81 protein-coding genes, 3 rRNA genes and 1 riboswitch (1 of these 85 running past the window's edge) are annotated in these 91,345 nt (G+C 71.1%); of the genes, 8 read left to right on the forward strand and 76 right to left on the reverse strand.

The window, feature by feature from the left end; translation table 11 throughout:
- The 9 genes from trpB to OO014_RS01400 all read right to left on the reverse strand — a co-directional run.
- A protein-coding gene (trpB, locus tag OO014_RS01360) for a tryptophan synthase subunit beta (RefSeq protein WP_272460433.1) crosses the window boundary here: on the reverse strand, positions 1-1,202 show its 5' portion. Its footprint begins 73 nt before the window's first position; only the first 1,202 of its 1,275 coding nucleotides appear in the window; the start codon lies at positions 1,200-1,202; its stop codon lies beyond the left edge, outside the window.
- A gap of 2 nt (positions 1,203-1,204) precedes the next feature.
- Positions 1,205-2,047, reverse strand: a complete 843-nt coding sequence (gene trpC, locus OO014_RS01365; protein ID WP_272460434.1) for an indole-3-glycerol phosphate synthase TrpC — start codon at positions 2,045-2,047, stop codon at positions 1,205-1,207.
- A 5-nt stretch (positions 2,048-2,052) separates the two neighbouring features.
- A complete protein-coding gene (locus OO014_RS01370; protein WP_272460435.1) occupies positions 2,053-2,325 on the reverse strand; it encodes an HGxxPAAW family protein in 273 nt (90 codons plus the stop codon).
- Between the two features lie 169 nt (positions 2,326-2,494).
- Positions 2,495-3,118 carry a Trp biosynthesis-associated membrane protein gene (locus tag OO014_RS01375; RefSeq protein WP_272460436.1) on the reverse strand — a complete coding sequence of 208 codons (624 nt, stop codon included), beginning with the start codon at positions 3,116-3,118 and terminating at the stop codon, positions 2,495-2,497.
- Positions 3,115-4,719 carry an anthranilate synthase component I gene (locus tag OO014_RS01380; RefSeq protein ID WP_272460532.1) on the reverse strand — a complete coding sequence of 535 codons (1,605 nt, stop codon included), beginning with the start codon at positions 4,717-4,719 and terminating at the stop codon, positions 3,115-3,117. The genes OO014_RS01375 and OO014_RS01380 overlap by 4 nt, the downstream gene beginning before the upstream one ends.
- A gap of 86 nt (positions 4,720-4,805) precedes the next feature.
- On the reverse strand, positions 4,806-5,207 hold the full coding sequence (hisI, locus tag OO014_RS01385) for a phosphoribosyl-AMP cyclohydrolase (protein ID WP_272460535.1): 402 nt from the start codon (positions 5,205-5,207) through the stop codon (positions 4,806-4,808).
- A 77-nt stretch (positions 5,208-5,284) separates the two neighbouring features.
- The gene (locus tag OO014_RS01390; RefSeq protein WP_272460437.1) at positions 5,285-7,096 is read right to left on the reverse strand and encodes an ABC transporter ATP-binding protein; all 1,812 of its coding nucleotides are present in this window, start codon (positions 7,094-7,096) and stop codon (positions 5,285-5,287) included.
- Positions 7,093-8,943, reverse strand: a complete 1,851-nt coding sequence (locus OO014_RS01395; protein ID WP_272460438.1) for an ABC transporter ATP-binding protein — start codon at positions 8,941-8,943, stop codon at positions 7,093-7,095. The genes OO014_RS01390 and OO014_RS01395 overlap by 4 nt, the downstream gene beginning before the upstream one ends.
- Positions 8,940-9,479, reverse strand: a complete 540-nt coding sequence (locus tag OO014_RS01400; RefSeq protein ID WP_272460439.1) for a GNAT family N-acetyltransferase — start codon at positions 9,477-9,479, stop codon at positions 8,940-8,942. Before OO014_RS01400 ends, OO014_RS01395 begins: the two co-directional genes overlap by 4 nt.
- 90 nt (positions 9,480-9,569) lie before the next feature.
- Between OO014_RS01400 and OO014_RS01405 the strand changes: the two genes are divergently transcribed.
- Entirely contained in the window at positions 9,570-10,211 is a 642-nt protein-coding gene (locus OO014_RS01405; RefSeq protein WP_272460440.1) for a TIGR03085 family metal-binding protein, read from the forward strand.
- 23 nt (positions 10,212-10,234) lie between these two features.
- Here OO014_RS01405 and hisF read toward each other — a convergent pair whose 3' ends face one another.
- Complete coding sequence (gene hisF / locus OO014_RS01410; RefSeq protein ID WP_272460441.1) at positions 10,235-11,020, reverse strand: imidazole glycerol phosphate synthase subunit HisF; 786 nt, start codon at positions 11,018-11,020, stop codon at positions 10,235-10,237.
- A 34-nt stretch (positions 11,021-11,054) separates the two neighbouring features.
- Here hisF and OO014_RS01415 point away from each other — a divergent pair, with 34 nt between their 5' ends.
- Together OO014_RS01415 and OO014_RS01420 are read left to right on the forward strand one after the other, a co-directional pair.
- Positions 11,055-11,666 carry an AAA family ATPase gene (locus tag OO014_RS01415; protein ID WP_272460442.1) on the forward strand — a complete coding sequence of 204 codons (612 nt, stop codon included), beginning with the start codon at positions 11,055-11,057 and terminating at the stop codon, positions 11,664-11,666.
- Positions 11,663-12,868: a CynX/NimT family MFS transporter gene (locus OO014_RS01420; RefSeq protein WP_272460443.1), complete on the forward strand. Its 1,206-nt coding sequence runs from the start codon at positions 11,663-11,665 to the stop codon at positions 12,866-12,868. Before OO014_RS01415 ends, OO014_RS01420 begins: the two co-directional genes overlap by 4 nt.
- A gap of 5 nt (positions 12,869-12,873) precedes the next feature.
- On the opposite strand, the gene OO014_RS01425 is transcribed toward OO014_RS01420, so the two are convergent.
- From OO014_RS01425 to rpe, 10 genes are all read right to left on the reverse strand, one after another.
- Positions 12,874-13,410 (reverse strand): flavin reductase family protein, encoded by a 537-nt coding sequence (locus OO014_RS01425; protein ID WP_272460444.1) that lies wholly within the window; start codon positions 13,408-13,410, stop codon positions 12,874-12,876.
- Positions 13,407-13,892: a PH domain-containing protein gene (locus tag OO014_RS01430; protein WP_272460445.1), complete on the reverse strand. Its 486-nt coding sequence runs from the start codon at positions 13,890-13,892 to the stop codon at positions 13,407-13,409. The genes OO014_RS01425 and OO014_RS01430 overlap by 4 nt, the downstream gene beginning before the upstream one ends.
- Positions 13,889-14,734: an ATP phosphoribosyltransferase gene (gene hisG, locus OO014_RS01435; protein WP_272460446.1), complete on the reverse strand. Its 846-nt coding sequence runs from the start codon at positions 14,732-14,734 to the stop codon at positions 13,889-13,891. Before hisG ends, OO014_RS01430 begins: the two co-directional genes overlap by 4 nt.
- Positions 14,735-14,790: 56 nt before the next feature.
- On the reverse strand, positions 14,791-15,054 hold the full coding sequence (locus OO014_RS01440; RefSeq protein WP_272460447.1) for a phosphoribosyl-ATP diphosphatase: 264 nt from the start codon (positions 15,052-15,054) through the stop codon (positions 14,791-14,793).
- 45 nt (positions 15,055-15,099) lie between these two features.
- Positions 15,100-15,594 (reverse strand): 6,7-dimethyl-8-ribityllumazine synthase, encoded by a 495-nt coding sequence (ribH, locus tag OO014_RS01445; RefSeq protein ID WP_272460448.1) that lies wholly within the window; start codon positions 15,592-15,594, stop codon positions 15,100-15,102.
- 11 nt (positions 15,595-15,605) lie between these two features.
- Positions 15,606-16,844, reverse strand: a complete 1,239-nt coding sequence (gene ribB / locus OO014_RS01450; protein ID WP_272460449.1) for a 3,4-dihydroxy-2-butanone-4-phosphate synthase — start codon at positions 16,842-16,844, stop codon at positions 15,606-15,608.
- Positions 16,841-17,452, reverse strand: coding sequence for a riboflavin synthase (locus OO014_RS01455; RefSeq protein WP_272460450.1), 612 nt, complete (start codon positions 17,450-17,452; stop codon positions 16,841-16,843). The genes ribB and OO014_RS01455 overlap by 4 nt, the downstream gene beginning before the upstream one ends.
- Positions 17,453-17,459: 7 nt before the next feature.
- Entirely contained in the window at positions 17,460-18,524 is a 1,065-nt protein-coding gene (gene ribD, locus OO014_RS01460; RefSeq protein ID WP_272460451.1) for a bifunctional diaminohydroxyphosphoribosylaminopyrimidine deaminase/5-amino-6-(5-phosphoribosylamino)uracil reductase RibD, read from the reverse strand.
- Between the two features lie 2 nt (positions 18,525-18,526).
- Positions 18,527-19,288, reverse strand: a complete 762-nt coding sequence (gene pnuC / locus OO014_RS01465) for a nicotinamide riboside transporter PnuC (RefSeq protein WP_272460452.1) — start codon at positions 19,286-19,288, stop codon at positions 18,527-18,529.
- Positions 19,289-19,410: 122 nt separating this feature from the next.
- A riboswitch (FMN riboswitch) is annotated at positions 19,411-19,551 on the reverse strand.
- 102 nt (positions 19,552-19,653) lie between these two features.
- Complete coding sequence (rpe, locus tag OO014_RS01470; RefSeq protein ID WP_272460453.1) at positions 19,654-20,310, reverse strand: ribulose-phosphate 3-epimerase; 657 nt, start codon at positions 20,308-20,310, stop codon at positions 19,654-19,656.
- A gap of 59 nt (positions 20,311-20,369) precedes the next feature.
- Here rpe and OO014_RS01475 point away from each other — a divergent pair, with 59 nt between their 5' ends.
- Positions 20,370-21,101, forward strand: a complete 732-nt coding sequence (locus tag OO014_RS01475; protein ID WP_272460454.1) for an enoyl-CoA hydratase — start codon at positions 20,370-20,372, stop codon at positions 21,099-21,101.
- Positions 21,102-21,103: 2 nt separating this feature from the next.
- On the opposite strand, the gene OO014_RS01480 is transcribed toward OO014_RS01475, so the two are convergent.
- From OO014_RS01480 to efp, 21 genes are all read right to left on the reverse strand, one after another.
- Positions 21,104-22,609 carry an RsmB/NOP family class I SAM-dependent RNA methyltransferase gene (locus tag OO014_RS01480; protein WP_272460455.1) on the reverse strand — a complete coding sequence of 502 codons (1,506 nt, stop codon included), beginning with the start codon at positions 22,607-22,609 and terminating at the stop codon, positions 21,104-21,106.
- Positions 22,602-23,549, reverse strand: a complete 948-nt coding sequence (gene fmt, locus OO014_RS01485) for a methionyl-tRNA formyltransferase (RefSeq protein ID WP_272460456.1) — start codon at positions 23,547-23,549, stop codon at positions 22,602-22,604. The genes OO014_RS01480 and fmt overlap by 8 nt, the downstream gene beginning before the upstream one ends.
- A gap of 1 nt (position 23,550) precedes the next feature.
- A complete protein-coding gene (gene def, locus OO014_RS01490; protein WP_272460457.1) occupies positions 23,551-24,096 on the reverse strand; it encodes a peptide deformylase in 546 nt (181 codons plus the stop codon).
- Positions 24,097-24,177: 81 nt separating this feature from the next.
- Positions 24,178-25,434, reverse strand: a complete 1,257-nt coding sequence (locus OO014_RS01495) for a saccharopine dehydrogenase family protein (RefSeq protein ID WP_272460458.1) — start codon at positions 25,432-25,434, stop codon at positions 24,178-24,180.
- A gap of 70 nt (positions 25,435-25,504) precedes the next feature.
- Complete coding sequence (locus OO014_RS01500; protein WP_272460459.1) at positions 25,505-27,613, reverse strand: primosomal protein N'; 2,109 nt, start codon at positions 27,611-27,613, stop codon at positions 25,505-25,507.
- A gap of 16 nt (positions 27,614-27,629) precedes the next feature.
- Complete coding sequence (metK, locus tag OO014_RS01505) at positions 27,630-28,850, reverse strand: methionine adenosyltransferase (protein WP_272460460.1); 1,221 nt, start codon at positions 28,848-28,850, stop codon at positions 27,630-27,632.
- A gap of 49 nt (positions 28,851-28,899) precedes the next feature.
- A complete protein-coding gene (locus OO014_RS01510) occupies positions 28,900-30,192 on the reverse strand; it encodes a bifunctional phosphopantothenoylcysteine decarboxylase/phosphopantothenate synthase (protein ID WP_272460461.1) in 1,293 nt (430 codons plus the stop codon).
- 13 nt (positions 30,193-30,205) lie between these two features.
- Positions 30,206-30,469 carry a DNA-directed RNA polymerase subunit omega gene (gene rpoZ / locus OO014_RS01515; protein WP_272460462.1) on the reverse strand — a complete coding sequence of 88 codons (264 nt, stop codon included), beginning with the start codon at positions 30,467-30,469 and terminating at the stop codon, positions 30,206-30,208.
- A 94-nt stretch (positions 30,470-30,563) separates the two neighbouring features.
- On the reverse strand, positions 30,564-31,160 hold the full coding sequence (gene gmk, locus OO014_RS01520) for a guanylate kinase (protein ID WP_272460463.1): 597 nt from the start codon (positions 31,158-31,160) through the stop codon (positions 30,564-30,566).
- On the reverse strand, positions 31,157-31,474 hold the full coding sequence (gene mihF / locus OO014_RS01525; RefSeq protein WP_272460464.1) for an integration host factor, actinobacterial type: 318 nt from the start codon (positions 31,472-31,474) through the stop codon (positions 31,157-31,159). Before mihF ends, gmk begins: the two co-directional genes overlap by 4 nt.
- Before the next feature lie 178 nt (positions 31,475-31,652).
- Positions 31,653-32,504 (reverse strand): orotidine-5'-phosphate decarboxylase, encoded by an 852-nt coding sequence (gene pyrF, locus OO014_RS01530; protein WP_272460465.1) that lies wholly within the window; start codon positions 32,502-32,504, stop codon positions 31,653-31,655.
- A 52-nt stretch (positions 32,505-32,556) separates the two neighbouring features.
- Complete coding sequence (locus OO014_RS01535) at positions 32,557-33,462, reverse strand: dihydroorotate dehydrogenase (RefSeq protein WP_272460466.1); 906 nt, start codon at positions 33,460-33,462, stop codon at positions 32,557-32,559.
- A complete protein-coding gene (locus tag OO014_RS01540; RefSeq protein ID WP_272460467.1) occupies positions 33,462-34,400 on the reverse strand; it encodes a dihydroorotate dehydrogenase electron transfer subunit in 939 nt (312 codons plus the stop codon). Before OO014_RS01540 ends, OO014_RS01535 begins: the two co-directional genes overlap by 1 nt.
- Positions 34,397-37,762 carry a carbamoyl-phosphate synthase large subunit gene (carB, locus tag OO014_RS01545; RefSeq protein ID WP_272460468.1) on the reverse strand — a complete coding sequence of 1,122 codons (3,366 nt, stop codon included), beginning with the start codon at positions 37,760-37,762 and terminating at the stop codon, positions 34,397-34,399. The genes OO014_RS01540 and carB overlap by 4 nt, the downstream gene beginning before the upstream one ends.
- Entirely contained in the window at positions 37,762-38,904 is a 1,143-nt protein-coding gene (gene carA / locus OO014_RS01550; protein ID WP_272460537.1) for a glutamine-hydrolyzing carbamoyl-phosphate synthase small subunit, read from the reverse strand. Before carA ends, carB begins: the two co-directional genes overlap by 1 nt.
- A gap of 44 nt (positions 38,905-38,948) precedes the next feature.
- Entirely contained in the window at positions 38,949-40,256 is a 1,308-nt protein-coding gene (locus OO014_RS01555; protein ID WP_272460469.1) for a dihydroorotase, read from the reverse strand.
- Complete coding sequence (locus OO014_RS01560; protein ID WP_272460470.1) at positions 40,253-41,302, reverse strand: aspartate carbamoyltransferase catalytic subunit; 1,050 nt, start codon at positions 41,300-41,302, stop codon at positions 40,253-40,255. The genes OO014_RS01555 and OO014_RS01560 overlap by 4 nt, the downstream gene beginning before the upstream one ends.
- A complete protein-coding gene (gene pyrR / locus OO014_RS01565; RefSeq protein WP_272460471.1) occupies positions 41,299-41,889 on the reverse strand; it encodes a bifunctional pyr operon transcriptional regulator/uracil phosphoribosyltransferase PyrR in 591 nt (196 codons plus the stop codon). Before pyrR ends, OO014_RS01560 begins: the two co-directional genes overlap by 4 nt.
- A 172-nt stretch (positions 41,890-42,061) precedes the next feature.
- The gene (locus OO014_RS01570; RefSeq protein ID WP_272460472.1) at positions 42,062-42,517 is read right to left on the reverse strand and encodes a flavodoxin family protein; all 456 of its coding nucleotides are present in this window, start codon (positions 42,515-42,517) and stop codon (positions 42,062-42,064) included.
- An 86-nt stretch (positions 42,518-42,603) separates the two neighbouring features.
- The gene (gene nusB / locus OO014_RS01575; RefSeq protein ID WP_272460473.1) at positions 42,604-43,017 is read right to left on the reverse strand and encodes a transcription antitermination factor NusB; all 414 of its coding nucleotides are present in this window, start codon (positions 43,015-43,017) and stop codon (positions 42,604-42,606) included.
- A gap of 16 nt (positions 43,018-43,033) precedes the next feature.
- Positions 43,034-43,597 (reverse strand): elongation factor P, encoded by a 564-nt coding sequence (gene efp, locus OO014_RS01580; RefSeq protein ID WP_272460474.1) that lies wholly within the window; start codon positions 43,595-43,597, stop codon positions 43,034-43,036.
- 219 nt (positions 43,598-43,816) lie between these two features.
- On the opposite strand from efp, the gene OO014_RS01585 reads away from it, so the two are divergent.
- Positions 43,817-45,847, forward strand: a complete 2,031-nt coding sequence (locus tag OO014_RS01585) for a HelD family protein (RefSeq protein WP_272460475.1) — start codon at positions 43,817-43,819, stop codon at positions 45,845-45,847.
- A 16-nt stretch (positions 45,848-45,863) separates the two neighbouring features.
- On the opposite strand, the gene aroQ is transcribed toward OO014_RS01585, so the two are convergent.
- The 16 genes from aroQ to OO014_RS01665 all read right to left on the reverse strand — a co-directional run bounded on the left by aroQ (position 45,864) and on the right by OO014_RS01665 (position 64,157).
- Positions 45,864-46,301, reverse strand: a complete 438-nt coding sequence (aroQ, locus tag OO014_RS01590) for a type II 3-dehydroquinate dehydratase (protein ID WP_272460476.1) — start codon at positions 46,299-46,301, stop codon at positions 45,864-45,866.
- 262 nt (positions 46,302-46,563) lie between these two features.
- Positions 46,564-47,664: a 3-dehydroquinate synthase gene (gene aroB, locus OO014_RS01595; RefSeq protein ID WP_272460477.1), complete on the reverse strand. Its 1,101-nt coding sequence runs from the start codon at positions 47,662-47,664 to the stop codon at positions 46,564-46,566.
- A complete protein-coding gene (locus OO014_RS01600) occupies positions 47,661-48,185 on the reverse strand; it encodes a shikimate kinase (protein ID WP_272460478.1) in 525 nt (174 codons plus the stop codon). Before OO014_RS01600 ends, aroB begins: the two co-directional genes overlap by 4 nt.
- The gene (gene aroC, locus OO014_RS01605; RefSeq protein ID WP_272460479.1) at positions 48,179-49,399 is read right to left on the reverse strand and encodes a chorismate synthase; all 1,221 of its coding nucleotides are present in this window, start codon (positions 49,397-49,399) and stop codon (positions 48,179-48,181) included. The genes OO014_RS01600 and aroC overlap by 7 nt, the downstream gene beginning before the upstream one ends.
- A 70-nt stretch (positions 49,400-49,469) precedes the next feature.
- Positions 49,470-50,045 (reverse strand): NADPH-dependent FMN reductase, encoded by a 576-nt coding sequence (locus tag OO014_RS01610; RefSeq protein ID WP_272460480.1) that lies wholly within the window; start codon positions 50,043-50,045, stop codon positions 49,470-49,472.
- A gap of 94 nt (positions 50,046-50,139) precedes the next feature.
- Positions 50,140-50,841, reverse strand: coding sequence for a prepilin peptidase (locus OO014_RS01615; protein ID WP_272460481.1), 702 nt, complete (start codon positions 50,839-50,841; stop codon positions 50,140-50,142).
- Positions 50,838-51,662 (reverse strand): shikimate dehydrogenase, encoded by an 825-nt coding sequence (locus OO014_RS01620; RefSeq protein ID WP_272460482.1) that lies wholly within the window; start codon positions 51,660-51,662, stop codon positions 50,838-50,840. Before OO014_RS01620 ends, OO014_RS01615 begins: the two co-directional genes overlap by 4 nt.
- Before the next feature lie 55 nt (positions 51,663-51,717).
- Positions 51,718-52,926 carry an endolytic transglycosylase MltG gene (gene mltG, locus OO014_RS01625; RefSeq protein ID WP_272460483.1) on the reverse strand — a complete coding sequence of 403 codons (1,209 nt, stop codon included), beginning with the start codon at positions 52,924-52,926 and terminating at the stop codon, positions 51,718-51,720.
- Entirely contained in the window at positions 52,923-53,420 is a 498-nt protein-coding gene (gene ruvX, locus OO014_RS01630) for a Holliday junction resolvase RuvX (RefSeq protein ID WP_272460484.1), read from the reverse strand. Before ruvX ends, mltG begins: the two co-directional genes overlap by 4 nt.
- A gap of 2 nt (positions 53,421-53,422) precedes the next feature.
- Positions 53,423-56,095, reverse strand: a complete 2,673-nt coding sequence (alaS, locus tag OO014_RS01635) for an alanine--tRNA ligase (RefSeq protein ID WP_272460485.1) — start codon at positions 56,093-56,095, stop codon at positions 53,423-53,425.
- A 300-nt stretch (positions 56,096-56,395) separates the two neighbouring features.
- Positions 56,396-57,451: an ABC transporter ATP-binding protein gene (locus tag OO014_RS01640; RefSeq protein ID WP_272460486.1), complete on the reverse strand. Its 1,056-nt coding sequence runs from the start codon at positions 57,449-57,451 to the stop codon at positions 56,396-56,398.
- Positions 57,448-58,488, reverse strand: a complete 1,041-nt coding sequence (locus OO014_RS01645; protein WP_272460487.1) for an ABC transporter ATP-binding protein — start codon at positions 58,486-58,488, stop codon at positions 57,448-57,450. The genes OO014_RS01640 and OO014_RS01645 overlap by 4 nt, the downstream gene beginning before the upstream one ends.
- Positions 58,485-59,471 carry an ABC transporter permease gene (locus tag OO014_RS01650; protein WP_272460488.1) on the reverse strand — a complete coding sequence of 329 codons (987 nt, stop codon included), beginning with the start codon at positions 59,469-59,471 and terminating at the stop codon, positions 58,485-58,487. Before OO014_RS01650 ends, OO014_RS01645 begins: the two co-directional genes overlap by 4 nt.
- Positions 59,472-59,578: 107 nt before the next feature.
- Positions 59,579-61,339 carry an ABC transporter substrate-binding protein gene (locus OO014_RS01655; RefSeq protein ID WP_272460489.1) on the reverse strand — a complete coding sequence of 587 codons (1,761 nt, stop codon included), beginning with the start codon at positions 61,337-61,339 and terminating at the stop codon, positions 59,579-59,581.
- Between the two features lie 121 nt (positions 61,340-61,460).
- Positions 61,461-62,507 (reverse strand): ABC transporter permease, encoded by a 1,047-nt coding sequence (locus OO014_RS01660; RefSeq protein WP_272460490.1) that lies wholly within the window; start codon positions 62,505-62,507, stop codon positions 61,461-61,463.
- Between the two features lie 249 nt (positions 62,508-62,756).
- The gene (locus tag OO014_RS01665) at positions 62,757-64,157 is read right to left on the reverse strand and encodes a replication-associated recombination protein A (RefSeq protein ID WP_272460491.1); all 1,401 of its coding nucleotides are present in this window, start codon (positions 64,155-64,157) and stop codon (positions 62,757-62,759) included.
- An 18-nt stretch (positions 64,158-64,175) separates the two neighbouring features.
- On the opposite strand from OO014_RS01665, the gene OO014_RS01670 reads away from it, so the two are divergent.
- Together OO014_RS01670 and OO014_RS01675 are read left to right on the forward strand one after the other, a co-directional pair.
- The gene (locus OO014_RS01670) at positions 64,176-66,386 is read left to right on the forward strand and encodes an MMPL family transporter (protein WP_272460492.1); all 2,211 of its coding nucleotides are present in this window, start codon (positions 64,176-64,178) and stop codon (positions 66,384-66,386) included.
- Between the two features lie 94 nt (positions 66,387-66,480).
- On the forward strand, positions 66,481-67,299 hold the full coding sequence (locus tag OO014_RS01675) for a GNAT family N-acetyltransferase (RefSeq protein WP_272460494.1): 819 nt from the start codon (positions 66,481-66,483) through the stop codon (positions 67,297-67,299).
- Positions 67,300-67,452: 153 nt separating this feature from the next.
- Here the strand turns inward: OO014_RS01675 and aspS are convergent, their stop codons facing one another.
- On the reverse strand, positions 67,453-69,240 hold the full coding sequence (aspS, locus tag OO014_RS01680) for an aspartate--tRNA ligase (RefSeq protein WP_272460495.1): 1,788 nt from the start codon (positions 69,238-69,240) through the stop codon (positions 67,453-67,455).
- A gap of 234 nt (positions 69,241-69,474) precedes the next feature.
- Between aspS and OO014_RS01685 the strand changes: the two genes are divergently transcribed.
- Entirely contained in the window at positions 69,475-70,536 is a 1,062-nt protein-coding gene (locus OO014_RS01685) for an acyltransferase family protein (protein WP_272460496.1), read from the forward strand.
- A 3-nt stretch (positions 70,537-70,539) separates the two neighbouring features.
- Here the strand turns inward: OO014_RS01685 and OO014_RS01690 are convergent, their stop codons facing one another.
- The 18 genes from OO014_RS01690 to OO014_RS01775 form a co-directional block, all read right to left on the reverse strand.
- Positions 70,540-70,929, reverse strand: a complete 390-nt coding sequence (locus tag OO014_RS01690) for a YchJ family protein (protein WP_272460497.1) — start codon at positions 70,927-70,929, stop codon at positions 70,540-70,542.
- The gene (locus OO014_RS01695) at positions 70,926-71,618 is read right to left on the reverse strand and encodes an NUDIX domain-containing protein (RefSeq protein ID WP_272460498.1); all 693 of its coding nucleotides are present in this window, start codon (positions 71,616-71,618) and stop codon (positions 70,926-70,928) included. The genes OO014_RS01690 and OO014_RS01695 overlap by 4 nt, the downstream gene beginning before the upstream one ends.
- The gene (locus tag OO014_RS01700) at positions 71,615-73,387 is read right to left on the reverse strand and encodes a CTP synthase (RefSeq protein ID WP_272460499.1); all 1,773 of its coding nucleotides are present in this window, start codon (positions 73,385-73,387) and stop codon (positions 71,615-71,617) included. The genes OO014_RS01695 and OO014_RS01700 overlap by 4 nt, the downstream gene beginning before the upstream one ends.
- A 16-nt stretch (positions 73,388-73,403) precedes the next feature.
- On the reverse strand, positions 73,404-74,612 hold the full coding sequence (locus tag OO014_RS01705) for a glycosyltransferase family 4 protein (protein WP_272460500.1): 1,209 nt from the start codon (positions 74,610-74,612) through the stop codon (positions 73,404-73,406).
- The gene (gene murJ, locus OO014_RS01710) at positions 74,609-76,306 is read right to left on the reverse strand and encodes a murein biosynthesis integral membrane protein MurJ (protein ID WP_272460501.1); all 1,698 of its coding nucleotides are present in this window, start codon (positions 76,304-76,306) and stop codon (positions 74,609-74,611) included. The genes OO014_RS01705 and murJ overlap by 4 nt, the downstream gene beginning before the upstream one ends.
- Complete coding sequence (locus OO014_RS01715) at positions 76,303-77,211, reverse strand: hypothetical protein (RefSeq protein WP_272460512.1); 909 nt, start codon at positions 77,209-77,211, stop codon at positions 76,303-76,305. The genes murJ and OO014_RS01715 overlap by 4 nt, the downstream gene beginning before the upstream one ends.
- On the reverse strand, positions 77,208-78,152 hold the full coding sequence (locus tag OO014_RS01720; protein WP_272460514.1) for a copper transporter: 945 nt from the start codon (positions 78,150-78,152) through the stop codon (positions 77,208-77,210). Before OO014_RS01720 ends, OO014_RS01715 begins: the two co-directional genes overlap by 4 nt.
- The gene (steA, locus tag OO014_RS01725; protein ID WP_272460516.1) at positions 78,149-79,330 is read right to left on the reverse strand and encodes a putative cytokinetic ring protein SteA; all 1,182 of its coding nucleotides are present in this window, start codon (positions 79,328-79,330) and stop codon (positions 78,149-78,151) included. The genes OO014_RS01720 and steA overlap by 4 nt, the downstream gene beginning before the upstream one ends.
- A 95-nt stretch (positions 79,331-79,425) precedes the next feature.
- Positions 79,426-81,225, reverse strand: coding sequence for a DNA repair protein RecN (recN, locus tag OO014_RS01730; protein WP_272460518.1), 1,800 nt, complete (start codon positions 81,223-81,225; stop codon positions 79,426-79,428).
- A 9-nt stretch (positions 81,226-81,234) separates the two neighbouring features.
- The gene (locus OO014_RS01735; protein WP_272460521.1) at positions 81,235-82,278 is read right to left on the reverse strand and encodes an NAD kinase; all 1,044 of its coding nucleotides are present in this window, start codon (positions 82,276-82,278) and stop codon (positions 81,235-81,237) included.
- On the reverse strand, positions 82,275-83,078 hold the full coding sequence (locus OO014_RS01740) for a TlyA family RNA methyltransferase (RefSeq protein WP_272460522.1): 804 nt from the start codon (positions 83,076-83,078) through the stop codon (positions 82,275-82,277). Before OO014_RS01740 ends, OO014_RS01735 begins: the two co-directional genes overlap by 4 nt.
- On the reverse strand, positions 83,075-83,296 hold the full coding sequence (locus OO014_RS01745) for a hypothetical protein (RefSeq protein ID WP_272460523.1): 222 nt from the start codon (positions 83,294-83,296) through the stop codon (positions 83,075-83,077). The genes OO014_RS01740 and OO014_RS01745 overlap by 4 nt, the downstream gene beginning before the upstream one ends.
- A gap of 70 nt (positions 83,297-83,366) precedes the next feature.
- Positions 83,367-84,476: an HAD-IIA family hydrolase gene (locus tag OO014_RS01750; RefSeq protein ID WP_272460526.1), complete on the reverse strand. Its 1,110-nt coding sequence runs from the start codon at positions 84,474-84,476 to the stop codon at positions 83,367-83,369.
- 16 nt (positions 84,477-84,492) lie between these two features.
- Positions 84,493-85,245, reverse strand: a complete 753-nt coding sequence (locus OO014_RS01755; RefSeq protein ID WP_272460527.1) for a tetratricopeptide repeat protein — start codon at positions 85,243-85,245, stop codon at positions 84,493-84,495.
- Positions 85,242-85,661 (reverse strand): hypothetical protein, encoded by a 420-nt coding sequence (locus OO014_RS01760; RefSeq protein ID WP_272460528.1) that lies wholly within the window; start codon positions 85,659-85,661, stop codon positions 85,242-85,244. Before OO014_RS01760 ends, OO014_RS01755 begins: the two co-directional genes overlap by 4 nt.
- 238 nt (positions 85,662-85,899) lie before the next feature.
- A 5S ribosomal RNA gene (rrf, locus tag OO014_RS01765) occupies positions 85,900-86,016 on the reverse strand.
- A gap of 79 nt (positions 86,017-86,095) precedes the next feature.
- Positions 86,096-89,226 (reverse strand): 23S ribosomal RNA (locus tag OO014_RS01770).
- Positions 89,227-89,575: 349 nt separating this feature from the next.
- Positions 89,576-91,097, reverse strand: a 16S ribosomal RNA gene (locus tag OO014_RS01775).
- Together the 16S, 23S and 5S rRNA genes form the textbook arrangement of a ribosomal RNA operon.
- Between the last annotated feature and the right edge of the window lie 248 nt (positions 91,098-91,345).

Raw genomic sequence — 91,345 nt, forward strand, 5'->3', positions numbered from 1 at the left:
GCATCGATCAGCCCGAACCACTCGGCTGCGGTGTGCACGTCCTTGTCGCCGCGCCCGGAGAGGTTGACCAGGATCAGGGCCTCCGGGCCGAGCTCGCGCCCGAGCTGCATGGCCCCTGCCAGCGCGTGGGCACTCTCGATGGCCGGCAGGATCCCCTCGGTGCGGGCCAGCAGCCGGAAGGCCTCCATGGCCTCGTCATCCGTGATCGGACGATACTCGGCGCGCCCGGACTCGCGCAGCAGCGCGTGCTCGGGGCCGACGCTCGGGTAGTCCAGGCCGGCCGAGACGCTGTGGGACTCGATCGTCTGGCCGTCCTCGTCCTGCAGGACGTAGGTGTAGGCGCCGTGGAGCACGCCCGGGATGCCCGAGGAGAACCGCGCGGCATGCTTGCCGGACTCGATTCCGGAGCCGCCGGCCTCCAGGCCGACGAGGCGCACCGCGGTGTCGTCGAGGAAGCGGTGGAAGATGCCGATGGCGTTGGAGCCGCCGCCCACGCACGCGCAGACGACGTCCGGCAGGCGACCGACGAGGTCGAGCACCTGCTGCCTCGCCTCGATGCCGATGACGCGGTGGAACTCGCGGACCATCTCGGGGAAGGGGTGCGGCCCGGTGACCGTGCCGAGGACGTAGTGCGTCGTGGCGACGTTGGCCACCCAGTCGCGGAAGGCCTCGTTGACCGCGTCCTTGAGCGTCTGGCTGCCGTGCTCGACGGCCACGACCTCGGCACCGAGCAGCCGCATCCGCGCGACGTTGAGAGCCTGCCGCTCGGTGTCCTTCTTGCCCATGTAGACGACGCACTCGAGGCCGAGCAGCGCCGCCGCGGTCGCCGTGGCCACGCCGTGCTGACCGGCGCCGGTCTCGGCGATGACGCGGGTCTTGCCCATGCGCTTGGTCAGCAGCGCCTGGCCGAGGACGTTGTTGATCTTGTGCGAGCCCGTGTGGTTGAGGTCCTCCCGCTTGAGCAGGACGCGGGCCCCTCCGCAGTGCTCGGCGAAGCGCGGCACCTCGGTGATGATGCTGGGCCGCCCGGTGTAGGTGCGGTGCAGCCGCTCCAGCTCGCCCGTGAACGCCGGATCGACGACGGCCTTGCGCCAGACCTCCTCGAGCTGCTCCAGGGCGGGGATGAGGGCCTCGGGGACGTAACGTCCGCCGAACCTGCCGAAGCGCCCGACCGGCTCCGCATGCGGCATCGAGGGGGACATGGTCACTCCTTGTCCTGGGTCACGCCGGGCGCGGCGCCGGCAGGGTGGGGACGCACGTCACGGGCCGCCGCGATGAACGCCGCCACCGCGTCGCTCGGCGCCCCGCCCGTGACGAGAGCCTCGCCGACGAGCACTGCCCCGGCGCCGGCACGAACGTACTCCGCGACGTCGGCCGGGCCGGTGACGCCGGACTCGGCGACGGCCACGACGTCCGGAGGCAGGAGGGGCAGGAGGTCCGCGACGACCTGCCGGTCGACGTCGAGCGTCTTGAGGTTGCGGGCGTTGACCCCGACGACGGCGGGCGTGACGGCGAGAGCCCGCTCGACCTCGGCCGCGTCGTGCACCTCGACGAGGGGGGTCATGCCGAGGCCGGTGGCGAGGTCATGCAGCTCGCGGAGGTCGTCGTCCGCGAGGGCGGACGCCATGAGCAGGATCAGGTCGGCGCCGTGAGCCCGCGCCTCGAGGACCTGATAGGGGTCGACGATGAAGTCCTTGCGCAGCACCGGGATGGTGACCGCCGCTCGGACGGCGTCGAGGTCGGCGAGGCTCCCACCGAAGCGGCGCTGCTCGGTGAGCACGCTCACCGCGCTCGCCCCACCGGCAGCGTAGGCGGCCGCCAGGCGTCCCGGCTCGGCGATCGGGGCGAGGGCGCCCTTGCTCGGGCTGCGTCGCTTCACCTCGGCGATGACGGCGACCCCCGGTGCGGCGCGGAAGCCGGGAACCGGGTCGAGAGCGGCCGGGGCGGCCGCAGCCAGCTCCTCGACCTGCGCCAACGGAACGGCTGCGCGACGGGTCGCGAGATCCTCGCGAACGCCGCTGATGATCTCGTCGAGAACCGTCGACACTGCTCTCAGCTCTTGCCGACGGTCGAGGTGCCGCGCTCGTCGGGAGCGTCAGCGATGAGGTCCTCGCGCTCACTGTCGTGCGGCTTGCTGCCGTAGCCGGCCATGGCCAGGACCTTGCCGGCGATGGCGCCGGCAACGATCACGACGGCGGCGATGATGCCCAGCAGCATGCTGGGGATGACGACGGCGATGCTGCCGAGCGCGGCTCCGACGAGCATGATGCCCACCGCGGTCCACGCCGCAACGCTGTGTCCGTGGTCCTCGTGGTGTTCTTCCATGGCGTTGTCTCCCATCCGGTCGGCGTCCCTGGTCGATCGCCGATGCGTCGTCCGGCGGCTGCTCGGTTGTCGTGAGTGGGCGAGTCACGGGGCGACTCGGCGAGCCACGCTCCGTGAGTCGGTCCGGGCCGCTCTCGGGTCATTCTGTCAGGTCAGGTCCGTCATTCTGTCAGGGCCGCTCCGGCCCGTCGCCCAGGGTCGGGTCGGCACCCTCGCTCAGCTCGTCCCACGCAGTGCGGACCTCTCCTCGCGGACCCGCCGCGGCCCGTCGTTCGTAGCGGGCCGACAGGCCGGCCCAGCGTCGGCTGGACGCGGCCACCGCGAGACAACCGGCGAGCAGGACGCCTGCGACGGCGACCGCCGCCCAGCCCCACACCGTGGTGGCGCCGTTGGCGTCCGGCGCCGTCGTCCGGGCCAGCTCCTCCGACAGGGCACCCGCGACGGCGTCCTCGGGGCGGAGCGCGACGAGGAGGGCCAGCACGAGCGCACCGAGCGCCGAGAGCGTGAGGACGACCGAGGAGATCCCACGGATGACCGGCCCACCGGTCATCAGGGCGAGCAGCGAGACGATGCAGATGACGGCCAGCCCGACGGCACCGGGAGCGCCGCCGCCACCCGTGACGTCAACGGTGCCCGCGCTGAGCACGTCTCCTGTCGTGCCACTCGCCCACACCTGCGTGGACAGGCCGATGAAGCCGAGTGCCGGCAGGCCCACGGCCAGTGCGGACCGGCGCTTGTCGAGGGCGGCCGGACGCCCGACCTCGCTGCTCATGTCCGTGCTCGCGTCGCTCACCGCGTCACCGGCCGCATCCCGGCGGCCGCTGCGACGGCGCGCAGCGCGGCCGCAGCCTTGTTGACGGTCTCGGCGTACTCGAGGTGCGGCACCGAGTCGGCGACGATGCCCGCACCCGCCTGCACGTGCGCCTGCCCGTCCTTGATCAGTGCGGTGCGGATGGCGATGGCCATGTCGAGGTCACCGGCGAAGTCGAGGTAGCCGACGACTCCCCCGTAGAGCCCGCGACGCAGCCCCTCGTAGCGGTCGATGAGCGCCATGGCCCGCGGTTTGGGCGCCCCTGAGAGCGTGCCGGCCGGAAAGGTCGCGACCAAGGCGTCGTAGGCGCTGCACTCGGGCCGCAGCTCGCCCACGACCGTCGACTCGATGTGCATGATGTGGCTGTAACGCCGGACGGACATGAAGTCGACGGTGTCGACGGTCCCTGCCCGGCAGATTCGCTGGAGGTCGTTGCGGGCGAGGTCGACGAGCATCAGGTGCTCGGCCCGCTCCTTGGCGTCGCCGAGCAGGTCCTCTGCGAGGTGTGCGTCGTGGTCGGGGCTCTTGCCGCGGGGCCGGGACCCGGCGATCGGATGGGTGATCGCCTGGCGCCCGGTCACCTTGATCAGGGCCTCGGGACTCGACCCCACGACGTCGTAGGACGACCCGTCAGGGTGCGGGAGCCGGAGGAGGTACATGTAGGGGCTGGGGTTGCTGACGCGCAGCGCCCGGTAGACGTCGAGGGCATCGGCCGTGCACGGCACGGTGAAGCGCTGGGAGACGACGATCTGGAAGGCCTCCCCCGCCCGGATCGCCTCCTTCGCCTCCTCGACCATCGACTCGAACTGCTCGGGCGTGTGGCTGCTGACCGGCTCGGAGGCCTGTGGCTCGATGGTGGCCACCGTGCTGGGTGCGGCTGCGGCGAGCTCCTCGGTCATGCGGTCGAGCCGGCCGACCGCATCGGCCCAGGCCTCCTCGATCCGCTCGTCCGTGGCGTCACGGTTGACGGCGTTGGCGACGAGGAGCAGGGACCCGTCGCTGTGGTCGAAGACGGCCAGGTCGGTCGCGAGCATCATGGCCAGCTCGGGCAGGTGCAGCTCGTCGCGTCCCTCGTCCGGCACGCGCTCCCACCGGCGCACCGCGTCGTAGGTGATCGCCCCGACGAGCCCTCCGGTCAGGGGCGGCAGTCCGGGGATCCGGGGGGTCGCGAGCGCCGCGACGGTGTCGCGCACGGCGGCTGTCGGGTCGCCTGACTGCGGCAGCCCCACCGGGACGTCGCCGATCCAGTGCGCCTCCCCGTCGCGTTCGGTCAGGGTGGCGGCGCAGCGAGCGCCGACGATGGAGTAACGAGACCAGACGCCGCCGTGCTCGGCGGACTCGAGCAGGAAGGTGCCGGGGGCGTTCTTGGCGAGCTTGCGATAGACGCCGACCGGCGTCTCCGCGTCGGCGAGCACGCGGCGCACGACCGGGATGACGCGAGTGTGGCCCAGGGCGAGCTCCGTGAAGACCTCGAGGGACGGCCAGGTGGTGCCCCAGCTGAGGTCGGCGTGGGGCACGGCTGGCGGAGCGGTCCCCGTCTCCACGCTGGTCGGCCGGCGCGTGGCCGTCGTCTCGGGGGTCATGTCGGGCACGTCGTCATTCTCGCGCACCAGCGGACGCGTCCCGGCCGTGCCCGCCATCCGGGACGTCCGCAGCGCCACTTGGCCACTCAGGATCCGGTGGTGCCGCCGGACTCGCCGACGACAGCGGGCAGCACCCGAGCGTCGAAGCAGGTCCGGTCGCCGGTGTGGCAGGCCGCGCCGACCTGGTCGACCTGGACGAGGAGGGCATCGCCGTCACAGTCCAGCCGCAGGCCCCTGACCCACTGGACGTGGCCGCTGGTGTCGCCCTTGCGCCAGTACTCGCCGCGGCTGCGGGACCAGAAGGTCACGCGTCCCTCGCTGAGCGTGCGCCGCAGGGCCTCGTCGTCCATCCACCCGAGCATGAGCACCTCGCCCGTGTCGTGCTGCTGCACGACCGCGGCGACGAGCCCGTGCTCGTCGCGCTTGAGCATCGCGGAGATGGCGGGGTCGAGCTCGGTCGGCGCGGGGGTGCTCTCGGTCACCGGCACATTGTGCCCCGAAGTCACCCCGGCCGTATGCCGCTGGGCTCGCTCGCGCGGTCGCCCACCTCGCTCTGGGGCCGGCTTCAGAGGGACTGCTGCTGGGCGACCCAGGAGTCATGGAGGCCCGTGTAGACGCCGCCCCGCCCGACCAGCTCGGCGTGGGGGCCCCGCTCGACGATCCGACCGGCGTCGACGACGACGACGACCTCGTCCGCTGCCTCGGCGGTGGAGAGCCGGTGGGCGATGGCGATCGAGGTGCGGCCGCGCGTCAGGGAGTCGAGGGCCCGCTGGAGGCGTACCTCGGTGCCGGGGTCGACCGCGGAGGTCGCCTCGTCGAGGACGAGCAGGTCCGGGTCGGCGAGGTAGGCGCGGGCGAGGGCGACGAGCTGGCGCTCCCCCGCCGACAGGGACTCGCCCCGCTGGCCCACGTGCGTCGCGAGGCCGAGCGGCAGTCCGGAGACCCAGCCGTCGAGGCCCAGCTCGGTGATCGTCAGCCGCACGTCGTCGTCCGATGCGGCCGGCCTGCCGAAGCGGATGTTCTCGAGCAGGGTGGCGTCGAAGAGGAAGCCCTCCTGGGGGACGAGGACCACGCGCTGGCGCAGTGACGAGAAGGCGACGTCCCGCAGGTCGGTCCCGTCGACGAGGACGCGACCGGTGGTCGGGTCCATGAGGCGGGTCAGCAGCTTCGCGAGGGTCGACTTGCCGGTGCCGGTCTCACCGACGACGGCGACTCGACGCCGCGGGGCAATGGCCAGGTCGATGTCGTGGAGGACGGGCTCGCCGCCGGGGTAGGCGAAGCCCACGGCCTCGAAGCGGACGGTGATCGGTCCGCGCGGGAGGACGACGCCGTCCGCCGGGTCGGCGACGTCGGCGGGGGTGTCGATGATCCCGATGACTCGACGCCAGCCCGCCACGGCGTTCTGCATCTCGTTGAGGATCTCGGTGGCCTGCTGGACGGGCATGGTGAAGAGGTTGACCAGGAACAGGAAGGCAAGCAGCTCCCCGAGCGTGAGACTGCCGCGGGCAGCGAGCACGGTGCCGACGACGAGGACGACGGCGGTGGTCAGGCCGGAGACGAGCTGCCCGGAGGTGAACGCCAGCACGGCGCGCGCCTGGGCCCCGATCGCGGCGACGCGGTGGTTCTCGATCGCCGCGTCGATCCGTTGGGCGGTGCGGTCCTCGACCGCGTAGGCGCGGATCGCCTGGGCGCCGACGACAGCCTCCGAGATGGCCGCCAGCAGGTCGCCCACCCGCTCACGGACCGTGGTGTAGGCCCGGCCGACGACACCCTGCAGCAGCCGGATGATGAAGAAGAGCGGCACGAAGCACGCCCACACGACGAGGGCGAGCACCGGGCTGTAGACGAGCATGAGCACCGTCGCGAGCGTGATCTGGGCGACGTTGACCATGAGCATCAGCCCGCCGAACTGCACGAACATCGAGATGGTGTCGACGTCGGAGGTCACCCGGGACACGAGGGACCCGCGGCGCTCGGTGCTCTGGGTCAGCATGGCCAGGTCGTGGATGTGCCGGAAGGCCTTGAGCCGGAGGGTGGCCAGGCCCGTCTCCGAGGACCGGAAGAGTCGGACGTTGACGAGATAGGCGGACAGCGCGGTGACCACGACCCCGGCCAGGGCGAGCGCGACGTAGCGCGCCACGACGTCCTCGTGGGGGCCCCCGGCCGCCAGGATCCCCTCGTCGGTGACCCGCTGCACGACGAAGGGCACGAGCACCCGGCCCAGGGTGGACAGGCCGGCGAGGAGCACGGTCACACCGAAGCCCCGGCGCAGCTCCGGGGAGAGCTCGATGCCACGCCGGAGCGTGCCCCACGTCGACAGGTCGCGTCCGGAGGCGATGCCGTGGTGCTCGACGGGAGGGGCGGACCGCAGGCTCATCGGGCCGCCTCCTCGGTGGCCGTGATCGCCGCCCGCTCCGCTGCCTCGCGCGCGTAGGCGGTCATCAGCTGCTCGTAGCCCGGGCAGCGGCCCAGCAGCGCCGCGTGGGTGCCTCGGTCGACCACGCGTCCTCCTTCGACGTAGAAGACCTCGTCCGCGAGGAGCACCGTCGCCATCCGATAGGCCACCACCACGACCGTGGTCCCGGCGCTGGCGCGGCGCAGGCGGTCGAGAATCCCCTGCTCCACGGAGGGGTCGACGGCCGACGTCGCATCGTCGAGGATCAGCAGCTGGGGGTCGCGGATGATCGCCCTGGCGAGCGCGACCCGCTGGCGCTGTCCACCCGACAGGCTGGCCCCCCGCTCGCCCACGCGCGTGTCGAGCCCGGCGCCGAGCCGTCGCACGAAGTCCGCGGCGTGGGCCACCTCGAGGGCTCGCCACAGGGCTGCGTCGTCGTGCGCGCTCCCCAGGGTGACGTTGCCGCGGACCGTGTCGTCGAAGAGGAAGGTCTGCTGCGGAACGAGGGCGGCGACCTCGCTCACGCCGCCGCGACGCACCTCGCGCAGGTCGATGCCGTCGACCAGGACGACGCCCGTGTCGGGGTCGACGAGCCGCATGAGGAGGTTGGTCAGGGTCGACTTGCCGCTGCCGGTCGGCCCGACCACGGCCACCGTGGCACCGGCCGGGACCTCGAGGGTGACGTCGACGACGGCGGGGTGGAGGGTGGCTGACCCCTCGGGCTCTCCCGGGTCGGTCTCGATCTCGTAGGCGTAGGAGACCGACTCCGTTGCCACGGTGCTCGCCCCGCTCCGGGGCAGGTCACGGTCCCCGTGATCCATGGCTCCCCGCGCCTCGAGCACGGCCGAGACGCGGTCCCAGCCGACGACGGAGCGGGGCAGCTTGGCGAGCACCCAGCCGAGCGCCCGGACGGGAAAGGCGGTGATCGAGAAGAGGTAGGCGATCTGGGCCACCTCGGCCGCGGAGAGGCTGCCGGAGCCCACCCGGTGAGTCCCGACGAGGAGCACCGCGAGGGTGCCGAGCGTCGGGATCGCCTCGATGGCCGGGTCGAACCGACCGCGGGTCCGGCCGACCTCGATGTTCGCGTCGCGCAGCTCGTCGGTCACCGCGCGGAACCGCTCCGTCTCGTGGTCCTCGCGTCCGAGGGACTTCACGATGAGGGCCGCCTCGAAGCTCTCGTGGGCCACCTGCGACACGTCGGCGCGCAGCTGCTGCGCCTGGGTCATCCGGGGCGACATGGCTCGCTGGAAGGCCACGTTGGCGGCGAAGAGGAGCGGGAAGACCGTGAGGCCGACGACGGCGAGGAAGGGGTCGACGACGAGCATCTGGACGATCCCGAAGGCCAGCATGACGAGCACCCCGATCGCCATGGGCAGCGGGGCGAAGATGTTCCACGTCGCCTCGACGTCCGCGTTGGCGTTGGAGAGCAGCTGCCCGGACGGGTGACGGTGGTGCCAGCTGAGGGGCAGCCGCAGGTACTGACGCGTCACCTCCCGGCGGTAGTGCGCGCCGAGGTTGTACATCGCGATGCCGCCCGCGAGGCGCCTGCCGACGACGCCGACGACGTTGACCAGGACCACCGCGGACAGCACCCCACCCACGAGCCACAGCTGCCCGCTCGTGGCGTGACCGGCCTCGATGGCGGGGGTCACGGCCTCCTGCACGACCCATCCGATCGCCCAGGCCGTGAGGCCCGTCATCACGCCGTAGACGGTGGCCCCGAGGACGGCGACCGCGAACCACCGCGGCTGGGCCGCGATGCCCCGACGGATCACCGCGAGCCCTTGGCGAAGGGTGGACCCGGCTGCCGCAGGCCGGTCGCCCGTCACGTGCGGACGTCCGCGCGCGCCGTGGTGGGGACCCAGTACCGGCGAGTCGTGCCGAGGACGTCCTCGAGGACTCCGCCGCTGCCCTCGATCGTCCGCGCCGAGGCGAGGTTGTCCTCGTCGCAGGTGACGAGGGCGGGGTCGATGCCGCGCGCCGCCGCCATGCGGAGCGCGATCCGAAGGGCTCCGGTCGCCACCCCGCGTCGGCGCGCGCTCGGGCGCACGGCATAGCCGATGTGCCCGCCGATGACGAGCAGCGCCTCGGTGAGGTGGTGGCGCAGGGCGATCGTGCCGACGAGCCGCCCGTCGTCGAGGATCCAGCGGTACGACGCCGTCACGTAGCCCTCGGGGACTGCGGACTGGTCGACCTCGCGGGCGGCGAGCAGGTCGACCCAGGCCTCGAGGCCACCCGGTCGCTCCAGAGCGGTCCTCTCCTCCGGCCGGTAGGCGGACCCGTGCATGAGCTCGTCCCCGAACTCGTCGACCATCTCCCACCACTCCTGCGCCAGGAGGCTGGTCGGGCGGGCGAGTTCGATCACTCCCCGACCCTAGGTCGGCGCAGCCGCCGGTGCCAGCGGATTGGACGCCGCCCGCAGACCGCCGCATCGCCTCCTGAGAGGATGGCGCCCATGACGCGACACGCATGGTCCGAACGACAGCTGCTCTGCGACGAGCTCGAGCGACTCGGCCCGGACGCCCCGACCCTCTGCGAGGGCTGGGCGACGCGTGACCTCGCCGCCCACCTGCAGATTCGGGAGGCCCGACCGGACCTCGGCATCGGTGCCTACGTCCCGCTCTTCGCCAAGCGGCTCGAGCGGGAGCAGCGTCAGCTCGCGGAGACGGACTACCCGGCGCTCGTGGACCAGGTCCGCGCCGGGGCCCCGGCCTGGAACCCCTTGTCCCGCCCGGTGGTCGACGAGCTGGCCAACCTCGTCGAGTACTTCGTCCACCACGAGGACGTCCGCCGGGCCCAGCCGGAGTGGGAGCCGCGTGACCTCCCCGCCGACGTCCAGGCAGCCCTCTGGAGCGCCCTGCGGCGAGTCGGCCGGCTGATGTTCCGCAGGTCCCCCACCGGGGTCGTCCTGGTCGCGCCCGGCGTCGGCCGGCACTGCGCCAAGCTGCCCGACGAGCACGGCACCGTGATCGTCCGCGGCGCACCCGCCGAGCTCGTCCTCTTCGCCTACGGACGCGCCGACCACGCGGACGTCCAGCTCGAGGGCCGCGCCGACGACGTCCTCGCTCTCAAGCAGGCTCGGCTCGGCCTGGGCTGAGCGCCGGCCACGCGGCGGACGGTTCAGCGCACGACGAGGCCGGCCGCCCGCATGGCGGCCTTGACCTCCGCAACGGTGAGCTCACCGAAGTGGAAGACGCTCGCGGCGAGGACGGCATCCGCGCCGGCCTCGACGGCCGGGGCGAAGTGCTCGGGCCGTCCGGCCCCACCGCTCGCGATCACCGGGACCGTGACGGCTGCCCGCACCCGCCGGACCAGCTCGAGGTCGAAGCCCTCCTTGGTCCCGTCGAGGTCCATCGAGTTGAGCAGGATCTCGCCGGCTCCCAGCTCGGCGGCCCGCGCGCACCACTCGATGGCGTCGAGGTCGACCGGCGTGCGGCCGCCGTGGGTCGTCATGACGAAGTCGTCGGTGCGGCGCCCCTCCCGGTCCACCCGTCGGCGCACGTCCGCAGACAGGACGAGGACCTGCGCGCCGAAGCGATCCGCGATCTCGGCGATGAGCTCCGGGCGCGCGATGGCGGCGGTGTTGACGCCCACCTTGTCGGCTCCCGCGCGCAGCAGCCGGTCGACGTCGTCGACACTGCGCACGCCGCCGCCCACCGTCAGGGGGATGAACACCTGCTCCGCCGTGCGCCGGACGACGTCGTAGGTCGTCTCGCGGTTGCCGGAGCTCGCCGTGACGTCGAGGAAGGTCAGCTCGTCGATGCCCTGGGCGTCGTAGAGCTGGGCCAGCTCGACCGGGTCACCGGCGTCGCGCAGGTTGGCGAAGTTCACCCCCTTCACCACCCGACCGGCGTCGACGTCGAGGCAGGCGATGACGCGTGTGGCGACGGAGGTTCGGGCAAGCACGGGTCAAGCCTAGTTCGCGGGTAGGGTCGCGCTCATGTGGGACCAGATCACGGGACCGGCCGACCCCCTCCACGTCGAGGCCGTCGTCGAGCTGGCCCTTGACGTCCTGCCGCGCTGTGGCGACACGGCCGTCGTCGCGATCGACGGCCGCAGCGGCGCCGGGAAGACGACGCTCGCCCACGGCGTGGCCGCGGCCCTCTCCGCCTACGGCACCGTCGAGGTGGTGCACATGGACCAGCTCTATCCCGGCTGGGACGGCTTGGCCGAGTCGTCTGAGCTCCTGGCCACGCGCGTCCTCGAGCCGATCTCCCGAGCGAGCTCAGCGGCATACGACCGCTGGGACTGGCAGGAGGGTGGCTGGGACGGCACCGTGCGCGTCGAGGCGGCCGACTTCCTCGTCGTCGAGGGGTGCGGTGCCAGCGTCGGGCCCGCCAGGCCGTTCGCCGCCGTCACGGTGTTCATGGAGGCTGACCGGGACGTCCGCCGCGACCGGGGACTCGCGCGGGACGGAGAGACCTACCGGCCACACTGGCAGCGCTGGGCCGCCCAGGAGGAGGCCGTGTTCGCCTCGGACGACACGAAGTCGCGGTCGGACCTCGTCATCGACACCAGCACCGGGCGCACCGGACGGAACCCCGCGACATGACCGTGCCAGCCACCCCTTCGGTGGCCCTCAAGCCCTTGCCGCCCGTCTGGATCATGGCGGCGGCCCTGGTGGCGGTCGCGGGCAACCTCCGCGCCGCGATCACCAGCGTCCCGCCGCTGCTCGACGCCATCTCGGGCGACCTCGGCCTGAGCCACGCAGCAGCCGGCGCACTGACGACCCTGCCGGTCCTGTGCATGGGCCTGTTCGCACCGCTCGCCTCCGGGATCGCGCACCGGCTCGGCGCGGTCGCGGCCGTGCTCGCCGCTCTGGCGTGCGCGCTCGTCGGCACGGCGAGCCGGTGGTTCGGTGACGACGTCGTCACCCTCTACTCCGGCACGTTCGTCGCCGGTGTGGGCATCGCGGTCGCGGGCACCCTGCTCCCGCGCCTCGTCAAGACGTTCTTCCCGCCCCACCGGGTCGGCCTCGTCACCGGCCTCTACATGTTCGCCATGATGGGCGGCGCCGCGCTGGCGTCCGCGCTGTCGGCACCACTCGCCGACCGGCTCGGCTCGTGGCAGGGATCGCTGGCCTCCTGGTCCGTCCTCGTCCTCGTCGGCCTGCTGGCGTGGGCGCCGTTCACGGTCCGGGCCAACCCGCACCACACCCCCGGCGAGGAGGGGCCCGGACGCCTGCCCTGGCGCCACCCCACCGCGTGGGTCGTCGCGGGCTACCTGTCCCTCCAGTCCTGGTGCTTCTACTCAGCCGTCACCTGGCTGCCACCGACGTATGTCGAGCTCGGCTGGGACCGGGCCGCGGCCGGCTACCTCGGTGCGGTGTTCAGCGGGGCTCAGGTCGTCTCCGGGTTGCTCGGGCCCCTGCTCAGCGACCGCGCGGCGGACCTGCGCCGGCTCCTGTTCGCGGCCGGGGCGCTCGCGGTGGCCGGCTGCCTCGCCATCTGGGCCGCGCCCGAGGCGGCCCCCTGGCTGTGGGCCGTCATCCTCGGGCTCGGGCAGGGCGCCGCCTTCTCCCTGGCCCTGGTGCTGCTCGTCCGCTATGCCCACACGCCCGAGGCGAGCGGCCGGCTCACCGGGATGACGTTCCTCGTCTCCTACAGCATCGCGTCGGTCGGGCCCCTGGCGATGGGGCTCGTCCGCGACGTCACCGGTGGTCTCGCCCCGGTCTGGGTCATCCTCGGCGGCCTCACCCTCGCCCAGGCGCTCATCGTGGCGCGGATGCGTCCGGACCTCAGTCGCATCGGCTGACCGGCTCAGCCCCAGTAGTCGTCGCGCGTCTCACCTGCGCGATCCTCGTCCTCCGCGGTCCTCTCGGTGACGGTGAACTGCCCCCGGTAGAAGAGCATCGGGCGCCCGCGGCCCGTGTCGTCGAGCCCGAGGACCCGACCGATCACGACGTCGTGGTCGCCGGCGACGTGGACCTGCTCCACCGAGCAGTGGATGCGCATCAGCGCGTCGGTGAGACTCGGTCCCGCGTCCTCCGACGGGTACCAGTCGAGGTCGTCGAAACGTCGACCGTGCGGCGAGCCGAACCGCTCCACGACGTCGAGCTGCTCGTGGTGCAGGACGTTGACGGTGAAGAGGCCGGTGTCGCGCATGTGTGGCCAGGACCGGCCGCGGTGGTCGGCGCAGAAGAGGACGAGCGGCGGGTCGAGCGACACCGACGCGAAGGACTGGCAGGCAAACCCGACCGGGTCGCCGTCGAGTGTCGTGCCGGTGATGACGGTGACACCGGTCGCGAAGTGGCCGAGCGCGTGGCGCATCTCGTCGGGAGTCGGCTGCCGGCTCACGCCCTCCCGCCCTCCCGGCCTTCCCGGGCCGCTCCGAAGGCCTCGACGAGCGCCGCCAGCCGGGAGGCCTCCCGGTCGGCGATCTCGCCGTCCGCCTTCTGGATGGCCATGACGGCCATCGTGTCGCCGTCGAGCAGGTCGAGGCTGACCCACGGCTCGCCACCACCGAACTGGACGCCGACGATCTCGGACCACTCGAGCGTCCGGGTCAGGAGCAGGTTGCGGATGGTCAGCCCGCTGCGGGTCGGCAGGGCGCGGATCGACGCGTAGCGCCAGGCCAGCGCGGCGATGAGGGCGCCGAGGCCGAAGAGCATGAGCCGGTCGGCCGGGCCCCAGCGGCCGTCCTGCTCGGGCATGATCACGGCGATCGTGCCGAAGATGAGCAGCGACGTCCAGACGACGCCGATCGCGACCACGCGGCCGCGACGTGGCCGGAACGGCGCCAGCGCGTCGGGGGGACGGGCCTCGGGTGCTCCGCTCACAGCCGGCAGGCGGCGATGTCGGTGACGAGGATCGCCCGGGCGCCGAGGTCGTAGAGCTCGTCCATCAGCCGGTTGCGTCCCACCCGCGGGACCATCGCGCGCACCGCCACCCAGGCGTCGTCCTGGAGGGGCGACACGGTGGGCGACTCGAGGCCCGGCGTGAGCTCGGTGGCCTGGGCGACGAGCTCCTTGGGGCAGTCGTAGTCGAGCATGACGTAGGTGCGGGCCGTGATGACCCCGGTGAGGCGACGCTGCAGCACGGCGGTGGCCTGCTGCTCCCCCGGCCGGTCGCCGCGGATGAGGACCGCCTCCGAGCGCAGGATCGGCTCGCCGAAGACCTCCAGCCCCTGCTGGCGCAGCGTCGTGCCCGTCTCGACGACGTCGGCGATGACATCGGCCACTCCGAGCGTGATCGCGGTCTCGACGGCGCCGTCGAGGCGGACCACCTCGGCCTCGATCCCCCGCTTGGCGAGGTCGGCCCGGACGAGGCCCGGGTAGGAGGTGGCCACCCGCTGCTGCGCGATCTGGTCGACCGTCGTGACCTTGCCGGGCCGGGCGGCATAGCGGAAGGTCGACGCCCCGAAGCCGAGCGCCATCACCTCGATGGCGTCGGAGCCCGAGTCGAGCAGCAGGTCGCGGCCGGTGACGCCCGCGTCGACCGTGCCGGAGCCGACGTAGACGGCGATGTCACGGGGGCGCAGGTAGAAGAACTCGACGTCGTTGTCGGGGTCGGCGACGACGAGCTCCTTGGCGTCCCGACGGGTGCGGTAGCCCGCCTCCCGGAGCATCTCGACGGTGGCGTCGGAGAGGGAGCCCTTGTTGGGCACGGCGATACGGAGCATGGCGGGTCCTCGGCTGGTCTGGTGCGGTGCGAGATCCGGTGGGGTTCTCGGTCGGGTCAGAGGTGGGCGTAGACGTCGTCGAGCGAGATGCCCTTGGCGAGCATGAGGACCTGGAGATGGTAGAGCAGCTGGCTGATCTCCTCGGCGGCCTCCGCCGTGGACTGGTACTCGGCGGCCATCCAGACCTCGGCCGCCTCCTCGACGATCTTCTTGCCGATGGCGTGGACCCCCGCGTCGAGGGCAGCGACCGTGCCGGATCCCTCCGGCCGGGTCGCCGCCTTCTCGGCGAGCTCGGCATACAGCTGTTCAAAGCTCTTCACGGTCCACCACCCTAGAGGGCCGTATGCCGCTGGGCTGACCCGCGCTCAATCCCTGACCACCGCGACCGGCCCCTCGGACCCGACCTGGCGCAGCGCGACGACGGTCGCCACGGCAGCCGTGGCCGCCTCGTGGCCCTTGTCCTCGCTCGAGCCCGGCAGGCCGGCGCGGTCGAGGGCCTGCTCGTCGGTGTCACAGGTCAGGACGCCGAACCCGATCGGGGTGCCCGTCCGGACCGACACGTCGGTGATCCCGGAGGTCGCTGCCTGGCACACGTACTCGAAGTGGGGGGTGCCACCGCGGATCACGACGCCGAGCGCGACAAGTGCGTCGTAGCGCTCGGCCAGCCTGGCGCAGGCCACGGACAGCTCGAACGTCCCGGGGACCCGGACCTCGACGACGTCGGTGACCCCGGCATCGGCCAGGCCGCGGCGGGCGCCGTCGAGCAGTCCGTCCATGACCTGGTCGTGCCAGCTCGCGGCGATGACGGCCACGGACAGGCCGCGACCGTCGACGGCCAGCGTGGGTGCTCCATCCTTCATGGGGGTCTCCTTCAGGCAGATTCGGGCTTGGCGTGGATGACGGCGGGCAGGTCGTGGCCGAGACGTTCCCGCTTCGTGACGAGGTAGCGCTCGTTCTCGGCGGCCACCTCGGTGTGGAGTCGCTCCACGGCGACGACGTCGATCTCGAAGTGGCGCAGGGCCGCGACCTTCGACGGGTTGTTGGTCAGCAGGACGACGCGCTCCGCACCGAGGTCGTGGAGCACTGCGGCCCCTGCTGCGTACTCCCGGGCGTCGACCGGCAGGCCGAGCGCCGTCTGGGCATCCACCGTGTCGGCGCCACGGTCCTGCTCCCCGTAGGCCCGGAGCTTGTCCACGAGGCCGACGCCGCGACCCTCGTGCCCACCGAGGTAGACGATGACGCCGCCTTCCCGCCCGACGCGAGCCATCGAGGCCTGCAGCTGCGGTCCGCAGTCGCAGCGGAGGGAGCCGAAGGCATCCCCGGTCAGGCACTCGGAGTGGAGGCGCACGAGAACGGGCGCAGCCGGTCGGGATCCGTGCAGGCCTCGGGGGCTGACCAGGGCGACGTGCTCGTCGCCGGTCAGGGTGTCCCGGTAGCCGTGCGCCGTGAACGAGCCGTGCCGAGTGGGGATCACCGTCGTGGCGAGCCGCTCGACCCGGTCGTGCTGCTGGCGCCAGGCGATGAGCCGCTCGATGGTGATGACGGGCAGCCCGGCCTCGCGGCCGAGTGCGACCACCGCTTCGTAGCGCATCATGCGGCCGTCGTCGTGGACGAGTTCCCCGATGACACCCACGGGCGGCAGGCCCGCGAGCCGGGTGAGGTCGACCGCCGCCTCCGTGTGACCGGGTCGGGTGAGGACTCCCCCGGCGCGAGCCCGGAGCGGGAGGACGTGACCCGGTCGGATGAGGTCGGCGGGCACGGACTGGGGGTCGGCCAGGACCCGCACCGTGCGCGTGCGGTCCGCCGCGCTGATCCCGGTCGTCACTCCCGACGCGGCGTCCACGGAGACCGTGTAGGCGGTCCGGAGCGGGTCGCGGTTGTCGGCGACCATGAGCGGAAGCTGCAGGCGGTCGGCGACGGGGTCGGGCATCGGCGCGCACAGGTAGCCGGACGAGTGACGGATGGTCCAGGCCATCCACTCCTCCGTCGCGGTGTGGGCCGACAGGACGAGGTCGCCCTCGTTCTCCCGGTCCTCCGAGTCGAGGACGAGGACGGGGCGCCCTTGGCGCAGCGTCTCCAGGGCCTCCTCGATGGTCGCCAGCTCGCTCATGACTCCTCCTTGCCGATGGCTCCGTGCCGGATCAGGTTCTCGACGTACTTGGCGAGGACGTCGACCTCGAGATTGACGCTGTCCCCCACCTGTTTGCGCCCGAGGGTCGTCGCCTCGAGCGTGGTCGGGATCAGCGAGACGCTGAAGGTGGTGGTCGCGACGGCCGACACGGTCAGGGACACACCGTCGACCGTGATGGACCCCTTCTCCACGACATACCGGGCCAGCGACTCGGGGAGGCTGAACGTGACGACCTCCCAGCGGTCCCCGGGAACGCGCTCGACGACGGTGGCCGTGCCGTCGACATGTCCCTGGACGATGTGACCGCCGAAGCGGCTCGACGCCGCCATGGCGCGCTCGAGGTTGACGGGGTCGCCCGGCCGCAGGGCGCCGAGGCTGGAGCGGCGCAGGGTCTCGGCCATGACGTCGACGGTGAAGCCGGCCGCGTCGTGGGTCACGACGGTGAGGCAGACGCCGTTGACGGCGATCGAGTCCCCATGCCGTGCGTCGGACGCGACGAGCGGTCCCTCGATGCGCAGGACGGCTGACTCGGTGGAGCTCTCGATCGAGCCGACCCGGCCGAGCTCCTCGACGATTCCGGTGAACATCTGGGTGCTACTCCTTCCCCGCCACTGACGCGGGCACTGCCTGAACTCGGATGTCCCCGCCCACACGGGTGACGTCGGTGACCTCCAGCCGTCGGATGGCGTCCATGGAGGTGATGCCGAGGTCCCCCACGGCTGCTGGGCCGGCGCCGAGCAGCGCTGGGGCGAGGTAGGCGACCACCTCGTCGACCAGGCCGGCCGAGAGGAACGCCGCCGCAAGCGTGGGACCGCCCTCGAGCCAGACGTCTCGGACGCCTCGCTCCCAGAGGGTGTCCAGCACGACCTGGGGATCCCGGGTGCGCAGGTGGACGACGCCGCCTGGCCCCGTGTGGACCCGCGCCGTCGCGGGGACGTCGCGCAGGCCGACCACGACGCGCAGCGGGGCGGTCTCGGGGAGCCGGCCCAGCGGCATACGGTCTGGCTCGCGTCGGACGGTGAGCCGGGGGTCGTCCGTCAGGACGGTGCCCGTGCCCGCGACGATGGCGTCGCGCGTGGCCCGCAGGTCGTGCACGTCTCGGCGCGCCTCCTCCCCGGTGATCCACTGGCTCGACCCGTCCGCCGCGGCGCTGCGACCGTCGAGAGTGGCCGCGAACTTCCACGTCACGAGCGGCCGTCCCAGGGCGACGGTGCGGGCCCACCTCGCGTTGATCGCCGCGGCCTCGCCAGCCAGGAGCCCGGCCTCGACCTCCACCCCCGAGGCACGCAGCACGTCGGCTCCCCCGGCAGCGACGCCGTTCGGATCGGTCTGCGCAAAGACGACACGGCTGACTCCCGCGGCGACGAGCGCGTCGGCGCAGGGGCCGGTCCGCCCGGTGTGCGCGCACGGCTCGAGCGACACGTAGGCGGTCCCGCCCCGAGCGAGGTTGCCGGCCAGCGCCAGCGCCGCCGCCTCCGCGTGCGGGGTCCCGGCGCCCTCGTGCCAGCCCTCCCCGACCACGGTGCCCGCCGCATCGACGATGACACACCCGACCCGAGGGTTGGGGTCCGGCCAGGGCGATCGCTCGGCGAGGGCGATGGCACGCTGCATGAACGCCGCGTCCGCGCCCGCGCTGCCCTCCGGCTGCCGCGCGACCATGCTCAGCCCACCCGGGAGCCGGCCAGGACCGGCTCGACGTCCCGGTGCCCCGTCCGCGACGCCTTGACCCACTGGATGAAGCCGTAGACGACGAAGAGGCCGTAGAAGATGTAGAGGACGGCCGTCGGGACGTAGCCGGTCGCGAAACCGAAGGGCACCCCGACGAGGTCGACGGCGATCCAGGCCAGCCAGAACTCGTTCCAGCCGCGGGCCATCGCGAAGGTCGCGACGATGGACCCGACGAAGATCCAGGCGTCGCACCAGAAGAACCACCACTCGGGGGTCCAGTACGGGTTCGGGGCCAGGGACCACAGCCAGGTGAAGGCCTGGTGGACCGCCACGGTGCCGACGACCCAGAAGCCGGCGACTGCCAGGCGCTCGTGACGCGTCGCCCAGCGCGGCGTGATGGCGGCCCCGCTGGCGTCCTCGGCGTGGCTCAGTCGCTGCACCTGCGTCCAGCGCCACCAGCCGTAGGCACTCATCAGGATGAAGAAGACCTGACGGCCGGCCTGGCCGAAGAGGGGGACGCGCTCATCCGCGCCGAAGAGGGCCCCGAGGTAGACGAAGAAGAGCATGACGTTGGCGATGATGCCGACCGGCCAGGCCCAGACCCGCCGCTTCATTCCGAACCAGGCGGAGACGACGCCGATGAGCACGGCGATGAGCTCGGTCCAGTGCAGCTGGTAGATCCCGATCGGGATCGCGGCATCGAGGACCTGTTGGAAGAGGTTCTTGGTCTCGTCTGCGAAAGCGAGTGACTGCATGTGGTGTTCGTCCTTGGAGTTCGTGGTGCTGAACGGACGAACTCCGGGGGAACTCCACAGCTGGCGCTGTCGCGCTCCGCGCTCCCGTTCGGGGGTGCGCGGACCACACAGACGCCAGTCTGTTTCGTGCTGCCTCCCATCCGGACTTTCACCGTCGGTCCTGGAGTTCCACCAGGTCAACCGGCCGCTCGTGAAGCTGTTGAGCGGTCGGGTCGCGGACTGTCACCGCCGGCTCGGAATTACACCGACCCCGGAGCACGTACGGCCAGTATGCACCGTGTCGCGGGACGAGCCCACATCGCTCTCACGTGACGGTCACCACCGGTGGGGCTCCGGCGCCCGGGTCACCCGGTCGCGTGCGCGGGTCAGTGATGGTGCGCCGCGACGAGCGAACGCAGCTCGTCGACGGCGGCAGCGGCGTCCTCCGCGCCGTAGACCGCGGACCCGGCGACGAAGACGTCGGCCCCGGCCTCGGCGCACTGCTCGATCGTCGCGGCGCTGACGCCCCCGTCGACCTGGACCCAGATCTCGCCCCCGTGCCGCTGGACGGCCTCGCGGACCTGGCGCACCTTGGGCATCTGGTCGGCCATGAAGGACTGGCCGCCGAAGCCCGGCTCCACCGTCATGACGAGCACCATGTCCAGGTCGGGCAGCAGCTCCTCGTAGGGGCCGAAGTCCGTGCCGGGCTTGATCGCCATGGCGGCCCGCGCCCCCGCCGCGCGAAGGGTGCGCGCCAGGGCGCGCGGGTCCCGGGCCGCCTCGATGTGGAAGGTGACCGACTGGCACCCTGCCTCGGCGTAGAGCGGCGCCCACCGGTCCGGGTCCTCGATCATCAGGTGAGCGTCGATGGGGATGGGGCTGACCTTGAGCAGGGCCTCCACGATGGGAAGTCCCAGGGTGAGGTTCGGCACGAAGTGGGCGTCCATCACGTCGACGTGGGCCCAGTCGGCGTTCGCGATCCGCCCCAGCTCGCGCTCGAGGTTGGCGAAGTCGGCCGACAGGATGCTCGGGGAGATCTGCACGGTGGACAGCGTAGTTGGGCCGGCCGGACGCCACGGACACTGCCTGCGAGGATGCCTCCATGCTGCAGCGCCTCGTCGACGACGACGTCCTCGTGCTCACCCTCGACCGCCCGGAGAAGCGCAACGCCCTCGACCTCGAGCTGTGTCGAGCGCTGCAGGGTGCCCTTGACGGAGCGGTCACGGGCCCCCAACCGGTCCGTGCCGTCGTGATCACCGGCGCCGGCTCGACCTTCTGCGCCGGCGCAGACCTCGACGGGGTCTATGGCGACGACTTCCGGGAGGCCCACTACGGCATGCTCGGCGCGATCACCTCCGTGCCGGTCCCCGTGATCGCCGCCGTCAACGGTCCGGCGATCGGTGGTGGCACCCAGCTCGCCGCGGCCTGCGACCTGCGAGTCGCGACGCAGGCCGCCCGCTTCGCCGTGCCGACCGCCCGCAACGGGCTCGCCGTCGATCCGTGGACGATCCGCCGGCTGGCTCATCTGGTCGGCGGCGGCCATGCCCGCGGCCTGCTGCTGGCCGCCGAGACCATGGACCTCGGGGCGGCGCTGGCCAGCGGTCTCGTGCAGCGCGAGGGCGACCTGACGGACGCCATCGCACTGGCCCACGACCTCGCCGCGCTGGCTCCGCTGTCGCTGTCCTACGCCAAGCGGGTGCTCGGCTCACCTCATCTGCCCGACGACGATCCCGGTCTGCACGCCGAGTTCCTGGCCTGCTTCGCCAGCGAGGACGCCGCCGAGGCGGACGCGGCCCGACGGGAGGGACGGCGCCCGGTGTTCCGCGGGCGCTGAGGTCAGCGCTTGCGCAGCAGTGCGAGGAACATCGCGTCGGTGCCGTGGACGTGCGGCCAGAGCTGGACGTAGGGACCGTCGCCGAGGTCCGGCAGGGGCGCTCCCGCAGCGTCGCGGAAGAGCGGTCGCGCATCTTCCAGCTCGACGTCGTCGCGCTTCTTGATCACGTCCTGGACGACGAACTTCGTCTCGTTGAGATGCGGACTGCACGTCGCGTAGCCGATCACGCCGCCCGACCGGGTCGCCTCGATCCCCGATGCGAGCAGCTCGCGCTGGAGGGTCGCCAGGGTGGCCACGTCGCCGGGGCTGCGTCGCCACCGCGCCTCCGGCCGGCGGCGCAGCGCCCCGAGGCCGGTGCAGGGGGCATCGATGAGAACACGGGTGTATGCCGCTGGGCTCAGTTCCCCGATCTCCCGCCCGTCTCCGTGGCGGACCTCGATCGTCGTGCCGGCCTCGCGGGCCGCCGCGGACGCGGCCGCGAGAGTCTGTTGGACGAGTTGTGCCCGGTGCTCGTTCACCTCATTGGCCACGAACGGGATCCTGCGCTGCACGGCTATCGAGGCGAGGAGTCCCGCCTTCCCACCGGGCCCGGCGCAGAGATCGAGCCAGCGTTCGCCCGTCAGGGCTGACTCGCCCATCTCGGCCGTGGCGATGGCCAGCGCGAGCAGCTGGGAGCCCTCGTCCTGCACCGCGGCCCGGCCCTCGCGCACCGCTGGGATCGCTCCGGGGTCCCCCTCGGGCAGGACGGCGCCCACCGGACTCGTGGTCGACGCCTCGGCGCCGGCCTCGACGAGCTCCGCGACGGAGGCCAGACCGGGTCGGGCGGCCAGCGCCACCTTGGCGGCGGCGTTGTCCGAGGCCAGCAGGGCAGCCAGCTCCGCCTCCGCGGTGTCGACCACCGCGCGACCGTGTCCGATGAGGGCGGCCCGAAGTGCCTTGACCACCCAGAGCGGGTGCGACGTCCGGATGGCGAGGGCCTCGGTGGGATCGGCGACGTCGGCCGTGACGACCTCCAACCACTCGTCCAGGGATCGTTCGCTGATCCGGCGCATCACGGCGTTGACGAAGCCGGCGGCTCCTGCCCCGTTGACCTGCCGCGCCAGCGCCACGGTCTCGTCCACGGCGGCGTGCGTCGGGACACGCATGCTGAGGACCTGGTGGGCCCCGAGCCGGATCGTGTCGAGGACCCGCGGGTCGATCCGGTCGACCGGCCGGTCGGCCGCCCGGGCGGCGAGCGTGTCGTAGAGGCCGGAGAGGCGGGTCGCGCCATAGACGAGCTCGGTCGCGAAACCGGCGTCGCGGCCGTGGATCCGCTTCTCCCGCAGCAGCTTGGGCAGGGCGAGGTTGGCGTAGGCGCCTTGGGCGACCTCGCGCATCACCGTGTAGGCGGTCAGGCGGGCCGGGTCGGTGCGCCGGGCTCGCTCAGAGGGTCGCTGGGCCGACCGGTGCTGGGCCGACCGGTCCCGGGCGGGCGGCCGCTGCCGTCCGCGACGTCGCTCGTCACTCATCGCCGACCCGCTCTCCTGATTCGACGCGGACGCCCCGTGCCCAGTCGGCCGCGGGCATGGGCTTCTTGCCGCGACCCTGGACCACTCCGAGACGCACTGGGGACGTCGCGGTCCCGACCAGGACGGCCTGCTTCGTCACGAGGAGCTCGCCCGGCGCCAGGCCCGCCGCACCCGCAGGGTCACCCTGCTCCGACACGACCAGGGGCGAGACCTTGAGCCGATCCCCGCGGAACGTCGTCCACGCACCCGGCGCCGGGGTGCAGCCGCGCACGAGCCGGTCGATCGCCAGGGCCGGTCGCGCCCAGTGGATGCGGGCGTCCTCGGTCTCGATCTTGGGTGCGAGCGACACACCATCGGCCGGCTGGGGCTGGGCGACGAGGTCACCCGACTCGATCCCGTCCAGCGTGGCGACGAGCAGGCCGGCGCCGGCCGTGGCCAGCCGCTCGAGCAGCTCTCCCGCCGTGTCGGTCGGGCGGATCCGCTCCGTCATCACGCCGTAGACGGGGCCGGTGTCCAGTCCGCGCTCGAGTCGGAAGGTCGACGCTCCCGTCATCTCGTCCCCGGCCATGATGGCGTGCTGGACCGGTGCCGCTCCGCGCCAGGCCGGCAGCAGCGAGAAGTGGAGGTTGACCCAGCCCTGAGCAGGGATGTCGAGCGCCGCCTGGGGGATGAGGTTGCCGTAGGCGACCACGGGGCAGGCGTCCGGGGCGAGCTGCCGCAGCGCATCGAGGAAGTTGGGGTCCTTCGCCGAGGTCGGGGTCAGGACCGGCAGGCCCAGCTCCTCGGCCCGGGCGCGGACCGGCGACGCCTCGAGCCGGCGGCCTCGCCCGGCGGGCGCGTCGGGCCGCGTGATGACGGCGACCAGCTCGTGGCGCGAGGCGGCGACGGCATCGAGGCTCGGCAGGGCCACGTGCGGGGTTCCCGCGAAGACGACCCGCACGTCACATCCCCAGACCGAAGGTCGAGTGGGGGCTGACCTTCACCGTGGGCGGCGGCTCACCGAACCACTCCGCCTCGCGGATCGCGCGCATGGCCGCCTTCCTGGCCGCCGGGTCGAGGCGGTCGACGAAGAGGATGCCGTCGAGGTGGTCCGTCTCGTGCTGCACGGCGCGGGCCAGCAGCTCCGACCCCTCGAGGACGACCGGCTCGCCGTGCTGGTCCTGGCCCTTCGCCACGACGGACAGGGCCCGGCGGGTGTCCACCGTGACCCCCGGGATGCTGAGGCACCCCTCCGGCCCTTCCTGCTCCTCGTCCGAGAGGTCCAGGACGGGGTTGATCAGATGGCCGACGATGCCGTCGACCCAGTACGTGAAGACCCGCAGGCCGACCCCGATCTGCGGGGCCGCGAGGCCGGCTCCCGGAGCGTCGAGCATGGTGTCCTCGAGGTCCTTGACGAGCGTCCGCAGCTCCTTGTCGAAGTCGACGACCTCCGCGGCGGGGGTGCGCAGCACGGGGTCTCCGAAGAGGCGGATGTCCTTGATCGCCACAGGCTTGGGTCCTCGGGGTCGATGACGGGTCGGCGGCACCCCGGGTGCCCGGGCGCGGTCCAAGTGTAGGTGCGTCCGCCCTCAGGTCAGACGCTCGACCTCGAGCGTGAAGCCCTGATCCCGCAGCCGCTTCACGAGCACGTCACCCAGCGCGGTCGCCGGAGTGAGGACCCCGGCCCGGTCGGGAAGGCGGTCGCCGTCCTGCAGGAGGGACAGGACGCTCTCACCGAGCATCACCGCCGTCCCGCTGTAGCCCGGGTCGAAGGGAGCGGCCACGGTGGCGACGTACTTCGCCCCCGTCGTGGTCGTGGACCGGATCTCCATCCGGAACCGGCCCGCCGCCATCTGGGCCTCACTCGGCCCCTCCCCCGGCTTGGGCAGCACCCGGTCGAGGACGGCGCGCGTCGGACCCCACGAGAGTCCCGCGAGACCACCCGCGAGGCCGATGGCCATGCCCCCGGCCAGCAGAGGCGACAACGGTCCGGAGCCGAAGTCGACGACCTCCCGGTAGCGGAGGTCCCGACCGTAGGACCACTGGGTCAGCGTGTTGGACAGGCGCACGATCCTCGTGTTGAAACCGGCCATGACGAACGGGCCGTTCCAGCGTCCCGTCTGGGGGTCCCGGTCCACCGGCACCAGCTTGCGGAGCAGACCGGGCAGGCCCGTCGATCGCCGTGGACCGCCCTTCGGCTCGTCCTGACGTCGCGGGCTCAGCGCATGCGGGTCGCTGAGGACACGGCGGGCAGCGGGGTCCTGCGCGGCGACGATCGCCTGGTTGCGCGCCGAGTGGACCGTGCCACCGCTGAACCCGCCCTTGGCGGACTTGACCGCGAGCACGGTGTCGCCGAGAGTCCCTGCACCGTCCGCTGCGGCTCGGCGCGCGAGGAGGAGCACCCCCAGGTCGGAGGGCACGGAGTCGTAGCCGCAGGCGTGGACGATGCGGGCACCGGACGCCTCGGCCACGGGGCCCACCTCGTGCACGGACCAGCGGACGAAGAGGACCTCGCCGGTCAGGTCGGCATAGTGCGTGCCCGTCTCGGCGCACGCCCGGACTACGTCCTTGCCATGCACCGCGTACGGTCCGACCGTCGTCGCCAGCACCTTGGTGCGTCCAGCGAGGACCCGAAGCCCGCCTGAGTCGTGCGCATGGACCTCGATGACCTCCCACTCCTCGGCCGAGGTGCCGAGCTCGGCCCGCAGCCGCTCGAGGCGCTCCCGCGACCGCCCGGCCAGCGCCACGCGCAACCCGTCGGTGCGTCCGGCCAGGTAGCGGGCGGTCAGGGTGCCGACGAATCCCGTCGCGCCGTAGAGGACGATGTCGAGGTCGCGTTTCGCCATGGCGGCCACTCTGTCATGGCGCAGGGCCCGGGCGGACGCGTGGCCGCGCCTCCACGCGTCCTGCCGGGGACTACCACTGGTCGAGCGGGTCGACGCGCACCGTCACGGCAGCCGTCTCCTTGCGGGCGGAGCGGAAGGCTCTGAGCGCGATGAGGGCACGCGTCAGCTCGTCGGTCGCGTCGAGCGGTGCCCGGACCAGCGCATGCCAGCTCGGGGGCGACTCGCCAGCATCCCCGGCGCCCGCGCCGGATCTCGAGGGCCGCCACGAGTCGAGCGGCATCGGACCGAGCACCTGCGCACGCGGCGGCACGTCGAGCTGCGAGAGCGCGCCCTCGACCGCCTCGCGGCTGCCGACCACCTGCGCCATGCGCACGGCCGGGGGCAGCCCGAGCTCCCGACGCTCCGCCAGCTCGCGGGCCGCGAGCCAGCCCGGGTCCCACCGCACCAGTGCCTCGATGGCCGGCAGGGTCACCCCGTGGGGCACGCCCGCCAGGACGACGGTCCGCCCGGGACGCACCAGCGCTGCGGCGGCTGCCCAGCGACGCAGCGACTCGAGCGGCGCGTCGAGAACCGGCAGGTCGAGACTCGCCCAGGCGTCGAGGAGGAGGACTGCCGCATAGCCGCCCTCGGCGACGGGCTCGGCGCCTGGAGTGGCGATGACGAGTGCCGGCTCCGAGCCCACCCCGGAGAGCACCTGGCCGGCCCGCGAGGTGTGCACGGGGTGTCCGGGCAGGGACCGACCGATCTCCTCGGCCGTCCGCCCTGCTCCGGTCACGACCGCACGGAGCCGCCGCGAGCCGCAGGACCGGCACTCGAACCCGCCCGCTCCGAGCCCCGAGCCGCACCAACGGCACCGCGGCGGGCTGCCGGACGCGCCAACAGCGACCGGGCCCTGGCACCGGAGGCACCGGACCGGCGTGCGGCACTCTCCGCAGCTCAGTGCAGGCAGGTAGCCGCGGCGGGGCACCTGGAGCAGGACGGGTCCGTCTCGGAGCGCGTCCTTGGCCACCCGCCACGCGCGCGAGGGCAGGTGGGCTCGGGCCGCAGGGCCGTCGCGCTCCTCGTCGGCGCCCTCCCCGGCAATGACCACGCGCGGCGCAGTGGCGCGGACGACGTCTGCCTCGGCTGTCACCGGCACGACCCGCCCGGCCTCGACCTCGGCCTGGACGCGCAACCCACGGACGAACCCGCCCGTGAGCAGCGCGGCCCCGCACTGCTCGGCCCGCAGCGAGAGCACGACGCCGACGTGGTGGTAGGGCGCCCGGGGCTCCGCCAACAGGTCGTCGCCGTCGTCCCACCAGGCGACCAGCCCCAGGTCGCGCACTGGCGCGAAGGCAGCCGCTCGAGTGCCGATCGCCACCTTGACGTGGCCTCGCAGCACCTTCAGCCACGCCGTGTAGCGCGCCTGCGGGCCCTGGTCGGCCGTCAACCGGACATGACGTCCTCGGCCGAGCACCCGCGTGAGGGCTGCATCCAGGCGATCGACGTCCCGGTGGTCGGGCAGGACCACCACCGCCCCGCGCCCACCGCCGAGCGCGGCGGCCACGGCGAGCGCGTAGGCCTCCGGCCAGTCGGCCTCGGCCGGTTGGCTCGGCAGTGCGGTCCACGCCGCCGCCGGCGCCTGTCCTTCGGCCACCCGCCGGAGCCAGGCCGGCCCGGCCGGGTAGGCGCTCCACGGCCCGACCACGGAGCCGGGGGCGGGGGCTCCCGGGTCGACCGGCGTCGGGCCGCCTCCGGCCTCGGATGCCGCGTCGGCCGCGGGCTGCAGCGGCAGGTTGCGCTCAGCGGTCGCGTGGCGCTTGGGGACGGCGAGGCGCAGGACGTCGCTCAGGGTCCCCGCGTAGCGGTCCGCGACCGCGCGGCACAGCGCCAGCAGCTCCGGCGTGAGCACCGGCTCCGGGCTGACCACCTTGCGCAGCGGCGAGAGCCGTCCCTCGTGGTCGGCCTCGGCCCGGCGCTCCACGACGAACCCCTCGAGGTCACGGCCGGCGAACCGGACGCGCACCCGCGCCCCCGGCACGGCGTCCGCGGACAGCTCCTCCGGGACGGCGTACTCGAAGACGCGGTCGAGGTGTGCCAGTGGCGTCTCGACGACGACGCCCGCGACCGGTCGCCCGGAGAGCGATCCCTCGGGCGACAACCCGACCCCGTCCGTCACCTCCGCCACACCATCGCCCACGAGGGCGAATCTAGTGTCAGCGGGAGACAGCGGCGCGGAGTGCCTCGACGCGGTCGGTGCGCTCCCACGTGAACGCGTGCTCCACGCCGTCGGCCTTGGTCCGGCCGAAGTGGCCGTAGGCCGCCGTCGGCGCGTAGATCGGGCGGAGCAGGTCCAGCGCGTCGACGATGGCTGCGGGACGCAGGTCGAAGACGTCTCCGATGGCGTCCTGGATCCGGTCCACCGGAACCGTCTCGGTGCCGAACGTCTCGATGTAGAGGCCGACCGGCTGCGCCTTGCCGATCGCGTAGGCCACCTGGACCTCACAGCGGCGAGCCAGCCCGGCGGCCACGATGTTCTTGGCCACCCAGCGCATCGCGTAGGCCCCGGAGCGGTCGACCTTGCTCGGGTCCTTGCCGGAGAAGGCGCCCCCGCCGTGCCGCGCCATCCCGCCGTAGGTATCGACGATGATCTTGCGTCCGGTGAGCCCGGCATCGCCCATCGGGCCACCGATCTCGAAGCGACCGGTCGGGTTGATCAGGGCGCGGTAGGACGAGACGTCGAGGTCGCTGCCGCCTGAGCGCAGCTCGTCGAGAACCGGGGTGATGACGTGGTCCATGATGTCCGGCTCGAGCATCCCCTCGAGCGAGACGTCCGGGGCGTGCTGGGTGGAGAGCACGACGGTGTCGAGCCGCACGGCACGGTCACCGTCGTAGGCGATCGTCACCTGGGTCTTGCCGTCGGGGCGCAGGTAGGCCAGCTCGTTGCTCTTGCGGACCTGCGTCAGCCGCTCCGCGAGCCGGTGCGCGAGGAAGATCGGCAGCGGCATGAGCTCGGGCGTGTCGTCGCAGGCGTAGCCGAACATCAGGCCCTGGTCGCCGGCGCCCTGCTTGTCCATCGGGTCGACGCCGCCGTGCCGCGTCTCGTGGGCGGTGTCGACGCCCTGGGCGATGTCGGGCGACTGGGCGCCGATCGAGACGGAGACGCCACAGGTGCGTCCGTCGAAGCCCTTCTGGGAGCCGTCGTAGCCGACGGCGAGGATGGTCTCGCGGACGATCTTCGGGATCTCGACGTAGCCCGTCGTGGAGACCTCACCGGCGACGTGGACGAGCCCGGTCGTGACCATCGTCTCGACGGCCACCCGCGCCTGCGCGTCCTCGGCAAGCAGCGCGTCGAGGATCGAGTCACTGATCTGGTCGCAGATCTTGTCCGGGTGTCCCTCGGTGACGGACTCGGACGTGAAGAGGCGTGCGGACACGGAGGCTCCTGGCTGCTGGGTGGGCGGTGACGGCGAGTGTAGTCGCCGCTCAGAGGAGGGGTTCGGCGGCGTCCAGCACGGCGTCGGCGACCACGTCCTTGGACGCCGGGCCGACTGTGCGGACCTCGTCGCTGCCCCGACTGAGGATGTGGACGGTGTTGTCGTCGCGGCCGAACGTCTTGTCGAAGCCGACCTCGTTGGTGACCTGGAGGTCGCTGCCCTTGCGGGCGAACTTCGCACGGGCATGGTCCAGAACGGAGCCCGTCGCGTCGCCGGTCTCCGCAGCGAAGCTGACGATGACCGGGCGCGACGCGCCTCGACTCGCCCGGTCGGCCACGAGGCCCTTGACGATGTCGGGGTTCTCGACGAGCTCGAGGCGCAGGCCGGAGCCGTCCTCGCCCTTCTTGATCTTGCTCGCCTGCATCGTGGCGGGCCGGAAGTCCGCCGGCGCCGCCGCCATGACGACGAGATCCGCGTCGCTCGCGGCCTTGGTCATCGCCTCCTGCAGCTCCAGCGTCGTGCCGACCGGCACGACCCGGACGCCGTCGGGGGCGGGCAGGGCGACGTTGGCCGCCACGAGCGTGACGTCGGCGCCACGCGCGGCAGCGGCCCGCGCGATGGCGACGCCCTGCTTGCCCGACGAGCGGTTGCCGAGGAAGCGCACCGGGTCCAGGGGCTCACGGGTGCCGCCCGCCGAGACGACGACCTTCCGCCCCGACCACGGCCCGTATGCCGCTGAGCCGGCCCGGGCGCTCACGTGACCCGGGGCGCCCTCCCCCACCGGGGCGTCCTCGAGGGCGGGAGGAGCGTCCGGCGCGGCCTCGAGGAGAGCGAGCACAGCGGCATACAGCTCCTCCGGCTCCGGGAGTCGTCCCGCGCCGGTGTCCTTGCCGGTGAGCCGGCCCTCGGCGGGATCGATGACGTGCACGCCGCGTCCGCGCAGTGTGGCGACGTTGGCCTGGGTGGCGGCGTGGTGCCACATCTCCGTGTGCATCGCCGGGGCGAGCACCACGGGGCAGCGCGCCGTCAGCAGGGTGTTGGTGAGCAGGTCGTCCGCGAGTCCGTGGGCAGCCTTGGCGAGCACGTCGGCGGTCGCCGGCGCGACGACGACGACGTCGGCCTGCTGGCCGATCCGCACGTGCGGCACCTCGTGGACGTCCGTCCACACCTCAGTGCTGACCGGCTTGCCCGAGAGGGCGGCCCACGTGGGCGCCCCGACGAAGTTGAGGGCCGCCGCGGTGGGAACCACCGTGACGTCGTGCCCGCTCTCCGTGAAGAGGCGCAGGAGCGAGCAGGCCTTGTAGGCGGCGATGCCGCCGCTCACGCCGAGGACGACGCGCATCGGTCGTGACGCCTCAGGCCTCGGTGGGCTCAGAGCTGAGGAGACCCTCGTTGATCTCGCGCAGGGCGACGGACAGCGGCTTCTCGTGGACCTCGGTCTCGACGAGGGGGCCCACGTAGTCGAGGAGCCCCTCCTGGAGCTGGGAGTAGTACGCGTTGATCTGGCGGGCGCGCTTGGCGGCGTAGATGACGAGCGCGTACTTCGAGTCGGCGGCGGTCAGGAGGTCGTCGATCGGCGGGTTGGTGATGCCGATGGGAGCAGCCTGGGTACCGGACACAGTGATCTCGTTTCGTTGGGGTCGTTCGGTGCAGTCGGGGTCGTGCAGGAGTCTCGCGCCGCGGCGCCGACGCGGCGCACGACACCAGCGGGACTCACCGTCCGGGGCGTCCCGATCTCATCAATGATACGAGTTCTTCGCTGGCCCGCCGAACATCGTCGTTGACGACGACGCGGTCGAACTCCGCCTGGGCGGCCAGTTCCGCCCGTGCGGTGTCGAGACGGCGGTCCCGCTCCGCGGCGTCCTCGGTCCCCCGACCCACCAGACGGCGGACCAGCTCGTCCCAGCTGGGCGGGGCGAGGAAGACGAACAACGCGTCCGGCCACGTCACGCGAACCTGTCGGGCGCCCTGGAGGTCGATCTCGAGGAGGGCGTCGCGACCCTCCCGAATGGCGCGCTCGACGGGCCCCCGCGGGGTGCCGTACTTGGCGACACCGTGGACGACCGCGTGCTCGAGGAACTCACCGGCCGCGACGAGCCGGTCGAACTCCTGGTCGTCGACGAAGTGGTAGTGCACACCATCCACCTCACCGGGCCGCGGTTTGCGGGTGGTCATCGACACCGAGAACCACACGCCGGGGAAGTGCGTGCGCACGTAGGCAGCGATGGTGCCCTTGCCCACGGCCGTCGGTCCGGCGAGGACGGTCAGGCGCCCCGGTTCGCGGGGCTCCGTCGCGGAGGCAGGCGTCACGGTCGCTCGAACCGACGCAGCAGGGCCGCGATCTGGTTGGCGCCGAGGCCCCGCACCCGTCGGGACTCGGCGATGCCGACCTCCGCCATGATCGCCTTGGCCCGGACGCGGCCGACGCCGGGGAGCGACTCGAGCAGCTCGGTGACCTTCATCTTGCCGATGACGGGATCGACCTTGCCGTCCTCGATGACCTCTGCGAGCGAGGCGCTGGAGTACTTGAGGCGGTTCTTGACGGCAGCTCGCTCCCGGCGTGCGGCAGCAGCCTTCTCGAGGGCTGCGGCGCGCTCTTCAGGGGTGAGCGGTGGAAGGGCCACGGTATGAAGTCTCCTCGCTGGACACGTCGCGGGACGTGTCGATGGGCTTGGGCGGCCAGGGCCGAAGGTGATGACAGTGATGCCACGGGCGACAGGGGTCAGCGCCGAACCTAGCGATCCGGGGGCCGCCGGTGCAACGCGGGGACGACGCTCGGCGCGGCCGTCCCCGCGTGGAACGTCAGCCGGCCCACTCCGAGAGGACCTCCGCCGAACGGGCCACGGCATCGACGAGCCGGTGCGGCTCGGGACCTGCCGAGAGGATGTCACGGCTCGATGAGGCGAGGACTTGGCGGCGGGCCGACCCAAAGGTCTGCTCCAGGGCCGCGATGTCGCCGCCCTGGGCCCCGAAACCGGGCGCCAGGATCGGGGCCGCCGAGGCGGCCAGGTCGATCCCCAGCTCGGCCGCGGCCCTGCCGACCGTCGCGCCGACGACGAGACCGACGTGGCCGAGCTCTCCCCGGGAGGCGGCTTCGGCGTTGTCCACGGCCGCGCCGCCGACGATGGCCCCGGCCACCGACTCCTTCCCGAGGCGAGCGTGCTGGACGCTCTGCCCCTCGGCGTTCGACGTGAGGGCGAGGACGAAGACGCCTCGGCCGGTCCCCCGTGCGAGGTCGATGGCAGGACGCAGGGCCTCGTAGCCCAGGAAGGGGCTCACGGTGAGCGCGTCGGCCGGCGCTGGCGCCTCCGACCCGAGGTAGGCCTGCGCGTAGGCGCTCATGGTCGAGCCGATGTCGCCGCGCTTGGCGTCGAGGATCGTCAGTGTCCCCGCCTCGCGCAGCTCGCCGAGAACCCGCTCCAGGACGGCCACGCCGCGGCTGCCGAAGACCTCGAAGAAGGCGGACTGGGGCTTCACCACGGCGACCCGGCCGGCAAAGGCCTCGACGCAGGTGAGGGCGAACCGCTCCAGCCCCGCCAGGTCGTAGGTGAGCCCCCACGACTCGACGAGGGACTGGTGCGGGTCGATCCCCGCACAGAGCGGTCCGTGGAGCCGCATGGCGGCGGTGAGCCTCGTGCCGAAGGTTTCTGTCATGCGTTCCTCTCCCGGCGCAGTGCGCCACGGTCAGGGCTGGGTGGAGTCGGGGTCATGCTGTGCGGGACCGGCGCGGAGCCGCGAGGTCGTCGATCACGCGAACCGGCGCGCCGGGGTCGGCGAACGTGGCGCTGCCGACCTGGACTGCGGCCGCGCCCACGGAGAGCAGCTCCCGGGCGTCGCCGGCGGAGCGAACGCCACCGGCGCCGATGATGGTGGCCCTCTCCATCCGGCCGGCGATCATCGCTTGGTGGAGGCCGTGGACGGCAAGTGCGGCCTGCGGCCGCGTGGCTGGCCCGGAGACGCGGCCGACGACGGTGGCTCCCTCCCGGCGGCCGGCGTGGACCTGGAGCGCCATCCCCGCAGGACCATGACCGATGGTCAGCGCGTCAGCGCCCGCCTCGACGCAGGCCGCCGCCACCCCCACGAGATCCGGCGCGTCCACGGCGAGCTTGGCCACGACGGCGATGTCGCGCGGCAGCTGCTCGCGCACGCGTCCGACGACCGTGGCCGCCGCCAGCGCATCCTCGTCGAACCGCGAGCCGGCGGTGCTGCCGTTGCCGACGGTGAGGTTGACCTCGAGCGCGATGACGCAACCGAAGGCGTCGCTCGCCCGGAGTCGTTGCGCCACTTCGGCGAACTCGCTGCTGGAGCCGCCTGCGACGGAGAGGATGACGGCCGCCCCGACCGAACCCAGCCACGCGAGCTCGCGGACCGCGACCACAGCCGCGCCGGGGTTGGGCAGGGCGGTGTCCCACACCAGCCCGGCCGGGGTCTCCAGGATCCGGGGCGCGTCGGTGCCGACCTGCGCTGACACCGTCACCGAGGGGGTGACGAAGGCGCCCAGACGGGACAGGTCGAAGAAACGGTTCATTTCTCGACCCCACCCCGCGCAGCCCGAGGCCGTCATGACCGCGTTGCGCAGTCGATGTCCGCGGATGACGACAGTGGGGTCCATCAGTGCCCCCGGCTCGAGCCGGGCGGATCACTGAGCGCGGGCTCCGCCCGGGGCTCGAGGCCCAGCGCCTCCCAGCGCACCCGGTCGCCGCGCAGGACCGGCCCCTCGGTGCAGGCTCGCACCAGGTGCGTCGCACCATCGGGGTCGGCCACCGGAACGGCGCACGTGGTGCACACGCCGATCCCGCAACCGAGGCCGGCCCCGCCTTCGGTCGTGGCCGGGTCGGTGATGGCCACGAGGCTGACGACGCCGAACCGGTCCGCAGCTGCCGCGGTGTCCCTCACCAGCCCGAGGGAGCCCGCCGCGTAGACCACGCCCGTCTCGCCGCCCTCGAGCAGCTGCGGCAGGACGTCCGCCGGCTCGCAGCGCCGGCCGATCGAGCCGTCGAGGGTCGTGACCACGGTCCGATCGCAGCCCCGGCGAGCCTCGACGAGGCCGAGGAGACGGTCCTCGCCGCGGCCGCCCAGAACCATGTAGACGCGGCAGCCACGCGAGCGCAGCAGCTCGGACAGCCACAGCATGGCGCCCCCGGCGGCGCCGTCCGCCACGAGCACGCACGCAACCGGCTCCGCCGGCAGCGGGAAACGGCGCCCCAGCGGCCCGACGACATCGACGTGGTCGTGCGGCCGACGGCGCGCCAGCCAGTCCGTGGCGGGATCCTCCAGGTCGAGGACGACCTCGACCGTCCCACCGTAGGCACCGGTCGGCGTCGCGCGGTGGACGAGCAGGAGTCGTCGCAGCGGCGCCACGCAGCCCTCGTCTCCCACGGTGAGCGCCACCAGCTGCCCCGGCGCCGCAGCCTCGGCGACGGCGGGGGCGACCAGCGTCAGGTGCTGGTAGGCGCCCAGCCGGCGCGTCGCGATGACCTCGCACGACTCCGAGGCGACCCGGGACCTGTGCAGGACCTGGGTCGCCTCGCTGTCGGGGGGCACCGTCACACCGACAGCTCCACCGGCCGCTCGGTCGATCCGGACTCGTCGGGCCCGGCCGTGAAGGGCCCGCCCCGGCCGAGCAGGTCGAGGTCTCGCGCGTGCTCCTGGAGCGACCGGACCCGGATCTCCTCGGTGAGGTGCGACTCGATCCCCAGGACCGCGGCCGCCAGGGTGGCGATCGTCGTGATGATCGGCAGGTCGGCGCTCGTCGTGGCGGCCCGGATCGCGTAGCCGTCGGCGCGGGCGTCCTGGCCGCTCGGCGTGTTGACGACCATCTTGACCGTCCCGTCCTCGATGAGCTCGACGATCGACTTCTCGCCCTCGTGGTCACCGGTCCGCTCGGTGAGCTTGCGGACCAGCGTGGCCTCGATGCCGTTGCGCTTGAGGACGGCAGCCGTCCCGGCGGTGGCGAGGATGGTGAAGCCGAGGTCGACGAGGCGCTTCACCGGGAAGAGCATGGCCCGCTTGTCCCGGTTGGCGACGGACACGAAGATCGCGCCCGACGTCGGCAGTCCGCCGCCGACGGCGAGCTGCGCCTTGGAGAAGGCCGAGCCGAAGTCGCGGTCGATGCCCATGACCTCGCCGGTCGATCGCATCTCGGGTCCGAGGATCGAGTCGACGGCGAGCCCCTCCGGCGTCCGGAACCGCTTGAACGGCAGGACCGCCTCCTTGCACGAGATCGGGGCGTGGTCGGGCAGCCGTCCACCGTCACCGGTGGGCGGCAGGATGCCCTCGGCGCGGAGCTCGGCGATGGTCGCGCCGAGCATGACCCGGGACGCGGCCCGGGCGAGGGCCACCCCGGTGGCCTTGGACACGAACGGCACGGTCCGCGATGCGCGGGGGTTGGCCTCGATGACGTAGAGGATGTCCTGGGCCAGGGCGAACTGGACGTTCATCAGGCCGTGGACGCCGATGCCTTCGGCGAGCTTGCGGGTCGCCACCCGGACCCGCTCGAGCTCGGCGTCCCCGAGGGTCGCGGGCGGCAGGGTGCACGCGCTGTCGCCCGAGTGGATGCCCGCCTCCTCGACGTGCTCCATGATCCCGCCGAGGTAGAGCTCGTCGCCGTCGAAGAGGGCGTCGACGTCGATCTCGATCGCGTCGTCGAGGAACCGGTCGATGAGGATGGGGTGCTCCGGCGAGGCCTCGGTCGCCTTCTCGACGTAGGTGACGAGCGAGTCGTCGTCGTAGACGATGACCATGCCCCGGCCACCGAGGACGTAGGACGGCCGGACCAGCACCGGGTAACCGATCTCGCGGGCGACCGTCAGGGCCTCCTCGGGGCTGAACGCGGTGCCGTGCTTCGGAGCCACCAGCCCGGCCTTGGCGAGCACCTGGCCGAACGCACCACGGTCCTCCGCGAGGTGGATCGCCGCGGGGGACGTGCCGACGATCTGCACCCCCTCGTCCGCGAGCGCCTGGGCCAGCCCCAGTGGGGTCTGGCCACCGAACTGGACGATGACACCCGCGATGGGGCCGGCCTGGGACTCGGCGTGGATGACCTCGAGGACGTCCTCGAGGGTGAGCGGCTCGAAGTAGAGCCGGCTGCTCGTGTCGTAGTCCGTCGAGACGGTCTCCGGGTTGCAGTTGACCATCACGGTGTCGTAGCCGGACTCGCGGAGTGCGAAGGAGGCGTGCACGCAGGAGTAGTCGAACTCGACGCCCTGACCGATCCGGTTGGGGCCCGAGCCGAGGATGATGACGGCCGGCCGCTCGCGGGGGGCCACCTCGGTCTCCTCGTCGTAGGAGGAGTAGTGGTAGGGCGTCGTGGCGGCGAACTCCGCGGCACAGGTGTCGACGGTCTTGTAGACCGGCCGCACACCGAGGGCGTGGCGCACTCCCCTGACCACGGCCTCCGGCATCGCGCGGAGCGCTCCGAGCTGGGCGTCGCTGAAGCCGTGCCGCTTGGCCAGCCGAAGCAGCTCGGGTGTCAGCGTCGGCTCGGCCGCGAGCATGTGGGCGACCTCGTTGATGAGCTGGATCTGGTCGAGGAACCACGGGTCGATGCCGGTCGCCTCGTGGACCTCCTCGACCGTGCAGCCGCCGCGCAGGGCCTGCTGGACGAGGACGATCCGGCCGTCGGTCGGCACCTTCGCCTCCTCGAGGAGACGAAGGGCAGCGGCCCGCGTGACCTCGCCCTTCCAGTGGAAGGTCGCGTCCTTCTTCTCGAGGGAGCGCAGCGCCTTCTGGAGGGCCTCGGTGAAGTTGCGCCCGATCGCCATGGCCTCACCGACCGACTTCATCGTCGTCGTCAGCGTCGGGTCGGCGGCCGGGAACTTCTCGAAGGCGAAGCGCGGCACCTTGACGACGATGTAGTCGAGCGTCGGCTCGAAGCTCGCCGGCGTCTCCTTCGTGATGTCGTTGGGCACCTCGTCGAGCGTGTAGCCGATCGCCATCTTCGCCGCGATCTTCGCGATCGGGAAGCCGGTCGCCTTCGAGGCGAGCGCGCTCGACCGGGAGACGCGCGGGTTCATCTCGATGACGATGATCCGCCCGTCCACGGGGTTGACGGCGAACTGGATGTTGCAGCCGCCCGTCTCGACGCCGACCTCGCGGATGACGGCGATGCCGATGTCGCGCAGCCGCTGGTACTCGCGGTCGGTGAGCGTCAGCGCCGGGGCGACGGTGATCGAGTCGCCCGTGTGCACGCCCATCGGGTCGAGGTTCTCGATCGAGCAGACGACCACGACGTTGTCGCGGTGGTCGCGCATCACCTCGAGCTCGTACTCCTTCCACCCGAGGATGGACTCCTCGAGGAGCACCTCGGTCACCGGCGAGTACTGGAGGCCGGCACCGGCGATGCGGCGCAGGTCGGCCTCGTCGTAGGCGAAGCCGGACCCGAGCCCGCCCATGGTGAAGGAGGGGCGGACGACCACGGGGTAGTTGAGCTCCTCGGCCGCCGCGAGGCACTCGTCCATCGTGTGGCAGATGATGGAGCGGGCGGACTCCGCGCCGCACCGTTCGACGACGCCCTTGAACTTCTCGCGGTCCTCGCCGAGCTGGATCGCCTCGACGTTCGCACCGATGAGGGGGCAGTTGTAGCGCTCGAGGACGCCGTTCTCGTGCAGCGCGATGGCGCAGTTGAGCGCGGTCTGGCCGCCGAGGGTGGCGAGGACGGCGTCCGGCCGCTCCTTGGCGATGATCGCCTCGACCACCTCGGGCGTGATCGGCTCGACGTAGGTGGCGTCGGCGAACTCCGGGTCGGTCATGATCGTCGCGGGGTTGCTGTTGACGAGGACGACGCGGATGCCCTCCTCGCGCAGCACCCGGCAGGCCTGGGTGCCCGAGTAGTCGAACTCGACGGCCTGGCCGATGACGATCGGCCCGGAGCCGATGACGAGGACGCTCTTGATGTCGTCACGCTTGGGCATCAGGCGTCCACTCCCTGGGTCATGTGCGAGGTCTTGTGCTGGGTCATGAGTTCGATGAACCGGTCGAACAGGTAGGCGGCGTCGTGCGGGCCGGCCGCGGCCTCCGGGTGGTACTGCACCGAGTAGGCCGGGACGTCCAGGCACTCGAGCCCTTCCACGACGTCGTCGTTGAGGCAGACGTGCGAGACACGGGCCCGACCGAAAGCGGTGTCGCTGACCGAGTCGAGGGGCGCGTCGACGGCGAAGCCGTGGTTGTGCGCGGTCACCTCGACCTTGCCGGTGGCCCGGTCCATGACCGGCTGGTTGATCCCCCGGTGGCCGTACTTGAGCTTGTAGGTGCCGAAGCCGAGGGCCCGGCCGAGGAGCTGGTTGCCGAAGCAGATCCCGAAGAACGGGACGCGGTCGCCGAGCACCTCGCGGAGCAGGGTGATTTCGTGCTCCGCGGTGGCCGGGTCACCCGGGCCGTTGGAGAAGAAGACGCCGTCGGGTCCGTGTTCCCCCACTGCCTTGATGTCCTCGATGGTGGCGGTGGCGGGCAGGACGTGGACCTCGATGCCGCGCTCGGCCATGAGCTGCGGCGTCATCTCCTTGATCCCGAGGTCGAGGGCCGCGACGGTGAAGCGCTTCTCGCCCTGTGCCGGGACGACGTAGGCCTCGGTGGTCGTGACCTCCTGCGCGAGTGCGGCCCCTTCCATCCGGGGGGCGGCGAGGACGCGCTCGAGGAGCTGGGTCTCGGGCCGGCCGGCCGCTTCGCCGCTGAAGATGCCGACTCGCATGGAGCCTCGCTCGCGCAGGTGGCGGGTGAGGGCCCGGGTGTCGATCTCGCAGATGCCGACGATGCCCTGGTCTCGCAGCTCGTCCTCGAGGCCGCGACGGGCCCGCCAGTTCGAGGAGCGCAGGGCCGGGTCCCGGACGACGAAGCCGGCCGCCCAGATGCGGTGGGACTCGTTGTCCTCGTCATTGAAGCCGGTGTTGCCGATGTGGGGGGCCGTCATGACGATGACCTGGCGGTGATAGCTCGGGTCGGTCAGCGTCTCCTGGTAGCCGGTCATGCCGGTCGAGAAGACGGCCTCGCCGAAGGTCTCGCCCTCGGCTCCGTAGGACAGGCCCCGGAAGGTGCGGCCGTCCTCGAGGACGAGCATCGCGGGCGTGCGGACGAGCCCCGTGGGGCTGGGGGGGTTCAGGGTCACGATGCGCTCTCCATCACGGTCGTGTCGGTGCTGTGGGTGACCGTCCCGCGGTGGATGGTCGTGTGGACGGCGCCCCGGAAGGTGCGCCCGTGCCAGGGGTTGTTGCGCGAGCGGCTGCGGCTGCTCGCTGCGTCGACGGTGACCTCGCGGTCCGGGTCGACCAGGGTGATATTGGCGGGCGAGCCCGGCTCCAGGGCCCGTCCGTGCCCGGTCAGTCCGCCGATGCGGGCCGGTGCCGTCGACATGACGCGGGCCACGTCGGCCCAGTCGAGCAGCCCGGGGCGCACCATGAGGTCGCTGACCACGGCGAGGGCGGTCTCGAGGCCGAGCATCCCGAACGCGGCATCGACGAAGGTGTGCTCCTTGTCCTGCCGGGCATGGGGGGCGTGGTCCGTCGCGACGACGTCGATGGTGCCGTCGGCGAGGGCCGCCCGCAGCGCCTCGACGTCCTCCTGCGGCCGGAGCGGCGGGTTGACCTTGTAGACCGGGTCGTAGCCGGCGAGCAGGTCGGTCGTCAGCGCGAGGTGGTGGGGCGTGACCTCGGCCGTGACGTCGATGCCCTGGGCCTTGGCCCAGCGGACCACCTCGACGGTGCCGGCGGTGGACACGTGCGCGACGTGGATCCGCGAGCCGGTGTGCCGGGCGAGCATGACGTCGCGCGCGACGATCGTCTCCTCGGCGACCGATGGCCACCCGGGCAGCCCCAGCCGCCCGGACAGCTCGCCCTCGTGGCAGCAGGCCGTGGCATCGGCGAGCCGTGGGTCCTGGGCGTGCTGGGAGATGACCCCGCCGAAGGCCTTGACGTATTCCAGCGCGCGCCGCATGAGGCGCGCGTCGTGGACGCACCGCCCGTCGTCGGAGAAGACGCGGACCTGGGCGCGGGAACGGGCCATCAGGCCGAGCTCGGCGAGCTCGGCACCCTCGAGACCCTTGGTCACGGCACCGACGGGCACGACGTCGACGAGGCCGGCTGCCCGGCCGAGGTCGAGCACGCGCTCGGCGGCTTCGGCCGTGTCGGTCACGGGGCTGGTGTTGGCCATCGCGAAGACGGCCGTGTAGCCGCCGACGGCCGCCGCTGCGGACCCTGTCGCGATGGTCTCCGCGTCCTCGCGGCCGGGCTCACGGAGGTGGACGTGCAGGTCGACGAGCCCGGGGAGGGCGACCAGACCATCGGCGTCGATGACCTCGACTCCGGTGCCCTCGGCACCCATGGCGCCGACCTCTCGGATCACACCGTCCTCGACGAGCAGGTCGGCCGGGTCACCGCCGAGGATGCGGGCTCCACGGACGAGCAGGCGGGTCATCGGGCGACTCCTTCGGGCTGCGGTGCGGCCGACGGCAGGGCAGCGACGGCGGGGGTGGTCTCCAGATCCGGGGCGCGGCCTGGCTCACGAGGGGGTGTGTCCGCGTCGTTGCCGGCGAGGAGGTGGTAGAGGACGGCCATCCGCACGGCGACGCCGGCGGAGACCTGGTCGAGCACGACGGACCGGGCGCTGTCGGCCGCCTCGGGGGCGATCTCGAGGCCGCGGTTCATCGGCCCGGGGTGCAGGATGAGGACCTCGGGGTTGCGCGCGACGAGCCGGTCGAGCCGGTCCCGCGTGAGGCCGTAGCCGACCGTGTATTCCCGCGCGGTCGGGAAGTAGCCGCCGCTCATCCGCTCGCGCTGGACCCGCAGCATCATCACGGCGTCGACGGGGTCGTCGCCGCCCAGGACCGCGTCGAGGTCCCACGACGTGGCGAAACCGTCGCTCGCACTCCACGTCGCGATGCCGCTCGGCATCAGGGTCGGCGGCGCGACGACGGTGACACGCGCGCCCAAGGTCTTGAGGGTGATGACGTTGCTCCGGAAGACGCGGGAGTGGGTCAGGTCGCCGACGATGACGACGTGCTTGCCGTCGAGGTCGCCGAGCCGGCTGCGCAGGGTGTAGGCGTCGAGGAGTGCCTGCGTGGGGTGCTCGTGCGTGCCGTCACCGGCGTTGATGACCGAGCACCGCACCCACTGGCTCACCTGCTGGCAGGCGCCGGACGCGTGGTGCCGGATGACGAGCGCGTCCACCGACATCGCGTCGATGGTCATCGCGGTGTCGCGCAGGCTCTCCCCCTTCGAGGTCGACGAACCCTTGGCCGACAGGTTGATCGTGTCGGCGGACATCCACTTGCCGGCGATCTCGAACGACGAGCGCGTGCGCGTCGAGTCCTCGAAGAAGAAGTTGATGACGGTCCGGCCGCGCAGGGTGGGGACCTTCTTGACCTCGCGGCGCTGGAGGTCGTGCATCGACTCGGCGGTGGCGAGGATGTTCTCGACCTCGCTCCGGCTGAGGTCGGCAGAAGAGAGCAGGTGCCTGGTCATCGTCCTTCGCCTCCGCTGATGCGCACGACGTCGAGGCCGTCGAGCTCGGAAACCCGCACGTGGACCCGCTCGTCGCGGGAGGTGGGGAGGTTCTTGCCGACGTGGTCGGCCCGGATCGGCAGCTCGCGATGGCCGCGGTCGACGAGCACCGCGAGGCGGACCGCGCGGGGCCGGCCGAGCTCGGACAGGGCGTCGAGGGCGGCGCGGATCGTCCGGCCGGAGTAGAGCACGTCGTCGACGAGCACGACGATCTTGTCGTCGATGCCCGTCTCGGGGATGCGGGAGCGATGGGCGGCGCGGACCGGCTGGCGGCGCAGGTCGTCGCGGTGGAGCGTGACGTCGAGTTCGCCGACCGGCACGGCGACTCCCTCAACGGCCTCGATGGCCGCGCCGAGCCGCTGGGCGAGCGGGACTCCGCGCGACGGGATGCCGAGGAGCACCAGGTCGGCGGCTCCCTTGTTGCGCTCGAGGATCTCGTGGCCGATGCGGCGCAGGGCCCGGGAGATGTCATCCGCGCTGAGGACGTCTCGGGCGTCCTCGGGGATGGTCGGGTGTGGTGCCGGCGCATTCAGGTCAGGGCAGGTCACAGCCGCTGGACCTCCTTCCCCGCCTCACAGGACGGTGGTTAAAGGATGTCTTCCGGCGGAGAGTCTAACGGGCTGCCGGGGGTGCCCGATGCACCGACTGGCCCGTGGGACGGGACAACCCCCCAGCAGGCCGTATGCCGCTGGGCCCGGTCCCGCCTCGTGAGCGGTTCCTTCACCCCATGAGCGTGGCGGCCAGCGTGCCGCCCAGCTCGAACGCCGCCTCGCGCACCTGCTTGTCGACCGGTCCGACGACGAGCAGGGGCGCGGCGGCCCGGACCCAACCGAGGGCGCCGCTGATCGACTCGATCGCTCGGCGAGCGCCCTCGGTGTCGTTGTTGCCGTGGACCCAGCAGCCGTAGGGCAGGCCCCGCTTGGCCTCGAGGGTCGGGTAGTAGACCGTGTCGAAGAAGTGCTTGAGCGCGCCGCTCATGTAGCCGATGTTGGCGGGTGTGCCGAGCAGCACGCCGTCAGCGGCGAGCAGGTCGCTCGCGGTGGCGGACAGGGCCGGGTGGACATCGACGTCGACTCCCTCGATGCCCTCGGCGCGGGTGCCGGCGAGCACCGCCTCGAGGAGCTCCTGCATCGCGGGCGAGGGGGTGTGGTGGACGACGAGCAGCCGGGCGGTCACGGACCCAACCTAGCCGTGCACCGACCTCCGGACGCACGTGTGCCGACCGCGCGACATTTCGCGCGATCGGCACACAGGTGAGCACGTCAGACGATGGTCGCCTTGACCTCGGCGAGGCGGCCGAGCAGGCCATTGACGAAGCCCGGCGACTCGTCGGTCGACAGCTCGGTCGCGAGGGCTACCGCTTCGGAGATCGCGACGGCGTCGGGGATCTCGTCGTTGAAGAGGACCTCCCACGCGCCGATCCGCAGGATGGCTCGGTCGACAGCCGGCATCCGGTCGAGCGTCCACCCCTGGCTGTAGTCGGTCAGCGCGGCGTCGATGTCGCGCCACCGGGCGACGACGCCGCGCACCAGCGTCGCGGTGTAGGGGTTGTTGCCGGCGCGGCTCTCGGAGTCGCGCAGTCGCTCGTCGAGGAGCGTCTCTGCGTTGACCCGGCGCTGGTCGGCCTCGAAGAGGATGTCGAGCGCCCGGGACCGGGCTTTCGTGCGGGCTGACAAGGAGATCCGTGTCCGATCAGTCGTTGACGCGGCCGAGGTACGACCCGTCGCGGGTGTCGACCTTGACGCGGGTGCCGGCCTCGAGGAAGAGCGGCACCTGGATCTGCGCGCCGGTCTCGAGGGTCGCCGGCTTGGTCCCGCCGGTCGAGCGGTCACCCTGCAGGCCGGGCTCGGTGAAGGTGATCTCGAGGACGACGGACGCCGGGAGCTCGACGTAGAGGGGGGCACCCTCGTGGGTCGCGACGATGGCGTTCTGGTTCTCGAGCAGGTAGTTGGCGGCATCGCCCACGACCGCCTGCGACACGTGGAGCTGGTCGTAGGTGTCGGTGTCCATGAAGACGAAGTCGTCGCCGTCCTTGTAGAGGTACTGCATCGTCCGCTTGTCGACGTTGCTCGTCTCGACCTTGACGCCCGCGTTGAACGTCTTGTCGACGACCTTGCCGGACAGGACGTTCTTGAGCTTGGTGCGCACGAACGCGGGGCCCTTGCCCGGCTTGACGTGCTGGAACTCGACGACGGACCAGAGCTGTCCCTCGAGGTTGAGCACCATGCCGTTCTTCAGGTCGTTGGTCGATGCCATGAGTGAAGTACCACTTTCGTATGCCGCTGGGCTCGCTCGCGCGTGCACGTGCACGCGGGTGCCCCGGACGTTTGCGTCGGATGTCGGAGAGTTGCCGCGCAAGTCTAGCGGCGCACCGGGGCAGGAACGGAATCGCGCGTGCGCGCAGCCGGCTGGGGCGACTAGGCTGGCCCGCCCGTTCCCTGCTCCGTCCGTGTCTGTCCGACGAAAGGCCCGCCCGTGTCCTCCCTCGACATCGAGCTGGCCCGCGAGCAGGCCCACCTCGATCGCGCGCGCGCCGAGCTGGGCCGGATGCGCGAGGCCGCCGAGGCGCTCGACGCCTCCCGGGCGAGCGACGCGGTGTCCGCCGAGGTGCTCTCGCGCGTGCTGGCCCGACGGATCCTGTCGCTGCAGGACGACCCGCGGACGACGCTGTTCTTCGGCCGCATCGACACGGCGCCCAGCCCGGAGCACCGGGAGGGCGAGACGTTCCACATCGGCCGGCGGCACGTCTCGGACGGTGCCGGGGATCCCTTGGTCGTCGACTGGCGGGCGCCGATCTCGGGCGCGTTCTATCGCGCGTCCACCGCCGATCCCATGGGGGTGGTCCGCAGGCGCCGCTTCGGCGTGGACCACGGGCGGCTGACCGCCCTGGAGGACGAGCACCTGGCGGCCGGGTCGAGCGCGGGGCACAGCGCGCTGCTCGCGGCGGAGATCGAGCGGCCCCGCACCGGTCCGATGCGCGACATCGTCTCGACGATCCAGCCCGAGCAGGACGAGATCGTGCGCAGCGACGTCGCCACCACGATCTGTGTGCAGGGCGCCCCTGGGACGGGCAAGACCGCGGTCGGGCTGCACCGGGCCGCCTGGCTGCTCTACTCCTTCCGCGAGCGCCTCGACCGGGCCGGGGTGCTCGTCGTCGGGCCGAACCGGGCCTTCCTCGACCACATCGGCGCGGTGCTGCCCTCGCTCGGCGAGGTGAGGGTCGGCCACGCCACCATCGAGTCGCTCGTGGGGCACCACGCCCGGCACCGGGCTGAGGACGACACTCCTGCCGCAGCCCTCAAGGGGGATCCGCGCCTTGCCGAGGTGCTGCGCCGCGCGGTCTGGGCCTCGGTCCGGCGTGCGACCGAGCCGCTCATCGTGCCCCGCGGCGTGCGCAAGTGGCGCGTGCCCGCCCACGAGGTCCAGGACGTCCTGGACGAGCTGGTGGCTCGCGACGTCCGCTACGAGGCGGCGCGGGCGCTCCTGCCGCACCGGCTCGCCCACCACGTGCTGCTCGCCATGGAGGCGGCCGGCGACGCACCCGACGACCGGGTCCAGGACGCCGTGGCGAAGTCAGCCGCAGTGCGGTCCTACGTCGCGGCCGTGTGGCCGGCCCTGGACCCCACCGCCGTCCTGCACCGGCTGTGGTCGGAACCGGAGGCGCTCGCGGCCGCCGCCGAGGAGCTCACCGCAGGCGAGCAGGCCCTGCTGCTGTGGTCGCGCCCGCCCCGCACCAAGGGCGCTGCACGGTGGAGCCGGGCCGACCTCGTGCTGCTGGACGAGCTGGCCGACCTTCTGTCCCGCACACCGAGCCTCGGCCACGTGATCCTCGACGAGGCCCAGGACCTGTCCCCCATGCAGCTGCGGGCCGTGGGCCGGCGCTGCACGACCGGCTCGGCGACGGTCCTCGGTGACATCGCCCAGGGCACGACGACATGGGCGACCGGCTCCTGGTCGGAGGCCATGTCCCACCTCGGCAAGCCCGGGCACGAGATGGTGGAGCTCGACCGGGGCTTCCGGGTGCCGGGCCGCGTCCTGGATTTCGCGGCCCGCCTGCTCCCCCACATGTCGGAAGGCCTGTCCGCGCCCCGCTCGGTCCGGGACAACCCGGGTGTGCTGACGCTGCTCCCCGTCCCCGAGACCACGGTCGCTGACCAGCTGGCGCGGCTGCTCGCCGACCGCGCTGACGAGCCGGGTTCGACCGGGGTCATCGTGGCCGACGCCGATCTGGACGGCCTGGCGGCTGCACTCGGCGCGCGGGGCCTGTCGCACGGACGGCTGGACGTCGACCACGGCGACGACGCCGACCACCCGATCCAGCTGGTCCCCGCGACCGTGGCCAAGGGGCTCGAGTTCGACCGGGTCGTCGTCGTCGAGCCGGCCGCGATCGCTGCAGCCGAGCCGGACGAGCGGACCGGGCTGCGTCGCCTCTACGTCGTCCTGACGCGCGCCGTGTCGGAGCTGACGGTGCTCCACGCGGAGCCGCTGCCCGGCCCGCTGCAGTGAGCTGCGGGTTCGGACCTCAGACGAGGGCGCGCAGGCCGAGCAGGTAGGACTGGAGCCCGAATCCGGCGATGGTCCCCGTCGCGACCCCGGCGACAACGGACGTGTGCCGGAACTCCTCGCGCGTCGCCGGGTTGGACAGGTGCACCTCGACCAGGGACCGGCCACTGGTCGTCACGATCGCGCAGGCGTCCCGGACGGCGTAGGAGTAGTGCGTGAAGGCTCCCGGGTTGAGGACGACGTCAGCGCCCACGTCGACGGCTTCGTGGAGCCAGTCGATCAGCTCGCCCTCGTGGTTCGTCTGCCGGCAGTCGGCGATGAGGCCGAGGTCGCGGGCCTCGCGCTGCACGGCAGCGTGGATGTCATCGAGGGTGTCGGACCCGTAGACATCGGGCTCGCGGGTCCCGAGCCGGTTGAGGTTGGGGCCCGAGAGGACGTAGACCGTGGGAGCCGTCATGGGCGAAGTCTAGTGAGGGCACGCGTCCGTGAACGGGTCGACGTGGTGACGACGCGTTCCCAGGCTGTCGCCCGCGCCTGCCCGTGGAGCTGCACAGCCGACCCGCGGATCACCCGACCATCCAGGTTGATCCACACGCGGTCGGGGTGGGCCGCGACCACCAACGTCCGCCATCTGCTGCTCCAGCCAGCGGACAAAGGCTCTGAAACGTCGGCGGCGTCACGCGAGACAGGGTTGAAGGTCCCTCGAGTCCCGAGGGGCGTCAGCGGACGGAGACGAGCTCGTACGCTGCTCGGAGCAGTTCCTCCGACGGGCCGGCGAGCCGGGCCGGCTCCGCCAGGCCGTCGAGGACGACGAAGCGCAGGGTCGAGCCGCGGGCCTTCTTGTCGCGGCTCATCGCGGTGAGCAGCGCCTCGAACCGGTCCGGGCGGTAGGTCGTGGGCAGGCCGACGGACTCGAGGACGGCTCGATGCCAAGCCACCAGGTCGTCGCCCTCGGGACCCGTGAGGTGGCCGGTCAACCGGGCCAGCTCGGCGACGTAGACCATTCCGACGCTGATCGCCTCCCCGTGGCGCCAGGAGAACTGCTCGACCTGCTCGATCGCGTGCCCGAACGTGTGGCCGTAGTTGAGGATCTCGCGGACGGCGTTGTCCTTCAGGTCGACCGCCACGACGTCGGCCTTCACCCGGATGGCCCGCTCGATCAGCTCACGCAGTCGCGGGTTGTCCGCGCGCCGAGCCGCCGTGGGGTCCTGTGCCACGAGGTCGAGGATCACCGGGTCGGCGATGAAACCGCACTTGATCACCTCGGCGAGCCCACCGACGAAGTCAGCCTCCGGCAGACTGCGCAGCACGTCGATGTCACAGAGCACACCCACGGGCGGGTGGAAGGCACCGACGAGGTTCTTGCCCTCCTCGGTGTTGATCCCCGTCTTGCCGCCGACCGCAGCGTCGACCATGCCGAGCAAGGTGGTCGGGACCTGGACGACCTGCACGCCCCGGAGCCAGGTCGCGGCGACGAAGCCGGCGAGGTCGGTGACCGTCCCCCCGCCGACGCCGACGATGGCGTCGCTGCGGGTGAACCCCGCTCGTCCGAGGCGGCCCCAGAGTGAGGCGGCGACGGTGGACGTCTTGGCCGACTCCGCGTCGGGCACCTCGGCCGGCTCAGCGGCATACCCCTTGTCGGTGAGCAGCCCGACGACGCGATCGGCGAGGCCCGAGAGCGTCGGGGGGTGCACGACGAGGACGCGCTCGACACCCTCGCGCAAGAGGTCGGCGACCTGCTCCAGCACACCTCCCCCGATGACGACGTCGTAGTCGGATCCCACCGGGATCACCGTTGGCGCGGTGGACGCCCCGGTCATGCCGGGTCTCCGTCGAGAAGGCCCGCGACCTCGGCGGCGACCTCCTCGGGGCTGCGGCCCGCGGTGTCGACGCGGTGGGTCGCCACTCGTTCGTAGGTGCTCCGGCGAGCGTTCATCATGGCGACCCACGATGCTCTGGGGTTGACCGTGAGCAGCGGCCGCGAGCGGTCGAAACCCACCCGCTTGCTCGCGTCGGCGATCCCGACGTCGAGGAAGACGACGAGGTGGCCCTGGAGGGCTGCTTCGGTGCGTGGGTCCATGACCGCGCCGCCGCCGAGCGCCACGACGCCTCGCTCCTCGGCGAGCGCGCGGGCCACCTCGGTTCGCTCCAGCTCGCGGAAGGCCGGCTCGCCGTCGTCGACGAAGATGTCGGAGATCGACTTGCCGACGGCCGCCTCGATGGCGGCGTCGGTGTCGTGCAGGCCCGCGCCGAGCCGCTCCGCGAGCGCGCGACCCACGGTCGACTTGCCCGCGCCCGGGGGGCCGACGAGGACGACGGCCGGACGCTGTGTCGTCACCACGTGCGCAGCCCCTCCGGGATCGCCGCGAGGTAGGCAGCGTGGTTGCGTGCGGTCTCGGGCACCGAGTCGCCGCCGAACTTCTCGAGGCAGGCCTCGGCCAGGACCAGCGCGACCATCGCCTCGGCGACGACGCCCGCCGCCGGCACCGCGCACACGTCGGAACGCTGGTGGATCGCCGTCGCCGGCTCACCGGTCGCCACATCGATCGTCGAGAGCGCCCTGGGCACGGTGCTGATCGGCTTCATCGCGGCGCGCACCCGCAGCGGCTGGCCGGTGGACATGCCGCCCTCGGTGCCGCCGGCCCGACCGGTGCGGCGGCGGATCGTGCCGTCGACGAGGTCCATCTCGTCGTGCGCCTCGGACCCGCGCCGCCGCGCCGTCTCGAAGCCGTCCCCGACCTCGACGCCCTTGATCGCCTGGATGCTCATCAGCGCCGCGGCGAGCCGGGCATCGAGCTTGCGGTCCCAGTGGACGTGCGAGCCGAGCCCCGGCGGCAGGCCGTAGGCGAGCACCTCCACGACCCCGCCCAGAGTGTCGCCGTCCTTGCGCGCCGCGTCGACCTCGGCGACCATCGCGGCCGAGCCGGCCTCGTCGAGCGTCCGCACCGGGTCTGCGTCGAGCCGCTGCACGTCGTCCGGAGTCGGCAGCACGGCGTCGGCTGCGACGGCCGCGGTCCCGATCGACACCGTGTGCGAGACGAGGCGGATGCCGTAGGCCTGCTGGAGGAAGCGCGCGGCGACCTCACCCACGGCGACACGCGCGGCCGTCTCGCGGGCCGAGGCCCGCTCCAGGACGGGCCGGGCATCGTCGTGGCCGTACTTCTGCATCCCGACGAGGTCCGCGTGACCCGGGCGAGGGCGCGTCAGCGGCTTGTTGCGGGCGATCTCCTTCTCGGCGTTGACGTCGTCCGCGGCGGCCAGGTCGTCGGCGCTGACCGGGTCGGGGCTCATCACCGTCGTCCACTTGGGCCACTCGGAGTTGCCGATGCGGATGGCGACCGGAGAGCCGAGGGTGCGGCCGTGGCGCACTCCCCCGAGGAACTCGACCTCGTCCTGCTCGAACTTCATCCGCGCCCCGCGGCCGTAGCCGAGTCGACGCCGGGCCAGGGCTGCCTGCAGGTCCGTCGAGGACACCTCGACCCCTGCCGGAAGACCTTCGATCATGGCCACGAGTGCGGGTCCGTGCGACTCACCCGCGGTCAACCAACGCAACATGCGTCGATCCTCCCACGCAGCCGGCGGGCGCCCGGACGGACGCCCGCCAAGCGGACGAGGAGCGGGGGCCTCAGAGCTCGTCGGGTGGGAGGACCGTCAGGACCCGCGTGATGAACTCGTGGAACTCCTGCATGAAGGTGCGCAGGAAGGCCTCGGTCTCCGGGTCCGAGACCTCCCCGGAGTCGCTGAACACGTCCGGCCTGAACTGGATGTAGGCCTCGACGGCGTTCATCAGCGGACTGTTGCAGAAGGCGAGGACCTGCTTGAGGCTCTGCTGCCCCACCGCGGTGCCGATCGCCCCGGGAGACGCACCGATGACCGCGGACGGCTTGCGGGCGAACGAGTTCTGGCCCCATGGCCGGCTCGCCCAGTCGATGGCGTTCTTCAACGCCCCCGGGATGGACCTGTTGTACTCCGGCGTGACGAAGAGGACCGCGTCGACCGAGGCGATGGCCTCTTTCAGGGCGCGCCCCTCGGGCGGGAAGTCCGCGTCGTAGTCGTAGCTGTAGAGCGGCAGGTTGCCGATGGGGATCTCGGTGAACTCCATGTTCGCGGGCGCCACCCGAAGCAGCGCCTTGGAGAGCGTCCGGTTGATCGATGCCGTGGCCAGGCTTCCGACGAAGTAGCCCACCTTCTGCGTGGTCATGCTCGTCCCCTTCCGATGGTCGGGTAATGCAGGACCGTGGCCCCCTACCCCGTTGAACGGTGTGGCAACGGGGGGTCGAGTCAGGACCCGACGATCAGGGGAAGAGCTGCACCTCGGTGACGAGGGCGACGAGGGCCCCGACGAGCATCCACGGGCCGAAGGCGATGTGGTCCTTGCGCGAGCCGCGTCGCAGCACGATGCGGCCGAGGCCGTAGGCCCCCGACAGCAGGAACGCCGCATAGGTGGCGATGACGGGACCCCACGCGGACAGGTAGCCGGTGGCCACGCCGACCAGTCCCGCGAGCGTCACGTCCCCGAGACCGAAGCCACTGCGCAGCAACGCCGCGAGGAGGGCGAGGAGGAAGTAGAGCGTCCACAGGACAGCCCCCGCGATGATCGCGCGACGGAAGGCTGCCCAGTCACCCGAGGCCAACGAGGCCAGTGCGAGCTGCCCGACGAGCATCGGGTATGCCGGGCGGGTGAGGCCGTGCGGGAGACGGTGGACATCCGCGTCGACCCACGCCAGCGCCACGCCGACGGCGGCAAGACCGAGGTAGGCCGGAGCGAGGGCGTAGTGGGCGGTGGGCCCGAACCGCCAGGCGAGCACGCCCCAGAGGAGCGCAAGGCCCGTCGCCACCGCCCACACCGGCAGCCGGGGACCCGGCCCGGTCTCGTGGTCGAGTCGATAGCCCAGGGTCGCGAGACGGGATCCGAGCAGGTGGCCCACCGCGGCGCCGGCGACGACGAGGGCGGCGACGTACCACCAGGGCGTCGGGGGGAAGTGGGCCCAGGTCATCCGGCGGACCGCTGCGCGAGAGCGGCGGCGAGCGCGGCCCGCATCGCCGCGAGCGGCGCCGGGCGGCCGGTCATGAGCCGGACCTGCTCGGTCGCCTGGTGCAGGAGCATCGCCGTGCCCTCCTGGATCACCCAGCCAGCCGCAGCGGCCGCCTCCTGCAGCGGCGTCCGCCCGGACCCGTAGACCACGTCGAGCAGGACCTGCCCACCCGTCTGCGTGGCAGGCGGAAAGTCGGGCAGCCCACCCACCACGTGCGGCGGGACGGTGCTGATGACGACGTCTGCGGGCAGCCACTGGCCCATCGACACCTGTGCGACCTCGAGGCCGGCTCGACCGGCCTGGTCGAGGGTCTCGGGCCGGACCCGGTCGCGGACCATGAAGGTGATCCGGCGGGTGCCGGCGGCGGCGAGCGCCGCGACGGCCGAGCGGGCCGTTGCCCCGCTCCCGAGGAGGAGGGCGTGCGAGGGCGTCAGGCACCCGGCCTCCCGCAGGGCGACCTGGATGCCGTGGACGTCGGTGTTGTGCGCCGTCCACCCTGCGTCGCTGCGGACCAGGGTGTTGGCGGCCCCCGTCTCTGCGGCGGTGTCGGTGACCTGGTCGGCTGCCGCGAGGGCCGCCTCCTTGAGCGGCATGGTCAGGGACAGCCCCCGCCACGAGTCGTCCAGCGCTCGGAACGCCTCGTCGAAGCTCCCCTCGTCGACCTCCCGGCGCTCGTAGGTCCAGTCCGTCAGGCCCAGCGCGGCATAGGCGGCCCGGTGGAGGACCGGCGACAGTGAGTGCGCGATCGGTGACCCCCACACCGCGCACCGGACGGGCGTCACGGTGTCGGGCCCGTCACCCCGCGGGCACCGCACACCACCGGGCCGGCGGGGTCGCTCAACACTTGCCCTTGTTGGCCTGGCACCACGCCTGGAACTCCGCGACGTTGGCCTGGTGCTCCTCGAACGTCACGGCGAACTTCGTCGTGCCCTTGGCCGGGTCCACGGTGACGAAGTAGAGCCACGGACCGTCGGCCGGCTGGGCGGCCGCCTTGATGGCGCTCTCGCCGGGGTTGCCGATGGGCCCGGGCGGCAGGCCCTTGACCCGGTAGGTGTTGTAGGGGCTGTCGCTGGCCCGGTCCTTGTCCGTGGTGGTGATCCCGTGCTTGCCGATGGCGTAGTTGACGGTGGAGTCGAACTGCAGGGGCATGTCCTCGGCCAGGCGGTTCTCGACGACGCGCGCCACCTTGGGACGGTCGGCCTCGAACCGGGCCTCCGCCTCGACGAGGCTGGCGACGACCATGGTCCGTTCCATCTGCTCGGGCGCCACGCCGAGCGCCTCGAGTCGCTTGGTCGTCTCGGCGACCATGCGCGCGAGGTGGTCCGCTGCCGTCGTGTCCGGCTCGAACTCGTAGCTGGCCGGGAAGAGGTAGCCCTCGACGTTGCCCTTGGCCGACGCGGGCAGTCCGAGTGCCTCCGCGTCCTTGGCGGCGCGCTCGTACTCTGCCACCGGGATCCCGGTGGCCTCGGACAGGATGGGGTAGATCTCCTTGGCCCACTTGCCCTCCGGGACGACGGCGCGGGTCACGATCCGGTTGGCGGGGTCGACGAGGACGGCCAGGGCGTCGGTGGCCTTCATCTGCTTCTGCATCTCGTAGACGCCCGGCTGGATGCCTGCACTCCTGGGCTCGTTCTTGGCGGCCTCGATGAAGGCCTTGGTCGACTTGACGACGTCCTCGTCCGCGAGGACCCGGGCGATGGCGGATCCACCCGCGCCCTGCTCCACGGTGATGCGCACCGTCCCGGACCCGGGGCCCGGATAGTCGTTGGACTCGAGGAACTCCGCCACCACGGGGCGCAGGTAGGTGTAGGCGATGGCGACTCCGCCGCCGACGACCGCGAGGGCGAGCACGATGACGGCGAGCCGGCGCAGGACCGAGGGCTTGCCCTTGGAGCGACGACCACCACGGCGGGACTGTCGCAACGCGGCCAGCTCGGCCTCCCGCGCCTCGCGCCGGGTCAGCGGGCGCGACGCCGGCGACGGTGCGGCACCGGCTCGGGGCTCCTCCTCGTCACCGAAGATGGAGGTCTCGAGGTGGTCCTTCATCGACGGCGTTCCTTCTTCCGTGGTTTGCCGAGCGAGACGATCTCACCCGCAGGTCTTCCTGTTGATGCCTCGGTGTCGAGCGCGGACTGCAGGATGAGCACCGCGGCGGCCTGGTCGACCACTGACCGTTGCCCCCGGCCGGGCACTCCGCTCTCGCGTAGTCTCTGGTGCGCCGTGACGGTGGTCAAGCGTTCGTCGACGAGGCGCACGGCCACCGGGGAAACCAGCGCGGCCAACCGGGCAGCGTAGTCGCGCGCCCCCTTGGCGGCCTCGCCCTCGGCACCGGACAGGAGCCGCGGGAGACCGACGACGATCTCGAGGGCTGCGCGCTCCGCGACCAGTCCCGCGATGGTCTCGAGGTCGGCGGAGCCGCCCAGGTCACGGGCGAGCGTCTCCACGGGATGCGCGAACGTGCCCGAGGGGTCGGAGGCGGCGACACCGACGCGGGCGTTGCCCACGTCGATGCCGATCCGCACCCCGGGTCGGGCCGGCACCGTCAGGCGCCTCGCTGGTGCAGCTGCTGCTCGACCGCTCCCAGCGCGGCGGACACCATCGAGGCGTCCGTGCCGCCACCCTGGGCGATGTCGTCCTTGCCACCACCGCCGCCACCGAGGACCTGCGCCGCCGTCCGGACGAACAGCCCGGCCTTGAGCCCGCTCTCGCGGGCCCGGTCGTTCGTCGCGACGATGACGATGGGTCGCCCGTTGGACACGGCCGCCATGGAGACGAGGCTCGGCCGGTCGTTGCCGAGCCGTCCGCGCACGTCGAGGACAAGGGCGCGCAGGTCGTCAGCGGTCACCCCCTCGCCGGCGTCGTGGCTGACGAAGGTCACCCCACCGATGTCGCGCGAGGTGGCAGCGAGGCCGGCCGCGGCGCCGAGGACCTGGGCCTGCTTGACGGCGGCGATCTCCTTCTCGGCTTCCTTGAGTTTGGAGAGGATGCTCGCGATGCGGTGCGGGAGCTCCTCCTTGCGCACCTTGAGCTGGTCCGTCAGCTGGCCGACGATCGCGGCTTCACGTGCGAGGTGCTGGTACGCGTCAGCGCCGACGAGCGCCTCGACACGGCGCACGCCGGACCCGATCGACGCCTCGCCGAGCAGCTTGACCACACCGAGCTGGCCGACCCGCAGCGCGTGGGTGCCGCCGCACAGCTCGATGGACCAGTCGCCGATGGACACGACGCGGACCCGCTCGCCGTACTTCTCACCGAAGAGCGCGAGCGCACCCATCCGGCGGGCCTCGTCCAGCGACATGATGTCGGCGGTCACCGGCAGGTCGTCGAGCAGGACGGAGTTGACCTTGGCCTCGATGTCGGCCATCGCCTCGAGGGGGACCGCGCTCTGCGCCTTGAAGTCGAACCGCAGTCGGCCGGGAGAGTTCTCGGAGCCGGCCTGGGTGGCCGTCTCGCCGAGCTCCTCGCGCAGGGCCTGGTGCACCATGTGCGTCGCCGTGTGCGCGCGTGAGACGGAACGCCGCCGCACGACGTCGACGACCGCCTCGGCGTCCTCCCCCGTGACGGCCTCGCCCTCGAGGACCGTCGCCCGGTGGACGATGAGGCCGTTGATCGGCTTCTGCACGTCGCGCACCTCGATGAGCGCGCCGTTGGCGAGCCGGATCCGGCCCTGGTCGGCGAGCTGTCCACCGGACTCGGCGTAGAGGGGCGTGCGGTCGAGGACGACCTCGATCTCCTCCCCCGCCCGAGCGGATGAGACGAGCTCTCCGCCGCGGATCAGGCCCCGGACCCGGGAGTCCGACACGACCTCGTCGTAGCCGGTGAACTCGACGTCACGGCCGAGGGAGTCGGCGACCTGCCGATAGACGGACACGTCGCCGTGCGCCATCTTCTTGGCCTTCGCGTCTGCCTTGGCCCGGTCGCGCTGCTCGGCCATGAGCCGGCGGAAGCCGGTCTCGTCGACGTTGAGTCCCTGCTCGGCGGCCATCTCGAGGGTGAGGTCGATCGGGAAGCCGTAGGTGTCGTGCAGCTGGAACGCCTCCGACCCGCTGAGAGTCGTCGAGCCGACCGACTTCGCCTTCGTCACCGCGACGTCGAGGATGGTCGTGCCGGCCGTCAGGGTGCGGCGGAACGCGTCCTCCTCGGCGTACGCCACCTGGCTGATCCGGCCGAAGCCGCTCTCGAGCTCGGGGTAGGACGCCCGCATCTGGTTCTTGCTGACGGGCAGCAGGTGCTCGAGCGTCGGCGCGTCGACGCCGAGCAGCCGCATCGAGCGGACCGCGCGACGGATGAGCCGGCGCAGCACGTAACCGCGACCCTCGTTGCCGGGGGTGACCCCGTCGCCGATGAGCATCAGCGCGGAACGCACGTGGTCCGCGACGACGCGGAAGCGGACGTCGTCCTCGAGGTTGGCTCCGTAGCGGCGCCCCGACAGCTCCTCGGCGGCCGCGATGACGGGGAAGACCTCGTCGATCTCGTAGAGGTTGTCGACGCCCTGGAGCAGGTAGGCCACCCGCTCGAGCCCCATGCCGGTGTCGATGTTGCGCTTGGGCAGCGGCCCGGCGATGTCGAAGTCGTCCTTGGCCCGCACGGCGGACAGGTCGTCCTGCATGAAGACGAGGTTCCAGAACTCGAGGTAGCGGTCCCCCGCCTCCCAGTCGCGATCGGCGCCGAACTCGGGTCCGCGGTCGATGAGGATCTCGGAGCACGGGCCGCCCGGTCCCGGGACGCCCATGTTCCAGTAGTTGTCCTTCTTGCCCAGCCGCACGATGCGGTCGTCGGGCAGGCCCGCGACGCGCTTCCAGATCGCGATGGCCTCGTCGTCCTCGTGGTAGACGGACGCGTAGAGGTCCTTCTCGTCGAAGCCGTAGCCGCCCTGGCTCTGCGGCGTCGTGACGAGCTCCCAGGCGAGCGCGACGGCGCCCTCCTTGAAGTAGTCACCGAAGCTGAAGTTGCCGTTCATCTGGAAGAACGTGCCGTGCCGGGTCGTCTTGCCGACCTCCTCGATGTCGAGGGTGCGCACGCACTTCTGCACGCTGGTCGCGCGGGGGTACGGCGGGGTCTCCTGCCCGAGGAAGTAGGGCTTGAAGGGGACCATCCCGGCGTTGACGAACAGGAGGTTGGGGTCGTCGTGGACGAGCGGGGCGCTCGGCACGACCGTGTGGCCACGGCTCTCGAAGAAGGAGAGCCAGCGTCGCCTGATCTCGGCGGTTTCCATGGTTCAGGTCCTTGCTGATGTGGGTGGGATGAGGTCGGGGCGGGGGCAACCGGGGCTCACGCGCGCGCGGCTGACCCCCGGGGAGCTCGGGCCCACCCGGCGACTCGCACACCCGTCCGGTGTCGTCGCACCGGTCCGGTCATCTCGCACACATCCATGACCTCTAACCCTAGCCGACCCACGCGGTGCCCGCCGAAAGCCGACGGAGCCGGGCGGCGGGAGCGAGCCCAGCGGCATACGACATCTGCCGTATGCCGCTGGGCTGGGTGGGCGCGGACGCCCGCCCCGCGCCGAGCGGGGTCACCCGCGTCGGGTGGGCACCTCGCCGGTGGCCGCGCCGCGGACCTCCGGGAAGTGGCACGCGTGCAGGTGGGCCCCCGCGTCGGGCGTCGAGCCCGCGGGCCTCGGGGCGGCCTCGACGAGCGGAGGCTCCTGCCGGTAGCAGATCTCCCGCACCTTCCAGCAGCGCGTCCGGAACCGACAGCCGCTCGGCGGGTCGATCGGGCTGGGCACGTCCCCGACCAGGCGAATCCGCTCCCTCGGTGCGGCGCCGCGTGCGACGTTGATGTCGGGAGCCGCCGAGAGCAGGGCCTGGGTGTAGGGGTGACGGGGGGACGTGTAGATCTGCTGCCGGTCGCCGTACTCGACGATCTTGCCCAGATACATCACCGCGACGTCGTCACAGAAGTGCCGGACCACGCCCAGGTCGTGCGCGACGAGGACGAAGGCGAGACCGAGCTCCGTGCGGAGCCCGGCGAGCAGGTTCATGACCTGCGCCTGGATGGACACGTCCAGGGCCGACACGGGCTCGTCGGCGATGATGAGCCGCGGCTCGACGGCCAGCGCGCGAGCGATCCCGATCCGCTGACGCTGCCCACCCGAGAACTCGGAAGGGTAACGGTTGGCATGCTCCGGCCCGAGGCCGACGAGCTCGAGCAGCTCGGCGACGCGCGCCTTCTCCCGACCGGCGTGCAGGCCGTGGACGCGCAACGGGGTCGTCAGGATCGAGCCGACCGTGTGGCGGGGGTTGAGCGAGCTGTACGGATCCTGGAAGACCATCTGGACATCCCTGCGGAACGCCCTCAGCTGCGACTCCGCCGCGTGGGTGATGTCGCGACCATCGAACTCGATCCGCCCGCCGGTCGGCTCGTCGAGCCGCGTGAGGAGCCGCGCGGCGGTCGACTTGCCACAGCCCGACTCGCCGACGATCCCGAGGGTCCGACCGGCCTGCACGGTCAGGTCGATCCCGTCGACGGCCTTGACGGTCGACCTGACCATCCGCAGCCCCTCAACGTGCCGGACCGGGAAGTGCCGCTCGAGACGGGTCGCCCTGAGCAGCGCGGATCCGGCCGTCATCGCAGACCTCCTGCATCGATGGCCGTGACCGGATCCTCCAGGTGGCACCGCACGTGCCGGTGCGACTCGCCCGGAGCCGCTCGCCAGGCCGGGACCTCAGTCCGGCACGGAGCGCCCACCCGGTCGCTGAACACGCAGCGCGGATGGAACGCACACCCCGGCGGCGGGGCCAGGAGGCTGGGCGGGTTGCCGGGGATGGTGCGCAGCAGCCCGAGGTCCGCGGAGGGTGAGGGCAGCGACTGCAGGAGCGCCTCGGTGTAGGGGTGCGAGGGACGTCCGAGCACCTGCCTCGCGGGACCCTGCTCCACGGCCCGGCCGGCATACATGACGAGCAGGTCGTCGGCCGTCTCGGCGACGACCGCGAGGTCGTGCGTGATGAGGATGACCGCTGAGCCGAACTCACGACGGAGGTCTCCGAGCAGGTCCAGGATCTGCGCCTGGACCGTCACGTCGAGCGCCGTCGTCGGCTCGTCCGCGATGAGCAGCCTCGGGTTGTTGACGAGCCCGAGCGCGATCATGGCCCGCTGGCGCATCCCGCCCGAGAACTCGTGCGGGAACTGGTTCGCCCTGCGGTGCGGGTTGGGGATCCCGACGCGGTCGAGCATCTCCACCGCGCGGCGCTGGGCCACGGCCTTGCTCACGGGGTGGTGGGCCCGATACGCCTCGGCGATCTGCCGGCCCACCTTGTGGAACGGGTGCAGGGCGCTGAGGGGGTCCTGGAAGACCATCGCGGCCGTCGTGCTGCGCAGTGCCTGCAGCATCCACTCCGGCGCGCCGACGACCTCTTCCCCCTCGAGGCGGATGCTGCCGCTGATCCTCGTCCGCCGCGGGTCATGCAGCCCGAGGACCGCCATGCTGGCCACGGTCTTGCCCGAACCGGACTCACCGACGATCGCGAGCGTGCGGCCGAGACGCGCCTGGAAGCTGAGCCCCGAGACCGCCTGCAGGAGACCTTCGTCCGTGGGGAACGCGATGGACAGGTCGGTGACGTCGAGCACCACGTCTGCGGGCGGGTCGACCCTGCCGTCGGGGATCACGACAGCCTCACTCGCGGGTCGACGAACGAGTAGGCGATGTCGACGACGAGGTTGAGCGTCACGACGAGGACCGCCGTCACCAGAACCGTCCCCATGATGACCGGCAGGTCGTCACGCGCCAGCGCGTCGATGGAGAGCTTGCCGATGCCGTCGATCTCGAAGATCTTCTCGGTCACGAGAGTCCCCGAGAGGAGCGCCGCCACGTCGAGGCCGAGGATCGTGACGACCGGGCCGATGGCGGCCCGCAGGGCGTGCGAGCGGACCACGGTCACCTCGTCGAGACCCTTGGACCGTGCAGTTCGCACGTAGTCGGTGGCGAGGGTCTCGATCATCGCGCTCCGCGTGTAGCGTGCGTAGCCGGCCGAGTAGACCAGGCCGAGCAGCAGGCACGGCGCGATGAGACCTGCCAGGAACCCGGGCAGTCCGTCCGAGAGCGGCATCGCCTGCGGCAGGATCCCGTGGATCCGGGTCGCGTAGAGGGCGAAGACGAGGGCGACCACGTAGTACGGGATCGCCCCGAAGACCTGCGAGCCACCGATGAGCAGGCGGTCCAGCGCACTGCCTCGAGCTCGCGCCGTGATGACACCGACCGTCAGCCCGACGGCGAGGAGGACGACGACGGTGCCGAGGGCCAGCAGCACGGTGGCCGGGAAGCGGGAGAAGATCTCCTCCGACACGGGGCGCTTCGTGAGGAACGACATCCCCAGGCAGGGCGCACTGCAGTGGACGACGTCCCCGGCGAACTCGAAGTCACGGCCGACGAAGAGGCCACCGAAGTACTCGGTGAACTGAGCGGCGAGCGGTCGGTCGAGCCCGAGGTTCTCCCGGATCTCGGTGAGACGCTCCGGCGAGCACCGCTGCTCTGGGCACATCGCCTGCGCGGGGTCGGCCGGGCCGGCGAAGAAGAGGAGGAACGATGCGACGAGCGTGGCCAACAGGACGGTCAGTCCCAGGCCAACGCGTCGCAGGACGTACGTGAGCACGAACTACCTTCCGTGGTCGACGGGTGGGGGCCGAAGGGTGGGTGCCGAGAGGTGGGGGCCGAAGGGTCGCTCCGCCCCCACCCGGGGGTGGGCTGGGTGGGGCAGCCCTACGGCTCGATCCAGATCTGGGTCATGATCGGCAGGCCGTGGTGCATGTCGTTGACGACGTTGCGCACCTTCGAGCCGAAGACGGCGTTGCCCTTGCTGTACTGGTAAGGGATCGCCGGGAGGTAGTTCTCGAAGAGCCACCTGTCGAACTTCCCCCACTCGGGGCCCTGGTCGGCGATCGGGAGCTCCTGGATCCGGCTGATCTCCTGGTCGATCTTCTCCTCGGAGATGTTGCCCCAGGACGTCGCGCCCTGCGAGACGGCGTTGGAGGACACCATGGGCGGGAAGATCGAGTCCGCGGAGGGCCAGTCGTAGCACCAACCGGCCGGGCTCTGGAGCATGTTCACCGGGGCGTCGAGGGTGCCCGCGAGCTGGCGGCGTTCCTTCGCCGGGACGCCCTTGTCGACGACCCGGAAGCCGGCCAGCTCCAGCTTCTGCTTGCGCACCTGGTTGACGCGCTCGGCGACCGCGGAGTCGTTCTCGTAGTAGTAGCTCAGCTCGAACGGCTTGTCCGGGCCGTAGCCGAGGTCCGCGAGCATCTTGCGGGCCTTCTCCGCGTCGCCGTCGCCGGTGCCGTCGAAGCCGTCGACGCCCTGGTAGTCGACCCACCCGGGCACCTGGGGCGGGACGAACGTCGTTCCCGGCAGGTACGCGTGCGTCGACTGGCCCCCTGCCTTGCGCACCGAGTCGAACGGGTAGGCCACGGCGATGGCCTTGCGGACCTCGAGGGGGATCTTCCGCGTGTCGAGGTTGAGCGTGTAGACACAAGAAGAGGGCCCCTCGACGAACTGGCCCTTCTTGGCCCCCTCGACCTGCTCCACCAGGGAGGAGTCGATGGGGCTCCAGTTGAGCGAGGTCGCATCCACACCGTTGCTCGAGAGGATGGCGGTCTGTGCCTTGACGTCCTCGACGCCGAACTTGAAGTGGTAGCCGTCCAGGTAGTCGTTGCGGGCCGGGTCCGTGGCCGGCTTCCACTCGGGGTTCCGGTCGAGGACGAGCTCCGAGCCGGGGGTGTACGTCTTGAACTTGTAGGGCCCGGTCGCGAGCGGGTGCAGGGTGTAGTCCTTCTTCTTGTCCTTCTCCTGCGGGATCGGGGAGAACTGCGGGTAGGCGGCGAAGTAGGGCAGCGACTCGAACCGCTTCTCGAGGTGGATGACGACGGTCTTGTCGTCCCGGGCCTCGACGCCCTTCCACTTCGGGTCGCCCTGGTAGGGGCCCTCGTAGTTGCTGCCGTCCTTGAAGAACTCCCGCTGGTACGTGGGCGCGTTCTGGGCGAGGTCCTTGTCGAAGGAGCGCTTGAGCGCGAAGACGACGTCGTGGGCCGTGACCGGTGAGCCGTCCTCGTAGGTGATGCCGTCCTTGAGGGTGAAGGTCCAGGTCAGGCCGTCCTCCGACACCTGACCGAGGTCCGTGGCGAGATCCGGCACCAGGACCGACTGCCCGTCGCGGTGCGCGTAGGCGGTCAGCGCCCGGTGGGTCAGGCCGAGGATCGTCAGGGTGTCATTGAAGTACTGATCGCTCGGGTCGAAGTTCGCCGGGGTCGAGAAGTAGGGAACGGTGAGGACGCCACCGCGCTTGGCGCCGGGGACGTCGGGCGCCGGACCCGTGGCGTCGGGGAACATTCCCGACGTCGCGGTGGCGATCGACGACTTGTCGAACTTCGCCACCTCCGTCGACTCCGTCGGGGTGGGCGCCCCGCACGCCGTGATGAATCCGAGCGATACGGCGGCTCCTGCGGCCAGGACTCTGGTCCAGCGCATTGATGGCTCCCTTGCGTTCACGTCCGGCGCCGTGCCGGTGAATGGTGTGGTGGGTCGAGGGGTGGGGGCGAGGGGTGGGCGCGGATGTGGTGGACCGTCTCCGCGCCGGTGGTGCAGTCGGCTAGCACCGCGTCGTGGGGTCGAAGGCGTCCCGGATGGAGTCGCCGAGGAGGGTGAGAGCGAGGACCAGGGCGGAGATGCTGAGCACGGGGGGCCAGAGCCACAGCGGGTAGCTCCGGAAGGAGTTCTGCGCGTCAGCGATCGTCCTGCCCCACGTGGCCGTCGGTTCGACGAGACCGGCCCCCAGGAACGTCAGCGTCGCCTCGGCCGTGATGAAGGCGGGGACGGCGATGGACGCCGAGACGATGATCGGGCCGACGAGGTTGGGCAGGATCTCCCTCGAGAGGATCTGCCGCGTCGGGACCCCGATGGCCCGGGCTGCCTGGACGAACTCACGCTCGCGCAGGCTCACGACCTCACCACGCACGAGCCGCGCCAGGGCCATCCACCCGAACGTCACGAGGACGGCCATCACGATCCAGAACCGGATGGTCGAGGTCTGCTCGGCGGTGAGCGACCCGCGTTCGCCGAATCGAAGCTCCACGATCGGCACGACGGCGACGATGAGCAGGAGCAGGGGCAGGCTGAGGAAGAAGTCGGTCACCCACGAGATGGCCCGGTCGACCGCCCCGCCGAGGTAGCCAGCGAGCAGACCGAACGTCACACCGAGGACGGTCGAGAGGGCAGCCGCCGCGAAGCCGATGACGAGGGAGGGGCGCGCGCCGTAGGCCCAGCGTGCGAAGAGGTCCCGCCCGAGCCCCTTCTCGATGCCGAGCCAGTGGGCCGAGCTCATGCCCTCCGAGGGGAAGCCGTTGAGGTCAAGCAGCTCTGTGTGGGTGGTGTATGGGTCGGCCCTCGTGCCCGTGACCGGGTCGACGGACTGCAGACTGGTGAGCAGTGGGGCGAAGAGCGCGACGAGGACGAAGAAGAGGATGACCCCCGCGCAGACGATGGCCACCTTGTCCCGCCGCAGCCGATCCCAGGCGACCTGGCCGGGTGACCGCCCGGACCGACCGGTCGGCGGGGCGAGCGGAGAGTCGTCGCGGAAGCGGGCCGGCGCCCCCACAGAGGTCTGGGTCAAGGCGTCGGTGGCGCCCGGACTGCTCAAGGGGCTGCTCTCCGTCCTGGGGTGTGAAGGGGATGGAACGACGTGCTGCGTGGGAGGGCCGGCTGGACATGCCGGACCAGTGGCACTGCACAACGGGGTGGAGCATGGAGGGCCGCCCGTCGCGGAGCCGACGGTGACTCTGCCACAGAGCAGTGCCCCGGTCACGGGTTGCGACGGTCACGAATCACAAATCGTTACCCTGGAGGGCTGCTCGGCTGCAGAATGTCTTGCCCGGGACCGGACGGCGGCTCAGGTCTCCCGTCGCGGGGGCTTGCCCAGCCGGTCCCGCAACCACTCCAGGCGAGCCCGCAGGCGCTCCTCGAAGCCGCGGTCGGTCGGCAGGTAGTAGTCGGTCCGGCCCTGGAGGTCATCGGGCAGGTACTGCTGCCGCGCGACGCCATCCGGCTGGTCATGAGCGTAGACGTAGCCGTCCCCGTGCCCGAGCCGTTCCGCGCCGGCGTACCCGCTGCCCCTCAGGTGGGTCGGCACCGCCCCGCCACGGCCGGCTCGGACGTCGGCGATGGCGGCGTTGATCGCGGCATAGGCAGCATTGGACTTGGGTGCCAGCGCGTTGTGCACCACGGCCTGGGCGAGGATGATCCGCGCCTCGGGCATCCCGATCTGGGCCACCGCATGCATCGCGGCGACGGCCGTCTGGAGCGCGGTCGGGTCGGCCATGCCGACGTCCTCGCTCGCCGCGATCACGATCCGGCGGGCGATGAAGCGGGGGTCCTCGCCGGCCTCGAGCATGCGGGCCAGATAGTGCAGGGCCGCATCGACGTCGCTGCCGCGCATGGACTTGATCAACGCGCTCGCCACGTCGTAGTGCTGGTCGCCGGCCCGGTCGTAGCGCACAGCCGCATGCGCGATGGCCTGTTCGACGTGTGCCAGCCGGATCGCGACGGGGTCCTCGTCGGTCCGTCCTGCCGGCTCCGCGTCGAGGGCCACGCCGGCGGCGGCCTCCAACGAGGTGAGGGCCCGGCGCGCGTCGCCACCGGAGGTGCGCACCAGGTGCTCCATGGCGTCGTCGTCGATCGTGTGTGCCCCGGCGAACCCGCGCTCGTCGAGCAGGGCCGACCGCACCACGTCGCGGACGTCCTCGTCCGACAGGGAGCCCAGGGTGATGAGCACGGACCGGGACAACAGCGGCGCGATGACGCTGAAGGAGGGGTTCTCGGTGGTCGCGGCGACCAGGATGACGGTGCGGTTCTCGACCCCGGGCAGGAGGGCATCCTGCTGCGCCTTGGTGAACCGATGGATCTCATCGAGAAACAGGACGGTCTGCCGGCCGTAGAGGTCCCGCTCGCGCACCGCCGTCTCCATGACCGCGCGCACGTCCTTGACGCCGGCGGTGACCGCTGACAGCTCCACGAAACGCCGGTCCGCGGCCGTGGCGACCAGATGGGCGAGGGTGGTCTTGCCGGTGCCCGGGGGGCCCCAGATGATCGCCGACAGCGGGCCGGCCGCTCCCCCACTGCCCTCGATGAGGCGTCGCAGCGGGCTGCCCGGCCGGAGCACCGCGCCTTGCCCTCGCACCTCGTCGAGCGAGCGCGGGCGCATGCGGACCGCGAGCGGAGCACCGCCGGCCGAGAGCGGCCGGTCGTCCCGCTCCGCCGCTGTGGCGGCACCGAAGAGGTCGTCCGAGGTCACTGTGGAAGGCTATCTGGCGTGTCCGGTCAACCCCTTCCGCAGTTCACCGCGGCCGGCCAGCCAACGACGGTCCTGGCCCGCCTCGGTCGGGCCACCGGACGCCATCCGCTCTGGTGGGTCCTCGGCTGGCTCCTGGCGGCGCTCACCTCCTTTGCCGTCGCCGTCGGGGGCGTGACGGGCGAGTCCTTGTTCGAGCGCCTGACCTCCGGTGAGCCCCGGGTGCCCGGCCAGTCGCAGACCGCACGCGAGCTGATCCAGCGCGCCGAGCCGTCGCTGGACAACCTCATGCTGCAGGTTCGGGGTGCCTCTCTCGACGATCGCCCGTCAGTGGCTGCCGCAGCGGCCGCGACGGGGCGCCTCACCCAGATCCCGGGTGTCGCCGGGGTCCGGTCGCCGCTGCTGTCGCCCGAAGGCCCCAGCGATCCGGCCGTCCGCCCTCTCGTCGCCGACGGCTCGCCCGAGCAAGGGGCGTTTCTCACGATCGTTGACCTGGAGGAGGGGCAGGACGAGGCAGAGCTGTCCGTGACCCGGTCCGCGGTCGAGGACGGGTTCGGTGACGTCGTCGCGGCCCTGCCTGGAGCCACGGGATCCGTCGGGAGCTACCACCACGTCCTGAAGGCGATCACCAGCACCATCGAGAGCGATCTGCTGCGCGGCGAGGGCATCGCGCTGCCCCTCACCTTCCTCGTCATGGTGCTCGTCTTCGGGGGTTTCGTGGCGGCCGGAATGCCGGTCCTGGGCGCCATCGTCTCCATCGGCGGGGCGCTGTTGTCACTCTTCGGCTTCTCGCACGCCATGGACCTCGACGCCACCGTGGTCAACATCGTGACCCTGCTCGGTCTCGGGCTCTCGATCGACTACGGCCTGCTCACGGTGAACCGGTTCCGCGAGGAGCTCGCCGTCCGGCCGGGCCAGGACCCGACCAGGGACGACGCGATCTCGGCGGCGGGCCGCACCGTGGCGACCGCCGGCCGGACCGTCCTCTTCTCCGGGGTCACGGTCGCCATCGCCCTGTCCGGCCTGCTCGTCTTCGAGGCCGAGATCATGCGGGCCATCGGGCTGGCCGGCGTGAGTGTCGTCCTGGTCGCGATGGTCGTCGCGGTGACGCTCGTGCCCGCCCTGGCCGTCCTCGGCGCGCGGCGCCTGAGCAAGCGGTCGTTCCGTGCCGCGGACGACACGGGCCTGTTCTCCAGACTCGCGACAGCGGTCCAGCGCCGCCCCTTCAGCGTCATCGCGGGTGGCCTCGTCCTGCTGGCGGCGCTGGCGGCGCCGACCCTCGACCTGCGCCTCACCGCGTCCGGGACCGAGCTGCTCCCGGTCTCGGCGCCGCAACGGGTGTTCTTCGACACGCTTCGCACCGACTACCCCGACCTGGCCGCTCCCCAGGTCACGGTGGTGGCCCGCAGCCCGGACACCGCCGAGGTCCGCGACGCCCTCGAGCGCTTCCGCGACCAACCGGGCGTGACCGGTCTCGACGTCCGGCCTCTCGGCGCCGACTACCAGCTCGCGGGGTTCCGGGTCGCCGGTCCCCCGACCTCGGACGCGGCGCAGGACCTCGTCACGGCCCTGTCCGACCTCGACCCCGGCTTCGACACCTGGGTCACCGGTCAGGCAGCCGGGCAGATCGACTTCCTCGACTCGATGGCCGAGGGCGCCCCCTGGGCCGTGACGCTCGTCGTCCTCGGCACCTTTGTCCTCCTGTTCCTCATGACGGGTTCGGTGGTCATCCCGCTCAAGGCCCTCGTGCTCAACGTCATCTCTCTCGGTGCAGCCCTCGGGGTCGTCGTGTGGGTGTTCCAGGACGGCAACCTGGAGGGCCCGCTCGGCTTCACGTCGGTGGGTGCCGTGGAGTCGATGGTGCCGTTCCTCGTCCTCGCGTTCGGCTTCGGCCTCTCGATGGACTACGAGCTCTTCCTGCTATCGCGGATCGTCGAGGAGCACGAAGGAGGCGCGGACAACGATCGCGCGGTGGCGCTCGGCCTCCAGCGCACGGGCCGGATCATCACATCCGCCGCGCTGCTCATCATCATCGTGTTCGCCGGCTTCATCGCCGGTGACATCCTCATCATCAAGCAGATGGGCGTCGCGCTCGTGGCCGCCGTCATCATCGATGCGACCGTGGTCCGGATGCTGCTCGTCCCCGCGACGATGACCGTGCTCGGCCGCTGGAACTGGTGGGCGCCCGCCCCCTTGCGCCGCCTGCACCGCCGCTTTGGCCTGACCCACTGATGGGCCACTGACCACCCACTGGTGCCCTACTGATGCCGGACCTACCCAGCCGCCCACCGACCCCGCTCCCACCGAGTTGAAGGATCAGACCCGCATGACCGATGCCACCCGCCGCGCCGGTGCCGTGATCCTCCGCACGCACGCGGACCTGCTCGCGGCGACCGGCGGTGACGCCTTCGTCCGCTACGACCTGGCGGACCCCCTCGACGGCCCGGGGTGGGCGCTCGGTTCGGCGCTCATCGTCCCTCGCCGGACGCACACCCGGCGTCTCGGGCTCGTCGTCCTCGGCTCCGCCGCGGACGTGGCAGACCTGGCGGCGGAGCTCACCGGGCACGACCACGCCGACAACCCACTCGATGACCCGCAGGTCCTGCATGCGACCGTCGAGCGGGCGGCGTTCGAGTCATTCGCTTCGGTGGTCCCCCTCACCGATCCGGGTGGGGACTGGGAGTGGATGTGCACGCACACGGAGCCTCCCCTCGTCGATGCGGAGGCCCGGGTCCGTCCTCTGGATGAGTCCGACGAGGCCGACATCCGCACGCTGCTCGAGGTGGCCAACGCCCGCACCGACGCTCGACCCTTCGAGACCAGGGGCCAACGGTGGGTCGGTGTCCGCGACAGCGCGGGCACCCTCGTGGCGTGCGGCGTCCTCGACCGCACGCTGTCCGGCGCGCCGATTCTCGAAGGCATCACGGTCCGTGCCGACCAACGCGGAACCGGGCTCGGTCTCGCGGTCACCGCGGCACTCACCCGTGCCGCGGTCCGGTCAGACGGCTGCTGCACCCTCGGCATGTACTCCGACAACGACGTCGCCCGTCGGCTCTACCACGGCCTGGGCTACGGCGACGACCACATCTGGTCGAGCCGACGCCTCGTCCATCGCACCGACCTCCCACGCGGAGCCGCACACTGACTCAGCTGCCGCGACGCCGCTCGCACCAAAGACCTGGATGCGTCGCCTCAACCCGACGCATCCAGGCCAACTGGACACACGACCCCGACGCACCGAGGCCGGGCCGACGCTTCCACGCCAGTGCGACGCGGGGACCTCGACCCGATCGCGGGCTCAGCCCGCGTCAGCCGGCGCCGCGTCGACGCCCGCCTCCTTGCGCTGCTGGGGGGTGATCGGCGCGGGCGCCGCGGTCAGCGGGTCATAGCCGCCACCGGTCTTGGGGAAGGCGATGACGTCGCGGATCGACTCGGTGCGGGCGAGCAGCGAGACGATGCGGTCCCACCCGAAGGCGATGCCGCCGTGCGGCGGGGCGCCGTACTGGAAGGCGTCGAGGAGGAAGCCGAACTTCTCCTGCGCCTCCTCGGCCCCGATCCCCATGACGTCGAAGACCCGCTCCTGCACGTCCCGGCGGTGGATACGAATCGAGCCGCCGCCGATCTCGTTGCCGTTGCACACCATGTCGTAGGCGTAGGCGAGCGCCGAGCCCGGGTCGGTGTCGAAGGTGTCCTCGAACTCCTTCTTCGGCGACGTGAAGGCGTGGTGCACGGCGGTCCAGGCGCTGTAGCCGAGCGCGACGTCGCCCGAGGCCGTCGCTTCTGCGGCGGGCTCGAAGAGCGGCGCGTCGAGCACCCAGAGGAAGCTCCACTGCGACTCGTCGATGAGATCGCACCTGCGACCGATCTCGAGCCGGGCGGCGCCGAGCAGCGCCCGCGACGACTTGGCGGGGCCGGCGGCGAAGAACACCGCGTCGCCTGGCTGGGCGCCGACGTGCGCGGCGAGGCCGGCCCGCTCGGTGTCGGTGAGGTTCTTGGCGACCGGACCGCCGAGCTCGCCGTCCTCCTGGACCAGCACGTAGGCCAGGCCCTTGGCGCCGCGCTGCTTGGCCCACTCCTGCCACGCGTCGAGCTGCTTGCGGGGCTGCGATGCGCCACCCGGCATGACGACGGCGCCGACGTACTCGGACTGGAAGACCCGGAAGGGCGTGTCCGCGAAGTACTCGGTGCACTCGACGAGCTCCTGCCCGAAGCGCAGGTCGGGCTTGTCGGAGCCGTAGCGGGCCATGGCGTCGTGGTAGGTCATCCGCTGGAACGGCACGTCGAGCTCGACGCCGATCAGCTTCCAGATCTCCCGGACGACGGCTTCGCCGAGCTCGAGCACATCGTCCTGCTCGACGAAGGACATCTCGATGTCGAGCTGGGTGAACTCGGGCTGCCGGTCGGCCCGGAAGTCCTCGTCGCGGTAGCAGCGGGCGATCTGGTAGTAGCGCTCCATCCCGGCCACCATGAGCAGCTGCTTGAACAGCTGCGGGCTCTGCGGGAGCGCGTACCACGAGCCCGGAGCCAGCCGGGCCGGCACGAGGAAGTCACGGGCGCCCTCGGGGGTCGACCGGGTCAGGGTGGGCGTCTCGATCTCGACGAAGTCGCGCTCGCCGAGGACCTTGCGGGCGGCGGCGTTGACCTTGGAGCGCAGGCGGATGGCGGCACCGGCGGAGCTGGCCCCCGGGCGACGCAGGTCGAGATAGCGGTGCTTGAGCCGGGCCTCCTCCCCCACGGTGACGCGCTCGTCGATCTGGAAGGGCAGCGGCGCGCTGGCGTTGAGCACCTCGAGCTCGTTGACGATGACCTCGATCTCGCCGGTGGGCAGGTCGGGGTTGACGTTGCCCTCCGGTCGCACGCGCACCTCGCCGGTCACCCTGACGCAGTACTCGTTGCGCACCTCGTGTGCCCCGCCCTCGGCGAGCACCTCGTCGCGCGCGACGACCTGGGCGATGCCGCTGGCGTCTCGCAGGTCGAGGAACGCCACGCCGCCGTGATCTCGCCGCCGGGCCACCCAGCCGGTGAGTGTGACGGTTTCCCCGGCGTGGTCTGAGCGCAGGGTGCCGGCCTCGTGAGTGCGGAGCACGAAGGTTGTCCTTCCGATGGTGCGGTGGTTGCGTGCGGCGGTGGCGATGCTGCCGTATGCCGCTGGGCTCGCTCGCGCTCCGATGGTGCCGTGGGCAGGGGGTCGGGTCGCGGTCGGGGCACAGGGCGCCGACTGCCAATCCTACGGGGTGAGTCAGGCCGCCCGACGCCGGCGGAACGGTCCGCCCAGCGACTGGAGGGTGGGTTGGAGCCGAACATTGCCTAGGCTCTGCCCGTGCAGCACTCCCGCAACCGCGACCTCGACGGCGTGCGCGGCCTCGCCATTGTCCTGGTGGTCGCCGCGCACAGCGGCCTCCCCATCCGGTGGGGAGCCCTGTCGGGAGTCACCCTCTTCTTCGTCCTGTCCGGCTATCTCATCACCAGCCTGCTGATCCGTGAGTGGGACCGCTGGGGCTCCGTGTCGCTCTGGCGCTTCTGGGGTCGGCGCACGCTGCGCCTCCTACCGGCCCTCCTGGTCTTTCTCGCGCTCGTGCCCCTCCTGCTCTGGGCCACTGGGGACTCCCGGCTGCCGAGCTATCCGGGGGCGGCCCTCGCGTCCCTCTTCTATGTCGGCAACTGGGTGCGCATCGCCGGCACTGACCTCGGCGTGCTCAACCACCTGTGGTCGCTCTCCGTCGAGGAGCAGTTCTACGTCGTGTGGCCGCTTCTCTTCATCGCTCTGATGACGTGGGGGCGACGCCACCTGATGGGTCTGGTCCTTGGGCTCGCGGCGGTGGCCACCGTCTACAGCGTGTGGACCAAGGGGTCCTTCATCCGTCTCGACATCTCCACCGAGACCAATGCGTTCGCGCTCCTGCTGGGCGTGTCCCTGGCGGTCGCCCTGGCGTCAATGGCGCGCAAGGGCTGGCACCCACCGCGGGTGAGCGTGCTCATCCCCTTCGTCGTCATGGTGCTCGTCTCGGCCTTCCCGTCGCACGACGTCGCGACCGACCACGGCCTGTTCCGACCGTTGGGAGCGATCTATGCCGTGCTCGGGGTGTGGCTCGTCGCGGCCGCCGTCCTCGGCCACTCGCCGGTCGTGGCCTCGCCGGTGATGGTCTTCTTCGGGACCATCAGCTACGCGCTCTATCTGTGGCACCAGGCGCTGATCAACTCGGTGCTGTTCGGCGACAAGTCGATCCTGCGCAACCTCGGGCTCATCGCGGCCGCGATGGTCCTGTCGTGGCTGTCCTGGGTGCTGGTCGAACGGCCGGCGGGCCGGCTGCGCGGCCGGCTGCACCTGGACGAGCCGTCCCGCCGGCAGCGAGCGGCCCAGGAGACGCAGCCCGTCCCGTAGCGTTCAGGCCTCGTCCTCGGCGACGTAGCACCAGCGCCCGGCCCGCCGTGCGAACCGGCTCACTTCGTGCAGCTCCCCCGTGCCGTGCGGCCCGGTGTTGGACGCAATGAACTCGACGGTGCCGGTCTCGTCGTCGGGGCCGCCGCCCTCGACGCGGATGATCCTCAGGCCGGTCCAGACCACGTCATGGTCGACGAGGGGGCGCTCCGGGCGGGTGCGTGGGTGCCAGGTCCGGAAGATGTGGTCGGCATGGTGGCGCGCGTAAGCGGTGTAGCGCGACCGCATCAGCTCCTCGGCGGTGGGCGGCTGTCGGACGCCGTCGAGGACCGGCTCGCAGCACGCGGCGTAGGGGCCGCCGCCGCAAGGACAGCCCCCCGCTGCTGAGCCAGTCACCGGTGGTCCCCCGACGACGCGGCGCGGCGTTGCGCCTCCCAGGCGGGCCAGGCAGCGTCCTTGGGCCGCAGGGTGGCCCAACCGGCAGCGCGGGCAGCGTGCGCGGTGAGCACCCCGATGAGGCAGGCGCTGTTGCTGATCCGGCCGGCGAGCGCCGCCTGGTGCGCCTCGTCCAGCGGCACCCAGAGCGGCCGGATGGTCAGCTCCTCGGCGTGCCGCTCGTGGAGGTGCTCTCCCGGCACGTCGGCCAGGTCTCGGGCGAGGAAGATCCGCACCGGCTCCGGGAAGGCGCCGGCGGAGACGACCTCGTCGACGAGGACGTCCCACTTCCCGGCGGCGAGGTCGACCTCCTCGGCCAGCTCGCGGGCCGCGGCCTTCCAGTGCGGCTCGCCGGCCACGTCGAGCAGACCGGCCGGCAGCTCCCACACGTGACCGCGGGTCGCGTGACGGTACTGGCGGATCAGCAGCACGTGGTCGACCCCGTCGAACGGGTGCAGCGCCACGATGGCCACGGCCCCCGGGTGCTCGATGAACTCCCGGACGACGACGCCGCCCTCGCCCAGGTCGACGCGGTCCCGCCTGACGTCGAAGATCAGGCCGGAGTAGGGCACTGACGACTCGATCACCGGATTGGAGGTCCAGTCCTCGACGACGTCGGTGGCGTTGCCCCGGGGGGCCGACAGGCTCACTCCGCCTCGACGGCGACCGGCACGAGGTCCGGCTCGGCAGACCGCTGGGCGGCCCCGGGCTGCGAGTCGCCGAGCGGGTGCCCGTCCTCGTCGTGGGCATGCCTGGGTCGCTCGACCTCGACAAGGCGCTGGGCCCGCTGCTGCTCGAGCGCCGCACCGATCAGGCCCGCGAAGAGCGGGTGCGCCCGGTTGGGACGGGAGAGGAACTCCGGGTGGGCCTGCGTCGAGACGTAGTAGGGGTGGACCTCCTGGGGCAGCTCGACGAACTCGACGAGGTGCCCGTCCGGAGAGGTGCCGGAGATGACGAGCCCGGCGGCCTCGAGCTGCTCGCGGTAGCCGTTGTTGACCTCGTAGCGGTGCCGGTGGCGCTCCTTGACCTCGGCGGCCCCGTAGGTCGCCCGAGTGACCGAGCCGTCCTTGAGGCGGGCCGGGTAGAGCCCGAGCCGCATCGTGCCGCCGAGGTCCCCGGCGCCGTCGACGAAGGCCTTCTGCTCCTCCATCGTCGCGATGACGGGGTCGGCCGTCTGCGGGTCGAACTCCGTTGAGGAGGCGCCGCTCACGCCGAGCACCGTCCGGGCGTACTCGATGACCATGCACTGCAGTCCGAGGCAGATGCCGAGCGTCGGGACCTGCTTCTCACGCGCCCAGGTCAGCGCTCCGAGCTTGCCCTCGATGCCACGCACCCCGAATCCGCCGGGGACGAGCACGGCGTCCACGCCACCGAGCGCGTGCTGTGCCCCGGCCGGCGTCTGGCAGTCGTCGGAGGCGACCCAGCGGATCCGGACCTTGGCGTCGTGGTGGAAGCCGCCGGCCCGCAGCGCCTCGGTCACCGAAAGGTAGGCGTCGGGCAGGTCGATGTACTTGCCCACGAGGGCGACCTCGACGTCGTGCTCGGGGTCGTGGACGCGCTCGAGCAGCTGGTCCCACTCGGTCCAGTCGACGTCGCGGAAGTTCAGGCCGAGGCGCCGGATGACGTAGGCGTCGAGCCCTTCGCGGTGGAGCACCTTGGGGATGTCGTAGATGCTCGGCGCGTCGACCGCTGCGGCGACGGCGTCGACGTCGACGTCGCACATGAGGGAGATCTTGCGCTTGATCGGCTCGGGGATGTCCCGGTCGGCGCGGAGCACGAGGCCGTCGGGCTGGATGCCGACCTGGCGCAGTGCGGCGACGGAGTGCTGGGTGGGCTTCGTCTTCAGCTCACCGCTCGGCGCGATGTAGGGCACGAGCGAGACGTGGAGGAAGAAGCAGTTGTCGCGGCCGATGAGGTGGCGGACCTGGCGGGCCGCCTCGAGGAAGGGCAGCGACTCGATGTCGCCGACGGTGCCACCGATCTCGGTGATGATGACGTCCGGCGCGTCCGGTGTCCCGGTGGCGAGGGCGCGCATCCGGGCGACGATCTCGTTGGTGATGTGCGGGATGACCTGGACGGTGTCGCCGAGGTACTCCCCGCGGCGCTCTCGGGCGATGACGGTGTTGTAGACCTGGCCGGTCGTCACGTTGGCGCTGCCGACGAGGTTGACGTCGAGGAACCGCTCGTAGTGCCCGATGTCGAGGTCGGTCTCCGCGCCGTCGTCGGTGACGAAGACCTCCCCGTGCTGGAACGGGTTCATCGTCCCGGGGTCCACGTTGATGTAGGGGTCGAGCTTCTGCATCGTGACGCGCAGGCCACGGGATCGAAGCAGTCGGCCGAGGCTGGAAGCCGTCAAGCCCTTGCCGAGGGATGAGGCGACGCCTCCGGTCACAAAGATGTGCTTCGTCGTTTCCACCACGGGCTTTAAGTCTACGTCATTGCCGGAGTGCTGCCGTGTAGCGCGACACCCAGCGGCGCGCCTCGTCCTCCGGGGTCGCCCAACGCTGCGCCTCCGACCGCGCCGCGGCACCGAGGCGGTCGCGCAGCGGGCCGTCGGACAGGAGCTCGTCCACGGCGTTCGCGATGCCCTGCGCGTCCCCGACGTCGACGAGCAGTCCCGCGTCGCCGACGAGCTGGGGCAGGCCGCCGGTGCGCGTGGCGACGACCGGCAGGCCGGCCGCCATCGCCTCCTGGACGACGAGGGCGCGGGCCTCCCACCGGCTGGGCAGGACGAAGACGTCAGCGGCCCGCAACCAGCGAACGACGTCCCGCTGGGGCCCGACCAGACGCAGCGGTATGCCGCTGAGCTCGCTCTCCAGGTCCGCTCGCAGCCGCTCGTCCCCTCCTCCGACGACGACCCACGCAGCTCGCGTCCGGGCGGCCCCAGCGGCTGCCACGAGGGCGTGCAGGTCCTTCTGCGGGGCGATGCGGGCGATGGTGAGCACGAGGGGCAGGTCGGGGTCGACGTCGTGGCCGTCCCGGCGCAGCTGCCGTCGCTCCGCGTGGCGCTCCTCCTGGCTCGGACGTGGCGACGCCAGCAGCTCCCCGACCTGAGGTGACGCCACGGTGGCCAGCTCGACCCGCCGCGCGCCGAGGTCCTCGGCGAGGCTGACGAGGTCGGCGCTCGCGCCGGTCACGAGCGCGGCCCGGCTCAGCGCCCACCGGATCGCTCGGTGCGCCGACGTGCGGGCGGCGTCGCGCACTCGCGTACGCACCCCACGCCACACTCGAGTGGCCCCACTCCCCACACCCCCACCAGCTCGAGTGGCCCCACTCCCCACACCCCCAGGGACGGGGCCCGTGGGCAGCGTGTTGTGCAGCGAGATGACGAGCCGTGGTCGGGGGCGAGCGCGGGCGACCGCCACCGCAGCGACGACCGCAGCCTGGTGGCCGTGCGCGTGGACGACGTCGACCGTCCCGGCGAGGTTCTTGAGCAGGTGCCAGTCGACGAGCCCCCGGGGAGCCCCGATGCCGCGATGGACGGGCCAGAGTCTGCGGGCATCGACCCAGCCGAAAGCGGCCGCCGTCGAGGACGAGGTGGCGAGGGCGACCTCGACACCGGCCGACCTCAGGTCGCGCGTCAGCCGGTCGACGTGCGCGCCGATGCCACCCGTGGACTCGCCGACGACCATGAGGACCTTCATTCCTGACCTCCGGGGGTGCTGGGGGCCGGTGACCGCAGCGTGCGGAGCCGGCGCGGGAGGCTCGGGTCAACCGCCCAAGCGACGAGGGTGAGCACGATCGCCGAGCCCACCCCGACGGCTGTCGCGAGACCCAGTGCAGCGAGCAGGTCCTGGCTCGCGAACCGCTCCCCTGCGAACCACCCGACCGACCCGGCCGCGACCGCGCCGACCACGACCGCCAGGAGTGGCCGCGCCGGGACAGCCAGCACCGAGCGGCCCCACTCCCGCCCAACGAGGACGGCGAGCGCCGCTGCACCGCAAGACAGCCCGACACTGGAGCCGAGGGCCAGCACCCGCAGCGACGCGGGCCCGTCGCTCTCTGCCGGGTCGAGCAGGACGAGGGGCAGCACGGTCGTCGCCAGCCAGGCGACCCCGATCAGCGCCCCCGCGAGCACCGCCTTCTCGCCGAGGTAGCAGGCCCGGCTGAGCAGCGCGATCGCCCCGAGCGCCGGGACCGTCGGCGCGAAGGCAACGAGCGCGCCTGCCATTGCCGCGAGGGTCGCCGCCGAGGCGGTCGCCGAGCCGCCGGCGTCAAGGTGGGTGAAGAAGCTGCCGACCGGGCCGGCCACCGCGACGAGGATGCCGGCGCCGGCGATACCGACGGCGAGGACGCCGAACCAGCTGTGGCGCAGGGTGGTGTGTCCCTCGGGACCGAGCCCCGGGCCACGCCGGCGGCCTCCTGTGGGCCGGGGCGGCGCCACCGCCACGGCATGCGCGAGGCCCGGGAAGGCGGCCGTCGCGAGAGGGACCGCGAGCACCGCATACGGAAGGAGCGTCACGGCCTGCGCGTAGAGGAAGACGTTGAGCGTGCCCACGCCGCCGCGGTCGTTCGCGAGGCGGATGACGACGAGTGTGGCGAGCTGCTGTCCGGCGACGCCGAGCAAACCGGCGAGCGCGAGGGACCGGACTCGGTTGCCCGTGCCGGCGGGGAAGCGCAGCAGGGGCCGGAGCCGGACACCGACGCTGCGGAGCGGCGCCACCACCGTGATCGCCATCGCAGCGACCCCCAGGGTCGTCCCGACCGCGAGGATGCGCACGCCCTCCGACGGAACGGCTGCGATCGCGGCAGCCGGCTCCGGCACGGCCGCGCGGTAGAGGAGGTAGGTGGCGATGACGACGAGGCTCGACACGAGCGGCGCCAGCGCCGACGCGACAAACCTGCGGTGGGCCTGGAGCACCCCGCCGACGACGATGGCAATCCCATAGAGCGGCAGCTGGATCGCGAAGACCTCGAGGAACTGGGTGCCGAGGGCCACCTCGTCGCTGCAGCCGGTGCCCAGCAGGGTCGCGGCGATCGGGCGGGCGGCCAGCAGGACGATGACCCCGAGCGGGAGGAGGACGACCAGCGCCCAGGTGAGCAGCGCGGAGGCCGTCTCGTCTGCGCGGGCCCGGTTGCCCTGAGCGAGGGCGCCGGCGACGAGGGGCACTGCTACGGCTGCCAGCACGCCACCGGCGGCGATCTCGAAGATGACATTGGGCACCGCATTGACCGACTGGTAGACACTGCCCACGCAGGTGGCGCCGACGGAGTGCGAGAAGGCGAACCACCGCCCGAACCCGACGACTCGCGCCACCACGGTGATTGCGGCGATGGACCCGGCAGCGGCCACCACGCTGCGGACGGGAGACGATCCCGGCGCCGGCTCACCCCTCATGTCCGGGCCCGACCCCACTCGTCCAACCGGCGCAACGTCGGATTGGCTTCGATGACACGGGTGAAGCTCACCCTCTCGGACGCGAGAGTGAGGGCCGTGAGGCCGCCCAGGGCGAGCAGGCGGCCACGTAGGCCCATGCTCTCCACCAACGCCAGCCCGACCAAGGCACCCGCAGCGTTGGCGCCGGTGTCGCCGAGCATCGACGTCCCCGCCAGATCGTCCCGGATGACCCCCGCCGAGGCCCCCAGAGCTGCTGCAGCAGCGGCAGATCCGTTGAGAGCCAGAGGCGCCGCGCAGACCAGTACGACCTTGAGGGCACGGCCTGGCCGCAGGTCAAAGAGGTTCGCGGCATTGGCCGCCCCTGCGATGACAGCGCCGCCCAAGAGGGTCTCGATGGTTCCGACCGGGTGCCGGACCTCGTTCCGGTCAGCGAGGAGTGCCGCGGCCACGCCGGTCGCCGCGAGACCCAGCACCTTGATCGCGCCCGTCGTCACCTCGCCGCGCCGGAGCGCACCGAGATGGCCTCTGAGGCCCTTGCTCTTCGCACTCCCGGCCACGTCGTCGAGCACGCCGAGGGCACCGCTCCCGACGACCACGAGCAGGGCCGGACCGACGGTGTCCCGCCGGTCCCGTTGGCGCCGACGGACGCCGCGACCCGAGCGAGCCATCGAGGCGAGGGCCAGTCCCGCGGCGGCTCCCGCGACCCAGACGGGGCCCTCAAGGAGAGTGACCGGCTGACCTGCATGGTTGCTCCTCTGCCAGCGGGCTCTGGTGTTCACCGGCAGCCGGGCGGCGAGCGCCCGGCCCACCGCGGTCGCGGCCGCAGCCGCAAGCGCCGCAGTGAGCGCCGATGTCGGCTCCCCGATGCCCGAGTCAGCTGGAGAAGCCCCCGCGCCGTCCGTCACTGCGTCACTCTCGGCGTCGTGGCCGTGGCTCCGTCCGCCGTCCCGTAGTGCGCGACCTCTCCGGCCAGTTCGGCCTGGAGTGCCAGCACGACGATGGCCGGGCCCGAGGGGTCGCTCGCATGGTCCACCGTGGAGATGAGCCGCGCGGTGGCATCGACCGTCCGGACCGCCGCAACCGCATCCGAGGTGGCCGGCTGGCCGGCCGCCCGGACGGGCTCCGGTCCGGCGACGACGGCACCGGCGGAGCTGTCGGCCACGAAGCGGGCCAAGGTCCGGATCGTCTCTGCTCTGCGCTGCACCTCGGCCTCGTCTCCCGCAAAGGGGGCCGAGACGATGATGGCGAGGTCCGCGGGCTCCAGCCGCTCGGTCGAGGAGGTGACGAGGTCGGCATCCGTCAGCGTCTTGAGCGCCGCCGCCCGCGACTCGGACGCAGACACGACGTCCGTGCTCACCGTGAGGCGGGCGAGCCCTTCGGCGAGCAGCGCGTCACCGGACAGGGGTGACGAGATGCCGAGGGTCGATGCTGCTGCAGAAGCCGCCTCGGCTCGGTCCGCGGCGAGTGCGGGATCGAACCAGTCGCTGCCGAGGGTGACCGTGCCATTGAGCGTCGCGCCGCTCGCCGTCACCGCTTCCTCGACCAGGCCGACCAGCGTGCCGTCGGCGGCGGGAAGCACGAGCACGACGACCTTGTGACCCGGCAGCGAACCAGCGATGACCCGTTCACTCACCGCCGAGGCGTAGTCGTCACCGGCTGCCACGCGGCGCTCGCTCGCAGCGAGGCTTTCGTTGAGGTCCTGTTTCTCGGCGCGCAGCGCAGACACCTGGTCGGTGAGCTGGGAGCCCAGGTTGCCCTGGAGCGGCCCGGCGCCGAGCACGATGCCGACGGCCAGGGCCAGAAAGATCGAGATGATGGAGACGAGATGGTAGCGAAAGTCGATCACGTGAAGATCTCCACGACAGCGGTCCAGAGGTCGTCCCACCTGGCGGCGATGACCTGCAACCAGGCTTGGCCGGCAGGCGTGGCGGACAGCGCCACAAAGAGGGCGAGGAGGCCGACGAGGAGCATCAGCATGAGCAGTCGCGCCGGCAGCCGAGCCTGGTAGAGCCGACTCACCCCCTTCGCATCGACGAGCTTGCCGCCGACCCGGAGGCGCGTGAGGAACGTGGACGCCTGACCGTCCCGGCCCTTGTCGAGGAACTCGACCAGGGTGACGTGGGTGCCGACCGCGACGATGAGCTCGGCCCCGGCGTCGTCAGCGAGCAGCATGGCAACGTCCTCGCTCGTGCCGGCGGCCGGGAAGACGACCGGGGTGATCCCGAGCGCCTCCACGCGGGCCAGTCCGGGCGCTCGGCCGTCCCGGTAGGCGTGCACGACGATCTCGGCGCCGGAGCGCAGCGCCCGGTCGGAGACCGAGTCCATGTCACCGACGATGAGGTCCGGGCGGTAACCCGCCTCGAGGATGGCATCGGCTCCCCCGTCGACGCCGATCAACAGCGGGCGGTACTCGCGGATGTACGGGCGGAGCGTCTGGAGGTCCTCGCGGTAGTGGTAACCACGCACGACCACGAGCGTGTGCCGCCCCTCGATCCGGGTGCGGATGGGCGGGATGCCGATACCGTCGAGCAGCAGCTCCCGCTCCTTGCGGATGAACTCCATGGTGTTCGTCGCGAACGCCTCGATCTGGACGGCGAGTCCGGCGCGTGCGTCGTGCATCTGGGACTGGATCTCGTCGGCGTCGAGCCGCCGTCCCGTGCCCACCTTGGTCGAGCCGTGCCACACGTCCGCGCCATCCAGGCGCAGCTGGTCCCCGTCGTGCAGCTCCATCACGCCGGGCCCGGCCGCGTCGACGATGGGGATGCCGGCCTCGTTGAGGATCTGCGGGCCGACGTTGGGATAGCGACCGGAGATCGAGGCGGACGCATTGATGACGGCTGCGGGACGGGCCGCGACCAGGGCGTCAGCGCTCACCTTGTCGAGGTCGCCGTGGTCGATGACGGCGATGTCCCCGGCGCGCAGGCGCTTGGTGAGGTTCTTGGTCCGCGCGTCCACGCGGGCAGGGCCGATCAGCCCCTCACCCGGGGCAGGGGTGTGCGTGCGGCGGCGGAGAGACATGGCCATGGTTGCCCCCATCGTGCCACGTCGGCGGCGCCCGACCGGCACCGCACCGCGGCGTTCGAGCGTCCCGTCGGCCCCAGGGCCGCACGACTCGGCCGTCAGGCCGCACCCGCTCGGGCGTCCCGCAGGGCTGCCGTCTGCTCCAGCAGGTCCCGAGCATGAGCCAGACCTGCCTCCGAGTCCGGGTCGCCCCCCATCATCCGGGACAGCTCGCTGAGCCGTTCGTCACCGTCGACGACCGTGACGCTGCTCGAGGTCACGGCGCCGTCGTCGGACTTGTGGACGACGAGATGGCGGTCCGCGAAGGCCGCGACCTGGGCCAGGTGGGTGACCACGATGACCTGAGCGTGCTCGGCCAGGGCGGCGAGACGTGCCCCCACGTCGAGCGCGGCCCGACCCCCGACGCCAGCATCCACCTCGTCGAAGACGAAGGTCGGCGGGGTCGATGCCCGATGCTGGGACAAGGCCAACGGTCCGTCGGCGGCACCCGGGTGCGCCCCGACGACCTCCAGCGCGAGCATGACCCGCGAGAGCTCACCACCTGAGGCGGCTTTGGCCACGCTGCGCGGTGCCGCCCCGGGGTTGGCGGCGAGGAGGATCTCGACGTCGTCGGCACCGTGCCGGCTGATCCGCACCCGCTCTCCGGTGGGCAGCAGGACGCCATCCTCGTCCGGTCGCTGGTCGACCTGCACGTCGATGACGGCCTTGCCCATGGCAAGGTGGGACAGCTCCGTCGACACGCGCGCGGCGAACTCCGCGGCCGCCGCCCTGCGGGCTGCCGTGAGCTCGGCAGCGGACTCGGCCAGCTCTGATGTGAGCTCGTCCACGCGTGCCCTCAGAGACTCCACCCGGTCGTCCGCCGAGACCAGCGCATCGAGCCGCGCCGCCGCCTGCTGGGACCACTCGAGCACCTCGTCGACGGTCTCGCCATACTTCCGCGTCAGGGCTGCCAGCGCGGCCCGACGCTCCTGGACGAACTCCAGTCGTTGCGGGTCCAGGTCCACGTCATCCAGATAGGCGGTCAGGTCCGCGGAGACGTCGCCGACGAGCGCCGCAACCTCGTCCAGCCGCGCGTCGAGCTCACCCAGCCTCGCGTCATGGACCGCCGCATGCGACAGCGCCGAGCGAGCCGACCCGACGAGGTCACGGACGCTGGGAGCGGGCTCAGCGGCATACTCCTCACCACTGAGATCGGTGAGCGCGCGAGCCGCAGCGAGTCGAAGGCTGTCGGCGTGAGCCAACCGCTCGTCCTCCGCCCGCAGGGCCAGATCCTCCCCAGGCTGGGGATCGACGGCCTCGATCTCCTCGAGCGCCGCGGTGAGCGAATCCATCTCGCGCGCACGCTCACGGGTCTCTGCCATGAGACGGCCGTGTTCGGCGCGGGCCGCACGCCACTCGTCATGAAGCACAGCCACCCGGTCGCGCAGCAATCCGAGGACCGGTCCACCGAAGTCGTCGAGCACCTCACGGTGCGCGTCACCCTGCTTGAGACGCCACTGGTCGGCCTGCCCATGGACCGCGACCAGGTGTCGCCCCAGCTCGGCCAGCACGCCCACCGGGGCGGTCCGTCCTCCGACGTGAGCCCTCGAGCGTCCGGCGGCGCTCAGCGTCCGGGCGATGACGAGCTCGCCGTCGTCGTGCTCGGCCCCGGCCTCTGCGGCCCGCTCGAGCGCCGGGTGCCCCGTGGGAAGCTGGATGACACCTTCGATGAAGGCCTGGTCTGCGCCGCTGCGGACCAGCCCGGAGTCGGCTCGCTCGCCGAGGAGCAGACCGAGACCGGAGACGACCATGGTCTTGCCGGCACCCGTCTCGCCCGTCAGCACGTTGAGGCCCGGGCTCAGCTCGAGAACGGCATCGTGAATGACGCCGACCCCGCGGATCCTCATCTCGCTGAACACGGGTCCACCTTAGGGCCGAGCACCACCAGCGCCAGGACTTTGCCCCGGCGCCTCCCCGGGCGTGGCGGGCGACACCGGCTCTGGAGGTGCGGCCCCGTCAGGGCCGCTCCGGATCCAACGGTCGGTCCGCTGCTCAGCGCCCGACGGAGGTCCGCTGCGCCGACCGTCGCCTCGCCATCCCCGAACCGGCAGATGGAACTTCGCGACGAGACGATCGGTGAACGGCCCCCGAGTCAGCCGGGCGAGCCGGACCGGACGCAGACCCCGTCGCACTTCGATCCGTGCGCCCGGAGGCAGGTCGATGTGACGGCGGCCGTCGCACCACATGATGCCGACGACGTCCGTGCCGGTCCTGAGCTCGACCGCCACGTGGGAGTCCGGCCCGAGGACGAGCGGACGGGCGAAGAGGGCATGGGCGCTGTTGGGCACGAGGAGCATCGCCTCGACCTGAGGCCAGATGACCGGACCGCCGGCGGAGAAGGCATACGCCGTCGAGCCGGTCGGCGTCGAGACGATCAAACCGTCGCCACCCCAGCTCGACAGGGGCCGGCCGTCCACCTCGATGGTGAGCTCGATCATCCGCTCCCGGGAGGCCTTCTCCACGCTGACCTCGTTGAGGGCCCAGCTGCTCGCCACGATCTCGCCGTCGAATTTCGCATCGACGTGCAACGTCATTCGTTCGTCGACGGTGTACTGACGGTTTGCGATGTGCTCCACCGTGGCATCGAGGTCGTCCCGCTCCGCCTCGGCAAGGAAGCCGATGTGGCCGAGGTTGATGCCGAGCAGGGGGACGTCGACACTCCTCGCGAACTCCGCCCCCCTCAGGATCGTGCCGTCGCCGCCGAGGACGACGACGAGGTCACAACCCTCGGCCACCGTCTCCTCCCGCGCGATGTGGACGCGCTTGCTGTGCTTCAGGTCGAGGACCTTTGCCTCGTCGGCCTGCAGCGAGACGTCGATCCCCAGGTCGGTGAGCCGCTTGATGACCCCTTTGGCCACGGTGAGCGCCTCGGGCCGGCGCGGGTGTGCCACCAGCAGGATGCGGCGGGTCACGGTTCCTCCTCCTGGGCGTCGATCGACTCCAGCATGTCATCCACGCCAAGGGCCCCCGCGCCCGGGCGACGTGGCGCGAGCCACAACAGGAACTCGACGTTGCCCTCACCACCCCTGATCGGGCTGCGCGCTGCCCCGCGCACGTCGAGCCCGACCGCGGCCGCCGCCTCGTGCACGGTGCGCAGCACCCGCCGATGCTCCGCACGCGAGGTCACGACACCGGTGCGAGCCAGGCGCTCACGACCGACCTCGAACTGGGGCTTGACGAGCACGACGAGGTTGCCGGCGTCTGACACGAGGCGTCGCATTGCGGGCAGCACCACCGTGAGCGAGATGAAGCTGACGTCACAGACGACGAGGTCGAACGGCTCACCCAGCGCGGCCGGCTCGACGTCGCGAACGTTGGTGCCCGGCAGGTCGAGCACCCGAGGGTCAGCAGCGAGCGTGGCCACCAGTTGACCATGTCCGACATCAAGGGCAGTGACGTGCTCCGCGCCGTGCTCGAGAAGCACCTGAGTGAAGCCGCCAGTGCTGGCACCGACATCGAGGCAGCGACGACCGTCGACCTCGATCGGCCACAGCACCAGCGCCCGCAGGAGCTTGTGCGCGGCGCGGCTGACCCACCGCTCAGCGTCGCGCGTCAGGACGATCTCGGTCGAGGTGGACACCTGGTGGCTGGGCTTGGCAACCACGGTGCCGTCCACGACGACCACGCCGGCACGGATCAGCTCACCCGCCCGAGCCCGGGAGCGGGCGAGGCCGCGGGCCACGAGCGCGGCGTCGAGTCGGCCTCCGGTCACGCGCCACCAAGGTCGCTGAGCCGCGACTGCAATGCCGCGTGAGTCCGTTCACCCGCAGCGATCCGCTCCGAGAGCGACCCTGCCTGCGCGGCGGCGAGGTCGCGAAGGGAGTCGTCGATCGACTCGTCCCCCGTCTGCGGCACCTCGGTGGCGGCGCCGGTAGGGACCACCGGGTCCTCGGCGTCTCCGGGCTGCTGCTCCGCGAGCTCCATGTCCATCCTGCCTCCGTGCCGTGACGTGAGCGCTCTCCTTCGCGAACGAGCGCGGTCTCCTCAGCCACCGTATCGGTTACCCGGATCGTGACCCGCTCAGCAAGGCGTCGAGCTGCGCAGCAACCTCGCCGAGTCCCACCCCCGTGAGAAGCCCGCTCCCTCGTGCATCCAGTGCAGCCGCCAACCCGGCCCGCACCAGCTCGATCGGGTCGGCAGGTCCGGGCTTCAGGTCCAGACCCTCGGAAGTGGCGCGGGCCCAGCCCCCGGCGCAGGTGTACCCGTCATCGCTCCTCAGCACAGCGGCATACGGCTGCTCGAGCTCCGCGAGGTGTGAGATGACCCAGGTCGGAACCCCGCCCTCCGGCTGCCGCAGCAGCTCGCTCGGAGGGTGGACGCCGGTGAGGACCCACGCCGAGTCGAGCCCGGCCGCCACGGCTCCCGCGATGTCGGTGTCGAGGCGGTCACCCACCGCGAGTGTCGCCTCCAGGGTGGTGCCCAGCCGCTCCACGGACGCCTGATAGAGCGGCGCGTGCGGCTTGCCGACCACGAGGGGGTCGCGACCGACCGTTTGGGCCAGGAGGGTGACGTAGGCCCCGTTCCCGGGGGCCAGGCCCCACTCCATGGGCAGCGTCGCATCGCCGTTCGTCGCCACCCACACGGCGCCGTCAGCCAGGTGACGGGCCGCCGACTCGAAGTCCTGGACCGTCAGCTCGCGGCCCAGTCCCTGGAGCACGGCGGCCGGCGGGGCACCGCTGGCTGACCTTGCGGGTTGGACGGGCTCGAGGCCCACCTCCGCCAGGGCGGCGGACACGCCCTGGCCACCGAGCGCCAGGACGCGAGAGCCGGGTACGAGCAAGGCGGCCAGCGCCGCTGCCCCTGCCTGGGCACTGGTCACGACGTCCGGCGAGCTTGCCGGCAGGCCCAGCTCACTCAGGTGCTCCGCCACCTCCGAGGGCAACCGAGACGCGTTGTTCGTCGCGTAGACGATGCGCATGCCCTCGCGCACCAGTTGCCGGAGGACGTCGGGCGCACCGGGCACGGCCCGCGATCCTCGGTAGACCACACCGTCCAGGTCGCAGACCAAGCCCGCGTACAACCCGCGCAACGGTCCCTCAGCCCGGTGAGCCAGCATGCGCTCCACTGCCTCGGCCCGGAGTGTCCCCTGGCCCGAGGTCCGGCCGTTCATGCGAGGCGCACCCGGCTCACCGCTCCTCGGGGCTCAGGCCCTCGTCGTCGTCCTCGAGGTCCGGCGAGAGGTCGATGACCTCGGCGCCGTCGAGCTCATCGAGCCGCTCAGCCGCGTCCGTCTCCAGCTCGTGGTCCGCGTCGGCCGCTCGCGCAAACCACTCCCGCGCGCCGCTCGGGTCTCCAGCGGCGAGCTTGGCGTCAGCGTAGGCGTAGTACAGCCGGGCAGCGGAGGGGCGGTTGGGGCTCAGCCTGCGGACCAGGTCCGACAGGCCGGCGATGGCGGAATCGAGCTGGCCGAGATCGCGACGCAGTCCGGAGACGACGATGGCGAGCTCCACCCGGTCGTCGATCGCCAGGTTCGCGGCCTCGTCGCTCTGCGCAAGCTCGAGAGCCTTGACATGGCGTCCCAGGGCTCGCTCGCAATCGACCATGAGCGGCAGAAGGTGGCTCGACCCCGACAGGCGACGCACGGTCCTGAACTCGCTCAGGGCGCGGGCCCAGTCACCCATCCGGTAGGCCACGAGCCCCAGTGCCTCACGGGCAGCGGGCACCCGTCCGGCCCGGCGCGCGGCGGTCTCCGCATGGGCCAGAGCCGCCTCGGGGTCCGTGTCGAGCAGTTCGGACACCATGACCAAGTGCTGCGCCACCCCCTCGGCGTTCTCCTTGGACAGTGTCCGCAGCTGGTTCTTGACCCCCCGGTCGACCTCGTGGCCGGTGACACCCTCACGGATCCGCGGCTCGGGCTTACGTGGCGACTTCGGTGTCAAGCGGGGGCCACCCCGACGGTCGAGATCGGGACGGGAAGCCCCACCTCGGGACTCGCGCCGCGGACCGCCCTGGGGGTCGCGCCGGCCACGCTCATCGCTATCGCGACGCCCCCCAGAGGGCCGTGCGGCGCCACGGCGGTCGTCACGGCGGTCGTCACGGCGGTCGTCACGGCGGTCGTCACGGCGGTCGTCACGGCGGTCGTCACGGCGGTCGTCACGGCGGTCGTCTCGCTCTGAATGGCGCCCACGGTCCGAAGAACCAGACCGCGACTCACTCCGCCGGTCATCACGGCGGTCATCACGGCGGTCATCACGGCCCTGATACCGCTCGCCGGGGCCACTCCGAGACCCCCGCGGGGCGTCCTGACGGCTCCCGCCCGAGCGACTCCCTCGGTCTTGGCCTCGACTCTGGTCACGGCCGCGATCACCAGAACCGCCCTGCCGCGCGCCCCGACGATCGGACGGCCGGCCGTCTCCGCCCCTGGGACGGGACTCGCCGTCGCCCCGGGATCCACGGTCCTTCCAGTCGCGATCGTCGCTCATGGGATCATCCTTCCGCCTCTGGCTGCGCTCGCACCATCCCATGGCGCAGCGCATAAAAAAAAGGGGTCCTGGACGAAGCTGTGAAGTTTCGTCCAGGACCCCAGAAAGTGTGTCCGGCTGCGTCCTACTCTCCCACACCGTCACCAGTGCAGTACCATCGGCGCTGAAGGGCTTAGCTTCCGGGTTCGGAATGGAGCCGGGCGTTTCCCCTTCGCTATGGCAGCCGTAACTCTATGGAGATATCAAATCAGTGTTGTGGTCCCGTTTGTATCTCGGGAACTGCACAGTGGACGCGTAGCATCTTTGTTAGGTCAAGTTATCGGCTTATTAGTACCGGTCAGCTCCACACATTGCTGTGCTTCCACATCCGGCCTATCAACCCAGTCGTCTAGCTGGGAGCCTCTCGCCCTCGCGGGCGTGGAAACCTCATCTTGAAACGTGCTTCCCGCTTAGATGCTTTCAGCGGTTATCACTTCCGAACGTAGCTAATCAGCGGTGCTCCTGGCGGAACAACTGACACACCAGTGGTTCGTCCATCCCGGTCCTCTCGTACTAGGGACAGCCTTTCTCAAGTTTCCTGCGCGCACAGCGGATAGGGACCGAACTGTCTCACGACGTTCTAAACCCAGCTCGCGTACCGCTTTAATGGGCGAACAGCCCAACCCTTGGGACCTACTCCAGCCCCAGGATGCGACGAGCCGACATCGAGGTGCCAAACCATGCCGTCGATATGGACTCTTGGGCAAGATCAGCCTGTTATCCCCGGGGTACCTTTTATCCGTTGAGCGACGGCGCTTCCACAAGCCACCGCCGGATCACTAGTCCCGACTTTCGTCCCTGCTCGACATGTCTGTCTCACAGTCAAGCTCCCTTGTGCACTTACACTCAAAACCTGATTGCCAACCAGGCTGAGGGAACCTTTGGGCGCCTCCGTTACCTTTTAGGAGGCAACCGCCCCAGTTAAACTACCCACCAGGCACTGTCCCTGATCCGGATCACGGACCGAGGTTAGATGTCCAGAACGACCAGAGTGGTATTTCAACGTTGACTCCACCATCACTGACGTGACGGCTTCACAGTCTCCCACCTATCCTACACAAGCCGTACCGAACACCAATACCAAGCTGTAGTAAAGGTCCCGGGGTCTTTCCGTCCTGCTGCGCGTAACGAGCATCTTTACTCGTAGTGCAATTTCGCCGAGTTCGTGGTTGAGACAGTGGAGAAGTCGTTACGCCATTCGTGCAGGTCGGAACTTACCCGACAAGGAATTTCGCTACCTTAGGATGGTTATAGTTACCACCGCCGTTTACTGGCGCTTAAGTTCTGAGCTTCGCCTTGCGGCTAACCCGTCCCCTTAACGTTCCAGCACCGGGCAGGCGTCAGTCCGTATACATCGTCTTGCGACTTGGCACGGACCTGTGTTTTTAGTAAACAGTCGCTTCTCCCTGGTCTCTGCGGCCGATCACGCTCGGGAAGCAAGTTCCGTCACGATCAGGGCCCCCCTTCTCCCGAAGTTACGGGGGTATTTTGCCGAATTCCTTAACCACGATTCACTCGATCGCCTTGGTATTCTCTACCTAACCACCTGAGTCGGTTTGGGGTACGGGCGGCTCGAACCTCGCTAGAAGTTTTTCTCGGCAGCATAGGATCACCCTCTTCCCGCATACGCGGTCACTATCAGGTCTCAGGCTTGTATGAGGTCCGGATTTGCCTGGACCTCGCCCTACACCCTTGGACGTGGACTACCATCGCCACGCGGAGGCTACCTTCCTGCGTCACTCCATCGCTTGACTACTACAAGTTCGGTTCGTGCGCTCCACGCACCCGGTGACCCCGAAGGGTCGGTGGGCGCGCTTCAGGCACTTAGCATCACAAGCCTCGTCAGGGGCGGTTCTTCGCCGGTTCCGGAATATCAACCGGATGTCCATCGACTACGCCTGTCGGCCTCGCCTTAGGTCCCGACTTACCCAGGGCAGATTAGCTTGACCCTGGAACCCTTGGTTATTCGGCGGACGGGTTTCTCGCCCGTCATTCGCTACTCATGCCTGCATTCTCACTCGTGTGGCCTCCACGGCTGGATCACTCCGCCGCTTCCCTGGCCACACGACGCTCCCCTACCCATCAACACGCCTGGACACCAGACCCGCAGGTGCTGGTGCCGAGCAAATATGTCAATGCCACAGCTTCGGTGGTGTGCTTGAGCCCCGCTACATTGTCGGCGCGGAATCACTTGACCAGTGAGCTATTACGCACTCTTTAAAGGGTGGCTGCTTCTAAGCCAACCTCCTGGTTGTCACAGCAACTCCACATCCTTTCCCACTTAGCACACGCTTAGGGACCTTAGCTGGTGATCTGGGCTGTTTCCCTCTCGACTACGGAGCTTATCCCCCGCAGTCTCACTGCCACGCTCTCACTTGCCGGCATTCGGAGTTTGGCTAACGTCAGTAACCTGGTGAGGCCCATCGGCTATCCAGTAGCTCTACCTCCGGCAAGAAACACGTGACGCTGCACCTAAATGCATTTCGGGGAGAACCAGCTATCACGGAGTTTGATTGGCCTTTCACCCCTACCCACAGCTCATCCCCTCAGTTTTCAACCTAAGTGGGTTCGGTCCTCCACGCAGTCTTACCTGCGCTTCAACCTGGCCATGGGTAGATCACTCCGCTTCGGGTCTAGACCCAGCGACTAGAACGCCCTATTCGGACTCGCTTTCGCTACGGCTTCCCCACACGGGTTAACCTCGCCACTGAGCACTAACTCGCAGGCTCATTCTTCAAAAGGCACGCCGTCACCCCACACGCCCAATGGCGGGAGGCTCCGACGGATTGTAGGCACACGGTTTCAGGATCTATTTCACTCCCCTCCCGGGGTACTTTTCACCTTTCCCTCACGGTACTTGTCCGCTATCGGTCACCAGGGAATATTTAGGCTTAGCAGGTGGTCCTGCCAGATTCACACGGGATTTCTCGGGCCCCGTGCTACTTGGGATCCCCCTCTGGAGTCCACACCATTTCGTCTACGGGGGTCGCACCCTCTGTGCCGAGCCATTCAATGCTCTTCGACTATGACGCAGATTTCTTACTCCATGCCGGGATGTCAGTCCCGACCGAGAGGTCCCACAACCCCGGACGTGCAACGCCTGACAGCTATCACACACGACCGGTTTGGCCTCATCCGCTTTCGCTCGCCACTACTCACGGAATCACTGTTGTTTTCTCTTCCTGTGGGTACTGAGATGTTTCACTTCCCCACGTTCCCTCCACACGCCCTATATATTCAGGCGCGGGTGACTGGACTTGCCTCCAGCCGGGTTTCCCCATTCGGAAATCCTCGGATCACAGTCTGGTTATCGACTCCCCGAGGCTTATCGCAGATTCCTACGTCCTTCTTCGGTTCCTGGTGCCAAGGCATCCACCGTGTGCCCTTAAAAACTTGGCCACAAAGATGCTCGCGTCCACTGTGAAGTTCTCAACATACAACCGGCACCCCACCGCCACCCGGACACACGTCCAAGCCTTGGCAGGGCCCACAACCAGAGCAACCAGAACAAGCATGCGCTCGCCCGATCCCTCAGGACCCAACAACGTGTCAAGCACCACCCACACGACACCAGCTTTCCCCGACCACACCCACCAAAGGGCTCACGGTCCGTACTCACCAGCACCACGCACGCAGCGCCAACTAATCGATGTTCCACCCTTGAGCACCCGCTGCCCCACACTCGGGGACAGACCGGGCTCTGCACCAGAACCCACCCAACGGGCCGGCCTGGTCAGACGCTCCTTAGAAAGGAGGTGATCCAGCCGCACCTTCCGGTACGGCTACCTTGTTACGACTTAGTCCCAATCGCCAGTCCCACCTTCGACGGCTCCCCCCACAAGGGTTGGGCCACCGGCTTCGGGTGTTACCGACTTTCGTGACTTGACGGGCGGTGTGTACAAGGCCCGGGAACGTATTCACCGCAGCGTTGCTGATCTGCGATTACTAGCGACTCCGACTTCATGGGGTCGAGTTGCAGACCCCAATCCGAACTGAGACCGGTTTTTTGGGATTCGCTCCACCTCACGGCTTCGCAACCCTTTGTACCGGCCATTGTAGCATGCGTGAAGCCCAAGACATAAGGGGCATGATGATTTGACGTCATCCCCACCTTCCTCCGAGTTGACCCCGGCAGTCTCCTATGAGTCCCCACCATCACGTGCTGGCAACATAGAACGAGGGTTGCGCTCGTTGCGGGACTTAACCCAACATCTCACGACACGAGCTGACGACAACCATGCACCACCTGTACACCAGTCCGAAGAAGCACCCATCTCTGGATGTGTCCGGTGTATGTCAAGCCTTGGTAAGGTTCTTCGCGTTGCATCGAATTAATCCGCATGCTCCGCCGCTTGTGCGGGCCCCCGTCAATTCCTTTGAGTTTTAGCCTTGCGGCCGTACTCCCCAGGCGGGGCGCTTAATGCGTTAGCTGCGGCACGGAACTCGTGGAATGAGCCCCACACCTAGCGCCCAACGTTTACGGCATGGACTACCAGGGTATCTAATCCTGTTCGCTCCCCATGCTTTCGCTTCTCAGCGTCAGTAGTGGCCCAGAGACCTGCCTTCGCCATCGGTGTTCCTCCTGATATCTGCGCATTCCACCGCTACACCAGGAATTCCAGTCTCCCCTACCACACTCTAGTCTGCCCGTACCCACTGCAAGTCCGGGGTTGAGCCCCGGATTTTCACAGCAGACGCGACAAACCGCCTACAAGCTCTTTACGCCCAATAATTCCGGACAACGCTCGCACCCTACGTATTACCGCGGCTGCTGGCACGTAGTTAGCCGGTGCTTCTTCTGCAGGTACCGTCACTTTCGCTTCTTCCCTGCTGAAAGAGGTTTACAACCCGAAGGCCGTCATCCCTCACGCGGCGTCGCTGCATCAGGCTTTCGCCCATTGTGCAATATTCCCCACTGCTGCCTCCCGTAGGAGTCTGGGCCGTGTCTCAGTCCCAGTGTGGCCGGTCGCCCTCTCAGGCCGGCTACCCGTCGTCGCCTTGGTGAGCCACTACCTCACCAACAAGCTGATAGGCCGCGAGCCCATCCCAGACCGAAAAACTTTCCACACCCAGCACATGCGTGCGAGTGTCATATCCGGTATTAGCTCCGGTTTCCCGGAGTTATCCCAGAGTCTGGGGCAGGTTACTCACGTGTTACTCACCCGTTCGCCACTGATCACCCGAAGCAAGCTCCGAGATCACCGTTCGACTTGCATGTGTTAAGCACGCCGCCAGCGTTCGTCCTGAGCCAGGATCAAACTCTCCGTTGAAGTAAAACACCCACGAAGGGCAAAATCACTGACTGAAGTAAACAACTAGCTATAAAAAGCAGTCATCATTCAACCAAAGGATAATATCGCGCAGGACACAACCAACCACCCGAACACTACGAGCAGCCAGCCACACCCCACCACGAGGTAAAACATTGGCATCGATTTTTGACACGCTGTTGAGTTCTCAAGAATCGGACACACACCATCAACCAGCTCACCGAGCCAGCCTCCGGGGCAACCCTTCT

It is taken from the genome of Intrasporangium calvum (genome assembly GCF_028446585.1).
GTDB classification, from domain to species: domain Bacteria; phylum Actinomycetota; class Actinomycetes; order Actinomycetales; family Dermatophilaceae; genus Intrasporangium; species Intrasporangium calvum_A.

Bases quoted from the DNA above. Each gene is read 5' to 3' on its own strand.
- carA (WP_272460537.1), bottom strand. From the start codon at position 38,904: ATGCTCGTCCTCGAGGACGGCCGCACCTTCCGGGGCCTGTCCTACGGA.
- pyrF (WP_272460465.1), bottom strand. From the start codon at position 32,504: ATGACAGAAACCTTCGGCACGAGGCTCACCGCCGCCATGCGGCTCCAC.
- mltG (WP_272460483.1), bottom strand. From the start codon at position 52,926: ATGAAGGACCACCTCGAGACCTCCATCTTCGGTGACGAGGAGGAGCCC.
- OO014_RS01455 (WP_272460450.1), bottom strand. From the start codon at position 17,452: ATGTTCACCGGAATCGTCGAGGAGCTCGGCCGGGTCGGCTCGATCGAG.
- OO014_RS01560 (WP_272460470.1), bottom strand. From the start codon at position 41,302: ATGACCAGGCACCTGCTCTCTTCTGCCGACCTCAGCCGGAGCGAGGTC.
- efp (WP_272460474.1), bottom strand. From the start codon at position 43,597: ATGGCATCGACCAACGACCTGAAGAACGGCATGGTGCTCAACCTCGAG.
- ribB (WP_272460449.1), bottom strand. From the start codon at position 16,844: ATGAGCGAGCTGGCGACCATCGAGGAGGCCCTGGAGACGCTGCGCCAA.
- OO014_RS01480 (WP_272460455.1), bottom strand. From the start codon at position 22,609: ATGAGTGACGAGCGACGTCGCGGACGGCAGCGGCCGCCCGCCCGGGAC.
- pnuC (WP_272460452.1), bottom strand. From the start codon at position 19,288: ATGCAGTCACTCGCTTTCGCAGACGAGACCAAGAACCTCTTCCAACAG.
- OO014_RS01405 (WP_272460440.1), top strand. From the start codon at position 9,570: ATGACGCGACACGCATGGTCCGAACGACAGCTGCTCTGCGACGAGCTC.
- OO014_RS01750 (WP_272460526.1), bottom strand. From the start codon at position 84,476: ATGAACGGCCGGACCTCGGGCCAGGGGACACTCCGGGCCGAGGCAGTG.
- steA (WP_272460516.1), bottom strand. From the start codon at position 79,330: ATGGCCATGTCTCTCCGCCGCCGCACGCACACCCCTGCCCCGGGTGAG.
- OO014_RS01655 (WP_272460489.1), bottom strand. From the start codon at position 61,339: ATGCGCTGGACCAGAGTCCTGGCCGCAGGAGCCGCCGTATCGCTCGGA.
- OO014_RS01370 (WP_272460435.1), bottom strand. From the start codon at position 2,325: ATGGAAGAACACCACGAGGACCACGGACACAGCGTTGCGGCGTGGACC.
- OO014_RS01675 (WP_272460494.1), top strand. From the start codon at position 66,481: ATGACCGATGCCACCCGCCGCGCCGGTGCCGTGATCCTCCGCACGCAC.
- aroQ (WP_272460476.1), bottom strand. From the start codon at position 46,301: ATGACGGCTCCCACGGTCTACGTCCTCTCGGGCCCCAACCTCAACCGG.
- ribH (WP_272460448.1), bottom strand. From the start codon at position 15,594: ATGAAGGATGGAGCACCCACGCTGGCCGTCGACGGTCGCGGCCTGTCC.
- aroC (WP_272460479.1), bottom strand. From the start codon at position 49,399: ATGTTGCGTTGGTTGACCGCGGGTGAGTCGCACGGACCCGCACTCGTG.
- OO014_RS01495 (WP_272460458.1), bottom strand. From the start codon at position 25,434: ATGGCGAAACGCGACCTCGACATCGTCCTCTACGGCGCGACGGGATTC.
- alaS (WP_272460485.1), bottom strand. From the start codon at position 56,095: ATGGAAACCGCCGAGATCAGGCGACGCTGGCTCTCCTTCTTCGAGAGC.
- OO014_RS01415 (WP_272460442.1), top strand. From the start codon at position 11,055: ATGTGGGACCAGATCACGGGACCGGCCGACCCCCTCCACGTCGAGGCC.
- OO014_RS01640 (WP_272460486.1), bottom strand. From the start codon at position 57,451: ATGACGGCCGGATCCGCGCTGCTCAGGGCGACCCGTCTCGAGCGGCAC.
- OO014_RS01510 (WP_272460461.1), bottom strand. From the start codon at position 30,192: ATGCGCGTCGTCCTCGGCGTGAGCGGCGGCATCGCCGCCTACAAGGCC.
- OO014_RS01380 (WP_272460532.1), bottom strand. From the start codon at position 4,719: ATGACCCCCGAGACGACGGCCACGCGCCGGCCGACCAGCGTGGAGACG.
- OO014_RS01705 (WP_272460500.1), bottom strand. From the start codon at position 74,612: ATGAAGGTCCTCATGGTCGTCGGCGAGTCCACGGGTGGCATCGGCGCG.
- OO014_RS01555 (WP_272460469.1), bottom strand. From the start codon at position 40,256: ATGACCCGCCTGCTCGTCCGTGGAGCCCGCATCCTCGGCGGTGACCCG.
- aroB (WP_272460477.1), bottom strand. From the start codon at position 47,664: ATGACCGGGGCGTCCACCGCGCCAACGGTGATCCCGGTGGGATCCGAC.
- OO014_RS01420 (WP_272460443.1), top strand. From the start codon at position 11,663: ATGACCGTGCCAGCCACCCCTTCGGTGGCCCTCAAGCCCTTGCCGCCC.
- OO014_RS01475 (WP_272460454.1), top strand. From the start codon at position 20,370: ATGCTGCAGCGCCTCGTCGACGACGACGTCCTCGTGCTCACCCTCGAC.
- hisG (WP_272460446.1), bottom strand. From the start codon at position 14,734: ATGCTCCGTATCGCCGTGCCCAACAAGGGCTCCCTCTCCGACGCCACC.
- OO014_RS01535 (WP_272460466.1), bottom strand. From the start codon at position 33,462: ATGGACCCCACTGTCGTCATCCGCGGACATCGACTGCGCAACGCGGTC.
- murJ (WP_272460501.1), bottom strand. From the start codon at position 76,306: ATGAGGGGTGAGCCGGCGCCGGGATCGTCTCCCGTCCGCAGCGTGGTG.
- OO014_RS01615 (WP_272460481.1), bottom strand. From the start codon at position 50,841: ATGACCTGGGCCCACTTCCCCCCGACGCCCTGGTGGTACGTCGCCGCC.
- OO014_RS01610 (WP_272460480.1), bottom strand. From the start codon at position 50,045: ATGACCACGCAGAAGGTGGGCTACTTCGTCGGAAGCCTGGCCACGGCA.
- ribD (WP_272460451.1), bottom strand. From the start codon at position 18,524: ATGGTCGCGCGGCAGCCGGAGGGCAGCGCGGGCGCGGACGCGGCGTTC.
- OO014_RS01745 (WP_272460523.1), bottom strand. From the start codon at position 83,296: ATGGACATGGAGCTCGCGGAGCAGCAGCCCGGAGACGCCGAGGACCCG.
- carB (WP_272460468.1), bottom strand. From the start codon at position 37,762: ATGCCCAAGCGTGACGACATCAAGAGCGTCCTCGTCATCGGCTCCGGG.
- OO014_RS01390 (WP_272460437.1), bottom strand. From the start codon at position 7,096: ATGAGCCTGCGGTCCGCCCCTCCCGTCGAGCACCACGGCATCGCCTCC.